Origin of the sequence: Dickeya zeae NCPPB 2538, assembly GCF_000406165.1 — a bacterium.
In the GTDB taxonomy this organism is placed as follows: domain Bacteria; phylum Pseudomonadota; class Gammaproteobacteria; order Enterobacterales; family Enterobacteriaceae; genus Dickeya; species Dickeya zeae.
The window spans coordinates 1,204,744-1,289,397 of record NZ_CM001977.1 but is presented as its reverse complement, the minus strand read 5'-3'; the positions used below and the strand labels follow the sequence as shown (position 1 = coordinate 1,289,397).

79 protein-coding genes, 8 tRNA genes, 1 pseudogene and 1 riboswitch are annotated in these 84,654 nt (G+C 53.1%); of the genes and pseudogenes, 48 read left to right on the top strand and 40 right to left on the bottom strand.

Translation table 11 applies throughout. The annotated features are described in order from the left end of the window. Positions 1-86 precede the first annotated feature (86 nt). The 21 genes from DZE2538_RS05805 to sdhC all read right to left on the bottom strand — a co-directional run bounded on the left by DZE2538_RS05805 (position 87) and on the right by sdhC (position 19,693). Positions 87-162: transfer RNA gene (locus DZE2538_RS05805), tRNA-Lys, on the bottom strand. Positions 163-191: 29 nt separating this feature from the next. Further along, positions 192-267: transfer RNA gene (locus tag DZE2538_RS05800), tRNA-Lys, on the bottom strand. Positions 268-440: 173 nt separating this feature from the next. Beyond that, the gene (gene cpoB / locus DZE2538_RS05795; RefSeq protein ID WP_038913454.1) at positions 441-1,253 is read right to left on the bottom strand and encodes a cell division protein CpoB; all 813 of its coding nucleotides are present in this window, start codon (positions 1,251-1,253) and stop codon (positions 441-443) included. A gap of 9 nt (positions 1,254-1,262) precedes the next feature. After that, on the bottom strand, positions 1,263-1,769 hold the full coding sequence (pal, locus tag DZE2538_RS05790; RefSeq protein WP_016941932.1) for a peptidoglycan-associated lipoprotein Pal: 507 nt from the start codon (positions 1,767-1,769) through the stop codon (positions 1,263-1,265). 39 nt (positions 1,770-1,808) lie between these two features. Beyond that, complete coding sequence (gene tolB, locus DZE2538_RS05785) at positions 1,809-3,095, bottom strand: Tol-Pal system beta propeller repeat protein TolB (RefSeq protein ID WP_023639244.1); 1,287 nt, start codon at positions 3,093-3,095, stop codon at positions 1,809-1,811. A 130-nt stretch (positions 3,096-3,225) separates the two neighbouring features. Beyond that, positions 3,226-4,425 carry a cell envelope integrity protein TolA gene (tolA, locus tag DZE2538_RS05780; RefSeq protein ID WP_019845438.1) on the bottom strand — a complete coding sequence of 400 codons (1,200 nt, stop codon included), beginning with the start codon at positions 4,423-4,425 and terminating at the stop codon, positions 3,226-3,228. 77 nt (positions 4,426-4,502) lie between these two features. Further along, positions 4,503-4,928 (bottom strand): colicin uptake protein TolR, encoded by a 426-nt coding sequence (tolR, locus tag DZE2538_RS05775; RefSeq protein WP_012883918.1) that lies wholly within the window; start codon positions 4,926-4,928, stop codon positions 4,503-4,505. A gap of 12 nt (positions 4,929-4,940) precedes the next feature. Continuing rightward, entirely contained in the window at positions 4,941-5,627 is a 687-nt protein-coding gene (tolQ, locus tag DZE2538_RS05770; protein ID WP_012770580.1) for a Tol-Pal system protein TolQ, read from the bottom strand. Beyond that, complete coding sequence (gene ybgC / locus DZE2538_RS05765) at positions 5,624-6,028, bottom strand: tol-pal system-associated acyl-CoA thioesterase (RefSeq protein ID WP_019845437.1); 405 nt, start codon at positions 6,026-6,028, stop codon at positions 5,624-5,626. Before ybgC ends, tolQ begins: the two co-directional genes overlap by 4 nt. A gap of 134 nt (positions 6,029-6,162) precedes the next feature. Continuing rightward, entirely contained in the window at positions 6,163-6,453 is a 291-nt protein-coding gene (gene ybgE / locus DZE2538_RS05760) for a cyd operon protein YbgE (RefSeq protein ID WP_012883916.1), read from the bottom strand. Next, positions 6,453-6,566, bottom strand: a complete 114-nt coding sequence (gene cydX / locus DZE2538_RS20170; RefSeq protein WP_012883915.1) for a cytochrome bd-I oxidase subunit CydX — start codon at positions 6,564-6,566, stop codon at positions 6,453-6,455. Before cydX ends, ybgE begins: the two co-directional genes overlap by 1 nt. Positions 6,567-6,582: 16 nt before the next feature. Further along, positions 6,583-7,722, bottom strand: a complete 1,140-nt coding sequence (cydB, locus tag DZE2538_RS05755) for a cytochrome d ubiquinol oxidase subunit II (protein ID WP_038915809.1) — start codon at positions 7,720-7,722, stop codon at positions 6,583-6,585. Between the two features lie 12 nt (positions 7,723-7,734). Further along, positions 7,735-9,300, bottom strand: coding sequence for a cytochrome ubiquinol oxidase subunit I (cydA, locus tag DZE2538_RS05750; protein ID WP_019845435.1), 1,566 nt, complete (start codon positions 9,298-9,300; stop codon positions 7,735-7,737). 698 nt (positions 9,301-9,998) lie between these two features. After that, positions 9,999-10,871, bottom strand: a complete 873-nt coding sequence (gene sucD, locus DZE2538_RS05745; RefSeq protein ID WP_016941937.1) for a succinate--CoA ligase subunit alpha — start codon at positions 10,869-10,871, stop codon at positions 9,999-10,001. Then, a complete protein-coding gene (gene sucC / locus DZE2538_RS05740; protein WP_019845434.1) occupies positions 10,871-12,037 on the bottom strand; it encodes an ADP-forming succinate--CoA ligase subunit beta in 1,167 nt (388 codons plus the stop codon). The genes sucD and sucC overlap by 1 nt, the downstream gene beginning before the upstream one ends. 138 nt (positions 12,038-12,175) lie before the next feature. Further along, a complete protein-coding gene (gene odhB / locus DZE2538_RS05735; protein ID WP_019845433.1) occupies positions 12,176-13,396 on the bottom strand; it encodes a 2-oxoglutarate dehydrogenase complex dihydrolipoyllysine-residue succinyltransferase in 1,221 nt (406 codons plus the stop codon). Positions 13,397-13,413: 17 nt separating this feature from the next. Next, positions 13,414-16,221, bottom strand: a complete 2,808-nt coding sequence (gene sucA, locus DZE2538_RS05730; RefSeq protein WP_038915808.1) for a 2-oxoglutarate dehydrogenase E1 component — start codon at positions 16,219-16,221, stop codon at positions 13,414-13,416. Positions 16,222-16,461: 240 nt separating this feature from the next. Then, a complete protein-coding gene (locus DZE2538_RS05725; protein ID WP_019845431.1) occupies positions 16,462-17,178 on the bottom strand; it encodes a succinate dehydrogenase iron-sulfur subunit in 717 nt (238 codons plus the stop codon). 18 nt (positions 17,179-17,196) lie between these two features. Next, a complete protein-coding gene (gene sdhA, locus DZE2538_RS05720) occupies positions 17,197-18,963 on the bottom strand; it encodes a succinate dehydrogenase flavoprotein subunit (protein WP_038915806.1) in 1,767 nt (588 codons plus the stop codon). Next, a complete protein-coding gene (sdhD, locus tag DZE2538_RS05715; RefSeq protein WP_019845429.1) occupies positions 18,963-19,310 on the bottom strand; it encodes a succinate dehydrogenase membrane anchor subunit in 348 nt (115 codons plus the stop codon). Before sdhD ends, sdhA begins: the two co-directional genes overlap by 1 nt. Beyond that, positions 19,304-19,693: a succinate dehydrogenase cytochrome b556 subunit gene (sdhC, locus tag DZE2538_RS05710; protein ID WP_023639242.1), complete on the bottom strand. Its 390-nt coding sequence runs from the start codon at positions 19,691-19,693 to the stop codon at positions 19,304-19,306. The genes sdhD and sdhC overlap by 7 nt, the downstream gene beginning before the upstream one ends. A 679-nt stretch (positions 19,694-20,372) precedes the next feature. On the opposite strand from sdhC, the gene DZE2538_RS05705 reads away from it, so the two are divergent. Further along, a complete protein-coding gene (locus DZE2538_RS05705) occupies positions 20,373-21,659 on the top strand; it encodes a citrate synthase (RefSeq protein ID WP_019845427.1) in 1,287 nt (428 codons plus the stop codon). Positions 21,660-21,763: 104 nt separating this feature from the next. Here DZE2538_RS05705 and pxpA read toward each other — a convergent pair whose 3' ends face one another. The 7 genes from pxpA to DZE2538_RS05670 all read right to left on the bottom strand — a co-directional run bounded on the left by pxpA (position 21,764) and on the right by DZE2538_RS05670 (position 27,860). Then, positions 21,764-22,501: a 5-oxoprolinase subunit PxpA gene (gene pxpA / locus DZE2538_RS05700; RefSeq protein ID WP_038915805.1), complete on the bottom strand. Its 738-nt coding sequence runs from the start codon at positions 22,499-22,501 to the stop codon at positions 21,764-21,766. Beyond that, positions 22,491-23,420 carry a 5-oxoprolinase subunit PxpC gene (pxpC, locus tag DZE2538_RS05695; protein WP_019845425.1) on the bottom strand — a complete coding sequence of 310 codons (930 nt, stop codon included), beginning with the start codon at positions 23,418-23,420 and terminating at the stop codon, positions 22,491-22,493. Before pxpC ends, pxpA begins: the two co-directional genes overlap by 11 nt. After that, positions 23,414-24,073 carry a 5-oxoprolinase subunit PxpB gene (gene pxpB / locus DZE2538_RS05690; protein ID WP_038915804.1) on the bottom strand — a complete coding sequence of 220 codons (660 nt, stop codon included), beginning with the start codon at positions 24,071-24,073 and terminating at the stop codon, positions 23,414-23,416. The genes pxpC and pxpB overlap by 7 nt, the downstream gene beginning before the upstream one ends. 62 nt (positions 24,074-24,135) lie before the next feature. Further along, positions 24,136-24,879, bottom strand: coding sequence for a type 2 GTP cyclohydrolase I (locus DZE2538_RS05685; RefSeq protein ID WP_038915803.1), 744 nt, complete (start codon positions 24,877-24,879; stop codon positions 24,136-24,138). Between the two features lie 14 nt (positions 24,880-24,893). After that, positions 24,894-26,339: a deoxyribodipyrimidine photo-lyase gene (phrB, locus tag DZE2538_RS05680; protein WP_038915802.1), complete on the bottom strand. Its 1,446-nt coding sequence runs from the start codon at positions 26,337-26,339 to the stop codon at positions 24,894-24,896. A 186-nt stretch (positions 26,340-26,525) separates the two neighbouring features. Next, positions 26,526-27,485 carry a YbgA family protein gene (locus DZE2538_RS05675; RefSeq protein ID WP_019845422.1) on the bottom strand — a complete coding sequence of 320 codons (960 nt, stop codon included), beginning with the start codon at positions 27,483-27,485 and terminating at the stop codon, positions 26,526-26,528. 168 nt (positions 27,486-27,653) lie between these two features. Further along, positions 27,654-27,860: a YbfA family protein gene (locus DZE2538_RS05670; RefSeq protein ID WP_012883896.1), complete on the bottom strand. Its 207-nt coding sequence runs from the start codon at positions 27,858-27,860 to the stop codon at positions 27,654-27,656. A gap of 412 nt (positions 27,861-28,272) precedes the next feature. Between DZE2538_RS05670 and kdpF the strand changes: the two genes are divergently transcribed. The 7 genes from kdpF (at position 28,273) to DZE2538_RS05635 (ending at position 36,717) form a co-directional block, all read left to right on the top strand. Continuing rightward, positions 28,273-28,362 (top strand): K(+)-transporting ATPase subunit F, encoded by a 90-nt coding sequence (gene kdpF, locus DZE2538_RS05665; RefSeq protein ID WP_019845421.1) that lies wholly within the window; start codon positions 28,273-28,275, stop codon positions 28,360-28,362. After that, complete coding sequence (gene kdpA / locus DZE2538_RS05660) at positions 28,362-30,047, top strand: potassium-transporting ATPase subunit KdpA (RefSeq protein WP_038915800.1); 1,686 nt, start codon at positions 28,362-28,364, stop codon at positions 30,045-30,047. Before kdpF ends, kdpA begins: the two co-directional genes overlap by 1 nt. 14 nt (positions 30,048-30,061) lie before the next feature. Beyond that, entirely contained in the window at positions 30,062-32,128 is a 2,067-nt protein-coding gene (gene kdpB, locus DZE2538_RS05655; RefSeq protein WP_038915799.1) for a potassium-transporting ATPase subunit KdpB, read from the top strand. A gap of 15 nt (positions 32,129-32,143) precedes the next feature. After that, entirely contained in the window at positions 32,144-32,719 is a 576-nt protein-coding gene (kdpC, locus tag DZE2538_RS05650; RefSeq protein ID WP_023639235.1) for a potassium-transporting ATPase subunit KdpC, read from the top strand. A 50-nt stretch (positions 32,720-32,769) separates the two neighbouring features. Continuing rightward, positions 32,770-35,499, top strand: a complete 2,730-nt coding sequence (gene kdpD, locus DZE2538_RS05645) for a two-component system sensor histidine kinase KdpD (RefSeq protein ID WP_038915798.1) — start codon at positions 32,770-32,772, stop codon at positions 35,497-35,499. Continuing rightward, a complete protein-coding gene (gene kdpE / locus DZE2538_RS05640; protein ID WP_019845416.1) occupies positions 35,496-36,185 on the top strand; it encodes a two-component system response regulator KdpE in 690 nt (229 codons plus the stop codon). The genes kdpD and kdpE overlap by 4 nt, the downstream gene beginning before the upstream one ends. Positions 36,186-36,288: 103 nt before the next feature. Further along, a complete protein-coding gene (locus DZE2538_RS05635; RefSeq protein WP_019845415.1) occupies positions 36,289-36,717 on the top strand; it encodes an EamA family transporter in 429 nt (142 codons plus the stop codon). A 63-nt stretch (positions 36,718-36,780) separates the two neighbouring features. Here DZE2538_RS05635 and pgm read toward each other — a convergent pair whose 3' ends face one another. Together pgm and seqA are read right to left on the bottom strand one after the other, a co-directional pair. Then, the gene (gene pgm, locus DZE2538_RS05630; RefSeq protein ID WP_038915797.1) at positions 36,781-38,424 is read right to left on the bottom strand and encodes a phosphoglucomutase (alpha-D-glucose-1,6-bisphosphate-dependent); all 1,644 of its coding nucleotides are present in this window, start codon (positions 38,422-38,424) and stop codon (positions 36,781-36,783) included. A gap of 25 nt (positions 38,425-38,449) precedes the next feature. After that, positions 38,450-38,986 carry a replication initiation negative regulator SeqA gene (gene seqA / locus DZE2538_RS05625; protein WP_023639231.1) on the bottom strand — a complete coding sequence of 179 codons (537 nt, stop codon included), beginning with the start codon at positions 38,984-38,986 and terminating at the stop codon, positions 38,450-38,452. 255 nt (positions 38,987-39,241) lie between these two features. On the opposite strand from seqA, the gene ybfF reads away from it, so the two are divergent. After that, on the top strand, positions 39,242-40,012 hold the full coding sequence (ybfF, locus tag DZE2538_RS05620) for an esterase (protein WP_038915796.1): 771 nt from the start codon (positions 39,242-39,244) through the stop codon (positions 40,010-40,012). Between the two features lie 284 nt (positions 40,013-40,296). After that, positions 40,297-40,578 carry a LexA regulated protein gene (gene ybfE, locus DZE2538_RS05615; RefSeq protein WP_012883886.1) on the top strand — a complete coding sequence of 94 codons (282 nt, stop codon included), beginning with the start codon at positions 40,297-40,299 and terminating at the stop codon, positions 40,576-40,578. Positions 40,579-40,653: 75 nt separating this feature from the next. On the opposite strand, the gene DZE2538_RS05610 is transcribed toward ybfE, so the two are convergent. Further along, positions 40,654-42,342 carry a methyl-accepting chemotaxis protein gene (locus DZE2538_RS05610; protein ID WP_038915795.1) on the bottom strand — a complete coding sequence of 563 codons (1,689 nt, stop codon included), beginning with the start codon at positions 42,340-42,342 and terminating at the stop codon, positions 40,654-40,656. 416 nt (positions 42,343-42,758) lie between these two features. Between DZE2538_RS05610 and fldA the strand changes: the two genes are divergently transcribed. Further along, entirely contained in the window at positions 42,759-43,286 is a 528-nt protein-coding gene (gene fldA / locus DZE2538_RS05605) for a flavodoxin FldA (protein ID WP_019844546.1), read from the top strand. Between the two features lie 407 nt (positions 43,287-43,693). Continuing rightward, a complete protein-coding gene (fur, locus tag DZE2538_RS05600) occupies positions 43,694-44,140 on the top strand; it encodes a ferric iron uptake transcriptional regulator (protein ID WP_019844547.1) in 447 nt (148 codons plus the stop codon). Positions 44,141-44,222: 82 nt separating this feature from the next. Here the strand turns inward: fur and glnS are convergent, their stop codons facing one another. Together glnS and nagE are read right to left on the bottom strand one after the other, a co-directional pair. Then, a complete protein-coding gene (glnS, locus tag DZE2538_RS05595) occupies positions 44,223-45,881 on the bottom strand; it encodes a glutamine--tRNA ligase (protein WP_038913442.1) in 1,659 nt (552 codons plus the stop codon). 167 nt (positions 45,882-46,048) lie between these two features. Continuing rightward, complete coding sequence (gene nagE / locus DZE2538_RS05590; RefSeq protein ID WP_023639228.1) at positions 46,049-47,521, bottom strand: N-acetylglucosamine-specific PTS transporter subunit IIBC; 1,473 nt, start codon at positions 47,519-47,521, stop codon at positions 46,049-46,051. Positions 47,522-47,849: 328 nt separating this feature from the next. On the opposite strand from nagE, the gene nagB reads away from it, so the two are divergent. The 10 genes from nagB (at position 47,850) to DZE2538_RS05540 (ending at position 53,870) form a co-directional block, all read left to right on the top strand. Then, complete coding sequence (gene nagB, locus DZE2538_RS05585) at positions 47,850-48,650, top strand: glucosamine-6-phosphate deaminase (RefSeq protein ID WP_012883881.1); 801 nt, start codon at positions 47,850-47,852, stop codon at positions 48,648-48,650. A 22-nt stretch (positions 48,651-48,672) separates the two neighbouring features. Next, a complete protein-coding gene (nagA, locus tag DZE2538_RS05580) occupies positions 48,673-49,824 on the top strand; it encodes an N-acetylglucosamine-6-phosphate deacetylase (RefSeq protein WP_038915794.1) in 1,152 nt (383 codons plus the stop codon). Between the two features lie 29 nt (positions 49,825-49,853). Next, positions 49,854-51,077 (top strand): DNA-binding transcriptional regulator NagC, encoded by a 1,224-nt coding sequence (gene nagC / locus DZE2538_RS05575; protein WP_012883879.1) that lies wholly within the window; start codon positions 49,854-49,856, stop codon positions 51,075-51,077. Between the two features lie 294 nt (positions 51,078-51,371). Next, complete coding sequence (gene asnB, locus DZE2538_RS05570) at positions 51,372-53,036, top strand: asparagine synthase B (protein ID WP_019844551.1); 1,665 nt, start codon at positions 51,372-51,374, stop codon at positions 53,034-53,036. Positions 53,037-53,254: 218 nt separating this feature from the next. Continuing rightward, positions 53,255-53,331, top strand: a tRNA-Met gene (locus tag DZE2538_RS05565). 10 nt (positions 53,332-53,341) lie between these two features. Next, positions 53,342-53,426, top strand: a tRNA-Leu gene (locus DZE2538_RS05560). Positions 53,427-53,480: 54 nt separating this feature from the next. Further along, a tRNA-Gln gene (locus tag DZE2538_RS05555) sits at positions 53,481-53,552 on the top strand. Between the two features lie 42 nt (positions 53,553-53,594). Then, positions 53,595-53,669 (top strand) — tRNA-Gln (locus DZE2538_RS05550). A gap of 41 nt (positions 53,670-53,710) precedes the next feature. Further along, positions 53,711-53,787: transfer RNA gene (locus DZE2538_RS05545), tRNA-Met, on the top strand. A gap of 8 nt (positions 53,788-53,795) precedes the next feature. Next, positions 53,796-53,870: transfer RNA gene (locus DZE2538_RS05540), tRNA-Gln, on the top strand. Between the two features lie 136 nt (positions 53,871-54,006). Here DZE2538_RS05540 and DZE2538_RS05535 read toward each other — a convergent pair. Further along, positions 54,007-54,336 carry a DMT family transporter gene (locus DZE2538_RS05535; protein WP_019844552.1) on the bottom strand — a complete coding sequence of 110 codons (330 nt, stop codon included), beginning with the start codon at positions 54,334-54,336 and terminating at the stop codon, positions 54,007-54,009. Between the two features lie 181 nt (positions 54,337-54,517). Continuing rightward, positions 54,518-55,684: a 3-demethoxyubiquinol 3-hydroxylase gene (gene ubiF / locus DZE2538_RS05530; RefSeq protein WP_038915792.1), complete on the bottom strand. Its 1,167-nt coding sequence runs from the start codon at positions 55,682-55,684 to the stop codon at positions 54,518-54,520. 245 nt (positions 55,685-55,929) lie between these two features. Here ubiF and miaB point away from each other — a divergent pair, with 245 nt between their 5' ends. The 9 genes from miaB to DZE2538_RS05485 all read left to right on the top strand — a co-directional run bounded on the left by miaB (position 55,930) and on the right by DZE2538_RS05485 (position 65,196). After that, a complete protein-coding gene (gene miaB, locus DZE2538_RS05525; protein ID WP_023639224.1) occupies positions 55,930-57,354 on the top strand; it encodes a tRNA (N6-isopentenyl adenosine(37)-C2)-methylthiotransferase MiaB in 1,425 nt (474 codons plus the stop codon). 230 nt (positions 57,355-57,584) lie between these two features. Continuing rightward, positions 57,585-58,640: a PhoH family protein gene (locus DZE2538_RS05520; RefSeq protein WP_012883874.1), complete on the top strand. Its 1,056-nt coding sequence runs from the start codon at positions 57,585-57,587 to the stop codon at positions 58,638-58,640. Then, entirely contained in the window at positions 58,637-59,122 is a 486-nt protein-coding gene (gene ybeY, locus DZE2538_RS05515; protein ID WP_038913433.1) for an rRNA maturation RNase YbeY, read from the top strand. Before DZE2538_RS05520 ends, ybeY begins: the two co-directional genes overlap by 4 nt. A gap of 100 nt (positions 59,123-59,222) precedes the next feature. Continuing rightward, complete coding sequence (corC, locus tag DZE2538_RS05510) at positions 59,223-60,092, top strand: CNNM family magnesium/cobalt transport protein CorC (RefSeq protein WP_012883872.1); 870 nt, start codon at positions 59,223-59,225, stop codon at positions 60,090-60,092. A 7-nt stretch (positions 60,093-60,099) separates the two neighbouring features. Next, positions 60,100-61,629, top strand: a complete 1,530-nt coding sequence (gene lnt / locus DZE2538_RS05505) for an apolipoprotein N-acyltransferase (protein ID WP_038915791.1) — start codon at positions 60,100-60,102, stop codon at positions 61,627-61,629. A gap of 370 nt (positions 61,630-61,999) precedes the next feature. Beyond that, positions 62,000-62,893 carry a glutamate/aspartate ABC transporter substrate-binding protein gene (locus DZE2538_RS05500; protein ID WP_012883870.1) on the top strand — a complete coding sequence of 298 codons (894 nt, stop codon included), beginning with the start codon at positions 62,000-62,002 and terminating at the stop codon, positions 62,891-62,893. Between the two features lie 162 nt (positions 62,894-63,055). Then, positions 63,056-63,796 carry an amino acid ABC transporter permease gene (locus tag DZE2538_RS05495; RefSeq protein ID WP_038915790.1) on the top strand — a complete coding sequence of 247 codons (741 nt, stop codon included), beginning with the start codon at positions 63,056-63,058 and terminating at the stop codon, positions 63,794-63,796. Next, entirely contained in the window at positions 63,797-64,471 is a 675-nt protein-coding gene (gene gltK, locus DZE2538_RS05490; protein WP_012883868.1) for a glutamate/aspartate ABC transporter permease GltK, read from the top strand. Continuing rightward, a complete protein-coding gene (locus DZE2538_RS05485) occupies positions 64,471-65,196 on the top strand; it encodes an amino acid ABC transporter ATP-binding protein (RefSeq protein WP_038913428.1) in 726 nt (241 codons plus the stop codon). The genes gltK and DZE2538_RS05485 overlap by 1 nt, the downstream gene beginning before the upstream one ends. Positions 65,197-65,339: 143 nt before the next feature. On the opposite strand, the gene DZE2538_RS05480 is transcribed toward DZE2538_RS05485, so the two are convergent. Then, entirely contained in the window at positions 65,340-65,822 is a 483-nt protein-coding gene (locus tag DZE2538_RS05480; RefSeq protein WP_012883866.1) for a zinc ribbon-containing protein, read from the bottom strand. Between the two features lie 268 nt (positions 65,823-66,090). Here DZE2538_RS05480 and leuS point away from each other — a divergent pair, with 268 nt between their 5' ends. The 13 genes from leuS to lipA all read left to right on the top strand — a co-directional run bounded on the left by leuS (position 66,091) and on the right by lipA (position 79,888). After that, entirely contained in the window at positions 66,091-68,673 is a 2,583-nt protein-coding gene (gene leuS / locus DZE2538_RS05475; protein WP_038915789.1) for a leucine--tRNA ligase, read from the top strand. A 14-nt stretch (positions 68,674-68,687) separates the two neighbouring features. Further along, complete coding sequence (lptE, locus tag DZE2538_RS05470; protein ID WP_038915788.1) at positions 68,688-69,242, top strand: LPS assembly lipoprotein LptE; 555 nt, start codon at positions 68,688-68,690, stop codon at positions 69,240-69,242. Continuing rightward, a complete protein-coding gene (holA, locus tag DZE2538_RS05465; protein ID WP_023639220.1) occupies positions 69,239-70,270 on the top strand; it encodes a DNA polymerase III subunit delta in 1,032 nt (343 codons plus the stop codon). Before lptE ends, holA begins: the two co-directional genes overlap by 4 nt. After that, complete coding sequence (nadD, locus tag DZE2538_RS05460; protein WP_080638954.1) at positions 70,260-70,934, top strand: nicotinate-nucleotide adenylyltransferase; 675 nt, start codon at positions 70,260-70,262, stop codon at positions 70,932-70,934. The genes holA and nadD overlap by 11 nt, the downstream gene beginning before the upstream one ends. Positions 70,935-71,104: 170 nt before the next feature. Continuing rightward, positions 71,105-71,422 (top strand): ribosome silencing factor, encoded by a 318-nt coding sequence (gene rsfS, locus DZE2538_RS05455; protein ID WP_019844564.1) that lies wholly within the window; start codon positions 71,105-71,107, stop codon positions 71,420-71,422. Between the two features lies 1 nt (position 71,423). Further along, entirely contained in the window at positions 71,424-71,894 is a 471-nt protein-coding gene (gene rlmH, locus DZE2538_RS05450; protein ID WP_012883860.1) for a 23S rRNA (pseudouridine(1915)-N(3))-methyltransferase RlmH, read from the top strand. A gap of 36 nt (positions 71,895-71,930) precedes the next feature. Further along, on the top strand, positions 71,931-73,841 hold the full coding sequence (mrdA, locus tag DZE2538_RS05445) for a peptidoglycan DD-transpeptidase MrdA (protein WP_019844565.1): 1,911 nt from the start codon (positions 71,931-71,933) through the stop codon (positions 73,839-73,841). Between the two features lie 7 nt (positions 73,842-73,848). Continuing rightward, positions 73,849-74,961, top strand: a complete 1,113-nt coding sequence (gene mrdB, locus DZE2538_RS05440) for a peptidoglycan glycosyltransferase MrdB (RefSeq protein ID WP_019844566.1) — start codon at positions 73,849-73,851, stop codon at positions 74,959-74,961. Between the two features lie 9 nt (positions 74,962-74,970). Next, positions 74,971-76,122 (top strand): endolytic peptidoglycan transglycosylase RlpA, encoded by a 1,152-nt coding sequence (gene rlpA, locus DZE2538_RS05435; RefSeq protein ID WP_023639217.1) that lies wholly within the window; start codon positions 74,971-74,973, stop codon positions 76,120-76,122. 179 nt (positions 76,123-76,301) lie between these two features. Beyond that, complete coding sequence (gene dacA, locus DZE2538_RS05430; protein WP_019844568.1) at positions 76,302-77,513, top strand: D-alanyl-D-alanine carboxypeptidase DacA; 1,212 nt, start codon at positions 76,302-76,304, stop codon at positions 77,511-77,513. 134 nt (positions 77,514-77,647) lie between these two features. After that, on the top strand, positions 77,648-77,911 hold the full coding sequence (gene ybeD / locus DZE2538_RS05425) for a DUF493 family protein YbeD (RefSeq protein ID WP_012883855.1): 264 nt from the start codon (positions 77,648-77,650) through the stop codon (positions 77,909-77,911). Positions 77,912-78,021: 110 nt separating this feature from the next. Continuing rightward, positions 78,022-78,732: a lipoyl(octanoyl) transferase LipB gene (gene lipB, locus DZE2538_RS05420; RefSeq protein WP_038915786.1), complete on the top strand. Its 711-nt coding sequence runs from the start codon at positions 78,022-78,024 to the stop codon at positions 78,730-78,732. A gap of 190 nt (positions 78,733-78,922) precedes the next feature. Then, a complete protein-coding gene (gene lipA / locus DZE2538_RS05415; protein ID WP_038913421.1) occupies positions 78,923-79,888 on the top strand; it encodes a lipoyl synthase in 966 nt (321 codons plus the stop codon). A gap of 103 nt (positions 79,889-79,991) precedes the next feature. Here the strand turns inward: lipA and tatE are convergent, their stop codons facing one another. After that, on the bottom strand, positions 79,992-80,201 hold the full coding sequence (gene tatE, locus DZE2538_RS05410; RefSeq protein WP_012770646.1) for a twin-arginine translocase subunit TatE: 210 nt from the start codon (positions 80,199-80,201) through the stop codon (positions 79,992-79,994). A 161-nt stretch (positions 80,202-80,362) separates the two neighbouring features. Further along, positions 80,363-81,151, bottom strand: a complete 789-nt coding sequence (locus DZE2538_RS05405; protein WP_038915785.1) for a deaminated glutathione amidase — start codon at positions 81,149-81,151, stop codon at positions 80,363-80,365. 84 nt (positions 81,152-81,235) lie between these two features. Further along, positions 81,236-81,297, top strand: a riboswitch (Fluoride riboswitch). A 65-nt stretch (positions 81,298-81,362) separates the two neighbouring features. On the opposite strand from DZE2538_RS05405, the gene crcB reads away from it, so the two are divergent. Further along, positions 81,363-81,746, top strand: a complete 384-nt coding sequence (gene crcB, locus DZE2538_RS05400) for a fluoride efflux transporter CrcB (RefSeq protein ID WP_012883850.1) — start codon at positions 81,363-81,365, stop codon at positions 81,744-81,746. A gap of 63 nt (positions 81,747-81,809) precedes the next feature. Here crcB and cspE read toward each other — a convergent pair whose 3' ends face one another. Both cspE and ypfM read right to left on the bottom strand, forming a co-directional pair. Next, a complete protein-coding gene (gene cspE / locus DZE2538_RS05395) occupies positions 81,810-82,019 on the bottom strand; it encodes a transcription antiterminator/RNA stability regulator CspE (RefSeq protein ID WP_009113827.1) in 210 nt (69 codons plus the stop codon). 726 nt (positions 82,020-82,745) lie between these two features. After that, on the bottom strand, positions 82,746-82,805 hold the full coding sequence (ypfM, locus tag DZE2538_RS21435) for a protein YpfM (protein WP_146214195.1): 60 nt from the start codon (positions 82,803-82,805) through the stop codon (positions 82,746-82,748). Between the two features lie 229 nt (positions 82,806-83,034). On the opposite strand from ypfM, the gene DZE2538_RS05390 reads away from it, so the two are divergent. The 3 genes and pseudogenes from DZE2538_RS05390 to DZE2538_RS21200 form a co-directional block, all read left to right on the top strand. Next, on the top strand, positions 83,035-83,418 hold the full coding sequence (locus DZE2538_RS05390) for an ArsC family reductase (RefSeq protein WP_038915784.1): 384 nt from the start codon (positions 83,035-83,037) through the stop codon (positions 83,416-83,418). Further along, positions 83,399-84,526: a succinyl-diaminopimelate desuccinylase gene (gene dapE / locus DZE2538_RS05385; RefSeq protein WP_038915783.1), complete on the top strand. Its 1,128-nt coding sequence runs from the start codon at positions 83,399-83,401 to the stop codon at positions 84,524-84,526. Before DZE2538_RS05390 ends, dapE begins: the two co-directional genes overlap by 20 nt. Beyond that, positions 84,523-84,654, top strand: a pseudogene (locus tag DZE2538_RS21200) (D-alanyl-D-alanine carboxypeptidase family protein); the annotation flags it as partial. The gene dapE and the pseudogene DZE2538_RS21200, both read left to right, overlap by 4 nt.

The window sequence follows — 84,654 nt, the reverse complement described above, 5'->3', positions numbered from 1 at the left end:
GAACCTGAACGCAGCTTCTCACCTGCACGACAGCGTCATGTCTGAAATACAGTGAGCGAATTAAAAGGGAGTGATTTATTTAGCGGTGGTGGGTCGTGCAGGATTCGAACCTGCGACCAATTGATTAAAAGTCAACTGCTCTACCGACTGAGCTAACGACCCGCTACGGGATATGCTACACAGAGATTGTTTGGTGGGTCGTGCAGGATTCGAACCTGCGACCAATTGATTAAAAGTCAACTGCTCTACCGACTGAGCTAACGACCCAAACATTCGGCTGCTTTTAGCGATTCAGCATCGCCTTGGCAACGGCGGCATATATTACTAATATAATTTTTCTGTGCAACACATTTTCCGAAAAAAAAGCTCAACTGCTTATCCCTTGAACTCTCCAGCGCAAAAACCACGCATATCGCGCAGTTTTTGTGCCAGAAAGGGAATCACAAACTATCCAAACGCTTCTGAGCTTGTTTTGCACCATCAGTATTGGGGTAGTTCTTTACCACCTGTTGGTAGACTGCCTTGGCTTTATCAGTCTGACCTTTTTCCTGCATGATGAGGCCAACTTTGAACATGGCTTCCGGTGCTTTCGGTGATTTAGGGTAGTTTTTGACAACATTAGCGAAGTAATACGCCGAGTCATCTTTTTTACCCTTATTGTAGAACAATTGCCCTAACCAGTAATTCGCATTCGGCTGGTAGGTTGAATCAGGATATCGTTTAACGAAATTCTGAAACGCCGCAATCGCCTGATCATACTGTTTCTTTTCCAGCACCAATGAAGCAGCTGCGTTGTAATCGGTATTCGCATCACCCGTCATAGCTGGCGCTGCGGAACTTGTACCGGTGTTACTTGCGGCTCCTGCATCGCTGGCTGCCGCTGGTGCAGACGCCGCAGCATTAGCTGCCGATGACGCACCAGAAGAGGATTGACCGCCGCTCTGAGAACCCAGGCTGTCAATTTGCTGATAGATCTGCTTTTGACGCTCAACGACCTGATTCAGCTGATATTGATTTTCCTGGATTTGGCCGCGCAAGCCATCGATATCGCGCTGAGTGTCGGCGAGTTGTTGCTGAAGTTGGGTTAATAACTGACTATGAGCGTTGGAGATACGCTCCAGCTGAGTGACTCGATCTTCTACCGAGCCTGAGCCGACATTACTGATTGGCGCTTGGGCAGTAGCGGCCCAAGGGGCCGCTACGCCAACCAGTAACGACAGACTCAACATGTGATGTCTGAAGTTACTGCTCATGCGATTCTCTTAGTATACCAGAACGGCACGACGGTTCTTGGACCATGCAGCTTCGTCATGACCCAGAACGGCAGGTTTCTCTTTACCATAAGAAACCACGGAGATCTGATCGGCAGACACGCCTTTACCCTGCAGATACATCTGCACAGCATTAGCACGACGCTCGCCCAGAGCGATGTTGTATTCCGGTGTACCACGTTCGTCCGCATGACCTTCGATGGTCACTTTGTAAGACGGGTTGCTACGCAGGAAAGCAGCGTGGGCATCCAGCATCTGAGCGAAGTCAGGACGAATGTCATATTTGTCCAGATCGAAGTAAACGATATTGTTGCGCTGCAGTTCCTGCATCTGCAGACGAGCCTGCTCAGCAGAAGACATGTTACCGCCATTTTCCATACCAGCACCGCCGTTCAGGGAGGACTGGTCATTGTTAGCGTGTTTGTTGGAGCTACATGCGGCAACAGCCAGCACCGGCAGAGCCAACATCAGGCCTTTCAGCACTTTATTGAATTGCATTTCTATGTCCTTTAAATAGGTTATTGTACATATTTTTGATTACATATACGGCGACCAGGTAGGGAATCTCACCTGACCATCGGTTGCCGGAAGACGCGCTTTAAAACGCCCGTCGGTCGAAACCAGTTGCAACACGGAACCCAGTCCCTGTTTGGAGCTGTAGATTACCATGGTGCCATTGGGTGCGATACTCGGCGTTTCATCCAGGAACGTGTCCGTTAACACTTGAACGCCACCCGTTACCAGATCCTGTTTGGCGATATGCTGAGCGCCACCATTGGAGCTGACCATCACCAGGAATTTACCATCGCTGCTGATTTCAGCATCCTGATTCTGGGAGCCTTCCCAGGTCAGACGCTGAGGAGCACCGCCGTTGATACCGATTTTATAAATCTGGGGACGACCGGCCTGGTCAGAAGTATAGGCCAGCGTTTGGCTATCAGGGAACCAGGTCGGCTCAGTATTATTACTGCGACCATCTGTTACCTGAGAAATCTGGCCAGAGCCCAGATTCATCACATACAAATTCAGGCTACCACTTTTGGACAGCGCAAAAGCCAGTTTAGACCCATCCGGTGAGAATGCCGGCGCACCATTGTGACGTGGGAAAGACGCAATTTGTCTGATATCACCATTGGCCAGTGTCTGTACCACCAGCGCAGAACGGCCACTCTCGAAGGTCACATAGGCCAGTTTGCTGCCATCAGGAGACCAGGCCGGTGACATCAACGGTTCTGGAGAGCGATGAACCACAAATTGGTTGTAACCGTCGTAATCCGCTACACGCAATTCATACGGATACTGCCCGCCATTGGTTTGCACCACATAAGCGATACGCGTACGGAAAGCGCCCTTGATGCCTGTCAGCTTCTCGAAAACCTCATCGCTGGCGGTATGCGCAGCATAACGCAGCCACTGCTTGGTCACTTTGAACTGGTTCTGCGCCAGCACGCTGCCTGCACTGCCGGAGGTATCTACCAGTTGATAGGAAACCAGATAGCCATCGGCTGTCGGCTGAACCTGCCCGACGACTACCGCGTCAATACCCAGAGCGGTCCAGGCAGACGGCGTTACTTCAGCCGCGGTACCCGGCTGTTGTGGCATACGGCTGGGGTCGATAGGGTTGAATTTACCGCTGTTACGCAAATCTGCAGCAACAATGCTGCCGATCTCTTCAGGAACTGCGCCGCCCGTCGATTTAAACGGAACCACGCCGATCGGCCGTGCGGAGTCGACCCCCTGAGTAATTTCAATACGGACTTCTGCATGCAACACAGCCGTCCACAGCATCAGAAAACTCAATGCAATTTTTAATGCCTGCTTCATCTCATCTCCCTTATCCCGGCTCCAGAGCCTACGATAACCTGGCAGCGTTTAACAAACCCATATCAACAAACACGATGTGCACGGTGACCAGTGAAGACATAGTCGTAAACTCCGCCAACTGGCAACCGGATCACTGCGGTTTAAAGTCTATTGGTGCGTTCTTGAAAGCCTCATATACATCAGAGGTGGGTGGCTTCGGTATCCGAGCCTGCTTGGCCGCAGCAATTGCCGCCTGACACAATGCCGGATCGCCGCCCTCGCTCTTCACATCGATTAGCAGGCCATCAGGCGCCAGTCGGATGCGTAACGTACAGGTACGTCCTTTGTAGGACTCCCAGTCATAAAACTTGCTCTGAATCGCGGTACGAACCTGGCTGCCGTAACTATCCAGCGCCGCGCCCGATGCCCCGCTCTTCTTATTATTACCGGCCCCGGCTGGTGCATTACTACCGGCTGCATTACCCCCACCTTTGGGAGCATTCTTCGATGAAGCCAAACCACCTAGCAGGTCATCAACCTCACCCGCCTGCTTGGCAGCAGCAGCCGCGGCTTTTTTCTTGTCGTCTGCCGCTTTCTTGGCAGCAGCAGCGGCCTCAGCTTTCTTAGCCGCTTCAGCCGCGGCTTTTTCCTTAGCAGCCTCTGCCGCCTTAGCTTTGGCATCGTCTTCAGCTTTCTGCTTAGCCTCAGCAGCCGCTTTAGCCTTGGCGTCGTCTTCAGCTTTCTTCTTGGCTTCAGCTGCAGCAGCCGCTGCCTTAGCTTTTGCTTCTTCTTCCGCTTTCTTCTTCGCGTCAGCAGCAGCCTGTTTTTTCGCTTCGTCTTCCGCCTGCTTCTTCGCTGCGGCAGCAGCCTTAGCCTGCTGTTCGGCTTCTGCTTTAGCCTTCGCGGCCGCTGCTTCGGCTTGTTTTTGCTGTTCCTTCGCTTTCTGGGCGGCTTCCTCCGCCTGTTTTTGCTGTTGCGCCTGTTCCTGCGCTTGTTGTTTCGCTTCTTCTTGTGCCTGCAGGCGTTCTTTTTCCAGTTCTTTTAGCCGCTGCTGTTCGGCAGCCTGTTTCGCCTGCAACTCTTCAGCCTGCTGATCTGCCTGTTTTTTACGCAGTTGCTCAGCGCGGCGAGCGTCACTCTGCTGCTGTTGCTGACGATTGTATTGATCGACCACCGCACTGGGGTCAACCATCACCGCGTCAATGGATGAACCGCCGCCACCACCGCTGGCGTCATCCATCTTCTGGTTCAGTGAACTCAGAATCAGCAACGCAATCAGAATAACGTGCAAAACGACCGAGATTATGACGGCTCGCTTTAGCTTATCGTTTCGTTCGTTTGCCTTTAACACAAAGGATTCCCAAAAACAGTTTTGCCAGACAAATGATGCCTATCCTTTTCAGATGTCATCATTCACGGACTCGCCGGTCAAATCGGCTGCGTCATCAACCCGACAGATTTGACACCGGCCTGATGCAACAAATTCAGCGCCTTGATGATCTCATCATAAGGAACATCTTTGGCACCCCCGATCAGAAAGACCGTTTTCGGGTTTGCGGTCAGGCGAGACTGAGCTTCAGCCACCACCTGCTCCGCAGGCAATTGATTCATACGGTTATGATCAACGACCAGACTGTATTGCCCCACACCGGATACCTCGACAATCACCGGCGGATTATCGTTGCTGGATACGGTCTTGGATTCGGTTGCATCCGGCAGATCCACTTCCACGCTCTGAGTGATGATTGGTGCAGTTGCCATGAAGATCAACAACAACACCAACAACACGTCCAGCAGAGGAACAATATTAATCTCGGATTTCAGCGACCGGCGGCCGCTACGCGCACGAGCCATATCACCTCCTGATTAACGGTTGCCTTCGCTGGAGAAAGCCTGACGGTGCAGGATAGCAATAAACTCTTCCATGAAGTTGTCGTAATTCTGTTCCAGTTTGTTCACACGCTGGTTCAGCCGGTTATATGCCATAACGGCCGGGATTGCGGCGAACAGACCGATAGCGGTAGCAATCAATGCTTCGGCGATACCTGGCGCCACCATCTGTAGTGTCGCCTGCTTCACCGCCCCCAGAGCGATGAACGCATGCATAATCCCCCATACGGTACCGAACAAACCGATATACGGGCTGATAGACCCGACGGTGCCGAGGAAAGGAATATGGGTTTCCAGTGTTTCCAGCTCACGGTTCAAGGAAATACGCATGGCACGGGAGGCCCCTTCCACCACCGCTTCCGGTGCATGGCTATTGGCCCGATGTAACCGCGCGAACTCCTTGAAGCCCGCATAAAAAATTTGCTCAGTACCTGTCAGATTCTCACGACGAGTCTGACTTTCCTGATAAAGGCGAGACAGCTCAATACCCGACCAGAATTTGTCTTCAAACGCTTCGGCGTCACGCGTCGCAGCATTCAGAATACGGGTACGCTGAATGATAATCGCCCAAGAGGCAATGGAAAAACCGATTAAAATTAACATGATAAGTTTAACCAGAAGGCTAGCCTTCAGGAACAAATCAAGAATATTCATGTCAGTCACTGCTTAAACTCCGCGACAATAGACTTAGGAAGCGCAACCGGCTTCATTTGAAATGGATCGATACATGCGACTAAAACCTCGGCATGGCTCAGCAGGGTGCCATACGAGTCAAGAATGCGCTGTGCGAATGTCATGGAAGCGCCGCGTATCGTAACGATTTCGCTTTGCACTTCCAGTAAATCGTCAAGACGCGCCGGGGCAAGATACTCAATCGTCATTTTACGTACAGCAAAGGCAATATGTTCATTCATGAGTACGCGCTGATGAAAATCGTGCGCGCGCAACATTTCAGTTCTGGCTCGTTCATAGAAGGCCACATAACGCGCGTGATAAACCACACCACCTGCATCTGTATCTTCATAGTAGACACGCACTGGCCAGCGGAACACTTTATTACTCACTCTACATCCCGGTAATGCGATAAACCCCGCTACTATACGCAAGAGGGATAAAGTTGGGAATGGGTTCTATGTACAGGAAGGTAAATAATTATGGGTTGCGGACAACCCATAACCAAAAGGAATGAAAAGCTATCCTACAGGAAGTAGTAATACAATCCTGCGGCCAGGATCACAAAGGCTGGAAGGGGGGAAAAGAAGGCTCGCCAGCGCATTCTCTGCGGACGAAACCCTACACCATGCACGACCCCCGTACACACCGCCCAAATCAACACGATTCCCTGCCAGACAGCCAGTGAGCTGGTGCGAGCGGCAAAACGCGCAGGCTCCCAGAAAACACATCCAGCCAGTAATAACGCCATGATCAGGGAAAGGGCCCGTAACGGGCCCTTATCCATACAGCGGTAAAGACGATCAATAACCATCATTACAGTTTATCTTTATTCGTCTTGGTTGCTTCGCTCTGCTCCAGTGCCAGAGCAGTAATCACGCCCAGCGAACAAGCAAGAAGCGTTCCCAATATCCAGGCAAAATACCACATAAATCAGGCTCCTTACTTAGTACAACGAATGAGAATTCTGCTCGATATGCTCTTTAGTGATGCGTCCGAACATCTTGTAGTAACACCAAATGGTGTAGGACAGCACGATCGGGACGAAGATAATCGCCACCACAGTCATCACTCGAAGCGTCAGCAGGCTGGAGGTTGCATCCCACATGGTCAGACTGACATTAGGTACGGTCACTGACGGCATGATGAACGGGAACATGGCAATCCCAGCAGTCAGGATCACGCAGGCGATACTCAGGGAGGAGAACAAAAATGCCATCGCTCCCTTGCCTGCCCGCGCCATGAGCGCAGTCACCAGAGGCAACACCACACCGAGCAGCGGAATAGCCCACAGCACAGGGTGGCTATTGTAGTTGACCAACCAGGCACCAGCCTGACGAGCTACTTCTTTATGCAGCGGGTTAGACTCGCCAGCCGTATTAATGACCGACGTTAGTACATAACCATCAATGCCATAAACAACCCAGACACCCGCCAGAGCAAACGTCACCGTCAGCGCCAACGAAGAGAACTGAGCGACTTTCTTGGCACGGAACAGCAGGTCGCCGGAAGTACGCATCACCAGGTAAGTCGCCCCCTGCGCCACAATCATGCTCAGGCTGACAATACCTGCCAATAACCCGAACGGATTGAGCAACTGGAAGAAGTTACCGGTGTAGTACAAGCGCAGATACTCATCCACATGGAACGGAACACCCTGCAGCAGGTTACCGAATGCAACACCGATAACTACCGGCGGGACGAAACTACCGATGAAGATGCCCCAATCCCACATATTGCGCCAGCGTGGATCTTCGATTTTCGAACGGTAGTCAAAGCCGACCGGACGGAAATACAACGATGCCAGAACCAGAATCATCGCGATGTAGAAACCGGAGAACGCAGCGGCGTACACCATCGGCCAGGCAGCGAACAGCGCACCACCAGCCGTGATCAACCATACCTGGTTACCGTCCCAGTGCGGCGCGATGCTATTAATCATCACGCGGCGCTCTACATCATTACGCCCCATCAGGCGTACCAGCACACCGACGCCCATGTCAAAACCATCGGTGACAGCAAAACCGATCAGCAGCACACCAATCAGCAGCCACCAGACAAAACGCAAGACTTCATAATCAAACATAGTGGACTCCTGTTACCGTACTTCCTGAGCCGCGATCGGCTGTTCGAAGTGATAAGCACCTGTTTTCAGACTGCTTGGACCCAGACGCGCATACTTGAACATCAGGTACGTTTCAGCCACCAGGAACAGCGTATACAGACCGCAAATCAGTCCCATGGAGAACAGGATGTCTCCCGCGGTTAGCGAGGAGTTGGCGACAGCGGTCGGCAACACTTCACCAATCGCCCACGGCTGGCGACCGTATTCTGCAACAAACCAACCGGCTTCAACGGCAATCCACGGCAGCGGGATGCCATACAGCGCGACGCGATGCAGCCAGCGTTTCTGACCAATCTTGTTGCGCAGCACCGTCCAGAAAGACAGGCCGATAATCAACAGCATCAGCACGCCACACGCCACCATAATGCGGAAGGAGAAGTACAACGGCGCTACACGCGGAATAGAATCTTTAACCGCCTGCTTAATCTGTGCGTCGCTGGCATCCGCCACATTCGGGGTATAGCGTTTCAACAACAGGCCATAACCAAGATCCTGTTTGTTTTTCAGGAACTCAGTGCGTACAGCCGGGTCGGTGTTACCGGAGCGCAGTTGCTGCAACAGATGGTAGGCCTTCATACCGTTGCGGATACGAACTTCATGCTGCTCCATCAGTTCTTTCAGACCAGTCACCGTCTTGTCGGTAGAACGGGTAGCGATCAGACCCAGCATGTAAGGGATCTGAATTGCATACTTGTTCTCCATCGTTTCCTGGTTCGGAACACCGAACAAGGTAAACGCAGCAGGTGCTGGTTGGGTTTCCCATTCTGCTTCGATAGCCGCCAGCTTGGTTTTCTGTACGTCGCCCATCTCGTAACCAGACTCGTCGCCCAGCACGATAACAGACAGTACAGCCGCCATACCAAAGCTTGCTGCAATCGCAAAAGAACGTTTGGCAAAAGCCACATCACGTCCTTTCAACAGGTAGTAGGAGCTGATACCCAAAATGAACATCGCACCGGTACAATACCCTGCCGCGACGGTGTGAACGAATTTCACCTGTGCAACCGGGTTCAATACCAGATCAGCAAAGCTCACCATCTCCATGCGCATGGTTTCGAAGTTGAAATCCGAAGCAACCGGGTTCTGCATCCAGCCGTTGGCCACCAGAATCCACAATGCAGACAAGTTAGACCCCAACGCCACCAGCCAGGTTACCGCCATGTGCTGCACTTTGCCCAGTCGATCCCAGCCAAAGAAGAACAGCCCAACAAAGGTAGACTCCAGGAAGAACGCCATCAATCCTTCGATTGCCAGAGGTGCACCGAAGATATCGCCGACATAGTGAGAGTAATACGACCAGTTAGTACCGAACTGGAATTCCATGGTCAGACCGGTAGACACACCAAGGGCAAAGTTAATCGCAAACAACTTGCCCCAGAACTTGGTCATATCTTTGTAGATTTGTTTGCCAGACAAGACATACACGGTTTCCATGATCGCCAGCAAAAACGCCATCCCCAGCGTTAAAGGCACGAACAGGAAATGATACATCGCGGTCAAGGCAAACTGTAAACGTGACAGTTCGACTACATCAAACATCTTAACTCCTTGCTCCTCGCAGGAGGGTCTTTAGCTCGCTGTACAGACAAGCCACTAAATACCCGGCAGTTAGTAACCTAAAGAACACAACAATTGCTTTAGCACAGGCCTCAATATGCGCCACCACGTCATCACGACGCATTTGAAAAGTAAGCCGAAGAAAAAATTACAGAATTACGAATACTATACTCAGATATGAGTATAGTTATATTACGCCTCTACAACCTTACAATAAATAGGTTTTTACGTGATGCGGATTGAGTTTTTTGATTTTACGCCAATCGCCACGTTACGGGCCCTCAAGGGCATAATTGACCCACCGCAATTTAATCTTATTTCCGAACAGATATCCAGTTTAGATTTTTGATCTAAAACAATTATCACCCCAGATGTTAATAAATATCATCTTTTATTTTACACCTCATTAAATGTTAATCTGATGTAATCGTCTGGTTTCTGAAGCGTGCCGTTAATAATGTATTTTTGTTTTAAATAAAAATAGCACTAGTTGATCTAAAATATGGAAATTTTTAATTTATACGCTTGGTGTTATTTTATTGTTGCCAGATTGATTAAATATATTTCCATGGAGCTACATTTTTGCGACAAGGTTCAAATATAAAAAAGGCCACCTGAGGTGGCCAAACATGTCGAACCTGGAAGGTATGACACACTATATTCAGTACAGTGCATTCCGCTTAACGTGACAGCACTGCTTTTACCGCATCACCAATGTCAGCCAGGCTGCGTACTGTCTTCACGCCTGCCGCTTCAAGCGCAGCAAATTTGTCATCTGCCGTACCTTTACCGCCAGCGATAATCGCTCCAGCATGGCCCATACGCTTGCCTTTCGGCGCGGTAACACCAGCAATGTATCCCACTACGGGTTTGGTGACGTGTTCTTTAATGTAGGCCGCTGCTTCTTCTTCAGCAGTACCACCAATTTCACCGATCATCACGATAGCTTCGGTCTGCGGATCCTGTTCGAACAGCTTGAGAATGTCGATAAAGTTGGAACCTGGAATCGGGTCGCCACCGATACCCACACAGGTCGACTGGCCCAGACCAGCATCAGTAGTCTGTTTCACTGCTTCATAAGTCAGCGTACCTGAACGGGAGACAATACCGACTTTACCCGGCAAATGAATGTGACCCGGCATGATACCAATCTTACAAGCACCCGGGGTGATCACACCTGGGCAGTTCGGGCCAATCATACGCACACCACTTTGCTCCAGCTTCACTTTCACCGTCAGCATATCCAGCGTCGGGATACCTTCGGTGATACAGATGATCAGTTGGATACCTGCATCAATGGCTTCCAGAATGGAATCTTTACAGAACGGAGCAGGTACATAGATAACAGACGCCGTCGCACCCGTGGCTTCTACCGCTTCACGTACCGTATTAAATACGGGCAGCCCCAGATGTTCAGTACCACCTTTACCTGGCGTTACACCACCCACCATCTGCGTACCGTAGGCAATCGCCTGCTCAGAATGGAATGAACCCTGACTGCCGGTAAAACCCTGACAGATGACTTTGGTGTTTTTATCGATCAGAATGGACATTATTTACCCTCCACTGCTGCAACCACTTGCTGAGCCGCATCCGTCAGGCTGGTCGCAGCAATGATGTTCAAACCACTATCCGCCAGTTTCTGCGCACCCAATTCAGCATTGTTGCCTTCCAGACGCACAACGACCGGAACGTTCACGCCCACTTCCGCTACCGCACCGATAATACCGTCGGCAATCAGGTCACAACGAACGATACCACCGAAAATATTGACAAACACCGCTTTCACCTTGTCATCAGACAGGATGATTTTGAATGCTTCGGTTACACGTTCTTTGGTCGCGCCACCACCCACATCGAGGAAGTTAGCCGGTGAACCACCGTGCAACTTCACGATGTCCATGGTACCCATCGCCAGACCAGCACCATTCACCATACAACCGATGTTGCCATCCAGTGCGACATAGTTCAGTTCCCACTGAGCAGCATGTGCTTCACGGGCATCTTCCTGGGAGTGGTCACGCATTTCGCGCAGTTCCGGCTGGCGGAACAGGGCATTACCGTCGGCACCCAGCTTGCCGTCCAGACACACCAGATCGCCTTGTTTAGTGATAACCAGCGGATTGATTTCAACCAGTGCCAGGTCACGTTCCAGGAACAGTGTCGCCAACCCCATGAAGATTTTGGTGAACTGCGCAACCTGCTTACCGCTTAACCCCAGCTTGAACGCCAGTTCGCGGCCCTGATACGGTTGAGGCCCGGTCAAGGGATCCAGAGCGACTTTATGAATCAGATGTGGCGTTTCTTCGGCCACTTTTTCAATTTCAACACCACCTTCGGTGGAAGCCATGAATACCACACGGCGAGTACCACGATCGACTACGGCACCCAGATAAAGCTCTTTATCAATATCCGTCGCACCTTCCACCAGAATCTGATGAACCGGCTGACCGTTAGCGTCCGTTTGGTAGGTAACCAGACGTTTACCCAACCAGTTTTCAGCAAAGGCGCGAATCTCTTCTTTGCTGTTCACCAGTTTCACGCCGCCAGCCTTACCACGGCCACCAGCATGCACCTGACACTTAACAACCCACGGGCCAGCACCAATCTTGGATGCGGCTTCTTCCGCTTCACGCGGTGTTGTGCAGGCGTAACCGGTGGGTGCCGGTAAACCATACCGAGCAAAGAGCTGTTTTGCCTGATACTCATGTAAGTTCATGATGTTCTATCCATTTAAGTTTGAAGATAAGTCCAGAGACTCTCTGTCGTGGATAACGCCGCCGCACAGAGGCAACGGCCTGCATAGCACATAATAAAGGCGGCAGGACGCAGGCCAGCCGCCTTTTACTACAACGGGTTAGACATCCAGCAACAAGCGAGCCGGGTCTTCCAGCATTTCTTTAACAGTAACCAGGAAACCAACTGATTCGCGGCCATCGATCAGGCGATGATCGTAGGACAACGCCAGATACATCATCGGCAGGATGACAACCTGGCCATTCACTGCCATTGGGCGATCTTTGATAGCATGCATGCCCAGAATCGCGCTCTGCGGCGGGTTGATAATCGGGGTCGACATCAGAGAACCGAACACGCCACCGTTGGTAATAGTGAAGTTACCACCCGTCAGCTCTTCAACGGTCAATTTACCGTCGCGGCCTTTCACCGCCAGTTCTTTGATTTTCTTCTCGATCTCGGCCATGCCCAGCAAGTCGACATCTTTCAGCACCGGCGTTACCAGACCGCGTGGAGTGGATACCGCAATGCTGACGTCGAAATAGTTATGGTAGACCACATCTTCGCCATCAATAGACGCATTTACTTCCGGATAGCGCTTCAGTGCTTCCACGACCGCTTTGATGTAGAAGGACATAAAGCCCAGACGCACACCATGACGTTTTTCAAACGCTTCGCCATACTGCTTACGCAGATCCATAATCGGTTGCATGTTGACTTCGTTGAACGTGGTCAACATGGCGGTACTGTTTTTCGCTTCCAGCAAACGCTCAGCAACACGCTTGCGCAGACGGGTCATCGGAACACGTTTCTCGCTGCGGCCCCCCAGAGCGGCAACAGGTTGTGCCGCCGCCGGTGCTTCAGCCGCTTTGCTGGCTGGTTTCTGACCAGCCAGGTGTTTTTCCACATCTTCGCGAGTGATACGCCCGCCGACGCCACTGCCTTTAATAGCGGAGGCGTCCAAATCATGTTCAGCGATCAAACGACGAATCGCCGGGCTCAACGCATCATTATTTTCATCTTCCAATCCAGCGGTGTGACGCTGTGCCGGAGTAGATTCTTTGCTCTGCGCTTTTTCGCTGGTTTCTTTCCCGGAGTTATCTCCCGGGCGCAAACGTCCCAGAACCTGGCGAGATATCACGGTAGCGCCTTCAGCTTCCAGCACCACTTCCAGTACACCCGCTTCGATAGCCGGTACTTCCAGCACCACTTTGTCGGTTTCAATTTCAACCAGCACTTCATCACGCTGGACGCTATCGCCCGGTTTCTTGTGCCAGGTAGCGACAGTCGCGTCAGCTACAGATTCCGGCAGATCAGGGACAAGAATATCTACGCTACTCATTATCTATCCTTATTCATTTAATTAACGTTCAGCGCGTCATTAACCAGAGCTTGTTGTTGTTTCTGGTGTACGGACATATAGCCAACGGCGGGTGAAGCAGAGGCCGGGCGACCGGCATACCGCAACGAGGCACCAAAAGGAATCACCTCACGGAAGTGATGCTGGCTGCAATACCATGCGCCCTGGTTCAGCGGCTCTTCCTGGCACCAGACAAAATCATGCACGTGAGCGAACGGTTCCAACGCGGCCTGCACCGACTGATGCGGGAACGGATACAACTGTTCGATACGCACTATCGCCACATCGTTCTGTTCATTCTTGCGACGCTGTTCCAGTAAATCATAGTAGACCTTGCCGGAACACATCACGACGCGCTTCACTGCTTTTGGATCCAGACTGTCAATTTCCCCTATTGCAGGCTGGAACTGCCCATTAGCCAGTTCATCCAACGTAGACGTCGCCAGCGGATGACGCAGCAACGATTTCGGCGACATCACAATCAGCGGACGGCGCATACCACGCAACGCCTGACGACGCAGCATGTGGTAGACCTGAGCCGGTGTGGAGGGAACGCAGACCTGCATATTTTGCTCAGCGCACAATTGCAAGTAACGCTCCAGACGTGCGGAGGAGTGCTCTGGACCCTGACCTTCATAACCATGCGGCAACAGCATGACCAGACCACACATACGACCCCATTTCTGCTCGCCGGAGCTGATGAATTGGTCAATCACCACCTGAGCGCCGTTGGCGAAATCACCAAATTGCGCTTCCCAGATAGTCAGCGTACGTGGCTCAGCCGTAGCGTAACCGTACTCAAATGCCAGCACGGCCTCTTCAGACAGCACCGAATCCCAGACATTGAAAACGCCCTGAGCATTATGAACATACGCCAGCGGTGTATAGGTAGAACCACCCTTCTGGTTGTGAACCACAGCATGGCGATGGAAGAAGGTACCGCGACCGGCATCTTCGCCAGACAAACGTACCGGAATGCCTTCGTCTACCAGTGTGGCGTAGGCCAGTGTTTCCGCACCACCCCAGTCAAACAGTTTTTCGCCCGCCGCCATTTCAGCACGGTCGTTATAAATCTTGGCGACACGCGGCTGCATTTCCAGCGCTTCTGGCACCTCGCTGATACGGCGTGCCAGTTCCTGCAAGCGCTTGGTTTCAACTTTATGCGGATACGGCTCGTCCCACTCATGGTTGAGATAAGACATCCAGGTGAAAGAGTGCATGTCCATCGGACGCCACTCGTCTACCACACATTCACCGGCATCCAGCGCATCGCGGTAAAGATTGACCAGCTCGGTAGCGTCGGCAAGCGTTGTTATCTGCTGCTGCTCCAGACGGTCAGCGTAGATTTTACGCGGCGTTGGGTGTTTTTTGATTTTCTGGTACATCACCGGCTGGGTAGCGCTCGGCTCATCGGCTTCGTTATGGCCGTGGCGGCGGTAGCACACCAGATCGATAAAGACATCACGCTGGAAGGTATTACGGAAATCCAGCGCCAGACGGGTAACAAAGGCTACCGCTTCCGGGTCGTCAGCATTAACGTGGAAGATAGGTGCCTGCACCATCTTGCCGATATCGGTACAGTATTCGGTAGAACGGGCATCGAGAGGGTTGGAGGTGGTAAAGCCGATCTGATTGTTGATAACAATACGGATCGTACCGCCAACTTCGTAACCGCGTGCTTTGGACATGTTCAGGGTTTCTTGCACTACCCCTTGCCCTGCGATCGCGGCATCGCCGTGAATAGTAATCGGCAACACCAGTGAACTACTGGGGTTATCCAGACGATCGATACGGGCACGTACCGACCCTATGACTACCGGGCTGACAATTTCCAGATGCGATGGGTTAAACGCCAACGCCAGGTGGACCTTACCGCCCTCAGTTTCCATATCGGAGGAGAAGCCCTGATGGTACTTCACGTCCCCCGTGCCGAGATGATCTTTGTGCTTACCGGAGAACTCGTCGAACAGATCCTGGGGTTTTTTCCCCATCACATTCACCAGTACGTTGAGACGACCACGGTGGGCCATCCCCATCACCACTTCACGCGTACCATTTTTGCCCGCGTGACGGATTATTTCCTTCAGCATCGGAATCAGCGCATCGCCACCTTCTAGCGAGAAGCGCTTGGCGCCGGGGAACTTGGCACCCAGGTAACGTTCCAGCCCTTCAGCGGCGGTCAGTTCTTTCAGGAAGCGTTTTCTTTCTTCAACGCTAAAGCTGGGTTGCCCCACCACCGACTCGATACGCTGCTGAATCCAACGTTTTTCGTCGGTGTTGGTGATGTGCATGTATTCCGCACCGATCGAACCGCAGTAAGTCTGCTTCAGTGCGCTATACAGTTCGCCAAGCGGCATGGTTTCTTTACCAATGGCGAATGAGCCAACGTTAAAGCTCTCTTTCAGATCGTCATCGGTCAGGTTGTGGTAAGCCAGATCCAAATCGGCTACGCGCTCTTGTTTCCACAGACCCAGCGGATCGAGGTTGGCATGCTGATGCCCACGGAAACGGAAAGCGTTAATCAGCTGTAACACTTTGACTTGCTTGGCATCACTGTCGGGATCAGTAATGGAAGAAGTATAACGCGAAGCATCTTTCGCCAGACGGCGAAAATAGTCGCGGGTTTTGGAGTGAAGTTGATCCGGTTTAACCCCAGTGGTAGGAAGTTGTTGAAAAATCGAACGCCAGCTGTGATCAATAGAATCTGGGTCGGTTAAAAAATCTTCATAGAGCTGCTCTATGTAGGACTGGTTCGCGCCCGCCAGATAGGAGGAATCCAGCCAGGCCTTCATTGCGCCGTTCTGCATTGTGATCCCTTAAGCTAATTAGCTTCAGTTTTCGCCGTGGTTAACATGTTCTATGTTGCCGTTATAAAACGGGTTGCCGTAAAACGGTTCACTTGTTGTGCTTAGTTACGCACAATGCGGATAGTCTTATCCTGAAGGAACCTTTAAAAAACGGTTTAAGCGCACAAGCCGGTTTTTAAAGGTTTCCTGCTGCTCCCCCGCCTCGCGACGGGGGAAACAGTGTGCTACTAGAGCCAGAACTCAGGCGCTACGCTGCAGCAACATCGACTTGATGTGGCCGATAGCGCGCGTCGGGTTCAGTCCTTTCGGACAAACGCTGACGCAATTCATGATGCTGTGACAGCGGAATACGCTGAAAGCATCGTTGAGATCATCCAGACGCGCCTTGGTTTCCGTATCGCGACTGTCAGTCAGGAAACGGTAGGCTGCCAGAAGACCTGCAGGCCCGACAAACTTATCAGGGTTCCACCAGAAAGATGGGCAGGATGTCGAACAGCATGCGCACATGATGCACTCGTACAGCCCATCCAGTTTTTCCCGCTGCTCAGGTGATTGCAGATGCTCACGAGCAGGTGGATTCTTCCCATTATTCAACAGGTAAGGCTTAATTTTCTCATATTGAGCATAGAACTGCCCCATGTCTACCACCAAATCACGTACGACTGGCAGTCCAGGCAGGGGACGAATCACAATTTTGTTATTGCCATTGCGTAGGGTGGACACTGGCGTGATGCAGGCCAACCCATTCTTGCCATTCATGTTCAGACCGTCGGAGCCACACACCCCTTCACGACAGGAGCGACGGAATGCCAGTGTCGGGTCCTGCTCTTTGAGGCGGATCAGCGCATCGAGCAGCATCATGTCACGGCCTTCTTCCGCTTCCAGCGTATAGTCCTGCATGCGCGGAGCGCTATCGACATCCGGGTTATAACGATAAATGGAAAATTCAACTTTCATCGCTTTCTCTCCGCAAAATTAATAGGTACGCACTTTCGGCGGGAACGCCGGACGCAGTTTAGGCTGCATGTTTACCTCACGGCGCGTCATGCTTTCGGTTTGCGGTTGATACAGCGAATGGCACAACCAATTCTCGTCATCACGATCAGGATAGTCGAACCGGCTGTGAGCTCCACGGCTTTCGGTACGGAAATTTGCCGATACCGCCGTGGCGTAAGCCGTTTCCATCAGGTTATCCAGTTCCAGACATTCAATACGCTGGGTATTGAACTCGCTGGACGTATCGTCCAGACGGGCGTTTTTGAGCCGTTCACGGATCACTTTCAGCTCTTCCAGCCCTTTCGCCATGGCATCACCTTCACGGAATACCGAGAAATTGTTCTGCATGCAGGACTGCAACGCTTTGCGAATTTCCACCGGGTCTTCACCGGAACGGGTGTTATTCCAACGGTTCAGTCTGTCCAGCGAGGCCTCGATGTCAGAATCGCTGGCATCACGCGTCACGCCCTGTTCGGCCAGAGATTCCTGCAGGTGCATCCCCGCAGAACGCCCGAACACCACCAGGTCGAGCAACGAGTTACCACCCAGACGGTTAGCGCCATGTACTGATACACAAGCGATTTCACCTACAGCGAACAGACCAGGGATAACGACATCCTCACCCTTCTCATTCACTGTCAGTGCCTGACCTGTCACCTTGGTTGGAATCCCCCCCATCATGTAGTGGCAGGTCGGAATAACAGGAATCGGTTCTTTCACCGGATCAACGTGTGCGAACGTACGGGACAACTCCAGAATACCCGGCAAACGGGATTCCAGTACTTCTTTACCCAGGTGATCCAGTTTCAGCTTGGCATGTGGTCCCCACGGACCATCACAACCACGGCCTTCACGAATTTCAATCATGATCGAACGGGCTACCACGTCACGTCCGGCCAGGTCTTTAGCGTTGGGTGCATAGCGTTCCATGAAGCGCTCACCGTGTTTATTCAACAGGTAACCACCCTCACCACGGCAACCTTCGGTCACCAGTACGCCCGCACCGGCGATACCGGTCGGGTGGAACTGCCACATTTCCATGTCCTGCACCGGGACATCGGCACGCAGCGCCATACCGACACCGTCGCCGGTATTAATATGGGCATTGGTCGTAGACTGATAAATACGACCGGCTCCACCGGTTGCCAGCACGGTAGCGCGCGCTTTGAAATAAACGACTTCGCCGGTTTCAATACAGATAGCCGTACATCCAACCACCGCGCCATCCTGGTTTTTCACCAGATCCAACGCATACCACTCGGAAAACACCGTGGTGTGGTTTTTCAGGTTCTGTTGATACAACGTATGCAACAGCGCGTGACCGGTACGGTCTGCCGCCGCTGCAGTACGGGCAGCCTGCTCGCCGCCAAAATTCTTAGATTGACCACCGAACGGGCGCTGGTAAATGCGTCCGTCATCAAGACGGGAAAACGGCAGACCCATGTGTTCCAATTCCAGAATCGCTTCCGGACCGGTTTTACACATATATTCGATAGCGTCCTGATCACCGATATAGTCGGAACCTTTCACGGTGTCATACATGTGCCATTCCCAGTTATCTTCATGGGTATTACCCAACGCTACCGTGATGCCGCCTTGGGCGGATACGGTATGAGAACGGGTCGGAAACACTTTTGATAACAGGGCACAGGACAGGCCCATCTGGGAAATCTGCAGCGCAGCGCGCATACCTGCGCCACCTGCACCGACGACAACGGCATCAAACTCTCTGACTGGCAAATTCATCACGCACCCCACACCACAACAGTTCCATAAATGACGTACACCAACAACGCGACGACGATAGCCAGCTGCAACGTCAGCCGGATAGCCAGCGGTTTGATATAGTCAGTCAACACCTGCCACATCCCGATCCAGGCATGGACCAGAATGGCGAACAGCGTCAGCAGGGTGAACACCTTGGTGAGATGCATGGCGAAGAAACCGCGCCAGACTTCATACGTGATGTTACCGGCGCTGGCCACAAAACCAACGATATACAGGACATACAGCACGATGACGATGGCAGAAGCGCGAAGTAATAACCAATCGTGTACGCCATTACGCCCCAATGCGGAGGCATTGCTTACCATACGAGGACTCCAGCCAAAAATGAAAGCACGACAGTAATGATGAAAGAGGTTTTTGCAGAACGTGATCCCGCTTCGAAGTTCTCTTCGATATAGCCGAAATCCATCAACAGATGCCGCAGACCACCTACAATATGATAGGCCAGTGCGGTCAAAATGCCCCAGACAACGAATTTCACGATGAAGCTGCCCATGATGGCCGCCGCCTGAGCAAACCCTTCTTGCGAAGAGAGAGACAGGCCCAACAGCCACAATAGGATACCTACAGCAACAAACGTTATAACGCCGGAGACACGGTGAAGAATAGATGCTATCGCGGTAACGGGGAACCGGATCGTTTGCAGATCCAGATTGACAGGTCTTTGTTTTTTCACGAGTTTGCCCACACAGCTTTTATTATTTTCTTCCTCCGGACCTGTTGTGGGGTCAGACAGTGTGGACGGTGAGATGATGCTTGTCTCTGTCAATGTACGGCTGGATACAATCCTTTATTTTCATCCGCACAAACCGATCACACTGGGTGCTCCTACTGCAGGGTATTCCGGAGACCTGGCGGCAGTATAGGCACTTCACATTCTTATTACAATTACCCTACAAACTGTTTGGGCACATTTGCCCTGAACAGTGATTGAGATCACGATTTTCACAATTTATATAAAATTAATTATCTGATTTGACAAATCTTCAACATTTAAATTACAACTAGGGCCCAAGAAACCTGTTGTCCTGTTAAAGCTCATCGGTAGCTCTTTCCCATTCGCCAAAGTTATGTAACAGTGGGAAACAAAGTCCCCGGAAAAATTATAAGTACTGGCTACAATTAGAGCAGGACAGGGCTAAAACCCGAGCTGGGAGAAGGGGAGTTCATCCTGACTGTGTGACCGCCTGACGATACGCCTGACGATAATAGTCAACTCTGTACCCGATTTGGTTTCCGACGACAGTTTGGTTTCCAACTACAGGGCGACGTCTGGTCTGTTTACTTTGTCCAGCGTGCGGGCATGACGGTATTTCTGCAGTGACGAATTTTTAAAATTAAAGATTAAAGCGCTAAGGAGACTGTAAATGGCTGATAAAAAAGCAACGCTTACAATAGACGGCAATGAAGCGATTGAGCTGAATGTCCTGTCTGGTACGCTTGGCAACGATGAAATCGATATTCGTAGCCTAGGTTCTAAAGGTTATTTTACGTTTGACCCCGGTTTCACTTCCACCGCATCCTGCGAATCCAAAATCACTTACATTGACGGCGATGTGGGCGTACTGCTACACCGCGGCTACCCGATTGCGCAACTGGCGGAAAAATCCAACTATCTGGAAGTCTGTTATATCTTGCTGTTTGGCGAAGCGCCGACACAAGAACAGTATGACACTTTCAAGACGACCGTAACCCGCCACACTATGATTCACGAGCAGATCACGCGTCTGTTCCACGGTTTCCGTCGCGACTCCCACCCTATGGCGGTGTTGTGTGGCGTAACCGGCGCACTGGCAGCGTTCTACCATGATTCGTTAGATATCGGAAACGAACGTCATCGTGAAATCGCCGCTTACCGTCTGCTGTCGAAAATGCCGACCGTCGCGGCCATGTGTTACAAATATTCCATCGGCCAGCCGTTCGTGTACCCACGTAACGATCTGTCCTATGCGGGTAATTTCCTGCACATGATGTTCTCAACGCCGTGCGAAGAGTACGTTGTCAACCCAGTGTTGGAACGTGCCATGGACCGCATCCTGATTCTGCATGCAGACCACGAGCAGAACGCGTCTACCTCTACCGTGCGTACCGCTGGTTCCTCCGGCGCTAACCCGTTCGCGTGTATCGCCGCTGGTATTGCTTCACTCTGGGGGCCGGCACATGGCGGCGCCAACGAAGCCTGTCTGCGTATGCTGGAAGAAATCAGTTCTGTGGAGCACATTCCGGCCTTTATCAAACGCGCCAAGGACAAGAACGATTCGTTCCGTCTGATGGGCTTTGGTCATCGCGTGTACAAGAACTACGACCCGCGTGCTACCGTAATGCGTCAGACCTGTCACGAAGTTCTGAAAGAACTGGGTACGAAAGACGACCTGCTGGAAGTGGCGATGGAGTTGGAAAACATCGCGCTGAACGACCCGTACTTCATTGAGCGTAAACTCTACCCGAACGTAGACTTCTACTCAGGTATCATTCTGAAAGCCATGGGTATTCCGTCAACGATGTTCACGGTGATTTTCGCGATGGCTCGTACTGTCGGCTGGATTGCTCACTGGAGCGAAATGCACGGCGAAGGGCTGAAGATCGCGCGTCCACGTCAGCTGTATACCGGCCACGCCGAACGCGACTTCGAGCCGTCAGTCACCAAACGCTAAGCATCATCACAGTTAGTCAAATAAGTAAGGTCGGGTATTTACCCGACCTTTTTACTTTCTTTCTGTTCTTTATCTTCAGAGCATGCCGTATCCACGCTTTTCTGCTAACGGGCCGTAACCTGTATGCCGTATCGCGTGAAACTCTCCCTAAGCCGACGGGCAAAAACCAGCGCATGCTCGTTGTCGCCATGCAAGCAGACCGTTTCTGCCTGTACCGAGACCCAACTGCCATCCTGAGCCCGAACCCGCTGACGCTGCACCATCTCCAGCGTCTGAGCCAACGCCAGTTCGTCGCTACTGATCACGGCAGAAGGCTGATCACGCGGCACCAGCGAACCATCGGCCTGATAGCTACGATCAGCGAAAACCTCCTGACGGCACTTCAACCCGGCGCGCTGACCAGCACGGATCAATTCACTCCCCGCCAGCCCTACCAGACACAACGACGAGTCGACCGCCGCAACCGCACGGGCAATCGCCTCTGCCAGCGCCGGATCGCGCGCCGCCTGATTGTAGAGCATGCCATGTGGCTTCACATGAAACAGGCGTGCCCCTTCTGCCTTAACGATCGCTGCCAGGGCACCAATCTGATACAGCACCTGCGCATATACCGTGTCCGGTGGTACGTTCATGGCCGTCCGGCCAAAGTTTTCGCGATCAAAAAAGCTCGGATGAGCCCCGATCGCTACGCCATACTGGATAGCCCAACGTACCGACTGGCGCATCAGACTGGCATCGCCAGCATGAAAACCACAAGCGATATTGGCGGAGGAAACCAGCTGTAGCAACGCCTCGTCATGTTGACCGCCTTCTCCCAGATCGGCATTCAAATCAATGACCATGTAACCTCCAGGCAATCTGCTCCAGATAGCGGGATTGCTCCTGCCATGCTCGCTGCGCTTCATCCAGCGAGCAGCGAATAAAGTGCACCGGTTCTCCCAGACGCAACTGCGCCATGTTGTAAAGATCGGCGTCAATCACACAACCGATACGCGGATAACCGCCGGTAGTCTGCGCATCCGCCATCAACACAATAGGCTTGCCGTTATGCGGCACCTGAATCACCCCCGGCAACAGACCGTGCGACAGCATTTCTCGCTGCTTTTCGCGCACTAACTCTGGCCCCAACAGGCGATATCCCATGCGGTTACTTTGCGGACTTAGGTGCCAGCCGGTACGCCAGAAATTATCGCGCGCCGCTTCACTAAACTCCTGATATTCCGGTCCTGGCAACACACGTACCCGGTTACCGAACAGCAGTTGCTTCACCCCCACTGAACGTTCGGGCAAGCGTGCTGGTTTCCCTAACGGGAGCACATCGCCTTCCGCCAGCAGTCGCCCTTCCAACCCACCAATCCCGGCTTTCAGGTCAGTACTGCGGGAGCCTAGTATCTCTGGTACGGCAATCCCTCCGGATACCGCCAGATAGCTGCGCATACCGTTACGCGGCGAGCGCAAGCGTAGCGTCTGGCCTTTTTGTACCGGAAAACACCAGCCGGTCCACAACGTTTTACCGTCCAATAAGGCGTGGCAATCCGCACCGGTCAACGCTATCCAGCATGGCGCGGTAAACGTAACGACCAGTTGCCCCAGTGTAATTTCCAGCGCGGCCGCAGTCGTTTCGTTCCCCACCAGCAGATTGGCGAGTTTCAACGCCGGACTATCCAACGCGCCACACTGACTGATCCCCAGTTGACGCCAACCTGGACGCCCGAGATCCTGCACGGTGGTTTGCAACCCTGCGCGAATAATCTTCAGCATATTCCCTCCCGCTGGGGTATAAAGCGCACCCGATCGCCCGGTCTTAACAACACCGGCGGTGTCTGCGTCGGCTGGAATAACGCCAGCGATGTCTGGCCAATCAGTTGCCAGCCGCCCGGCGTACTGAGCGGATAGATACCGGTTTGATTGCCGCCAATCCCGACTGAACCGGCTGGCACCTGCACGCGTGGTTCGGCACGACGAGGAGTAAACAGCGCCTCATCCAACCCGCCCAGATAAGGGAAACCGGGCTGGAAACCCAGAAAATAGACCACATAACGCCCGGCAGCATGACGTTCCACCACCTGCTTTGGCGTCATACCGCAGTGCTCAGCCACCGTTTTCAGGTCCGAGCCGTAATCACCGCCATACGTCACCGGAATATCAACGTCACGGGCCTGCTCTTGCGCGAAGGATGCGCTCTCTTCCCACCAACGTTGCAACCGTTCGATGGCATCCAGCGCCTGTTCGCGGGGGTGTCTGAGCACCACCGTCAGGTTATTCATGCCGGGAATGACTTCACTGACCTCATCATGCCCAGTCAAACGCTCTGCCAGCCCCCAGATCCGCTGCTGGCTTTCCAGTCGTAACGGCGGTTCCAGCTCCAGCACCACCGCTCTCTCACCCAGTAAATAACAGCGTGCACGTTGCATTCCACCTCCCGACTGATGTATCTGCCCTATCTCGCGACGGCCTCATCCAAACCCGATCGGTTCTACGCCGGGTTGGGGATATCGATAAATGTCACGTCAAAACCGTGTTGTGCCGTAAGCCACTCACCTAATGAACGAATACCAGCACGCTCAGTAGCATGATGTCCGGCAGCGTAGAAATGTAGCCCCATTTCACGAGCGGTATGAATCGTTTTTTCCGACACCTCACCGGTGATGAACGCATCAACGCCGAAGTCCGCCGCCTGATCGATAAAACCTTGCCCGCCCCCCGTACACCAGGCAATACGCCGGATCTGTGCCGGTGCATTGTCACCACAGTGCAACACCGGCCGCTCCAGTACCCTTTCCAGGGTGTGGCGCAACGCGTCACCGCTACAAGGCTGAGCGACTTCGCCATACGGCAACAGCGGCTCAATCTCCCCCAGAACGCGAATATCCAGCATCGCCGCCAGTTGGGCGTTATTACCGATTTGCGGGTGGGCATCCAACGGCAGGTGGTAACCATACAAATTAAGATCATTCGCCAGCAAGGTTTTCAGACGCTGACGTTTCATGCCGCGTACCACCGCCGGTTCGTTACGCCAGAAATAGCCGTGATGGACCAGCACCGCATCGGCTTGCTGCGCGACTGCCGCATCCAGCAAAGCCTGACATGCCGTCACACCGGTCACGATACGCTGCACATCACTGCGCCCTTCTACCTGTAATCCATTAGGGCCGTAATCCTGAAACGCAGCCACATTCAGAAAACCGTTAATCAGGCTTTCCAGTTCTGTATTACGCATAGCTCTTGTGCTCCTTAATGCTGTGGTGGCGATGATGCCGCTTCCTGTTTGGCAGCTTCGAATGCCGCCAGCGTGCGCGTGCGCGCCTGTTTATGATCGACAATTGGGGCCGGATAATCGATACGCCGATGCTGGCGGGCAGCCCAGTCATGAGGCTGATGTACCGCCTTACCCGGAATCTGCGCCAGTTCGGGTATCCAATGTCGAATGAACTCACCGTCCGGGTCGAAGCGCTCACCCTGAGTGGTCGGATTGAAAATACGGAAATAAGGCGCAGCGTCGGTACCGGTGGAGGCAGCCCACTGCCAGCCGCCATTATTGGCTGCTAAATCGCCGTCCAATAGGCGGCTCATGAAATAACGCTCACCTTCGCGCCAGTCGATCAGGAGATCTTTCACCAGAAAACTGGCGCAGATCATGCGAAGCCGGTTATGCATCCAGCCGGTCTGGTTTAACTGACGCATCGCCGCATCAACAATGGGATACCCCGTTTCCCCGCGCTGCCACGCGGCCAGTTCATCCGGGGCGTTGCGCCAGGCTACGCGCCGCGTCCAGCCAATAAACGGCTGGTGCCGACACAACGATGGGCTAAACACCAACAGGTGGCGGTAAAACTCACGCCATACCAGCTCGTTGAACCAGGTAAACGCACCGCTTTCCGGCCGGGCCAACCAGTCCGGGTGTTCCATTCTTAACCGGTTGAAACACTGGCGTGGCGACAGCACCCCCAGCGCCAGATAGGGCGATAGCTTGCTGGTGGCAGGTCGCGCAGGCAGGTCACGCAACTCATGGTAGAACGCCACCTGCTCGCGGCAAAACTGACGCAGACGCTGCACAGCCGCCGCTTCACCAACCGGGAAATCGGCATGCACCTCCGCTTGCGGATAGTCGAACGGTGCCAGCGGCACCAGCGTAACATCCCCCTGCTGGCGGGCAGCTGGCGCAGGTAACGAGCTGACATCCTGCTGTTGCAGGCGTTTGATAAAGGCTGCGCGGAATGGCGTAAACACCTTGTACATCTCGCCAGACCCAGTCACCACGCTACCCGGTGGCAATAACAGGCTGTCATCAAATTCCCGACACACGGTCACCCCCGCTAAAGCCTGGGTCAGTTGCCCATCACGCTGGCATTCATTCCATTCATACTGACGGTTGTAAAATAGCTGCGTGACCTGACGCTCGCGGCAAAAACCAGCCAGCCAGCGCACACCGGTGGCAAAATCATCACATTGCTGGTAGTGCAGCGGAATGCCTTTCTCCTGTAGTGCCTGTTGCAGACAGCGTAAATTACCCAGCAAAAATGCAGCCTGACAGGGTGCCATATCATGGCTGGCCCACTGTTGCGGCGTGGCGATAAACACGGCTTCTACCCACGCGTCGGGATCCTGGCAGGCGGCGTGTAACGCCAGATTATCGGTAAGGCGTAAATCGTGGCGAAACCAAACCAAATGTGTGGTCATGAACCATCCTTAACGTCGTACTACTTAAAACGAAGACCTGATTAAAACGAAGACCTGACTTAAGGCCTGTCCCTGTTGGGATTATTAGCACAGCGAATAAACCGGAGCGTACACGGAGTACGTGAGGATTTCGAGCGCTGCTCAATACCCACGTGGCAAGAGAAATAGCCCTAATGGGACAGGCACTTAGTGGCCATAGCGTAACCGCAGTGCTTCCGGGTAAGGATCAAAATAGCGCTGCTGCGACAGCCAGGCATCCGGGTATTCTGTCATGTAATGACGTAACAAGGTAAGCGGTGCCAGTAAGGGTTGGACGCCCTGACGATAGCGCTCAATCAACTGCGCTAACTCCTGCCGCTGCCCGGCGGTCAATTGACGGCGAAAATACCCCTGCACGTGCATTAACACGTTGGTGTGATTACGGCGAGAAGCGGGATGAGACAATAGCGTCATTAATCGCAACCGGTACTGTGCCGCGAACGCATCCAGAGAATCCCACTGGTCGATTGCGGCGACAAACGGCCCCAGTTCGCGGTACGCCGGTTGCGAATGCGCCAGCAACAACAATTTATAACGACTGTGGAAGCTCATGAGTGCGCTACGGCTCAACCCGCTTTGCCATAACTGATTGAATTCGTGGAGCGCATAAACCCGGGTAATGAAATTCTCACGCAGCATCGGATCGTGCAGGCGTCCATCTTCTTCCACCGGCAGCCAGGGCAACGTGTGTTGTAATTGGCGGGTAAACAACCCCACCCCGCTTTTACGGGCGTTATTCTGAGCAGGTTCATACACCTTGACCCGCTCCATGCCGCAACTGGGGGATTTGGCGCAAACAATATAACCACACAGATGCGCCAGTTCCGCTGTTCTGGCAGCGGAAAACGCGGCCATCTTTTCCGTCGCATCCAGCCCGGAGCCATTGCTGGCTAGCAACCGAATGTCACCTGCATCCGACTTCACCAGCCGCAACGCCGGGCGCGGTACCGGCAAGCCTATCGCCATCTCCGGACATGTCGGTTCAAAATGGAAATAAGGCGCTAACTGTTCAACGGCAAAAGCCAGCCTCTTGTGCCCACCATCAAAACGTACCGGATTGCCCAGCAGGCACGCACTAATACCAACGGAAATCAGATCGGCAGTCATGGTATCTATCCCCTTGATTAAAAGAGAGTGCTATTGCCATAGCATAGCAGAGCGCGAGAAAGCGCTGCACAGAGAAGTGGTCAGAAAACTAGCAAAAGAGACAGAGGGGAAAAGCGGATGGACAGAAAGGCGCAACGGTCGCCGAAGCGTCCCGTTACATCAGGTCAATCAGTAAAAATACCCGGCGGCGTGTTCCGACTGCTCCAGCCACACCGGCTTGTCGCTGGTCTTAAGCCACACACGGTGCAAATAGCTATAAAAACGCGCACGGCCAGGCCAGAACAGCATAACCGGCAGCGCCAGCGTACCTGCCAACACAACGCCGATGCGGCGCAGCACAACCCGATACCAAGGATACACAACATAAGACATCATAATCACGCCTCCCTACCACACCCTAACCTGGTTAAATTCTACACTCATCGGACCAGATAACAACACCAGAAATGACTATTTTTTCATACCCATCAATAAGTTAAATTTAGGTTAACTTTTTAACCACTGCGTTACACCCTGATCTCTCATCTCGCCATCGTGTCAGAGCGACATGGCTGGCTAACCACCGCCTCACCACTCCCCTGGCAGTAGCCTAACTGACGCATCTTTCACCATTTTTATACTTTTTTTACGCCCCCTCCTTGGAAATTTGCACCTTCTTTTTCTCATCCTGCGTAGCCTGACTATCGCGGAAAGTCGCCTTTCCCTCGGCTGTCGGTAACCGGCACGATACCACCGCCGGGCAAGACAACACCCGAATCATTGTGAGTCAACACCGTTGGAGGCAATTGTGAATATTGGCTTGGTGGCAAGCGGTATGCTGGTAGTACTGCTGCTGGTTTATCTTTTTTATGCATTGCTTAACGCGGAGGAATTCTGATGCCCAGCGATGCTTTTTTACTCATCGTCAGCCTGTTCGCATTATTGCTGGTGCTGGCGCAGCCGCTCGGCCAGTTTATGGCCCGGCTGGTGGAAGGAGAAACCGGCGTATTACGCCATTACGAACTGAGCGTAGCTCGGCTCTGTGGCTTTTCAACCCGTGAAATGGGCTGGCAGCACTATGCGCTCGCCATTCTGGTATTCAATCTGTTGGGTGTCGTGCTGCTGTTTCTGATACTCCTGTATCAGGATCATTTGCCGCTGAACCCACAGCAGATGCCGGGGATGTCCTGGCATCTGGCGCTCAACACCGCAATCAGTTTTGTCACGAACACTGACTGGCAGGCTTACAGCGGGGAAAGTGCTCTGAGTTATTTCAGCCAGATGGTCGGGCTGACAGTGCAGAACTTTTTGTCCGCTGCGACCGGCATCGCTGTCGCATTCGTACTGATGCGCGCCTTCGCACGCCGCACCACCCACGAATTGGGCAACGCCTGGTTGGATCTGCTACGCATCAATCTGTATCTGCTGCTGCCGATTTCGCTGTTGCTCAGCCTGTTCTTCATCAGCCAGGGAAGCATTCAAAACTTCCTACCTTACCAGCACATCACCACGCTGGAAGGGGCATCACAGGTGCTGCCGATGGGGCCATTGGCCTCACAGGAAGCGATAAAAATGCTGGGCACCAACGGCGGCGGCTTTTTTGGCGCCAACTCGGCCCACCCGTTTGAAAACCCGAATGCGCTGACCAACTTCGTGCAGATGCTGTCCATTCTGCTGATCCCAGCAGCGCTGTGCTTTGCCTTTGGTCGGGTGGTCAACGACCGACGCCAGGGTCATACCCTGTTGTGGGCGATGTCACTGATGCTGATCGTCGCGACGGTCGTTGTGATGTATGCCGAAGTGAGTGGTAACCCGCATCTGTTATCGCTGGGTGCAGACAGCGCGCAAAACATGGAAGGTAAGGAATCGCGCTTCGGTGTACTGACATCAGCCTTTTTCGCCGCCATTACCACCGCCACGTCTTGTGGTGCGGTTAACGCCATGCACGATTCATTTACCGCGCTGGGTGGCCTGATCCCGATGTGGTTGATGCAGATTGGCGAAGTGATCTTCGGCGGCGTTGGTTCCGGTTTTTACGGCATGCTGGTGTTCGTCTTGCTGACTGTCTTTATCGCCGGACTGATGATCGGCCGCACCCCGGAATACCTGGGTAAGAAAATCGAGGCATGGGAAATGAAAATGGCGGCGTTGGCTATTCTCATCACCCCAGCGCTGGTGTTACTGGGTACGGCACTGGCACTCAGTACCGAAGCCGGTCGCGCCGGTATTCTGAACCCCGGAGCACACGGTTTTAGCGAGGTGCTGTACGCCTACTCATCTGCTGCCAACAACAACGGCAGCGCGTTTGGTGGTCTCACCGTCAACACCCCGTTTTACAACGTGACGCTGGGCATCGCCATGCTGATAGGCCGTTTCTCATCGCTGATTCCGGTACTGGCTATCGCCGGTTCACTGGTGGCGAAAAAACGCCAACCGGAAACCCAAGGGTCATTATCCACCCGTGGTCCGCTGTTTATCGGCCTGCTCATCGCCATCATTTTACTGATTAGCGCGTTGAACTTTATCCCTGCCCTGGCACTGGGTCCCGTTGCCGAGCAGTTACAGTCAAGTCTGGTTCACTGAGCCGGAGAAAGAAGATGATTCGTAAACAGCAAACGCTTTTTGATTCCGCTCTGTTGCGTAACGCGCTGGTGGATTCAGTAAAAAAACTCGACCCACGCATCCAGTGGCGCAACCCAGTGATGTTCGTGGTGTATATCGGCAGCCTGCTGACAACCGGTATCTGGCTGGCCATCGCCAGAGGTCATACCGATGGCAGTGCCGGTTTCACCGGTGCTGTCGCACTGTGGTTGTGGGTAACGGTCTTGTTCGCCAATTTCGCCGAAGCGCTGGCGGAAGGCCGCAGCAAGGCACAGGCTGAAGCCCTGAAAGGGGTGAAGAAAACCAGTTGGGCCAACAAGCTGACCACCCCGCATCACGATGCGGCCACCCAGCAGGTACCGGCTGATAGCTTGCGTAAAGGTGACATCGTACTGGTGTCCGCCGGTGAGATGATCCCCTGCGACGGTGAAGTGCTGGAAGGGGGTGCCTCGGTGGATGAAAGCGCCATCACCGGTGAATCCGCACCGGTGATCCGCGAATCCGGTGGCGATTTCGCTTCGGTCACCGGCGGTACTCGCGTACTGTCCGATTGGCTGGTGATCCAATGCACCGTCAACCCCGGCGAAACCTTTATCGACCGCATGATCGCCATGGTGGAAAACGCCAAACGTCGTAAAACGCCGAACGAAGTCGCACTGACTATTTTGCTGGTGGAACTGACCATCATCTTCCTGCTGGTCGTTGCGACGTTATCGCCGTTTTCCTGGTTTAGCGTGCTGGCTAACAACAGCGGTTCGGTCATCAGTATCACCGTTCTGGTGGCGCTACTGGTGTGTCTGATCCCTACCACTATCGGTGGATTGCTGTCGGCCATCGGTATCGCCGGTATGAGCCGTATGCTCGGTGCCAACGTCATCGCCACCAGTGGTCGTGCTGTCGAGGCCGCTGGCGATATCGATGTGCTGCTGCTGGACAAAACCGGCACCATCACGCTCGGCAATCGTCAGGCCTCAGCGTTTCTGCCTGCACCGGGGGTCAGTGAACAATCGCTGGCCGATGCGGCGCAACTGGCGTCACTGGCGGATGAAACGCCGGAAGGTCGCAGCATCGTGGTGCTGGCAAAACAACGCTTTGGCCTGCGTGAACGTGCGTTACAGGATTTGGACGCCACCTTCGTGCCGTTCTCAGCACAAACACGCATGAGTGGTGTCAATATCCAGGGCCGCACTATCCGCAAAGGCGCGGTGGATGCGCTGCGTCGCTACATTGAAGCCAATCAGGGGCAATTCCCGGCAGAAGTGGACGACGCTGTCGCCAGCGTTGCACGACAAGGCAGCACCCCGTTAGTGGTGGCGGAAGGCAAACGCGTGTTGGGCGTCGTGGCGCTGAAAGATATCGTCAAAGGCGGGATCAAGGAACGCTTCGCTGAACTGCGCAGCATGGGGATCAAAACCGTCATGATCACCGGCGATAACCCGCTGACTGCCGCCGCCATCGCCGCCGAGGCAGGCGTAGACGACTTCCTGTCGGAAGCCACGCCGGAAGCTAAGCTGGCGCTGATTCGTCAGTATCAGGCGGAAGGTCGCATGGTCGCCATGACCGGTGACGGCACCAACGACGCCCCGGCGCTGGCGCAAGCCGATGTGGCGGTAGCCATGAACTCTGGTACTCAGGCGGCTAAAGAAGCGGGCAACATGGTGGATCTGGACTCCAACCCCACCAAGCTTATCGAGGTGGTGCATATCGGCAAACAGATGCTGATGACCCGAGGGTCACTCACCACCTTTAGTATCGCCAACGATGTGGCCAAGTATTTCGCCATCATCCCGGCGGCGTTCGCGGCAACCTATCCGCAGTTGAACGCGCTTAACGTTATGCACCTGCACTCACCTGCTTCGGCGATGTTGTCTGCGGTGATCTTCAACGCACTGGTTATCGTGTTCCTGATCCCGCTGGCGCTGAAAGGGATTAGCTACAAACCCATGAGTGCAGCGGCATTGCTGAGCCGTAATCTGTGGATTTACGGGCTGGGCGGACTGCTGGTGCCGTTCATCGGCATCAAGCTGATAGACCTGATCCTGACCGTCACCGGACTGGCGTAACCAAAGGTAATCATCATGAATTATATTCGTTCTTCTCTGGTGTTATTGCTGCTGATGACTCTGGTAACCGGCGTGGGTTATCCCTTGCTGGCGACAGCGCTGGGGCAATTGCTGTTCCCGGCGCAAGCCAATGGCTCCCTGCTCTACCAACAGGGCAAGCCGATCGGTTCGTCACTGATAGGCCAGGTATTCAGCCGTGACGGGTACTTCCAGGGTCGCCCATCCGCGACCTCGGACAGCGCCTACAACACAATGGCGTCTGGTGGCAGCAATCTGGCGGTCAGTAACCCGGCGCTGGACAAAACCATCAGCCAGAATGTAGCGGCATGGCACCAGCGTCATGGTGATAACGATGCCGTACCGGTCGATCTGGTCACAGCATCGGCCAGCGGCCTTGATCCGCACATTTCGGTACAGGCGGCACATTATCAGGCCGGACTGGTCGCCAAAGCACGGGGCTTGTCGCAGGATCAGGTGGATCAATTAATCAATAGCCATACCTACACGCCAATGCCCGCATTTATCGGCGCACCGGTGGTGAATGTCGTAGAATTGAACATGGCGTTGGATAAGCTTAAACCGCTTCCCTGATTAAAGCACCGCGGTGTCGACAGAACAGACCCGATTGATGAGGAACAGAAATGACCGACGAGGAACAACGTCGACCCGACCCGGATAGCCTCTTAAGCCAGATTGAGGAACAGCCGCGCGGTAAACTCAAAATCTTCTTCGGCGCTTGTGCAGGCGTAGGTAAAACCTACGCCATGCTACAGGAAGCGCAGCGTCTGAAAGCACAGGGGCTGGACGTACTGGTCGGGGTGGTGGAAACCCACGGGCGCAGCGAAACCGCTGCGCTAGTGGAAGGCCTGCCCTCCCTGCCGATGAAGAAGATCAGCCACTACGGTCGCCATCATCATGAGTTTGATCTGGATGGGGCGCTGGCGCGTTGCCCGGCGATCATCCTGATCGACGAACTGGCGCACAGCAATATTCGCGGTTCTCGTCACCCCAAACGCTGGCAAGACGTTCAGGAACTGTTGGATGCCGGCATCGACGTCTTCACCACCGTCAACGTGCAGCATCTGGAAAGTCTCAATGACATCGTCGGCGGTGTCACCGGTATCCGGGTACGGGAAACCGTCCCCGACCCGATTTTTGACGACGCTAACGAAGTGGTGTTGGTAGACCTACCCCCCGACGACTTACGCCAGCGTCTTAATGAAGGCAAAGTTTACCTGCCGATGCAGGCAGAACGTGCCATCGAAAATTTCTTTCGCAAAGGCAACCTACTCGCCTTACGTGAACTTGCACTGCGGCGCATGGCTGACCGGGTGGACGACGAGATGCGCGCGATGCGCGCCAGTCAGGGCCGTGAGCGGGTCTGGCATACCCGTGATGCTATCTTGCTGTGTATCGGGCGCGGTGTAGGCAACGAAAAACTGGTGCGCACCGCCGCCCGTCTGGCTGCCCGCCTGGGCAGCATCTGGCATGCGGTGTATGTTGAAACCCCCGGCTTGCATCGTCTGCCGGAAGGCGAGCGGCGGGCCATCCTGCGTGCCCTGAAGCTGGCGCAAGATTTGGGGGCGGAAACCGCCACCCTGTCTGACCCCTCGGTAGAACGGGCGGTATTGCGTTACGCCCGCGATCATAATCTCGGCAAAATCGTCATTGGGCGTCATACCGAGCAGAAACTCGGCTGGTGGCGTCGTACCCGCTTTGCCGAGAAGCTCGGCAAGTTAGGGCCGGACCTCGATCTGGTGGTGGTATCAGTGCAGGACGACCCCACGCCACCACCGCCCAAAGCCCCCGATAGTCGCGGCATTACTGACAAATGGCGACTACAGCTCTATGGCTGCGGTGTGGCGATGCTGCTGTGCGCGCTGATCACGCTGCTGGCACTGTGGTCGCCCTTCTCAATGCTGGAACCGGTCAATCTGGTGATGCTCTACCTGCTGGCCGTGGTGCTCATCGCGCTGTTTTATGGCCGCTGGCCATCCGTCTTCGCTGCCGTCATCAACGTCGCCAGTTTTGATCTGTTTTTCGTGGTGCCGAAAGGTACCTTCGCTGTCGCCGACGCACAGTATCTGGTCACGTTTGCGGTAATGCTGACTATCGGTATTCTGGTGGGGAATCTGACCGCCGGAGTGCGTTATCAAGCCCGTGTCGCCCGCTACCGCGAACAGCGGGTACGGCATCTGTACGAAATGTCCAAAGCACTCAACCGCAGCCTGTCGGTGGAGGATATCGCCAAAGCCAGCCACCATTTTCTGCGCTCCACGTTTCAGGCCAAGATAGCTATCTTGCTGGCTGAGCCATTGTCTGCCCCCACGGCGGAGTTACAGCAGGTTGCGCTTGATGAACCCGAGCAACTGATCGTCGATAAAGCCATTGCCCGCTGGAGTTACGATCATGCCGCGCCTGCTGGTGCCGGTACCGCCACACTGCCGGGCGTGCCTTACCAGTTGCTGCCACTGACCACGCCGCAGCTGACGTTTGGCGTCATTGCCGTCGAGCCCGCCAACGCGCGTCAGTTAATGATCCCGGAACAGCAGCGCATGCTGGAAACCTTTACGGTGCTGATCACTAACGCACTGGAACGGCTGCATTTAGTCAACAGCACGGAAAATGCTCGTCTGGACGCTGAACGCGAGCAACTGCGCAACTCACTGCTGGCCGCGCTGTCCCACGATTTACGCACTCCGCTGACGGTACTGTTCGGTCAGGCTGAAATCCTGACGCTCGACCTGGCCTCTGAAGGTTCGCCCTATGCGCCACAAGCCAGCCAAATACGCCAGCACATTCTCAGTACTACTCGTCTGGTCAACAACTTGCTGGATATGGCACGCATCCAGTCTGATGGCTTTAATTTGCGTAAAGAGTGGCAAACGCTGGAAGAGTTAACCGGAAGCGCATTACGGCAGTTGGAAAACTCGCTGGCAAGCAATACTATTCATTTACGGCTGCCGCAGGACATGATACTGGTGTACTGCGACGCCAGCCTGATCGAGCGGGTGCTGATCAATCTGCTGGAAAACGCCATCAAATACGCAGGTGAGCAGGCGACCATTACGATTTCTGCCAGCAGCATCTCCTCGTCAGCATCTGGCGATGTGCTGGAAGTGCAGATTCAGGATAACGGCCCAGGTATCCCCATCGGTCAGGAAAAAATCATTTTCGACAAGTTTGCCCGTGGGCACAAAGAGTCTTCGATTCCCGGTGTTGGGCTGGGACTGGCGATTTGCCGGGCGATTGTCGAAATTCACGGCGGGAAAATCTGGGCCACCAACGCCGACGAAGGCGGCGCAGTGTTCCATTTTACCCTGCCGTTGGGTGCGCCACCGGCGCTCGAACCTGAAGAGATGGAGTCTTGACCCTGTTACAGACCAACATACTGATCGTAGAAGATGAAAAAGAGATCCGGCGTTTTGTCCGCAACGCGCTGGAAGGTGAAGGCTGTCGCGTGTTTGAAGCCGAAACGCTGCAACGGGGGTTGATAGAAGCCGCGACGCGTAAACCGGATCTCATTATTCTTGATCTGGGTCTGCCCGACGGCGACGGCATTGATTATATCCGGGATCTGCGGCAGTGGAGCGCCATCCCGGTTATCGTGTTGTCAGCCCGCACCGACGAACAGGACAAAATCGCCGCACTGGATGCCGGTGCCGAGGACTATCTCACTAAGCCCTTTGGCATTGGCGAACTGCTGGCACGTTCACGGGTCGCGTTACGCCGCTTTAGTACTCCCCAGCAGGAAACCCCGCTGATTACCTTTTCCAATGTCACCGTGGATTTGCTCAACCGCCAGGTTACCCGCAATCAGCAGGAACTACACCTGACGCCTATCGAATTCCGGCTGCTATCCACGCTGCTCGCCAGCCCCGGCAAAGTGCTGACACAGCGCCAACTGCTCAATCAGGTTTGGGGCCCTAATGCCGTAGAACACAGCCATTACCTGCGCATCTATATGGGGCATTTACGCCAAAAACTGGAAGATGACCCGGCACGCCCACGACACTTTCTGACTGAAACCGCCATCGGCTATCGGTTTATGCCCTAACTGGCACCTTTTAATGATTCGTGACGCTGGTGCCCTGCCCGCGTCAGGCGTAGCGTCCTGATTTTTCGCCACAAGACGCTAACCAATAGAGAGAAGATAAGTGATGAGTAGCTGGTTACTTTACGCTTTACTGTCGGCGCTATGCGCTGCACTGGTGGCGCTGTTCGGTAAAATCGGCCTGCAACAGCTGGATGCCAATACGGCCACCGCCATTCGCGCCGTGATTATGGCGTTGTTTTTGGTCGGCGTGGTAGTGGTGCAAGGCAAATCCTCACTCTTCGGCACCGTACTGGCCAACCATAAAGCGATGTTGTTTATCGTGCTGAGTGGTGTGGCAGGGGCGCTGTCCTGGCTGTTTTATTTTATGGCACTGAAAAGCGGTAGCGTCGCGCAGGTCGCACCCATCGACAAACTTAGCGTGGTATTTGCCGTCATTCTGGCTGTGCTGCTACTGGGTGAAAAAATATCGCTGCTGGCGGGGGTGGGGGTCGCACTCATTTCTGTAGGCGCGTTGCTGGTAGCATTGGCATAGGTGGAGCAACTGTCATAAAAAAGGCGCTGTTTACACAGCGCCCTGATTAAAATCGATGACGCATTACTTCGCGTTGCTCAGCACCGCGCTAACGATTTCCACCGCTTCTTTCTCGATTTTTTCACGGTGTTCAGCACCGAGGAAACTTTCGCAATAAATCTTGTAGGCTTCTTCCGTGCCAGATGGACGAGCGGCAAACCAGCCGTTATCAGTCATCACTTTCAGGCCACCAATCGATGCACCATTACCGGGCGCAGCAGTCAGACGGGCCGTGATCGGGTCGCCTGCCAGCGTACTGGCGGATACCATTTCCGGCGATAGCTTCGACAAAGCCGCTTTCTGGGCATGGGTTGCCGATGCCTGCAAACGGTTGTAGCTCGGCGCACCAAAACGTGCCGCCAATTCATCGTAATGCTGCTGTGGGTTCTTACCGGTTACCGCGGTGATTTCCGCAGCCAGCAGGCACAGAATGATACCGTCTTTATCCGTCGACCAGGGTGTGCCGTCAAAACGAAGGAACGAGGCACCAGCACTCTCTTCACCGCCGAAGCCCAGCGTCCCATCAAACAAACCATCCACAAACCATTTGAAGCCGACCGGCACTTCCACCAGTTTACGGCCCAGATCAGCCACTACACGGTCGATCATCGCACTGGATACCAGTGTTTTACCTACCGCGACCGACTCACTCCACTGCGGACGATGGCGGAACAGATAGTTGATAGCGACCGCCAGATAGTGGTTCGGATTCATCAACCCAGCCGGGGTGACAATGCCATGGCGGTCATAATCCGGGTCGTTGGCGAAGGCCAGATCGAACTTATCGCGCAGCGACAGCAGGCCAGACATCGCCGAAACCGATGAGCAGTCCATACGGATAACACCATCGTGATCCAGCGTCATAAACCGGAACGTCTGGTCGATGGCATCGTTCACCAGCGTCAGATCCAGTTGGTAGCGCTCGGCGATGCGCTGCCAGTAAGCAATGCCGGAACCACCGAGCGGATCCACGCCAAGTTTCAGACCCGCACGCTGGATAGCGGCCATGTCCACAACCTCACCCAGCGACTCGACATACGCCTCGACCAGATCGCGTTCGTACAGGTGGCCGCTCTGGCGTGCGCGGTCCAGCGACTGGCGCTTCACCTCACGTAAGCCATCCGCCAACAGTGCGTTAGCACGTTTTTCAATCACGCTGGTGAGATTGGTATCCGCTGGGCCACCATTAGGCGGGTTGTATTTAATACCACCGTCTTCCGGCGGGTTATGCGATGGGGTAATCACAATACCGTCCGCCAGTGCGCCACCCTGACGGTTGTGCACCAGAATCGCGTTCGACACCGCCGGTGTCGGAGTAAAGCCGTTATCCTGCTGGATAATGACGTCGACACCGTTGGCGGTCAGCACTTCCAGTACGGAAATGAACGCCGGTTCGGACAACGCGTGGGTGTCTTTGCCTACATAGCATGGCCCTGTGATGCCCTGACGGCTACGCTCTTCAGCAATCGCCTGAGCAATCGCCAGAATATGGGCTTCATTGAAACTGTGGCGAGCGGCACTGCCGCGGTGGCCTGAAGTACCGAATTTAACCGACTGAGCCGGATTGCTCGCATCCGGGCTCAACACATAATACTGGGACGTCAACTGTGCGACATTAATCAGGTCGCTTTGCCGGGTAGGTTGTCCGGCTCTCGGGTGATTAGCCATTGGCGTTTCTTCCTGACGCAGTGATTTAAATGGTGCCGCAAACTTTCTCTGTCAGCTCCGGCGGGAACTGCATCGCCAGCATGATGTCCTCGACCATGCTACGTTTACGACCGGTATTGGTATTAGTGATAACCCAGTAAGGCGTGCCTTCAATGGGGCGAGGTTTAGTCTGGGTGCCATGCAGCAACAAGGTCTGCTCGTCAGCCGCAAAATAAACGCGGGTACGACCGTGCGACGACTCGGTGGCCGCCGCAAATTCTTCTGGCGATAAGCGATACAGGGTAGACAGCACCATCAGGAAACGATTGACCGCCCTACTCTGCTCGGCGTATTCGTCCGACAACAGTAACTCGCGCACGGTTCTTACCCGGTCACGCGGCGGCTGTACAGCAGCAGGCTGGGTGATTGTCGACTCTGCTGCCGGTGGTACCGCCACCGCCGCTGGCTGCGCGCCACTGAATTTCAGCATGCGCCGTAAAATATCTGATGCACTCTCGCCGATATGCTGAGTGTGGCTGGCGATATAACGGTAAAGCTCGTCGTCGACCTCAATAGTTTTCATCTTTATCCAGTACTGTTTTATGTCTTTAATTAATCATCGGGAATTATACAGGCTATGCGCAACCCACGAACAGCAGCAGACAGCGCTGAGAACATATTCAGGATTATCCTGAACGTACCGCGCACATCCTGCACATGAACGCGGCTTTCCGCCTGCTGCCCCGGTTGACGCTGCCTGAGAGAGTTTACCCTGCGGCGAAGCGACATGGTAAAGTCATGATACCCTAAGCCACTGTCTCTCTGAATGAACTTCACCATGAAATTGAATTATCGCTGGCAAAACGCACAATCCCCGCAAAATCAATTACCCGTTGTCCTCATTCATGGGCTATTCGGTAATCTGGATAACCTCGGCGTACTGGCACGCGATCTGCAAAAACATCACGACACCGTGCAAGTTGATCTGCGCAATCATGGGTTGTCGCCTCGCTCGTCAGAGATGACGTATCCGGCCATGGCACAGGATGTGTGTGAACTGATTGACGAGCTGGGTCTGGAGCGTGTCATCCTGATAGGCCATTCGATGGGTGGCAAAGTGTCAATGGCTCTAACCGAACGGCTTGCCGCACGCATCGACGGCATCGTGGCAATTGATATTGCGCCGGTCGATTATCAGGTTCGTCGCCATGACAAGGTGTTTGCCGCCATTCGTGCCGTCAGTGACGCGGGTGCGACACAGCGCTCGCAGGCAGCGGAAATCATGCGGCCTCATCTGTCCGGTGAAGAAGGCGTGGTGCAATTTTTACTGAAGTCATTTCAGCAAGGAGAGTGGCGTTTTAACGTGCCGGTATTGTGGGATCAGTACGAGCATATTGTCGGCTGGAAAGAGGTATCCCCTTGGGCGGGCCCCATTCTGTTTATCCGTGGCAGTGAGTCACCTTATCTCGATGATCGCTATCGCGACGATCTGGTGCGCCAGTTTCCTGCCGCGAAAGCCCATGTGGTGAGTGGTGCAGGCCACTGGGTACACGCGGAAAAACCCGACGCCGTACTGCGCGCCATCCACCGTTTTTTGGCCTCGAATTAAGACACAAAGGGAAGATAATCCACCCGGCAGGCAAAGGGGTTGTCTTATCGCCTGATTTAATTAAGCCTTAATTGAGTCTTAGCCCCAGTAAACGTTGTCGCCACCGCAACGGCTGGGGTATTATGGCGCGCTCAGTATGAGGGATGGCTGTATGGCCACTTGCATCGTTAACCACATTTCATCAAAACGCGGCCTGAGTTGCTAAAAGCACCAGATAATCCCGGCGGTGAGCCTCCGAGATCAAACGCGGCGTTTTGGCCGAATTTCTTGCAGTACCATTAGTTATGGCAAAAGAACAAACGGATCGCACCACGCTGGATCTGTTCGCGAATGAGCGTCGGCCAGGGCGGCCGAAAACCAATCCGCTCTCGCGAGACGAACAGTTACGGATCAACAAGCGCAACCAGTTGCGGCGTGACAAAGTGCGGGGTCTTCGCCGTGTCGAGCTGAAAATTAACAGTGAAGCGGTAGAGATTCTCAATGCGCTGGCTGAACAAAAAAACATCAGCCGAAGTGAACTGATAGAACAGATGCTGCTGGCACAGTTGGCAGAACAACAAGACTAATTCAACAACACGACTACAATACAACACAACTACATAGTGCTGGCGTCATCCATGACGCCTGACGTCCTCAATACATCAGAACGTTTCCCAATTATCACTGCCTTTCTTCGCTGAAGTCGCAGCAGGCAATGCTTTGGCGGCTGGGGCCGCCACGGCTTTAACCGGTGCCTGACGATCGCGTCTTGGTGGCAGACCGGACGCCTGTTCTTCGGACAAACGGAATACCGACACTGCTTCGGTCAGCACCATCGCCTGTTCTTCCAGTGAGCGGGTCGCGGCAGAGGCCTCCTGCACCAGCGCGGCGTTCTGCTGAGTCACACCATCCATTTCCGTGATCGCCTGACCGGCCTGAGCGATACCTTTACTCTGCTCATCCGATGCGGTGGCGATTTCCGACATAATATCGGTCACATTGGTTACCGCTTTCACAATCTCGCTCATGGTACTGCCTGCGTCAGCCACCAACGAGGAACCGTTATCCACGCAACGAACCGACTCGGCAATCAGATTTTCAATCTCTTTGGCCGCCTGCGCACTGCGTTGCGCCAGACTTCTTACCTCACCAGCCACCACCGCGAATCCACGCCCCTGCTCACCAGCGCGAGCCGCCTCAACCGCTGCGTTCAACGCCAGAATGTTGGTCTGGAAAGCGATGCCATTAATCACACTGGTAATTTCAGCGATTTTCTTCGAACTACCGGAGATTTCCGCCATGGTTTTCACAACATTGTCGACCAGTGCACCACCTTTACTGGCCGTGGTCGAAGCCTGATGAGCCAGTTGGCTGGCGTGGCTGGCATTTTCCGCGTTCTGTTTCACAGTCGACGTCAGTTGTTCCATACTGGCCGCACTTTCTTCTAACGCCGCTGCCTGCGACTCGGTCCGGGCCGCCAGGTCGTTGTTGCCGGATGCGATTTCCGACACGCCCTGATAAATGGAATCCGCACTGCTTCGAATGGTACTCACGGTGTTCGCCAGGCTGGTTTGCATATCGCGCAACAGCGGGAACAGTTTACCTACGCAGTTGTTACCAAAATCCAGAATCGGTTTGCCAAGACGACCAGCCGCAATCACCTGAAAATGTTCACGCAGATCGTTAAGTGGGCGGGTCAAACAAGCGACCAGATAGCGATCGGTCATAAACAGCATCAACAAACCAGCCACCAACCCTGCCAACAAAATATTCTGTCCGACAGCAGTAATACTTTCCAACCGGTCGCCTGCATCGACAAACATCGTTGACCCGGCTTTGTTGAAGTTGGTGAACGAGACATTGAACTGGCGACTGAAGGCGGGCACGATGTCTTTGGCATACTTGTCGTATTCATCGAACTTTTTGTCCACCGCACGCTGGTACATCGGCTCAACCCCCTGGGTAATCAGGTTGCTCCAGTCACGTATTACCGCGTCCACCAGCTCCGGCGACATGCCGACATGATCAATCTTTTTGAAAGCTTCAAGGTTAGATTTCAGTAGATCCAGCGCAGCCTGTGATGATTTTTGCTGTTCATCTGCTTTCTGATCATCACCACTCTGCCGATAATCAATCGCACGTGCCAGTCGGGTTACCATACGGAAATACTGGTCGTTACCGGTATTAACCAAATTCATATTATTAACCAGCAAAGCACTGGTTTTAGATGTTTCATTCATGGTTTTGAACGAATACATGGTGTAGAGCGAGACCGCAATCCATAACACACAGAAGATGCCGAGCACCCATAACATGGCGGTGCGAATGGCAATATTTTTTAGGAATTGCATAATTGACTCCATAAACGAGCTATTGATCGAGGAGGTAAGGCTTGTTTTGACTTATGTAATGAGAAAGTCTCTCGTTTTGTAAGAAACATTGCTGCACATTTACATTCAATAAAGCACCATGTTCCGTCATCGTCAAAACTATAAGAATATTTAGTCTTTTCTGTTTTTTTAAAAACTAATAAAAATTAGATATTTAACCAATTACCCATATTTTCAGTTATCTGTGAGAATATCGTATTTAAAAAAATTAAAAAACATTAAGAAGGCGATTAAAAAAGAATCAACTAATTGTTTTTACAGCACGGCTGCAGGTAGCCACAGATACACGTTTATCCGCCAGACAGTGTCTGCTATTATTAGCGGATAGTGGGTGACGTAAGCACCATACCCTTAGGAATCAAGAGGTTATTTAATCTATGGCTCTCATAGGCATTTTTTTTGGCAGTGATACTGGTAATACCGAAAATATTGCTAAAACTATCCAGCAACAACTGGGCAGCGACGTCGCCGAACTGCACGACATTGCCAAAAGCAGCAAAGAGGATCTGGAGCGCTTTGACATCCTGCTGCTGGGTATCCCGACCTGGTACTACGGCGAAGCACAATGTGACTGGGATGATTTCTTCCCAACCCTGGAAGAGATTGATTTTTCTGGAAAACTAGTAGCCATCTTTGGTTGCGGTGATCAGGAAGACTACGCAGAGTACTTCTGTGACGCCATGGGCACCATTCGCGACATCATCGAACCGCGGGGTGCAAACATCGTTGGCCACTGGCCGACCGAAGGTTACTACTTCGAAGCCTCAAAAGGCCTGGCGGATGACGATCACTTTATCGGTCTGGCTATTGATGAAGATCGCCAGCCAGAGCTGACCGGCGAACGCGTCTCCACCTGGGTCAAGCAAATCAGTGAAGAACTGAATTTGAAAGCCTTACTGGCCTGATTCATCCGTGGCCCTGATGCACCGCTGGTGCCAATGTAGTCGGGGCCATATCTATACCGATAGGTAAATATCAATAGGTAAATCGATGGCTAAATCGATAATGAGAGCCATAGATAGATAAAACCTATCGCAATTAGTGATACATTTTTTTAACTTTTCATCCTGACAAGGTACAATGTCATTCGCTCAGCCGGATTATGTTTAATGATAAATCCTGGCATACAATTTGTTCCTTATCGATAACTACTCTGAATACAGTACGTTAACCTGAACCATATTGTAAAAGTTCCGTAGTTTTCATTTCGATGGTGCGGTTCTATAATTGAGACACATGACCTTTTTTACGCCGACCGATGATACTAGGCTAATAGCCTCCCAGATAAAGCACGTAACAGGACTAAATCCGCATGACTGACAACAACACCGCATTAAAGAAGGCCGGCCTGAAAGTCACACTTCCACGACTGAAAATTCTGGAAGTCCTTCAGGATCCTCAATGCCACCACGTCAGCGCGGAAGACTTATACAAGAAGCTGATTGATATGGGGGAAGAGATTGGTTTGGCCACTGTCTACCGTGTGCTCAACCAGTTTGACGATGCTGGCATTGTCACCCGCCACAACTTCGAAGGTGGCAAATCCGTTTTCGAACTCACCCAGCAACACCACCATGATCATTTGATCTGTCTGGATTGCGGTCGGGTGATTGAATTCAGCGATGAGTCTATCGAAGCGCGCCAGCGTGAAATTTCCGAGAAGCATGGCATCAAGCTCACCAACCACAGTTTGTATCTGTATGGCCATTGCAGTAGCGGCGACTGCCGTGAAGACGACAGCGCCCACGACGAACGTTGATTGAGCCTTCTCTTTAATTCTGAGCAAAAATAAAACCGCCGAGGCGGTTTTATTTTTATCTTAACGTCCCAGCAGGCAGCGATTAACCCGCCCAGCTATCACGCAATCCCACCGTCCGGTTGAAGACCAGATGGTCAGGACGGGAATAAACGCGATCCGCGCAAAAATACCCTTCACGCTCAAACTGATAGGCTTTTTCGACCTCAGCATTACCCAAACTGGCTTCGACAAAGCCCTGAGCAATACTCAGTGAGTCAGGATTGATGGTGGAGAGAAAATCCTCTGCTCCGCCAGGGTTAGCTATGCTGAACAGGCGATCATACAGACGGAACTGTGCTGGCAACGCGTGAGCAGCAGAGACCCAGTGGATCACGCCTTTCACTTTACGGCCGTCGGCCGGATCCTTGCTCAGGGTTTCCGTATCACAGCTGCAGTAAATCGTGGTGATCACACCCTGCTCGTCTTTATCAATGCGTTCAGCTTTAATGACATACGCATTACGCAGACGGACTTCTTTGCCTAACACCAGACGTTTGTACTGCTTATTAGCTTCTTCACGAAAATCAGCGCGATCAATGTACACTTCGCGACTGAAAGCAACCTGTCGTGTTCCCATTTCCGGTTTATTCGGATGGTTGGGCATGCTCAGCCACTCTTCATGACCTTCAGGCAGGTTCTCAATCACCACTTTCACCGGATCCAGCACCGCCATTGCACGTGGTGCATTCTCGTTGAGATCATCACGTATGCACGACTCGAGTGCGGCCATTTCCACTGTGTTATCCTGCTTGGTCACGCCAATGCGGCGGCAGAACTCACGAATAGAAGCGGCGGTATAACCACGGCGGCGTAAACCAGAGATGGTCGGCATACGCGGATCGTTCCAGCCTTCGACGATCTTCTCACTCACCAGTTGGTTCAGCTTCCGCTTGGACATGACCGCATATTCCAGGTTCAGGCGGGAAAACTCGTACTGGCGCGGGTGAGCAGGAATGCTGATGTTATCCAGCACCCAGTCATACAGGCGACGGTTATCCTGAAATTCCAGCGTACACAGCGAATGTGTAATACCTTCCAGCGCATCGGAAATGCAGTGGGTGAAGTCGTACATCGGGTAGATGCACCACTTATTGCCGGTCTGATGATGCTCGGCGAATTTGATGCGATACAGCACCGGGTCGCGCATCACGATAAATGGCGATGCCATGTCGATTTTAGCACGCAGGCAAGCAGCACCTTCGGCGAAACCACCGTTGCGCATTTTTTCAAACAGCGCCATGTTCTCTTCAACGCTGCGATCGCGGTACGGGCTATTTTTGCCCGGAGAGGTCAGCGTGCCGCGATATTCGCGAATCTGTTCCGGCGTCAGCTCATCGACATACGCCAACCCTTTATTGATCAGTTCAACGGCATACATGTGCAACTGATCAAAATAATCCGACGAATAGCGAACATTGCCGCTCCAGGAAAAACCCAGCCACTGAACGTCATGTTTGATGGATTCAACGTACTCGATATCTTCTTTTACCGGGTTGGTATCATCAAAGCGCAGGTTGCACTTGCCGTGGTAATCTTCAGCGATACCGAAGTTCAGGCAGATGGATTTAGCGTGGCCGATATGAAGATAGCCGTTCGGCTCTGGAGGAAAACGCGTCTGAATACTGTCGTGTTTACCGGTAGCCAGATCTTCATCAATGATCTGACGAATAAAGTTGGTTGGGCGGGCTTCAGCCTCACTCATGCTTGGTTCCTCAAATGCGAAAAAACAACCCTTAACCACTAATGATCCAACAAGCCACGCCGGGAAACAACCGTTTGTTTCATGAAAATTCAAGATAAAAAAACGGAGCGTGCTTGCAGGCGCGCTCCGTTTATCGATATCAGACGGCGATAATGACGCCAGCCGAATTATTCCTGTGAAACCTCACGCAAGGCAGAGGCGATATTCTCCGCCTGGGTGCCAACCACAATCTGCACGCTTTGCTTATTGAGACGAATCACACCCGCAGCCCCTAACTGACGTGCCGCCGATTCATCCACCAGGCTCGAATCCTTCACGCTCAGGCGCAAACGAGTAATACAAGCGTCGATGCCGGTCAGATTGTCTTTACCGCCGATAGCCTGCAAATACCCTTTCGCTACCGATTGGGCATTGCCCGCAGGAGCGGTTGCCCCCTCCGTTGAAGGCTGTGTCGCAACGGCTTCACGTCCCGGCGTCATCAGGTTAAAGCGGGTGATAGTAAAGCGGAACACCACATAATAAATGACGAAGAACACCGCCCCCTGAAGCAGCAACATATACCAATGTGTCGCCAGTGGGTTGCGCGTAGAAAGCACCAAGTCCACCAAACCGGCACTGAAACCAAAACCGGCAATCCAGTGCATGCTGGCCGCGATGAATACGGAAATCCCTGTCAACACCGCGTGCAGTACATACAGCACCGGCGCGACAAACATGAAGGAGAATTCCAGTGGTTCAGTAATACCGGTGAAGAAGGCTGCAAACGCCGCCGCCACCATAATCCCCGCTACACGGCTGCGGTTTTCAGGACGCGCACAGTGATAAATCGCCAGTGCCGCACCCGGCAAACCAAACATCATGATCGGGAAGAAACCGGCCTGATAACGCCCGGTAATGCCCGGGATCGCTTTGCCAGCATCAATCGCCTGCTGCCCGCTCAGGAAATTGGGGATATCGTTAATACCCGCCACATCAAACCAGAACACTGAATTCAGTGCATGATGCAACCCGACTGGAATCAACAGGCGGTTAAAGAAGGCATAAATACCGGCCCCCACCGACCCCATTTGCTGGATATGTTCGCCAAAGGAAACCAGTGCGTTATAAATCACCGGCCAGACGTACATCAGCACAAACGCCACCACAATCATCAGCACTGATACCAGAATCGGCACCAGTCGGCGACCGTTGAAGAAAGAGAGCGCTTTAGGCAATTCAACCTGGCTGTAGCGGTTATACAACTCGGCAGAAATCACGCCGACCAGGATACCGATGAATTGGTTTTCAATCTTGCTGAATGCCTTGGGTACCTCTGCCAGCGGGATATGCTGAATCATTGATACCGCCGCAGGCGAGCACAGCGTAGTCAACACCAGATAACCGACAAACCCGGACAGCGCCGCCGCGCCGTCTTTATCCTTAGACATACCGTAGGCGACACCGACAGCAAACAATACCGCCATATGCTCGATAATCGCCGCGCCAGACTTGATCAACAATGCTGCCAGCGCGCTTTCGCTCCCCCAGCCAACCGGGTCTATCCAGTACCCTACCCCCATCAGGATGGCGGCTGCAGGTAATGTAGCGACCGGCACCATCAACGCACGGCCTACTTTTTGTAAATAACCGAGTGTACTCACCTTCCCCTCTCTTTCCCTTACGGGCAATAAAATTGTCTGTCAGCCTTGTTACCAAATCACCCGCCAGCCATGTGGGCCTGACCAGAGTGCCAAAAAAATAATTCGCCACGCAAATTAATAACCGTGATTATGTGACAATAATCACCACAAACGCACATATAAAAAGTTTATGGCGTCGCATTAACACAACTTATTTCAAGACTAAAAAAAACACGCTACACTAGCCCCAGATAAACACCGAAACATAGCATCGGCATATTACCTGACAGCCACTCTATCCGGCTGCGACTACCCGATGATAGCTAACCGATTGCCAGAGGAGAGCACCATGAGACTGATTCCACTAACGACCCCCGCAGAGGTTGGCAAATGGGCCGCCCGCTATATTGTCGAGCGCATCAATGCTTTCAACCCAACGGCAGAACGCCCGTTCGTGCTCGGTCTGCCAACCGGCAGCTCGCCGCTGGAAGCCTACAAAGCGCTGATTGCGCTTTACAAAGCAGGCCAGGTCAGCTTTAAGCATGTTGTTACTTTCAACATGGATGAATACGTCGGACTACCGGCGGACCACCCGGAAAGCTACCGCACCTTTATGTACCAGAATTTTTTCAATCACGTTGATATTCCGGAAGGAAACATTAACCTGTTGAATGGCAACGCGGAAGATATCGCGGCTGAGTGTCAGCGTTATGAAGAAAAAATCAAGTCTTACGGCAAGATTCATCTGTTCATGGGCGGCGTCGGCAACGATGGTCATATCGCTTTTAACGAACCGGCGTCTTCTCTGGTATCCCGTACCCGTATCAAAACGCTGACGGAAGAGACCCGTATCGCCAATTCCCGTTTCTTCGACGGCGACGTCAGCCAGGTGCCTAAATATGCCCTGACAGTCGGCGTGGGTACGCTGCTGGATGCAGAAGAAGTGATGATTCTGGTTAGCGGCCGTCATAAGGCACAGGCGCTTCAGGCAGCGGTAGAAGGCAACGTGAATCACATGTGGACCATCAGTTGCCTGCAATTACACGCTAAAGCGCTGATGGTGTGTGATGAGCCTTCCACCATGGAATTAAAAGTGAAGACCGTGAAATATTTCCGCGAGCTGGAAGCTGAAAATATCAAAAATCTGTAATCGGTGAGCCAGGAGCTTAGAGATGTTCGCTTTAATCAATGGTCGTATTTTTACCGGCCACCAGATCCTTGACGGTTATGCCGTCGTCGTCGCCGATGGATTGATCGAGGCGGTATGCCCGGCACATGAGCTGTCTGACACCCTGCCCCGGCGTGATCTTGCCGGTGCGCTACTGGCCCCTGGCTTTATCGACCTGCAATTGAATGGCTGCGGCGGCGTCCAGTTCAATGATGCGCTGAGCAGCCTTTGCGTCCAAACACTGGAAACCATGCAGAAGGCCAACGAAAAATCCGGCTGCACCAGTTTCTTACCGACGCTTATCACCTCTTCTGATGAATTCATGCGCCACAGCATCGGCGTAATGCGTGCCTGGCTTGCTCAGCACCGTCATCAGGCGCTGGGGTTGCATCTGGAAGGCCCGTGGCTTAACCCGATAAAAAAAGGCACCCATGACGCCAGTTTTATCCGCCAGCCGGACAATGAGCTGGTGGCTTATCTGTGTGACAATGCCGATGTGATTAGCAAGGTCACGCTGGCGCCGGAAATGGTGCCAGGCAACGTGATAAGGCAATTGAGCGATGCAGGCATCGTCGTATCCGCCGGGCATTCTCATGCCACCTGGGAACAAGCTAAACAGGGTTTTGCCGCCGGTATCCGCTTTGCTACCCACCTGTTTAACGCCATGCCCCCCGTTACCGGCCGGGAACCTGGTCTGGTCGGTGCCGTCTACGACGCCCCGGAAGTCTATTGCGGCATTATTGCCGACGGTCATCATGTCAGTTGGGCGACTATCCGCAACAGCAAACGCATCAAGGGCGACAAACTGGTGCTGGTCACCGACGCAACGGCACCTGCGGGTTCCACTATCGACCAGTTCACATTTGCCGGTAAAACCATATACTACCGCGACGGCATCTGTGTGGATGAGAACGGCACCCTGAGCGGTTCGGCTCTCACCATGATCGACGCCGTGCGCAATTGCGTAGAACACGCGGGTATCGCTCTGGATGAGGCGTTGAGAATGGCGACGCTCTATCCGGCAAGAGCCATCGGCGAAGCAAGCCGACTGGGAAGCATTGAAACAGGAAAAGTGGCAAACCTGACGGCGTTTACCCGCGATTTTGACATCCTCAGTACGTTTGTGAATGGTGAAGAAGTCTTTCGCAAATCGTAAGCGTATTGCATCGACACGAGTAACGCGTCATGACCACAGGCGGACAAACCCAGATAGGGAATATCGATCTGGTTAAACAACTCAACAGTGCGGTCGTGTACCGCCTGATTGACCAGCAAGGCCCTATCTCCCGAATTCAGATTTCAGAACAGAGCCAGCTTGCTCCCGCCAGCGTCACCAAAATTACCCGCCAGTTGCTGGAGCGCGGTCTTATCAAGGAAGTGGATCAGCAGGCATCAACCGGTGGGCGTCGCGCTATTTCCATCATTTCCGAAACACGACCGTTTCATACCGTGGCGGTGCGACTTGGCCGCCACGATGCCACCCTCGCCTTATACGATTTACAAGGCAAACGGCTGGAAGAAGAGCACTGCAACCTGCCGGAAAACACGCAGGAAGCGCTGGAAAACGCCTTATTCACCGTTATCGATCAGTTCATCACCCGCCATCAGCGCCGAATCCGCGAATTAATCGCCATTTCAGTGGTGTTACCGGGGTTGGTCGACCCGATTGCCGGCGTAGTGCGTTATATGCCGCATATCAGCGTGGATAACTGGCCGCTGGTTGACAACCTCGAACAGCGTTTTAACGTACACAGTTTTGTTGGTCACGATATCCGCAGTCTGGCCTTGGCTGAACACTATTTTGGCGCTACCCGCGACTGCCAGGACTCGTTACTGGTACGGGTTCATCGCGGTGTAGGTGCCGGTATTCTCGTCAACGGCAAAATCTTCCTCGGTAGCAACAGCAATGTGGGGGAGATAGGCCACATCCAGATTGACCCCTTGGGTGATCGCTGCCACTGCGGCAACTTTGGTTGCCTTGAAACCGTAGTATCCAACGGTGCGCTGGAACAGCGGGTTCGTCATTTGCTGCAACAAGGTTTCCCCAGCAAACTAACGCTCGATGACTGCCAGATTGCCGCCATCTGTAAGGCGGCAGTCAAAGGCGATCGCCTGGCCAAAGAACTGATTGAAGCCGCCGGGCAGCAACTGGGCAAAGCTATCGCGATTGCCGTTAACCTGTTTAACCCCCAACGGGTCGTTATCGCCGGTGAAATTACCGCCGCAGACAAAATTCTGTTGCCAGCCATTGAGCGTTGCATCAATACGCAGGTGCTAAAAGATTTCCGGCAAAATCTGCCCGTCGTCGTCTCCGAATTGCAGCATTTGTCTGCCATCGGCGCTTTTGCGCTGGTAAAACGCGCCATGCTTAATGGTGTATTGCTGCAACGTCTGCTTGAAAATCAGTAAGTTTTGGTTTTTGCTATAAGGCCGGATTATGAAATCGCTAAAAATCCGGCCTCTCTCCTCTCTCATTATGAATAAACCCCAATAAATCACGCCAAAAATTACACATTCACCACCACAATGGCTTTTTTCATTAAATGATATTGAATTAGCATCCCCTTTTGATGCTAAATCAGTGTTACCGACACGGCGGCGACCGACCCACAGCAATACCATACGGCAAGGAAAACCGCTGATTACCGCCATACACTTTGACAGTTTTCACGTTGTGATGCGTGAATAAAGGGAGCCTTTGGTATGTGTTCTATTTTTGGTGTGCTTGATCTGAAAACTGACCCGGTTGAACTGCGTAAAAAAGCGCTGGAGTTGTCCCGTCTGATGCGCCATCGCGGTCCGGACTGGTCCGGTGTTTATGCCAGCGACAAAGCCATTCTGGCGCATGAACGTCTGTCTATTGTCGATGTCAATACCGGTGCACAGCCCCTCTACAACCAGGCGCACACCCACGTTCTGGCCGTGAACGGTGAAATTTATAACCATCAGGCTCTGCGTCAGCAATATGGCGACCGCTACCAGTTCCAGACCGGTTCCGACTGTGAAGTGATTCTGGCGTTGTACCAGGAAAAAGGGCCGGAATTCCTGGACGAACTGCGCGGTATGTTCGCCTTCGCGCTGTATGACAGTGAAAAAGACGCTTACCTGATCGGCCGCGACCACCTGGGCATCATCCCGCTGTACATGGGTTACGACGAGCACGGCAACTTTTATGTCGCCTCTGAAATGAAAGCGCTGGTGCCAGTGTGCCGCACTATCAAAGAATTCCCGGCAGGTAGCTACCTGTGGAGTCAGGACGGCGAAATTCGTGAATACTATCGCCGTGACTGGTTCGAATACGACAACGTAAAAGATAACGTCACCGACGCCGCCGAACTGCGTGAAGCGCTGGAAGAGTCAGTGAAAAGCCACCTGATGTCTGATGTGCCTTACGGCGTATTGCTGTCCGGCGGTTTGGATTCGTCCGTCATTTCCGCCATTACCAAAAAATTCGCCGCCCGCCGTGTAGAAGATGACGAGCGCAGCGAAGCCTGGTGGCCGCAGTTGCACTCCTTCGCTGTTGGACTGGAAGGCGCGCCTGACCTGAAAGCGGCGCGTGATGTTGCCGAACATCTCGGCACGGTGCATCACGAAATCCATTTCACGGTACAAGAAGGTTTGGACGCTATCCGCGACGTGATTTATCACATCGAAACCTATGACGTTACGACCATCCGCGCCTCGACGCCGATGTACCTGATGTCACGTAAAATTAAAGCCATGGGCATCAAGATGGTGCTGTCCGGTGAAGGTTCGGACGAAGTCTTCGGCGGCTATCTCTACTTCCACAAAGCGCCGAACGCCAAAGAACTCCATGAAGAAACCGTGCGCAAACTGCTGGCCCTGCACCAGTATGACTGCGCCCGCGCGAACAAAGCGATGTCGGCCTGGGGTGTTGAAGCACGCGTACCGTTCCTGGATAAGAAATTCCTGGACGTCGCCATGCGTATCAACCCGAAAGACAAAATGTGTGGTAACGGCAAAATGGAAAAACACATTCTGCGTGAATGTTTCGAATCCTATCTGCCGCACAGCGTGGCCTGGCGTCAGAAAGAGCAGTTCTCTGACGGTGTTGGCTACAGTTGGATCGATACACTCAAAGAAGTGGCCGCTAAACAGGTTACTGATCAGCAACTGGAAACCGCACACTTCCGTTTCCCGTACAACACGCCGACCAGCAAAGAAGGCTACCTGTACCGCGAAATTTTTGAAGAACTGTTCCCGGTTCCAAGCGCAGCTGAATGCGTCCCTGGTGGCCCGTCAGTAGCCTGTTCGTCAGCTAAAGCCATTGAATGGGATGAATCCTTCAAAAAGATGGATGACCCGTCAGGCCGTGCCGTCGGCGTGCACCAATCTGCCTACCAATAAGCTACCCTATTTTACTGTTTTAAACGGGCCAATCGCGGCCCGTTTTTCTTATGTAATACCGTTAAAAGCCTGCTTTCTGACGCTTTTCTCACCAGACTGTTCATAACCCAAACAAACAATTCGAATACGCCGTTTTTAGGGAAAAAATGTGTTGACGCCAAAAGGCCAACTCCGCATAATGCGCCCCGCAACGCCGATGAAGGTGACGCGGAAAAGATGGCTACGTAGCTCAGCTGGTTAGAGCACAGCACTCATAATGCTGGGGTCACAGGTTCGATTCCCGTCGTAGCCACCATTTTTTCCCTGCGGGAGTGGCGAAATTGGTAGACGCACCAGATTTAGGTTCTGGCGCCGCAAGGTGTGCGAGTTCAAGTCTCGCCTCCCGCACCATTATCTTCATCGGTGTGAAAACCGAAAGCGTCAACTCGGGTTGCAACGATTTATTGGGGTATCGCCAAGCGGTAAGGCAGCGGGTTTTGATCCCGCCACTCCCAGGTTCGAATCCTGGTACCCCAGCCCATATATTTAGTGAGACACATCTTATGATGTGCACCCTGTTGGGGTATCGCCAAGCGGTAAGGCAGCGGATTCTGATTCCGCCATCCCGAGGTTCGAATCCTCGTACCCCAGCCATTTTCAGTCACAAAGCTTCAGGCTTTTGACAGTGCAGTATTGGCTACGTAGCTCAGCTGGTTAGAGCACAGCACTCATAATGCTGGGGTCACAGGTTCGATTCCCGTCGTAGCCACCACATTAAATTGGGGTATCGCCAAGCGGTAAGGCAGCGGATTCTGATTCCGCCATTCCGAGGTTCGAATCCTCGTACCCCAGCCATACAGAAAAGTCCGTTTATCGGGCTTTTTCTTTTTCATCTGCATCCCTTGTACCTTATCCTGCGCGCCGAGCCGCCTACGAATTCCATTACGGTTACGAACCTGGTACCAACCTGTTGTTGGCACCGGCTCGGTTATCAATGCGCGACGGTATTGGAAAACAAGTTAATGACCGCGACCCCGGCAATAATTAACGCCATTCCCAGCACCGCAGGCCAATCCAGCCGTTGGCCGTAAAAAATCCAGCTTACTGCAGCGATCAATACAATGCCGACACCGGACCAAATGGCGTAAATCACACCGGTCGGCAACACCCGCATCGAAATGGTCAGGCAGTAAAATGCAATCGCGTAAAATACTACCGTCACCGCGCTCGGCACTAACCGGGTAAAACTCTCCGACAGTTTGAGTGCCGTCGTTGCTATCACTTCCGAGACAATGGCCAGACAAAGAAATACATAAGTCATCAGTTTTGCTACCCAAAGATGAGGCTTTCACCACAAAAACCGCGATGCCGCGGAATAACACATGAAACAAACCAACACGTTATGGCTGACATATCTTCAATACCGCACCACTGTAATGGCGCGGCATGAAAGCGATATGACGGCGAAAAAGAATCTCCAGATACGCCTATACCGCCGCTAGCTATAGCCCTAATGCATACCGCAACGCCTGCTGCTTCAGTTTCCCGGCCCGTTGCGCCGCCATCAGCGCCAGATTACGCGCCAGCTCAAGCGGTGGCAGACGGTTACTAAACGCGCCGTAAAACAGATCCATGCCGCTTTGCATCAACAAATTGTCGGGTTTACGCAGCCGTTGATAACGCTGCAACACCGGCCCGCCGTACCACTCCTCGCCGTCATCGCGAGCCTGAATAACTACATCCATCAATGTGGAAACATCGCGATACCCCAAATTCACCCCCTGCCCGGCCAGCGGGTTGATGGTATGGGCAGCATCGCCAATCAAGGCTAATCCCGGCAACACATACTGCTGAGCATGGCGGCGCACCAGCGGGAACGCGCCAGCGGAAACGGCATTGACAGCCCCCAGTCGCTCAGGAAACGTCTCGGCAATGGCCTTATTGAGTTGAGGAAGCGACATCGACTGTAACTGGCGAATACGCTGCGGGCTGTCGTACCACACCAGCGAGCACCAACCGTCAAACAGCGGCAGAAATGCGCGTGGCCCAGACGGCGTAAATCGCTGCCAGGTCGCATCTTGCTGTGGGCCTGCCATTTCAGCGCTGATCAGCATGCAGGACTGGCGATATTGCCAGCCAGTAATACCAATCCCCGCCCACTGCCGAATGCGCGAATTAGCGCCATCCGCACCAATCACTAGTGATGCGGACAAGCTCTCGCCCTGTTCGCTGGTAAGCCGCCATTGGTCGTCCTCACGGTGCAAACGTTGTAGTTGCCACGGGCACAACAGCGTTACACCTGAAATCTTCTCCAGTTCCTGCCATAGCGCCAGTTGCAACACCCGGTTTTCCACCATGAACCCCAGCTCAGGTAAACCAAGGTCTGCCGCATCAAACACTACATGCGCGTTGTCCCACTCCCAGGTTTCAAGACGTCGATATGGCGCGCTACGCATCTGTTCAACGTTCTGCCATACGCCAAGACGCTCAAGCAATCGGACCGAGGCCTGACCAATTGCCGAAACGCGCACATCCGGCGTACTGCCTACGACAAACGGTGGTGGTGCCTCCTGCTCCAATACCGCCACCTGAAAACCACGTTGTGCCAGGCCCAACGCAGCGGCGGCACCGACCATGCCACCGCCTACAATTACCGCATCATAGTGCATACCCGCCCCACTGTTTCTGCTGCGCAGTTCAGTCAAAGCACCTGCGCCAGAAAGACAAAAGATGCCGATAGTTTACTGGATTTCACGGTGAGTTTTTCACAAAAGCGACACCCACCGTCACCAAACGCCGTTTCACGCTGGATCTGGTCACAACGGCGGCAAAAGATTACAATACGCGCCCGCATGTACGCGCCCCTCGAAGGACTGCGTGTTTACCCGCACTGAGTAATGGCTAGTCGATGACGATGACAAAGAAACTGCATATCAAAACCTGGGGCTGTCAGATGAACGAATACGATTCATCGAAGATAGCTGACCTACTGGAAAGTACGCACGGTTACCAGCTGACCGACGTCGCTGAAGACGCTGACATTCTGCTGCTGAATACCTGTTCTATCCGAGAGAAGGCGCAGGAAAAAGTATTTCATCAGCTCGGCCGCTGGAAAACGCTCAAAGACGTCAATCCGAATCTGATTATCGGTGTGGGCGGCTGTGTGGCGTCCCAGGAAGGCGAACACATTCGTGACCGCGCGCACTATGTGGATGTGATTTTCGGGCCACAGACACTGCATCGTTTGCCTGAAATGATCAACCATGTTCAGGGTACCCGCAGCCCTATCGTGGATATCAGTTTCCCGGAAGTAGAGAAATTTGACCGACTGCCGGAACCGCGTGCCGACGGGCCAACCGCATTCGTTTCCATCATGGAAGGCTGCAACAAGTACTGTACGTTCTGCGTGGTGCCTTATACCCGTGGTGAAGAAGTCAGCCGCCCGGTCGATGATGTGCTGTTTGAAATCGCCCAACTGGCAGCACAAGGCGTGCGTGAAGTGAATCTGCTGGGCCAGAACGTGAATGCGTATCGCGGCGCCACACACGATGATGATATTTGCAGTTTCGCAGAGTTGCTGCGTTTAGTCGCGGCGATCGACGGTATCGACCGTATCCGCTTTATCACCAGCCACCCGATTGAGTTCACCGACGATATCATCAGCGTTTACGAAGATACGCCGGAACTGGTGAGCTTCCTGCATCTGCCAGTTCAGAGCGGTTCAGACCGCATTCTGACGATGATGAAACGTCGCCACACCGCGCTGGAATACAAGGCCATCATCCGCAAACTGCGTAAAGCGCGCCCGGCTATCCAGATCAGTTCCGATTTTATCGTCGGCTTCCCGGGTGAAACTCAGGAAGATTTCGAACAAACCATGCAGTTGATTGCTGATGTCGATTTCGACATGAGCTTTAGCTTTATTTATTCGCCCCGCCCAGGCACTCCGGCCGCCGATATGGTGGACGATGTAACCGAAGAAGAGAAAAAACAGCGTTTGTACATTCTGCAAGAGCGCATCAATCAGCAAGCCATGCAGTACAGCCGCCGGATGATGGGTACCGTGCAACGTATTCTGGTGGAAGGGACGTCACGCAAGAGCGTGATGGAACTGTCCGGGCGTACTGAAAATAACCGTGTGGTGAACTTTGAAGGCACACCAGACATGATCGGCAAATTCGTCGACGTGGAAATCGTTGATGTTTATCCGAATTCACTGCGTGGCGTAGTCGTTCGCACCGAAGACCAAATGAATCTGCGCGTCAGTGAATCACCAACCTCGGTTATCGCCCGTACCCGCAAAGAAGACGAACTCGGCGTCGGTATCTATCAGCCGTAATCGCTCATGCACGTTATTCAGGCGGGCCGTCAAACGGCCCGCTTTTTCTTTAGTTCCGACTCACTGACCGGGCGAATACATCGCCCTTGCGGCCTTTATGCCGAATCTGACTTGCGCCTTGCGGGCTTCACGATAAATAATCAAGGTAATCTCTGCGCCACATCTGGGCAGATACCTCTGCCCGTGGCACAACGTCATTGCTCATTCTGCTTAAACCCAAGAGGAATAGTTTGAACGTAACGATAAAAGAAATTGCCCTCGAACCTGCGGATAATAAACGTCTGCTCAGTCTGTGCGGCCCGTTTGACGACAACATCAAACAGCTGGAACGCCGCCTCGGCATAGAGATCAATCATCGCGACAATCATTTCAAGCTGGTAGGAAAAGACCTCTGCATCGACGCCGCTGCTGATATCCTGCGCCATCTGTATGTGGATACCGCGCCAGTGCGTGGCGTGATTCCAGACATCGATCCAGAACAGATTCATCTGGCTATCAAAGAATCCCGGGTACTGGAACAGACCGCCGACAGCGTGCCGGAATACGGCAAGGCGGTGAATATCCGCACTAAACGCGGCGTCATCAAACCCCGTACGCCCAATCAGGCGCAGTACATCGCCCATATTCTCGATCACGACATTACTTTCGGTATCGGTCCGGCCGGTACGGGGAAAACCTATCTGGCGGTGGCCGCTGCGGTGGACGCACTGGAACGACAGGATATCCGCCGTATCCTGCTGACCCGTCCGGCGGTAGAAGCCGGTGAAAAACTGGGCTTCCTGCCGGGTGATTTGAGCCAGAAAGTAGACCCTTACCTGCGCCCACTCTACGATGCGCTGTTTGAAATGCTGGGCTTCGAGCGCGTGGAAAAGCTCATTGAGCGCAACGTCATTGAAGTCGCGCCACTGGCTTATATGCGTGGGCGTACCCTGAACGATGCCTTCATCATTCTGGATGAAAGTCAGAACACCACTATCGAGCAGATGAAGATGTTCCTGACCCGTATCGGCTTTAACTCGAAAGCCGTCATCACCGGTGACGTTACCCAGATAGACCTGCCACGCAACCAAAAATCCGGTTTGCGTCATGCCATTGAGGTGCTGTCAGACGTGGAAGAGATCAGTTTCAACTTTTTCCACAGCGAAGACGTGGTACGCCATCCGGTAGTGGCCCGCATCGTCAACGCGTATGAAGCGTGGGAAAGCGCCGACCAGAAACGCCGGGAAGAACTGGCAGAACAGCGTAAACGTGAAGCGCAGGCCAGCAGCACGCAGGAGCAAAAATGAGCCAGGTCATTCTTGATTTGCAGATAGCCAGTGAGAGTAGCCACGGGCTGCCCTCTGAAGCCGACTTCCAGCGCTGGCTGGAAGCCGTGCTACCCCAGTTTCAGGACGAGGCAGAGGTCACCATCAGGGTGGTGGATGAAGAGGAAAGCCACCACCTGAACCTGACCTATCGCGGTAAGGACAAGCCGACCAACGTCCTCTCCTTCCCCTTTGAGGCTCCGCCAGAAGTGGAATTACCATTATTGGGCGACCTTATCATCTGCCGACAAGTGGTCGAGCAGGAAGCGGTCGAACAAGGGAAAAGTGCAGAGGAACATTGGGCGCACATGGTTGTCCATGGCAGTCTGCATCTGTTAGGTTATGATCATATCGAAGACAGTGAAGCCGAAGAAATGGAAGCACTGGAAACGGAAATCATGCAGAGTATGGGTTATGCCGACCCATATCTGGCAGAAAAAGAAAATTTTACGGATACACCTTAAATTCGATATTTTAAGGACCAGACGCCAGCGGTGATATCGCCTGTTTACTGTATTCACTGCTGGTCATCATTTCTTAACAAGAGTGATATTTACTGACGCCATGAGCGACGACCATTCTACCAACAGCGATACCCCCAGTCCCAAAAAGGGATTCTTCTCTTTTTTTCTCAATCAAATTTTTCATGGTGAGTCCAAAGATCACGACGATTTGCTGGCGTTGATCCGCGATTCGGAACAGATCGACCCGGAAATCCGCGACATGCTGGAAGGCGTGATGGACATCGCCGATCAACGAGTGCGCGATATTATGATCCCGCGTTCTCAGATGATTACACTCAAACATAACCAGACGCTGGAAGAGTGTCTGGATGTGATCATCGAATCGGCGCACTCCCGTTTCCCGGTTATTAGCGAAGACAAAGACCACATTGAAGGCATCCTGATGGCCAAGGATCTGCTGCCGTTTATGCGTAGCAACTCCGAACCATTTAGCATGGATAAAGTGCTGCGTCCTGCCGTTGTGGTGCCGGAAAGCAAGCGGGTAGACCGCATGCTCAATGAATTCCGCTCCCTGCGCTACCACATGGCGATTGTCATTGATGAGTTTGGTGGCGTTTCCGGGCTGGTGACGATTGAAGATATTCTGGAGCTTATTGTTGGTGAAATCGAAGACGAATACGATGACGAGGAAGATCGCGACATCCGTCAGCTCAACCGCCAGACTTATACGGTACGTGCGCTTACACCTATCGAGGATTTCAATAAGATCTTCGAAACGCGATTTAGCGACGAGGAAGTTGATACCATTGGCGGTCTGGTGATGCAGTATTTCGGCCACCTGCCGGCACGTGGGGAAACTATCGACATAGACGGTTACCTGTTCAAAGTTGCTATGGCAGATAGCCGCCGTATTATTCAGGTTCATGTCAGGATCCCTGACGACGCCCCGCAACCGCAACTGGAAGACTAATTTATTCATGGCAGTCGCCTCATTATTACAACGCCAGCAGGTTCGCCTCCTGCTGGCGCTTTTATTCGGTGCCTGTGGCACGCTGGCGTTTTCTCCTTACGATGTCTGGCCCGCTGCCATCGTTTCTCTGATGGGCTTATTGGGCCTGACGCTAAACCGTCGGGCTCGTCAGGCTACCGCCATCGGCTTTTGTTGGGGGTTTGGCCTGTTTGGCACGGGTATCCATTGGGTTTACTACAGCATCGCCGACTTTGGCGGTATGCCCGGCCCCGTCAATGTCGGTCTGGTGACGCTACTGGCGCTCTACCTGTCACTCTACCCGATGCTGTTCGCTGGATTACTCTCACGCCTGTGGCCGCAAACCACCGTCTGGCGACTGGCGCTGGCTGCACCGGTTCTCTGGCAGCTCACTGAACTGCTACGTGGCTGGGTATTAACCGGCTTTCCCTGGTTACAATTCGGCTACAGTCAGCTTGATGGCCCGCTGAAAGGCCTTGCGCCGATAGCCGGGGTGGATACCCTCACTTTCCTGCTGATGGTGATAAGCGGGTTGCTGGTGCTGGGATTAGTACAGCGCCGCTGGCAGCCAGCCTTGGTTGCGGCAGCATTATTGGTGTTGCCATGGCCGCTGCGCTCGCTCGAATGGTACAAACTGCAACCGGAACGCGCCGTTAACGTCGCCATGGTGCAGGGCAACATTCCACAAGAGCTGAAGTGGGATCCGAACGAGCTGTTCAATACGCTAAAAATTTATTTCGACAACACCCTGAAGGTAATGGACAAGGCATCACTGGTAATTTGGCCTGAATCTGCCATTCCTGACGTCGAAATCCGCCAGCAACAGTACCTGACGCAACTGGACACTATCCTGCGCGAGCACCATAGCAGCCTGATCACCGGCATCGTGGATGCCCGCCGGGAAAACAATCGTACCGATTTTTATAACAGCATCATCGTGCTAGGTGACCAGCAGCCGTATCACTACCCCACCACGAATCGCTACAGCAAGCATCACCTGGTACCGTTTGGTGAATTTGTGCCGCTGGAAACCCTGTTACGTCCGCTGGCACCGTTTTTTGATTTACCGATGTCAGCGTTCAGCCGCGGCGACTATCGCCAGCCACAGCTGGTCGTCAACGGTTATCGCCTCACCGCCACCATTTGCTACGAGGTGATCCTGGGGCAACAGGTTCGCGACAACTTCCGCCCTGACACCGACATGCTGCTGACGATTTCTAACGATGCCTGGTTTGGCAATTCGATTGGTCCCTGGCAGCATTTTCAAATGGCGCGGATGCGTGCACTGGAACTGGGACGCCCGCTACTTCGCGCCACCAACAATGGGGTAACCGCCGCTATCGCGCCTGATGGCAGCATTAGCGCCAGCCTGCCGCAGTTTACCCGTGATGTGCTGGAAACCCGTGTCACCCCCACAACAGGCATCACGCCTTACGCCAGGTTTGGCTCATGGCCCCTGTGGATACTGGAAGCCGTGTTGGGCCTGACAGCGCTGGTATACCGTCGGCGCTTACGCTAACTCACCCACTCCCGCGACCCCGAACAAGACATGCTTAGACATGTCTTGTTTCATTTCTGGCATATAACTTGCTATCTATTCAGATGAAACGTCTTGCATGCACGCTTGCGGCCATCTTCATCCCTGAACCAGCACAACATTAGGGCATGAACTGCACCAAATCAGTGCCATAAGTTTTTTATTGCAGCAATTTGGTGCGGGACGCCTCGCAAAAAACAAACATTCTCGTTTCATTATGTTTACAATCCGCTATTTTTAAACATGACAGCGTTTTATTCGCTCTTTAGCGGTGCACAACGTGACATGGCCTGAATCCAAAGGTCACATCACCCATGATAGGCATCGATCACAACAGCAAAGGAGTTAGAACATGCAATTGCGCAAACTGGCACTGTCATTACTGTTGATCTCGGCAACCGGAAGTCTGGCTCATGCAGAAGAGCTGACGGGCACGCTGAAAAAAATCAAAGACAATGGTGTTATCACCATCGGCCACCGTGAATCGTCAGTGCCATTTTCCTACTACGACAACCAGCAGAAAGTAGTAGGTTACTCTCAGGCCTACTCCGACAAGATTGTTGAAGCCGTCAGGAAAAAGCTCGATGCACCAAACCTGCAGGTAAAATTAATTCCTATTACCTCACAAAACCGTATTCCGCTGCTGCAAAATGGCACTTATGACCTGGAATGCGGCTCGACGACCAATAACCTGGAACGCCAGCAGCAGGTCGCTTTCTCCGACACCATTTTCATCATTGGCACCCGTCTGCTGACCAAAAAAGACTCCGACGTCAAAGATTTCAGTGATCTGGCAGGTAAAGCCGTCGTTGTCACCTCCGGCACCACCTCAGAAGTGTTGCTGAACAAGATGAACGAAGAGAAAAAACTGAACATGCGCATCATCAGCGCCAAAGACCATGGTGACTCATTCCGTACGCTGGAAAGTGGCCGCGCTGTGGCCTTCATGATGGACGATGCCTTGCTGGCTGGTGAGCGCGCCAAAGCCAAAGCCCCGGATGAATGGGTTATCACCGGTACCCCGCAATCCCGCGAGGCGTATGGCTGCATGCTGCGTAAAGACGACCCACAATTCAAACAACTGGTTGATGCAACGATAAGTCAGGTGCAGACCTCCGGCGAAGCCGAAAAATGGTTTGATACCTGGTTCAAACAACCGATTCCGCCGAAAAACCTGAATATGAACTTTGCGCTGTCAGACGACATGAAAGCCTTGTTCAAGGCCCCCAACGATAAGGCGTTGTAACCGAATTAATAATGACAATAAAGGGCAGTAATCTGCCTTCCGATTGCTGATTCGTGGCAAGACAGACAGGTGCAGAGTGGCCGTTCCCCATTCTGCTAATCCATGAGCCACTCACCAATCTTCGGGGTAGCGAACGCTACCCCTTTTTTACCGGAGTTCGTTATGTCAATAGATTGGAACTGGGGTATCTTCCTGCAACCTGCCCCTTTCGGGAATACAACCTATCTGGGATGGATTGTTTCCGGTCTGCAGGTCACCGTCTCACTGTCGTTATGTGCCTGGGTCATCGCTTTTCTGCTGGGCTCACTGCTGGGTATTCTTCGTACCGTCCCCCATCGTCTGCTGTCAGGTATCGGCACCTGTTATGTGGAGATGTTTCGTAACGTGCCACTGATTGTGCAATTTTTTAGCTGGTATCTGGTGGTGCCGGAGCTTTTACCGACCAAATTAGGGATGTGGTTTAAAGCTGAGCTGGACCCCAATATTCAATTTTTCCTGTCTTCTATGTTTTGTCTGGGCATGTTCACCGCCGCTCGTGTGTGCGAACAGGTGCGGGCAGGAATTCAGTCATTACCGCGAGGCCAAAAGGCCGCTGGTTTAGCCATTGGCCTGACACTTGCGCAAACTTACCGTTATGTTCTGCTGCCCAATGCCTACCGGGTGATTGTGCCGCCACTGACCTCGGAAATGCTCAACCTGGTGAAAAACTCCGCCATCGCCTCCACTATCGGTCTAATGGATATGGCGGCGCAGGCAGGCAAGCTGTTGGATTACTCTGCCCACGCCTACGAATCGTTCAGTGCGATTACGCTGGCTTATGTCGGCATCAACGCCATCATCATGCTGTTGATGCAAGTTGTAGAGCGTAAGACCCGTTTGCCGGGCAACCTGGGGAGCAAATAAATGTATAACTTTGACTGGAGTTCTATTCCCCCCAGCCTGCCTTATCTGATTAAAGGCATGGGGGTGACGCTGGAGATCACCCTGACAGCCGTGGTGGTCGGGATAGTCTGGGGAACCGTGCTGGCGGTGATGCGACTGTCACCGGTTAAGCCCATCAGTTGGTTTGCCAAACTGTACGTCAACCTGTTCCGTTCAGTGCCCCTGGTGATGGTACTGCTGTGGTTCTACCTGATTGTACCGAGCTTATTACAAAATGTGCTTGGTCTTTCCCCGAAAACCGATATTCGGCTGGTATCGGCTATGGTAGCCTTTTCATTGTTCGAGGCGGCCTATTATTCCGAGATTATCCGCGCCGGTATCCAGAGCATTTCCCGTGGACAGGCTTCAGCGGCGCTGGCGTTGGGGATGACCCACTGGCAATCCATGCAACTGGTGATTCTGCCTCAGGCGTTCCGGGCTATGGTACCCTTACTGCTGACTCAAGGTATCGTGCTGTTTCAGGATACCTCGCTGGTGTATGTACTGAGCCTGGCGGACTTTTTCCGTACCGCATCCACCATTGGCGAACGTGATGGCACGCAGGTAGAAATGATCCTGTTCGCCGGGTTTGTCTATTTTGTTATCAGCCTCTCGGCGTCGATGCTGGTCAATTATTTGAAGAGAAGGACGGTTTGATGATTTTCCTGAAAAATGTTTCTAAATGGTATGGTCAATTTCAGGTGCTGACCGACTGCTCCACCGAAGTGAAAAAAGGTGAAGTGGTGGTGGTTTGCGGACCTTCCGGCTCCGGGAAATCGACCTTAATCAAAACCGTTAACGGCCTTGAGCCCATTCAGCAAGGTCAGATCGAAGTTAACGGCATCGTCGTCAACGATAAACGAACTAACCTGGCACAACTGCGCTCCAAAGTGGGCATGGTGTTCCAGCATTTCGAACTGTTCCCACACTTGTCTATTGTCGATAACCTGACGTTGGCACAGGTCAAAGTCCTCAAGCGTGATAAAGAGGCCGCCCGTGAGAAGGGATTGAAACTGCTGGCTCGCGTTGGTCTGTCAGCCCACGCCAATAAATTCCCTGGTCAGTTGTCCGGCGGTCAGCAACAGCGTGTAGCGATCGCGCGCGCGCTGTGCATGGACCCGGTTGCGATGCTGTTTGACGAGCCAACCTCAGCACTCGACCCGGAAATGATCAACGAAGTGTTGGATGTAATGGTTGAACTGGCGCAGGAAGGCATGACTATGATGGTCGTCACCCATGAGATGGGGTTCGCCCGCAAAGTGGCGCATCGCGTTATCTTCATGGATGAAGGCAAGATAATCGAAGACACGCGCAAAGAGGATTTCTTCGGCAATCCACGCTCTGATCGCGCCAAAGACTTTTTGGCCAAGATCCTGCATTAAGACGCAACGTCTCACTGACCATCGACTTCTGATATCAGTAACATTTGACCGCTATAACATTTAACCTCGATAACAAGGGTGCTCCGGCACCCTTGTTTTTACCTATGGTTGTTCAGAAATAACGGACTTAGCGGAAAAAGGGATCAGGGAGAAAAGGGCTGGCGATGGAACTGGTCGTGTCCACATTTCGGGCACAGTGGCAACACCTCTGGCGTATAAAAGGCAATATGGTGATGGCACTGTTCGCATACCAGATTACCCAGTCCCACCACTTCGCCACTGTGATACACGCCATGGTGGCTGACATCTTTGAACACTTCACGCCATTCCAGCTGTGTCTTGTCAGTGATGTCCGCCAGGTTCTGCCACAAACTTTCGCGGACAACACGCATGAAGACACTGTCGGAAAAAGCATTCTGGCTCTCCTCATAACTGAGGGAAAATGCTTCCAAATCACGCTGGAGCGCCAGTATTACCTGCTCAATCTCCTTTTGCGTCAGTTCGTTGGTTTCCTGCAACTGACGTCGCGCATCCGACATCAGTTTATCTATGTCTCTCTCACCTCGGCTTAGCCACTCGGTAACGGCAGACATCAGTTCCCGGTAATACTGCACCACTTTGCTCATCGTGACTCCTTAGCGTAAAAGCGCTTATCGACGGGCCTGCAAAACCTAGTGTAGATGATTTTTACAACACTACCGGGAGCCGCTTCCCAATCCGCCGTTTTCCCCCTCGCCTCGCCGCGTTCTTCACCACGAACACCGCATAAATCAACGACAGAGCGCCTCAAGCGGTTGTTGAGCCCGTTGCTTATCAGCTATGCTATGCGGATCTTTTGAAATGAAACAGAACATGCTACCGCGTTAGCAATTTCACTAAGGACCACTGGCAGCCATGCAAGAGCAATACCGCCCGGAAGATATCGAAGCGCACGTCCAACTTCACTGGCAAGAAAAACAGACTTTCAAAGTGACCGAAGAACCCGGCAAGGAAAAATACTATTGCCTTTCCATGCTGCCTTATCCTTCCGGCCGTCTTCACATGGGTCATGTCCGCAACTACACCATCGGTGACGTGATCTCTCGTTACCAGCGCATGCTGGGTAAAAACGTACTGCAGCCTATCGGTTGGGATGCGTTCGGCTTGCCGGCGGAAGGCGCGGCGGTGAAGAACAATACGGCGCCAGCCCCCTGGACCTACGACAATATCGAATACATGAAAAACCAGCTGAAATTGCTGGGTTTTGGTTACGATTGGGATCGCGAAATCGCCACCTGTAAACCGGACTACTATCGCTGGGAACAGTGGTTTTTCACCAAGCTGTATGAAAAAGGCCTGGTCTACAAAAAAACCTCAGCGGTGAACTGGTGCCCGAACGACCAGACGGTACTGGCCAACGAGCAGGTCATCGACGGTTGCTGCTGGCGCTGTGATACCAAAGTGGAACGCAAGGAAATTCCGCAGTGGTTCATCAAAATCACAGCGTATGCTGACGAATTGCTCAACGACCTCGATACGCTGGAAAGCTGGCCGGAGCAGGTCAAAACCATGCAGCGTAACTGGATTGGTCGCTCCGAAGGGGTGGAAATTACCTTCCGTATCGCCGACGCCGACGATACGCTGACCGTTTACACTACCCGCCCGGATACCTTCATGGGCGTGACTTACGTTGCGGTGGCTGCCGGCCATCCTCTGGCGTTGAAAGCAGCGGAAAACAACCCAGTACTGCAAGACTTCATCGCCGAATGCCGCAACACCAAAGTGGCCGAAGCCGACATGGCGACCATGGAGAAAAAAGGCGTCGCTACCGGCCTGTTCGCTATCCACCCGCTGACCGGTGAGAAAGTACCGGTATGGGCCGCCAACTTCGTGCTGATGGAGTACGGTACCGGAGCCGTGATGGCAGTACCGGGTCACGACCAGCGCGACTGGGAATTCGCCCACAAATATAACCTGCCGGTGAAGCCCGTTATTCTGATGGCAGACGGCAGCGAGCCGGATCTGTCCACTCAGGCGCAAACCGAAAAAGGCTGCCTGTTTAACTCTGGCGAGTTCAACGGATTAGATTTTGACGCCGCGTTCAACGCCATCGCCGATAAACTGGTATCGCAAGGCGTCGGTCAACGCAAAGTGAACTATCGTCTGCGTGACTGGGGCGTATCCCGCCAGCGCTACTGGGGTGCACCTATCCCGATGGTGACGCTGGAAGACGGTACGGTCATCCCTACGCCAGAAGACCAGTTGCCGGTCATTCTGCCGGAAGACGTGGTCATGGACGGGATCACCAGCCCGATTAAAGCCGACCCCGAATGGGCGAAAACGACGGTTAACGGTCAGCCTGCGCTGCGTGAAACCGACACGTTTGATACCTTTATGGAATCCTCCTGGTATTACGCACGTTATACCTGCCCGCAGTACGACCAGGGTATGCTCGACCCGGCAGCGGCGAACTACTGGTTACCGGTCGACCAATATGTTGGCGGTATCGAACACGCCATCATGCACCTGATGTATTTCCGTTTCTTCCACAAACTGATGCGTGACGCCGGTCTGGTGAATTCGAATGAGCCAGCCAAACGTCTGCTGTGTCAGGGAATGGTGCTGGCCGATGCGTTCTATCATCTCGGCAACAACGGTGAACGTATCTGGGTTTCGCCGGTCGACGTGACACTGGAGCGTGATGACAAAGGCCGCATCACCAAGGCGTTTGACAGCGAAGGCCGTGAGCTGGTGTATGCTGGCATGAGCAAAATGTCGAAATCGAAAAACAACGGTATCGACCCGCAGGTGATGGTGGAACGTTATGGTGCCGACACCGTCCGTCTGTTCATGATGTTTGCATCACCGGCGGAAATGACGCTGGAATGGCAGGAATCTGGCGTTGAAGGGGCCAACCGCTTCCTGAAACGCGTCTGGAAGCAGGTTTACGATCATACCGGCAAAGGCGCTACCGCACCGCTGGATACGGCAGCCCTGACCGACGATCAGAAAGCGCTGCGCCGTGACCTGCACAAAACCATCGCCAAAGTGACCGACGATATCGGTCGCCGTCAGACCTTCAATACAGCTATCGCTGCCATTATGGAGCTGATGAACAAGCTGGCTAAAGCACCGCAAGAGTCTGAGCAAGATCGCGCACTGACGCAAGAAACGCTGCTGGCGGTTGTACGGATGCTCTATCCGTTTACCCCGCACGTCTGCTTCATGCTGTGGAACGAACTGAAAGGCGAAGGTGATATCGATCAGGCACCGTGGCCGGTCGCCGATGAACAGGCGATGGTCGAAGATTCTCGCCTGGTCGTGGTACAGGTTAACGGTAAAGTTCGCGGTAAGATTACCGTGGCGGCCGATGCCACTGAACAGCAGGTGCGTGATCGTGCAGCGCAGGAGCCGCTGGTGGCAAAATATCTGGATGGCGTGACTGTCCGCAAGGTGATTTTCGTTCCGGGCAAACTGCTTAACCTGGTTGTGGGTTAAGGCAAGGAGGTACTGTGCGACACCCGTTTTTAACGCTGGTGCTGGGGCTGGTGGTCTTAATGACCGCCGGCTGCGGCTTTCATTTGCGCGGCACCACCCAAATACCGACGCAATTGCATAATCTGATCCTGGACAGCGGCGACCCCTATGGCCCAACAACTCGGGCTATTCGTGAACAGCTGCGCCTTAACGATATTCAGGTAACGGAAGATAGCAAACGCAAAGATATTCCATCGCTGCGTTATATGGGGGAAACCTTGTCACACAACACGGTTTCCATTTTCCAGGATGGGAAAACAGCGGAATATCAGTTTGTCATGGTGCTGAAGGCCCAGGTGCTGATCCCAGGGGATGATATTTATCCTCTCAGCGTAACGGTTTTCCGCTCTTTCTTTGACAACCCGCTGGCCGCGCTGGCTAAAGACGCCGAGCAGGACATTATTATTCAGGAAATGCGTCAACAGGCCGCTCAGCAACTGGTACGCAAGCTGCTGACCATCAAGGGTAACCAGAACACGAAAAGCGCTCAGAAAGCAGCGACTCACGCAGTCACTCCGGCTCAGCCATGATTCGTCTCTACCCCGAACAACTGACCGCGCAGCTCCATGAGGGGCTGCGCGGCTGTTATCTGTTGTTTGGTAATGAACCGTTATTGCTGCAGGAAAGTCAGGACCATATTCGTGCTGTCGCCCGCCAGCAGGATTTTCTGGAACATTTTAGTTTCACGATCGATAACAACACCGACTGGGATGCCATCTTTTCCACCTGTCAGGCACTCAGCCTGTTCGCATCCCGTCAGACCCTGTTGCTGATTTTGCCGGATGCGGGTCCCGGAGCCCCTGCCAGTGAGCAACTGGTTAAACTCTCCACGCTACTGCATCCGGATATTCTGTTAATGGTCAGAGGAAACAAACTGACTAAAGCGCAGGAAAACAGCGCCTGGTTCAAAGCGTTATCCCAGCAGGGGGTATATGTTCCCTGTATGACGCCCGAGCAGGAACAGCTTCCTCGCTGGGTGGCACAGCGAGCCAGAAATATGAAGCTGGAGCTGGATGATGCCGCCAGCCAACTGATTTGCTATTGCTATGAAGGAAATATGCTGGCGTTGGTACAGGCGCTGGAACGGCTCTCGCTGCTCTACCCCGATGGCAAGTTAACGCTGCCTCGGGTGGAGCAGGCCGTCAACGATGCCGCTCACTTTACGCCATTCCATTGGCTGGATGCCTTGCTCGGCGGCAAAAGCAAACGGGCATGGCACATTCTTCAGCAACTACGGCTGGAAGATTGCGAACCGGTCATCCTGTTGCGCACGGTGCAACGGGAGTTGTTGCTACTGCTACAGTTAAAGCGGCACATGACAAATACGCCGCTGCGTACGCTGCTTGACCAGCACAAAGTCTGGCAAAACCGTCGGCCACTACTGACACAGGCGTTACAGCGTCTGTCGTTGACCCAATTACAACAGGCGATTACCCTGCTGAGCCGACTGGAGATCACCCTGAAACAGAATTATGGGCAGCCAGTCTGGGACGAACTGGAAACCCTGTCGATGATTCTGTGTGGTAAAGCACTGCCTGACAGCCTGCTTGAGGTATAGCGATTTGCCGACATCCCCCACTATCCCTACCCTGACTGCCTATTTCGGCGGTACGTTTGATCCGATTCACTACGGACATCTGCGCCCGGTTACTGCACTGGCGCAGGAAATCGGCCTTCAACGCATCATTCTGTTACCCAATAATGTGCCGCCGCACCGCGAGCAGCCAGAAGCCAGCGCCAGTCAGCGTAAGATCATGGCAGAACTGGCAGTACAGGGTAATCCGCTGTTTTTGGTAGACTCTCGTGAGTTACAACGCGCCACACCGTCTTATACGATTGACACACTGGAAGCGTTGCGAGCGGAGAAAGGCACCAGTACGCCACTGGCATTCATTATTGGGCAGGACTCACTGCTGACGCTGCACCACTGGCACCGCTGGCAGGAAATTTTGGATTACTGTCACCTGTTGGTGTGTGCCCGCCCCGGTTATCGCCAGCAGTTGGATACCGACGAACTGGAAGCCTGGTTGACACGGCATCAAACCCAGGATGCCGCACAATTACACCGTCAATGCCACGGGTTGATTTATCTTGCCCATACGCCGTTGCTCTCAATTTCAGCGACAGAAATCCGTCAGCGTCGACAAAATGGCCTCGACTGCCATGACCTGCTGCCCGAGAGCGTGCTGAAGTATATTGACACACACGGACTCTATCGATAACCACACGTCGATACCACTCACTATAAGGCCGTGATATACTCCGCCGCTGGTTTCAGCCACAGGAAAACCTCCTGTCGTAGCCCTATGGCTTCGGTGAAAACGGCTGTTATCCGCCAATATCGCCTGGCCGACATAACCGGCTGATTAACCACTTATCGAAGGGGGAACCTTTGCAAGGCCAAGCACTCCAAGATTTCGTTATTGATAAACTGGACGATTTGAAAGGTCAGGATATCGTGGCGCTCAATGTAAAAGGGAAATCCAGCATCACTGACTACATGGTGATTTGCACCGGAACATCCAGCCGCCATGTCAGTTCTATCGCCGATCACGTTGTACAGGAATCCCGCGCCGCCGGACTGATGCCGTTAGGCGTCGAAGGGGAAAATGATGCCGATTGGGTCGTGGTTGACCTCGGTGAGGTGATCGTTCATGTGATGCAGGAAGAAAGCCGTCACCTGTACGAACTGGAAAAGCTCTGGGGCTGATATGAAGCTGCAACTGGTCGCCGTCGGCACCAAGATGCCCGACTGGGTGCAGACAGGTTTTACCGATTATCTTCGCCGGTTTCCCAAAGATATGCCGTTTGAGCTGGTGGAAATCCCGGCGGGTAAGCGCGGCAAAAACGCGGATATCAAGCGGATCCTTGAGCGGGAAGGTGAGTTGATGCTAGCGGCTGTAGGGAAAGGCAACCGCATCGTCACGCTGGATATTCCCGGCTCACGCTGGGAAACGCCGCAGTTAGCGCAACAACTGGAACGCTGGAAACAAGACGGACGCGATATCAGTCTGCTGATCGGCGGCCCGGAAGGGTTAGCACCACAATGCAAAGCCGCCGCGGAGCAAAGCTGGTCGCTGTCACCGCTGACGCTACCTCATCCGCTGGTGCGTGTGCTGGTAGCAGAAAGTCTGTACCGGGCCTGGAGCATTACCACCAATCATCCTTACCATCGGGAGTAAGGCGAATGATGAACCCTGTGAAGTAGCAATCGCTGGATGAATATAGAACGTAAACCCTTTCGTGACTATACGGCTGAGGCGGCCTTGTTTGTACGCCGGGCGCTGGTCGCATTCCTGGGCATTTTGCTGCTAAGCGGTATTCTGGTCGCTAACCTATACCATCTGCAGATTGTACGTTTTGACGATTACCGTACCCGTTCAAATGAAAACCGTATCAAGCTGGTACCGATCGCCCCCAGCCGTGGCATCATTTACGACCGTAACGGTACGCCACTGGCGCTCAACCGAACCATTTACCAGTTAGAGCTGATTCCCGAAAAAGTTAACAACCTGGAAGAGACGCTACAAGCACTCAAGCCCATTGTTGACCTGACCGATGAAGACATTGATAACTTCAGAAAAGAGCGCAAGCGCTCACGCCGCTTCACCTCCATTCCCGTCAAAACCGGACTGAATGAAGTGCAGGTCGCGAGCTTCGCGGTCAACCAGTACCGGTTTCCCGGTATAGAAGTCAAAGGCTACCAGCGCCGCTACTATCCTTACGGTTCCGCACTCACCCATGTCATCGGCTACGTTTCCAAAATCAATGATAAAGATCTGGAACGGCTGGACCAGGAAGGCAGGCTTGCGGATTACGCCGCCACGCACGATATCGGCAAACTCGGCATTGAGCGTTATTACGAAGATGTGCTGCACGGCAAACCAGGTTACGAGGAAGTGGAAGTCAATAACCGCGGCCGCGTCATCCGCCAGTTGCACGAGCAACCTCCGCAAGCGGGTAAAGATATCTACCTGACACTGGATCTCAACCTTCAGCTTTATATCGAAAAATTGCTGGAAGGCAGTCGTGCCGCTGTGGTGGTCACCGATCCGAAGGACGCGTCTATTCTGGCGATGGTCTCCACACCCAGCTATGACCCGAATCTGTTCGTAGACGGTATTTCCAGTAAGACCTATCACGCCTTGCTGAACGATCCCAACCGCCCGTTGATCAACCGCGCGACGCAAGGGGTCTACCCACCGGCTTCAACCGTCAAGCCCTATATCGCGGTTTCTGCGCTCAGTGCCAATGTCATTACCCCGTACACGTCGCTATTCGACCCGGGCTGGTGGCAGTTGCCCGGTTCGGAAAAACGGTTTCGCGACTGGAAAAAATGGGGGCATGGTCGCCTGAACCTGACCAAATCCATTGAAGAATCTGCGGATACCTTCTTCTATCAGGTGGCTTACGATATGGGGATCGACCGCCTGTCCGAATGGATGACGAAATTCGGTTACGGCCAGCGTACGGGGATCGATTTGTCCGACAAGGAAGAAAGTCCGGGCATCATGCCGACGCGTGAATGGAAAATGAAGCGTTATAAGAAACCGTGGTATCAAGGGGATACTATCCCCGTTGGTATTGGTCAGGGTTACTGGACCGCTACGCCGATTCAAATGCTGAAAGCGCTGACGACGCTGATTAATGATGGTCAGGTGCAAGTACCGCACCTGCTTGGCAGTACGATGGAAAACAACACGAAGGTGCCATTCCGTCAACCACAACACCAGCAGATTGGTGACATTCGTTCCGGTTATTGGGAAATCGTCAAAGACGGTATGTATGGCGTGGCGAACCGCCCGAATGGTACCGCGCATAAATACTTTGCCGACGCGCCGTATAAAATTGCGGTCAAGTCAGGGACGGCGCAGGTATTCGGCCTGAAGGAAAACGAAACCTATAATGCCAACCGGATTGCCGAGCGGCTACGTGACCACAAACTGATGATTGCCTTCGCCCCTTACAACAATCCGAAAGTCGCTATGTCCATCATTCTGGAAAACGGCGGCGCCGGCCCCGCCGTCGGGACCATTGTGCGTCAGATCCTCGACCATATTATGTTGGGCGACAACAATACCAGCTTGCCGGACGCGCCACCGTCGCCGCCGGGCAGTGAAACCGAGTAGAGACACCATGACAGACAGTCAACAAAAAGGCTCAATCTGGACCAAAATGCACATTGATCTGCCTTTCCTTCTGTGTGTAATGGCGTTACTGGGCTATAGCCTGTTCGTCATGTGGAGCGCCAGCGGGCAAGACCCTGGTATGATGGAGCGTAAAGTTGCCCAGTGCGTGCTGGGACTGGTCGTCATGATTGGCATGGCGCAGATTCCACCACGGGTGTATGAAAGCTGGGCGCCTTATCTGTACATTTTTTGCTTTATTCTGTTGGTGCTGGTGGATGTATTCGGCCAAATCAGTAAAGGCGCGCAACGCTGGCTCGACCTCGGTGTGGTGCGCTTCCAACCATCTGAAATCGCTAAAATTGCGGTACCGCTGATGGTGGCTCGCTATATCAACCGTGATATGTGTCCGCCTTCACTAAAAAACACGGCTATCGCGCTGGCGTTAACCTTTGTGCCCACGCTACTGGTTGCCGCCCAGCCGGACCTGGGTACCGCTATCCTGATTTGCGCATCGGGTCTGTTCGTGCTGTTTCTCGCAGGCATGAGCTGGCGGCTGATTGCAGTTGCCGCCCTATTGCTGGCCGCGTTCATTCCTGTGCTCTGGTTTTTCCTGATGCATGATTATCAGCGCGACCGAATCATGATGCTGCTTGACCCGGAAACCGACCCGCTGGGTGCGGGCTACCATATTATTCAGTCGAAAATCGCAATAGGTTCCGGTGGCTTGAGCGGCAAAGGCTGGTTACAGGGTACCCAATCCCAGTTAGAGTTCCTGCCAGAACGCCACACCGACTTCATCTTCGCCGTACTGGCAGAAGAGCTCGGCTTGATAGGCGTGCTAATTCTGCTGGCACTTTATCTGTTCCTGATCATGCGTGGTCTGGTGATCGCCGCCAATGCGCAGACCTCCTTCGGCCGGGTGATGGTCGGCGGTCTGATGCTTATCTTTTTCGTTTATGTGTTTGTTAACATCGGCATGGTGAGTGGTATTCTGCCGGTGGTTGGTGTGCCGCTGCCGTTGGTCAGCTATGGCGGTTCGGCGCTGGTCGTCTTGATGGCGGGATTCGGTATCGTCATGTCGATACACACTCACCGCAAAATGTTATCCAAGAATTTATAGGGGTAAGCAATGCGTAAGGATTGGGTTTGGATTGGCGCGCTCAGCCTGGCTCTGGCTGGCTGTAGCGTCACGGAACAGCCGCAGTCTCCCTCACCGCAGGCCTCGGCATACAACGGCCCGGTAGAAGAAATCGGCGGTGTCGAACCGCGCTATGAACCGTATAACCCTGCCAACATGCAAGATTACAGCATGAATGGTAAAACATACCGTATTGTCAAAAACCCGGAAAACTTCAGTGAAAGCGGGTTTGCCACCTGGCACGACAGAGAATCTGTCGGTAATCGCACTGCGACCGGTGAAGAATTCGATGTCAATGCGATGGCGGCGGCACATCCAACACTGCCTATTCCCAGTTACGTTCGCGTGACCAACCTCAGCAACGGCCGCCGTCTGGTAGTTCGCATCAACGATCGCGGGCCTTATACACCGGGCAGAATCATCGACCTGACTAAAGGGGCGGCCGACCGTCTTAACCTATCCAATAATACCAAGGTGAAGGTAGACTTCATCAGCGTAGCACCGGACGGTACACTCTCCGGCCCGGGAACCATCGGTACACGCGTCGCCAAGCAGAGCTTTGCTTTACCGGCTCGTCCCACACTGGGTTCAAGCGGTATGGGAACGCCAATGATGGAAAGCGCGCCACAGCCTGCCGCCGCCGTACGACCGGTCAGCAATGCTACGCTGGTACCAGCTACCAGTAACGCCGGTGGTATGACGGGCGCTGCCGATACGCTGGCTCCTCGTGCCAGTACCGCAACCGGGGGCGGTTTCCTCGGCGCGCCAAAACCGCTTCCCAGTGGGGTACTGGAAGGCTCGGAAACGACTCCTACCGCGGCGCCAGTTCGCTCAACACCGGCTGTCGGCGCAGCCTCTGTCGCCACGTCATCCCTTGCATCATCATCGGCAAGCGTGCCCGCAGGCTCTGGAAATATTGTGGTGCAGGTCGGGGCGCTGAGCGATCAGCAACGGGCGCAAACCTGGCTGAAAAGCCTGAACGAGCGTTTTCGCGTGCCCGGCAAGGTGACCCTGAGCAACGGCTTGTATCGCATCCAGTTAGGCCCATTCCAGAACCGTCAACAGGCTGTTGATTTGCAGCAGCGCCTGTCGAGTGAAGCGCAACAGCCGTCATTTATCACGACCGTATCTGGCGCACAGTAACGCATTTACACTCGAAAGAGGGGTTAATCCCCTCTTTCGTTATCCACACAAGCGATAACGATACCACCTATGGCGATCAGCAAAATCACGTAACGTATTGTCTGGTGCCGCCCCGATTTTCATCTGCTATAGTGTGGCTCGTTTTTTAACTTATACCCACGGATGTTGTTGTTCCAATCATGAAAACAGTAATCACGTCTTGTTTTACCAAACGTATTGCGCTCGGCACGTTGCTCGCCATCAGTGCATCCACTTTCGCCTACGCAGACGACATTAATCTGAAAACCATGATCCCTGCCGTCCCGGATATTGATGCCGAAGCGTACATCCTGATTGATTACAACTCGGGTAAAGTCCTGGCAGAAAAGAACGCCGACGCCCGCCGCAATCCGGCCAGTCTGACCAAGATGATGACCAGTTATGTTATCGGTCAGGCGATTAAAGCCGGGAAAATTACGCCGAACGACGTCGTGACGATTGGTAAAGACGCCTGGGCGACCGGTAACCCCGATTTTCAGGGTTCATCACTGATGTTCCTTAAACCGGGCGATCGTGTACCGGTTTATCTGCTGAATAAAGGGATCATCTTGCAGTCCGGCAACGATGCCTGTGTAGCAATGGCGGATTACGTGGCTGGCAGTCAGGATGCGTTCGTCAACCTGATGAATGGTTACGTCAAGGCATTGGGTTTACAGAATACCAACTTCAAAACCGTTCACGGCCTGGATGCGGAAGGCCAGTACAGTTCAGCCCGTGATATGGCGCTGATTGGTCAGGCATTGATCCGTGATGTACCGGATGAATACGCGACCTACAAAGAAAAAGAATTTACCTTCAACAACATTCGTCAGTTGAACCGCAATGGTCTGTTGTGGGATAGCAGCCTGGCTGTGGATGGTATCAAAACCGGCCATACCGCATCAGCGGGATATAACCTGGTCGCCTCGGCAACCGAAGGGCAGATGCGCCTGATTTCCGCGGTGATGGGTGGACGGACGTACAAAGGCCGCGAAACAGAGAGCAAGAAACTGCTCACTTGGGGTTTCCGCTTCTTTGAAACCGTCGCACCACTGAAAACCGGTAAAGAGTTCGCGTCTGAGCCGGTATGGTTCGGTAATAGCGACCGGGTATCGTTGGGTGTCGATAAAGATGCTTACATCACAATCCCGCGTGGACGCATGAAAGATCTGAAAGCCAGCTATGTGCTGACCAATTCAGAACTGCATGCGCCACTGGCTAAAAACCAGGTGGTGGGGACTATCAACTTCCAGCTCGACGGCAAGGTCATTGATCAGCGCCCGCTGGTCGTCATGAACGAAGTCAAAGAAGGCGGTATTTTCGGTCGTCTGTTTGATTACATCAAACTGATGTTCCACCGTTGGTTTAGTTGATCCCCCTTGAATCCTGAGCAACCGCCCTTATGTTGCTCACTTAAGGATCGACAGCCCGCTTTCGGTCATACTTATCCACTCCCGCTTCGGCGGGAGTGGTAATTTTTGTACTAATGAATAACTCTGGAGTCACCATGAAAACCAAACTCAACGAACTGCTTGAATTTCCATGTTCATTTACCTACAAGGTCATGGGATTGGCAAAACCGGAGCTGGTGGATCTGGTTGTGGAAGTGGTCCAACGCCATGCTCCCGGTGACTACACCCCACAGGTCAAACCCAGTACCAAGGGCAACTACCACTCCGTGTCGATTACCATCACCGCAACCCATATTGAGCAGGTTGAAACGCTCTACGAAGAACTGGGTAACATCGATATCGTGCGTGTCGTGCTCTAACCAGCGCGATTCTCCTGCCTTGTCTCCCTAATCCGGAGACAAGCGAGGAAAGCGCTATTCGCTCAAGTCGCCCCTCGCTATAATTACGCTCATCCCTTCTTTACCCGACGATGACACTCTTGCAACAGGATACGCTCACAGCACGCAACACGATCATAGTGCGTCAATTAGGCATACAGCCTTATGAACCAGTATCGCAGGCCATGCATACCTTTACCGAGCAGCGGGACAGCCGCAGCGCCGACGAGTTATGGCTGGTGCAGCACCTGCCCGTTTTTACCCAAGGTCAGGCAGGCAAAGCCGAGCACGTCCTGATGCCCGCTGATATTCCGGTGATCCAAAGCGATCGCGGTGGTCAGGTCACCTATCACGGCCCCGGCCAGCAGGTGATGTATGTGCTGATTGATATCAAAAGACGTAAAGTGGGCGTACGCCAGTTAGTAACCGCTATCGAGAATACCGTTATCAACACGCTGGCGCATTATGCTGTTGAAGCGCATGCCCGCGCGGATGCTCCCGGCGTCTATGTCGGCGAGCGTAAAATTTGCTCACTGGGATTGCGTATCCGGCATGGTTGTTCGTTTCATGGTCTGGCGCTAAATATTGCGATGGATCTGTCCCCTTTCCTGCGTATCAACCCTTGCGGCTATGCCGGTATGAGCATGACCCAGCTCAGTGAACTGGTTCCCGGTACGACGGTAGCTGACACTGCACCAGTCATGGTGAACGCGTTTATGGCACAGTTGGACTACCAACAGCAGGAATGGCTGGACTGGGACTGGTCACAGCAAGGGGAACCATACCCGCTGCATGCAGAATAACGTCGCCCAAAACCATTCAGTTACAGTTTATTTACATTGTTTCTGCATTTTGTTGTTCTATGGCTGCGCGTCAGAGGACAAAGATGATATAATTTTGTGAGTTTTTTAAAAAAAAGTTTAATCACTCACGTAATCCAATGAATTTTAGATAAATTCATAACAGCGATTCAGAACTGGAAATTACGCAACCATGAGTAAACCGATTCAGATCGAACGTGGCGTTAAATACCGCGATGCAGACAAAATGGCCCTGATCCCGGTACGGACCGTCGCTACCGAGCGTCAGGAAATGCTCCGCAAACCAGAATGGATGAAGATAAAATTACCTGCGGACTCCAGCCGGATTCAGGGCATCAAGGACGCCATGCGCCGCAATGGTCTGCACTCGGTTTGCGAAGAAGCCTCCTGCCCTAACCTGGCAGAGTGCTTTAATCACGGTACTGCCACGTTCATGATCCTCGGGGCTATCTGCACCCGCCGTTGCCCATTCTGTGATGTTGCCCACGGCCGCCCGCTGACGCCCGATGCCAACGAGCCGGAAAAACTGGCGCAAACTATCCATGATATGGGATTACGTTATGTGGTCATCACATCGGTTGACCGTGATGACCTGCGCGATGGCGGTGCACAGCACTTTGCCGACTGTATCAGTGCGATACGCCGCAAAAACCCAACCATCAGAATCGAAACACTGGTGCCGGATTTTCGTGGCCGTATGGACCGGGCGCTGGATATCCTAACTGCCACCCCGCCAGACGTGTTCAACCATAATCTGGAAAACGTACCGCGTCTTTATCGTCAGGTTCGTCCGGGTGCCGATTATGAATGGTCGCTAAAATTGCTGGAGAAATTCAAAGCGTCGCATCCAAGCATTCCGACCAAATCCGGTCTGATGGTGGGCTTGGGTGAAACCAACGACGAAATTCTGGATGTGATGCGCGATTTGCGTCGACACGGTGTAACCATGCTCACGTTGGGACAATACCTTCAGCCAAGCCGTCATCACCTGCCGGTACAACGTTATGTACCACCGGAAGAATTCGAAGAAATGAAAGCGGAAGCGCTGGCAATGGGCTTTACCCATGCCGCCTGTGGGCCGTTTGTCCGCTCTTCCTACCATGCAGACCTGCAGGCCAAAGGGATTGAAGTGAAATAACAGGTTATTGCCTGCAATATTCCCTTACCAAAAACACAAGCAACACAAAAAGCGGATGGGTGACCCCCTCCGCTTTTTCGTTTTGATACTGTCAGTGATGCGCTTATTCTTTCGGGCGCGTTTCGCTGATAGCTGCTGGATGTTCGTCCTGAGCGGAAGATTTCGCCGCTGGCTGATCATCGTTCATGGCTTTTTTGAAGCCTTTGATAGCCGCGCCCAGATCGCCGCCCAGACTGCGCAATTTATTGGTGCCAAACAGCAGAACAATCAAGGCGCCAATCACTAAAAGTTTGGCAATACTGATACCTTCCATACATACCTACCTGATAATGTGAGCTGGAAAAGCCAGCGCGCTTTAATGCACTAATAATGCTCTTTTTAAATCGATATACCGGATAAGGCAATGCCTATCTGTAACAAAGTAAGACGCAACGCAATACCCGATATTTTTACCCGACCAAGAAAGCCTTACTCTTATCGTAATACAGGTGGCTTAAAGCGATTGTGATGTAGCACAGGTAACTGGCGACGAACGGTTTGAATTCGCTCCAGGTTCAATTCCGCCAACAGCAACTCCGGTTGCTCAGCAGCCTGAGCAATCACTACCCCCATAGGGTCTATCACCATGCTATTGCCGATATTCCTGTCGCCACACTCACCGGTCGCGACCAGATAACAGGTATTTTCCAGCGCTCGAGTTCGCGCCAGTAACTCCCAGTGCGCTTCTTTGTGCGGACCTTTCACCCAGGCCGCCGGGACGACCAGAACATCAGCTCCGCTGATCGCCAACTGACGCGCCATCTCGGCAAAACGAATGTCGTAGCACACCATCAGCCCAACTCGCATTCCCGCTATCTCCACCACTGGAGGCAACGCATTGCCCGGCGTCACCCGACGAGATTCCTGAACCGAGAAAGCATCGTACAAATGCAATTTATGGTAATGAGCCAGGACTTCTCCCCGCCGGATAACCAGCAATGTGTTATGCACCTTCCCTTCTGGCGCCGGGGTATGCAAGGTAAACACAACGCTGATATCCAGTGACTGACTCGCAGCTAGCAACTGGCTAACAAAAGGGCCAGTTATCGGTTGGGCACACCCGACGCCCCATTCCGGGTCCGCGTTATCACGCGCCAGAACAGCCTCCGGCAACACCAGCAGATCAGCACCGACAGAGGCAGCCTGTACCATTAATGTCATGCAGGTCTGGGCATTGTCCTGCCATAAACGCTGAACAGCAAATTGACCAAGCGCCACCTTCATATCAGGCTCCTTCATAACAGGCGGATACATTTGGTAAAACTACCACGGCTACAAAACACATCGGCATATAGGTAAACTTTATCAGACAGTAACGGAGATGACATTCCTCCATAACCGCCTTTCCGGCTGATGATGTCTACGCGTCCCTCAATCGGCATCACGCGTGCCCTTTCGAGAGTAGTCTAACTTACCCCTGAACGAAAAGGTGACTATGTACAGTACGTTACTTGCTATTTTTCTTGGCGGTGGGATTGGCAGCGTCGCACGCTGGCAATTGAGTGTGCGGTTTAACAGCCTGTTTCCTCAGATTCCAGCAGGCACACTGCTGGCAAACCTGTCAGGCGCCTTCATTATTGGTGCCTGCATGAGCTATTTCATCCGCCAGCCTGATCTTCCGCCACACTGGAAACTGTTGCTCACAACCGGTTTCTGCGGTGGGCTGACAACGTTTTCCACCTTTTCCTACGAAATGGTGACCTTACTGCAAAGCGGTGAATGGGCAGCGGCGTTGTTCAATCTGCTGCTTAATTTGCTTGGTTCACTGATGATGACGGCACTGGCATTTGCGCTGATGGGCTGGCTGAGCACCCATTAAGAGAAGAGTAAAATACAAAATAAAAACCCGCCATAAGGCGGGTTTTTCAGGAAATCGGTATAATTAAATAGCGATAACGTTAGCAGCAGAAGGTCCTTTAGCGCCGCTGGTGATTTCAAACTCTACGCGCTGACCTTCAGCCAGGGTTTTGAAACCGTTGCTCTGGATAGCAGAAAAGTGAACGAATACGTCCTTGCTGCCATCTTCCGGAGTAATGAAACCGAATCCTTTGGACTCATTAAACCACTTAACGCTACCTTTAATCTTAGACATCAAACTTACCTTTACATGAATGAACGACACAAAATCTGTGTCAAATACAGTACAGCAAGTAGCGGCGCATTTGTCCAGCCGAACATCACCAAAAAGTGATAAAACATGATAAAAAAGCGAACTGGCTCCATTCACCCCACAGATTTACCAGTCGCAACGCCATTATTTGGCATCTTATGCGTGGGTGGCCACTCTCTTTTTATTAGTACATTTTACTAGCACCGCGGCCATCGCAAACTCCGGGGCGATAAACTGAGATGCCGATGGCCTGAACCGGGATCACATTCACTACGACTCTGGCGTCACCCAACCCATTTATCTTTGCCTGCGGATACCGTTATCACCTTATGCCTTTACCACCTTAATCCTCGATCGACGTGGCTCACCGATATGGGGAACGACAAATGCAAATAATAGCCTCTTTTATTTACTCAGGCTTCCTCATTTACCCTTCGCTACCGGCGGCAGAAATCTGAAAAACATGAGCGAAAATTAGCGACATAGATCACAAAAATGAAAAGAGAAAAATGAGGTAAAACGGGGGATTTTATGGATAACACAACCACCTTAAGCGAAAATTAATTTTTATAAATCAGCTCATTAAAAGCGCTGTCAGTCACATAAAAAAAGCAGCAACCCGTGGGTTGCTGCTTTGGTGACACTCAATATGGGTCCTGGTAACTAATGACAGTAAATAAAATTGTACTAGTCTAAATACATCAGCAATTACTTACGCAGCATTGCGTCGATGAAGCTTTTCCAGTTGTTGAGTTCGATTTCGATCATGTTGGTAGCTCCTTAAGGCTTTGTGGTCTTACGGGGTTATTATACGCTTCTTTTTTGACCAAGATAAAGACTTTGGGGCGCAGAAATGTGCTCTCTTTCGCATTTCCGCAACTTTTCGTTAATTCCAACCCTATGATTTCTTAAGATAATTTTAATACTCTGCCGTATTTCATCGTTATGCGGTATGCTTTTTCGCCTTATAACATGAAAAATAACGAGTTTTAAATATATGGCTATCATCCTGTACGGAATCAAGAACTGCGACACCATAAAGAAGGCCCGTCGCTGGCTGGAAGAGCATCGTATCGACTATCGCTTCCACGACTACCGGGCAGACGGGTTAACCGCAGAGCGTCTGCAATCATTTATAGATGACATCGGCTGGCAGCCGTTGCTCAACACCCGCGGCACCACCTGGCGTAAGCTGGACGAAGCCTATCGTAACAGCATCAACAACGACGTGGCGGCAAAAGCTGTTATGCTGGAGCAACCGGCGTTGATAAAACGCCCGTTACTGGTAACCGATGATGGGAAAACCCTGCTTGGTTTTAGTGACGACAGCTATCAGCACTTTTTTACGGAGAATACCGCACATGTCTTGCCCGGTAATTGAACTGGCCCAGCAACTCATTAAACGCCCGTCCCTCAGCCCCGATGACGCGGGCTGTCAGGCACTGATGATTGAGCGTCTGAAAGCTATCGGCTTTATTATTGAAGCAATGGATTTCGGTGATACCCAGAATTTCTGGGCCTGGCGAGGCCAGGGAAAGACACTGGCATTTGCCGGTCACACTGATGTGGTACCGGTTGGCAACCAAAGCCAGTGGCAGACCCCCCCCTTTGAACCCACCATTCGCGATGGCATGTTGTTTGGGCGCGGTGCGGCAGACATGAAAGGCTCGCTGGCCGCCATGGTGGTGGCAGCAGAACGTTTCGTTGCTGCGCATCCTAATCATCAGGGGCGGCTGGCGTTTCTCATCACCTCTGACGAAGAAGCCAGTGCCGTTAACGGTACCGTCAAGGTGGTCGAAGCATTGATGGCGCGTCAGGAACGGTTGGACTATTGCCTGGTCGGCGAGCCATCCAGTACCGAACGTGTTGGCGATGTGGTGAAAAATGGCCGACGCGGCTCCATCACCGCCAATCTGCGGGTTCACGGTGTTCAGGGGCATGTTGCTTACCCACATCTGGCGGATAACCCGGTGCATCGGGCGATGTCCGCACTCAATGAGCTGGTGGAGACCGTCTGGGATCAGGGCAATGAGTTCTTCCCGCCTACTAGCATGCAGATAGCCAATATTAACGCCGGTACCGGTAGCAATAACGTTATCCCCGGCGAACTGTTCGTTCAGTTCAATTTCCGCTTTAGCACTGAGCTGACCGATGAACTGATTAAAGAGCAGGTCAAGACTCTGCTCGATAGTCACCAGCTTAATTACACGCTGGAATGGCAGTTATCTGGTCACCCATTCCTGACCGGACGCGGCGAATTGGTCGATGCCGTCGTCAACGCGGTGGAACACTACAGCGAAATCACGCCGCAACTCCTGACTACCGGCGGAACGTCAGACGGGCGATTTATTGCTCGTATGGGCACTCAGGTGGTTGAATTGGGGCCGGTCAACGCCACCATCCATAAAGTGAACGAGTGCGTTAGCGCTGCCGACCTGCAACTGCTCAGCCGCATGTATCAACGTATTATGGAGCAATTGATCGCATGATGTCCCCCGCCTGCCTGACTGGCAAAAGCGACCGCCATCTGGTGACGTTGAGCGGTTCACATCGTCTGCAACCTGAAGCGGTCGCGGCGTTTACTGCCATGCAGCAGGCGGCACAACAAGCTGGATTC

What these genes read in the sequence shown, in the direction of transcription:
- lipB (WP_038915786.1), top strand. Translation starts at nt 78,022, where the DNA reads ATGACACTCTTGCAACAGGATACGCTCACAGCACGCAACACGATCATA.
- pxpC (WP_019845425.1), bottom strand. Translation starts at nt 23,420, where the DNA reads ATGCTGAAGATTATTCGCGCAGGGTTGCAAACCACCGTGCAGGATCTC.
- mrdA (WP_019844565.1), top strand. Translation starts at nt 71,931, where the DNA reads ATGAATATAGAACGTAAACCCTTTCGTGACTATACGGCTGAGGCGGCC.
- ybgE (WP_012883916.1), bottom strand. Translation starts at nt 6,453, where the DNA reads ATGATGGTTATTGATCGTCTTTACCGCTGTATGGATAAGGGCCCGTTA.
- kdpD (WP_038915798.1), top strand. Translation starts at nt 32,770, where the DNA reads ATGACCGACGAGGAACAACGTCGACCCGACCCGGATAGCCTCTTAAGC.
- sdhA (WP_038915806.1), bottom strand. Translation starts at nt 18,963, where the DNA reads ATGAATTTGCCAGTCAGAGAGTTTGATGCCGTTGTCGTCGGTGCAGGT.
- holA (WP_023639220.1), top strand. Translation starts at nt 69,239, where the DNA reads ATGATTCGTCTCTACCCCGAACAACTGACCGCGCAGCTCCATGAGGGG.
- mrdB (WP_019844566.1), top strand. Translation starts at nt 73,849, where the DNA reads ATGACAGACAGTCAACAAAAAGGCTCAATCTGGACCAAAATGCACATT.
- kdpB (WP_038915799.1), top strand. Translation starts at nt 30,062, where the DNA reads ATGATTCGTAAACAGCAAACGCTTTTTGATTCCGCTCTGTTGCGTAAC.
- DZE2538_RS05495 (WP_038915790.1), top strand. Translation starts at nt 63,056, where the DNA reads ATGTCAATAGATTGGAACTGGGGTATCTTCCTGCAACCTGCCCCTTTC.
- lipA (WP_038913421.1), top strand. Translation starts at nt 78,923, where the DNA reads ATGAGTAAACCGATTCAGATCGAACGTGGCGTTAAATACCGCGATGCA.
- DZE2538_RS05610 (WP_038915795.1), bottom strand. Translation starts at nt 42,342, where the DNA reads ATGCAATTCCTAAAAAATATTGCCATTCGCACCGCCATGTTATGGGTG.
- ybfE (WP_012883886.1), top strand. Translation starts at nt 40,297, where the DNA reads ATGGCAAAAGAACAAACGGATCGCACCACGCTGGATCTGTTCGCGAAT.
- DZE2538_RS05705 (WP_019845427.1), top strand. Translation starts at nt 20,373, where the DNA reads ATGGCTGATAAAAAAGCAACGCTTACAATAGACGGCAATGAAGCGATT.
- DZE2538_RS05675 (WP_019845422.1), bottom strand. Translation starts at nt 27,485, where the DNA reads ATGACTGCCGATCTGATTTCCGTTGGTATTAGTGCGTGCCTGCTGGGC.
- DZE2538_RS05405 (WP_038915785.1), bottom strand. Translation starts at nt 81,151, where the DNA reads ATGAAGGTGGCGCTTGGTCAATTTGCTGTTCAGCGTTTATGGCAGGAC.
- kdpC (WP_023639235.1), top strand. Translation starts at nt 32,144, where the DNA reads ATGAATTATATTCGTTCTTCTCTGGTGTTATTGCTGCTGATGACTCTG.
- nagC (WP_012883879.1), top strand. Translation starts at nt 49,854, where the DNA reads ATGACCACAGGCGGACAAACCCAGATAGGGAATATCGATCTGGTTAAA.
- ybeY (WP_038913433.1), top strand. Translation starts at nt 58,637, where the DNA reads ATGAGCCAGGTCATTCTTGATTTGCAGATAGCCAGTGAGAGTAGCCAC.
- cydX (WP_012883915.1), bottom strand. Translation starts at nt 6,566, where the DNA reads ATGTGGTATTTTGCCTGGATATTGGGAACGCTTCTTGCTTGTTCGCTG.
- fldA (WP_019844546.1), top strand. Translation starts at nt 42,759, where the DNA reads ATGGCTCTCATAGGCATTTTTTTTGGCAGTGATACTGGTAATACCGAA.
- glnS (WP_038913442.1), bottom strand. Translation starts at nt 45,881, where the DNA reads ATGAGTGAGGCTGAAGCCCGCCCAACCAACTTTATTCGTCAGATCATT.
- seqA (WP_023639231.1), bottom strand. Translation starts at nt 38,986, where the DNA reads ATGAAAACTATTGAGGTCGACGACGAGCTTTACCGTTATATCGCCAGC.
- DZE2538_RS05635 (WP_019845415.1), top strand. Translation starts at nt 36,289, where the DNA reads ATGAGTAGCTGGTTACTTTACGCTTTACTGTCGGCGCTATGCGCTGCA.
- cspE (WP_009113827.1), bottom strand. Translation starts at nt 82,019, where the DNA reads ATGTCTAAGATTAAAGGTAGCGTTAAGTGGTTTAATGAGTCCAAAGGA.
- nagA (WP_038915794.1), top strand. Translation starts at nt 48,673, where the DNA reads ATGTTCGCTTTAATCAATGGTCGTATTTTTACCGGCCACCAGATCCTT.
- miaB (WP_023639224.1), top strand. Translation starts at nt 55,930, where the DNA reads ATGACAAAGAAACTGCATATCAAAACCTGGGGCTGTCAGATGAACGAA.
- pgm (WP_038915797.1), bottom strand. Translation starts at nt 38,424, where the DNA reads ATGGCTAATCACCCGAGAGCCGGACAACCTACCCGGCAAAGCGACCTG.
- sucC (WP_019845434.1), bottom strand. Translation starts at nt 12,037, where the DNA reads ATGAACTTACATGAGTATCAGGCAAAACAGCTCTTTGCTCGGTATGGT.
- cpoB (WP_038913454.1), bottom strand. Translation starts at nt 1,253, where the DNA reads ATGAGCAGTAACTTCAGACATCACATGTTGAGTCTGTCGTTACTGGTT.
- tolR (WP_012883918.1), bottom strand. Translation starts at nt 4,928, where the DNA reads ATGGCTCGTGCGCGTAGCGGCCGCCGGTCGCTGAAATCCGAGATTAAT.
- tatE (WP_012770646.1), bottom strand. Translation starts at nt 80,201, where the DNA reads ATGGAAGGTATCAGTATTGCCAAACTTTTAGTGATTGGCGCCTTGATT.
- crcB (WP_012883850.1), top strand. Translation starts at nt 81,363, where the DNA reads ATGTACAGTACGTTACTTGCTATTTTTCTTGGCGGTGGGATTGGCAGC.
- rlmH (WP_012883860.1), top strand. Translation starts at nt 71,424, where the DNA reads ATGAAGCTGCAACTGGTCGCCGTCGGCACCAAGATGCCCGACTGGGTG.
- odhB (WP_019845433.1), bottom strand. Translation starts at nt 13,396, where the DNA reads ATGAGTAGCGTAGATATTCTTGTCCCTGATCTGCCGGAATCTGTAGCT.
- DZE2538_RS05500 (WP_012883870.1), top strand. Translation starts at nt 62,000, where the DNA reads ATGCAATTGCGCAAACTGGCACTGTCATTACTGTTGATCTCGGCAACC.
- DZE2538_RS05670 (WP_012883896.1), bottom strand. Translation starts at nt 27,860, where the DNA reads ATGATGTCTTATGTTGTGTATCCTTGGTATCGGGTTGTGCTGCGCCGC.
- nagB (WP_012883881.1), top strand. Translation starts at nt 47,850, where the DNA reads ATGAGACTGATTCCACTAACGACCCCCGCAGAGGTTGGCAAATGGGCC.
- DZE2538_RS05535 (WP_019844552.1), bottom strand. Translation starts at nt 54,336, where the DNA reads ATGACTTATGTATTTCTTTGTCTGGCCATTGTCTCGGAAGTGATAGCA.
- DZE2538_RS05485 (WP_038913428.1), top strand. Translation starts at nt 64,471, where the DNA reads ATGATTTTCCTGAAAAATGTTTCTAAATGGTATGGTCAATTTCAGGTG.
- DZE2538_RS05480 (WP_012883866.1), bottom strand. Translation starts at nt 65,822, where the DNA reads ATGAGCAAAGTGGTGCAGTATTACCGGGAACTGATGTCTGCCGTTACC.
- asnB (WP_019844551.1), top strand. Translation starts at nt 51,372, where the DNA reads ATGTGTTCTATTTTTGGTGTGCTTGATCTGAAAACTGACCCGGTTGAA.
- sucD (WP_016941937.1), bottom strand. Translation starts at nt 10,871, where the DNA reads ATGTCCATTCTGATCGATAAAAACACCAAAGTCATCTGTCAGGGTTTT.
- corC (WP_012883872.1), top strand. Translation starts at nt 59,223, where the DNA reads ATGAGCGACGACCATTCTACCAACAGCGATACCCCCAGTCCCAAAAAG.
- ybfF (WP_038915796.1), top strand. Translation starts at nt 39,242, where the DNA reads ATGAAATTGAATTATCGCTGGCAAAACGCACAATCCCCGCAAAATCAA.
- pxpA (WP_038915805.1), bottom strand. Translation starts at nt 22,501, where the DNA reads ATGGTCATTGATTTGAATGCCGATCTGGGAGAAGGCGGTCAACATGAC.
- ybeD (WP_012883855.1), top strand. Translation starts at nt 77,648, where the DNA reads ATGAAAACCAAACTCAACGAACTGCTTGAATTTCCATGTTCATTTACC.
- DZE2538_RS05725 (WP_019845431.1), bottom strand. Translation starts at nt 17,178, where the DNA reads ATGAAAGTTGAATTTTCCATTTATCGTTATAACCCGGATGTCGATAGC.
- tolB (WP_023639244.1), bottom strand. Translation starts at nt 3,095, where the DNA reads ATGAAGCAGGCATTAAAAATTGCATTGAGTTTTCTGATGCTGTGGACG.
- DZE2538_RS05685 (WP_038915803.1), bottom strand. Translation starts at nt 24,879, where the DNA reads ATGCGTAATACAGAACTGGAAAGCCTGATTAACGGTTTTCTGAATGTG.
- sdhD (WP_019845429.1), bottom strand. Translation starts at nt 19,310, where the DNA reads ATGGTAAGCAATGCCTCCGCATTGGGGCGTAATGGCGTACACGATTGG.
- kdpA (WP_038915800.1), top strand. Translation starts at nt 28,362, where the DNA reads ATGCCCAGCGATGCTTTTTTACTCATCGTCAGCCTGTTCGCATTATTG.
- pxpB (WP_038915804.1), bottom strand. Translation starts at nt 24,073, where the DNA reads ATGCAACGTGCACGCTGTTATTTACTGGGTGAGAGAGCGGTGGTGCTG.
- phrB (WP_038915802.1), bottom strand. Translation starts at nt 26,339, where the DNA reads ATGACCACACATTTGGTTTGGTTTCGCCACGATTTACGCCTTACCGAT.
- sucA (WP_038915808.1), bottom strand. Translation starts at nt 16,221, where the DNA reads ATGCAGAACGGCGCAATGAAGGCCTGGCTGGATTCCTCCTATCTGGCG.
- lnt (WP_038915791.1), top strand. Translation starts at nt 60,100, where the DNA reads ATGGCAGTCGCCTCATTATTACAACGCCAGCAGGTTCGCCTCCTGCTG.
- rlpA (WP_023639217.1), top strand. Translation starts at nt 74,971, where the DNA reads ATGCGTAAGGATTGGGTTTGGATTGGCGCGCTCAGCCTGGCTCTGGCT.
- leuS (WP_038915789.1), top strand. Translation starts at nt 66,091, where the DNA reads ATGCAAGAGCAATACCGCCCGGAAGATATCGAAGCGCACGTCCAACTT.
- cydA (WP_019845435.1), bottom strand. Translation starts at nt 9,300, where the DNA reads ATGTTTGATGTAGTCGAACTGTCACGTTTACAGTTTGCCTTGACCGCG.
- pal (WP_016941932.1), bottom strand. Translation starts at nt 1,769, where the DNA reads ATGCAATTCAATAAAGTGCTGAAAGGCCTGATGTTGGCTCTGCCGGTG.
- ubiF (WP_038915792.1), bottom strand. Translation starts at nt 55,684, where the DNA reads ATGCACTATGATGCGGTAATTGTAGGCGGTGGCATGGTCGGTGCCGCC.
- gltK (WP_012883868.1), top strand. Translation starts at nt 63,797, where the DNA reads ATGTATAACTTTGACTGGAGTTCTATTCCCCCCAGCCTGCCTTATCTG.
- dacA (WP_019844568.1), top strand. Translation starts at nt 76,302, where the DNA reads ATGAAAACAGTAATCACGTCTTGTTTTACCAAACGTATTGCGCTCGGC.
- cydB (WP_038915809.1), bottom strand. Translation starts at nt 7,722, where the DNA reads ATGTTTGATTATGAAGTCTTGCGTTTTGTCTGGTGGCTGCTGATTGGT.
- fur (WP_019844547.1), top strand. Translation starts at nt 43,694, where the DNA reads ATGACTGACAACAACACCGCATTAAAGAAGGCCGGCCTGAAAGTCACA.
- DZE2538_RS05390 (WP_038915784.1), top strand. Translation starts at nt 83,035, where the DNA reads ATGGCTATCATCCTGTACGGAATCAAGAACTGCGACACCATAAAGAAG.
- dapE (WP_038915783.1), top strand. Translation starts at nt 83,399, where the DNA reads ATGTCTTGCCCGGTAATTGAACTGGCCCAGCAACTCATTAAACGCCCG.